The sequence below is a fragment of the Bacillus sp. AFS002410 genome (assembly GCF_002556365.1).
GTDB lineage: Bacteria > Bacillota > Bacilli > Bacillales > Bacillaceae_G > Gottfriedia.
In genome coordinates, this window is the sequence record NZ_NUEU01000002.1 from 1 (window position 1) to 115343 (window position 115343).

Below are 115343 nucleotides of genomic sequence, written 5' to 3' on the forward strand. Positions count from 1 at the left end.
ATTCCTATTGAAATCATTTCATTATAATCTCTCCAGAAATCATCTGTACCTAAAAATAGAAAAACTCTCCCACCAGCTTGATTGCCGATGAATGGCTCTTGCTCAGTTTTAGATGCTTTTGCTAGTAAAATAGTTGTTCCATTTGAACCGGGTGGAGATATTACTACCCATCTTTTATCCTGTTCAGGTTGATACGTATCCTCAATTAAATTAAAGTGTAATTTCTTTGTATAAAACTCGATTGCTTCATCATAATCTTTTACGACAAGAGCAATATGAACAATTGATTGGATCATATTCTTAACTCCTAACTTGAATTATATTAAAAAAATCTAGAGCGATTTTTATACATCTGACAACTGGTCAAGTTTTAAAATATGTAAAAGGCTGGTGATGTACGTTGATTGAAGCCTTGATTTTGATACTATTCGGAATACTATTTTCTCTTCTAGGATGGGTCTTTAACAACAATAATGACTCATACAACTTAGAAGTAGGATTACTTTTTTGGATCATCGGTTTTATTATTGAAACATTCGGTATTTTTTCTATATTTAGCCATAAATTTTTAGTCTTTATTTATCATATTTTCTTTCATTAATAATTGAATTTGAAAGAATTAGTACATCAAGTTAATTTTAAACTAATCCGACAACATAATAAATAGATGCTGACATTAAACTCTGATTTATAATTATCCTCTATGAAAATAGTTTTTTTACAAAACAAAAAGACTGTCGAAACAGTCTTTTTATTATTCATTTAATTTAGAAGCAAAAATCGGAATGAAAATGATTGTAATAAACACTAACAACAAAACAATTAACTCATTTTTCCATCTAAAATCATTGTCGCCATCATTTATATGTTTTTTTGTAAATTCATCAAATGATTTCGACGAGACAAGATTACTTGAATTCAGGATTTCACCTGTTTTTTCATCCAGTAAAAAAGTATTATAATTTGCAGTTTTAAAGAAATCATCTCTTACTGTGTTGTATTTTACAGCAATCGCCATTGCTTTCTCGTCTGTCGTTTGGCCTTTAATTGTTACATTCAATTCCTTTTGTTCGACGATCGAAGTTGAATTTTTAACATAATAATTAACTTCCTTACGATTATTTTTCTCTATTTGATCTAAATAGCGAGATGCTGCATTTGATGTTGATACACTCGATAAAAACAACAAAAAGAAACAAACGAAGCAAAATGCAATTCTTTTCAGGTTACATCCCCCCAGCTCTATTTAAATCTTCTAAATTATATTCAAAAGATTTTAAAATAGTCCTAGTGAGTATTTCTAGTTTGTCACTTTAATAAAGACATTGCTTTCTTCCACACTTTTACCAACTCTATAATTTTTCTGCATAATTTTTTATAAATGTATTTCTTTTCCATAATAACCGTTCCATATATGATTTTAAAAACAGTATATCCGCCAACTTGCCTAGTGCTCCTATTGGTGAAGTGTAATTGAATACATCCGTCATCAAAGTTCCATCATCCTTTAGTTCAAATATATGTTCATGCCTAAACCTTTTAAATGCTCCACTAACCATTTCATCTACAAATCTATTCGGTGGATCAAACTCTGTAATAATTGACGTTAACTGCTGACGAATGCCGAAATGAGTAGCTTCCCAAGTCACTGATTCTCCTAGTTCAATTAAGCCACTTGTTCGTCCCTTAACTGCTATTTCATTTGTATGGGATGTTGATTCCATATGAATATCAATATTTCGCGCTAAATCAAAGCATAGTTCAATTGGAGCATTAATTAACATAGATACTTTTATGATCGGCATTAGGCACACTCCTAGATCCAACATCTTTATCCAAAGATTCCGTTGTTTTAGAAATTCCTATATATAAACAAAATTAATAAAAGACCAATAATAAAGATTAAATATTTTATACTAGAACGAAATTGACGTTTTTCTAAAAAATAATAACTAACTGGCCAATATATTATAACTAAAAGAAAAAAGAGCAAATATGAGAGGTGAAAAAAGATATCAAAAGAAAAGAGAATCAATAGTATGACAATTCGTTCTTGAATTTCCATCGCTGTCTTTATTCCCATTAAAAGCTCTCCTTTATTTTGTGATCGTATTAATAGTTTATTTCTACTACTCTTACATAAGTCCTTTTCAATTTAACTACACTCAAAGGTTATAAAAAAAAGACTGTAAAAACAGTCCAATAGTTCCTACCATATAAATCAATTGTTAAATAGATTAGTTAATTTTCTCATATTATATACTTTTTATAAATTTAGCCGGATTGCCAGCCACTACTGTATTAGCAGGAACATCCTTCGTAACTACTGAACCAGCAGCAACGATTGAATTATCCTCAATCGTGATACCAGGTAAAATAGTGCAACTTCCCCCAATCCACACATCATCACCAATCGTAATCGGTATCGCATAACCACTTTTATTACGATCGTTTGGTTCAATAGAATGGCCAGCTGTATAGATTCCAACATTCGGGCCAATCATGCAGTTTTTTCCTATTCTCACTTCTGCCATATCTAAGATAGTACAGTTATAACCAGCATAGAAATTATCACCTACATGAATGTTATAACCTAAATCACAATGAAAGTTATGTTCAATACTCGGATTTTCTCCTACAGTTCCAAACAGCTCTTTTATAATTTCTTCTTTTCTTTCGAACGATTCTACACTAATGTTATTAAACTCTTGAACAAGCTTATGGGCACGAATATTTTTCATTTTTAATTCTTCTGTTCCGCGTTTATAATAAATTTTCTCTCTATTTTCCATTTTAGTCTCCTTTTTAATCATTCATTTCTTTCCACTAAAAATCATCGCATTTCCTAATACTTTTTTATGTAATAGAAGCTTTGGCAATTTCATCTCATTATCAATTGTAGAGCTGTTCAATACGGATACACTATGTTTCTGTAATTCATTTAATAGCTCATTTTCGTCACCAAATATTTTTTCGTCCATAAATAAATCTAAGAAAACAAATTTCCCACCAGGTTTCAATACTCTTAATGCCTCTTTCATTACATCCGTTTTATTACTTCGATCCTTTACTTCATGAATTGTTAGACAACTTACAATTAGATCGAATTCATCGTCATTAAAAGGGAGCTCAGAAGCACTTGCTTTCTGAAAATCAATTTGGTTTGCGACACCTTCTATTTCTGCATTTTGCTGGCATTGTGCTTTTGAATATTCCCAATTACCACCCCAATAATCAATTCCAGTTAAAGTGGACTTAGGAAAAGCCTTTGCGAGTTTAATAATCAAAGAACCGCTACCCGTTCCAATATCTAGAATTTTGCCATTTCCATCCCAATTCACTTTCGAAACAATTAAATCATGTATTTTTGATTGATAATTCCCTCCATTCGCTGCAAATTGATAAATCGAATAGGAAAGTATAAATGTTATATAAATAAAAGGCAGTGCTATAATACCTGAGAGGATTCGCACGTATGTATTGATCGGTAATAGTGCTATTAAAAGTAGAACGAGTGAAATTACTAAGAATATGATCAGTTTATAAATTCGGATCCACGTTTGATATTTTGTTTTTGATTTCAAGAGTTCACCTACCTTAAAGTTTTTTTATTCATTATACATCTACTAACGTATATCAGTAATTCCTTTTTAAGCTAAACTTTGAGAATATTTTATAATAATATAAAACCTCTAATGCAAAATGCATTAGAGGTTTTTCAAGTAAGTATTAAACCGTAACTAATTCTTTCTCTTTACTTCCAATTTTCGTAATGATATCACGGGCGATCCATACGCCACATGCACTTGCTTGAGCTAAACCACGAGTTACGCCAGCTCCATCTCCACCTAGATATAATCCAGAGATTTCACTTTCAAAGTGTTCATTTAATTTTGGACGAGCTGAGTAGAATTTTGCTTCTACGCCATAGAAAAGTGTGTGTTCTGCAGCGATACCTGGTGTAACGTGATTTAATGCTTCAACCATTTCAATTAAACTTTTCATTGTATTGTATGGTAACACTAATCCTAAATCTCCTGGCACTGCTTCTTTTAAAGTTGGTTCTAAAAACCCTTCTTTAATACGTTTTTCAGTTGAACGGCGACCTCTTAAGATATCTCCGTATTTTTGTACAATTACACCACCATGTGAAAGCATGTTAGCAAGGCGTGAAACTTCATGTGCATATTCATTTGGTTTATCAAATGGTTCTGCGAATTGATGTGATACTAATAATGCAAAGTTTGTGTTTGGACTTCCTAATTTAGGGTCTTTATAAGCGTGACCATTAGCAGTCATAATACCAGAATGGTTTTCAACTACTACGTGACCAGATGGATTACTACAGAATGTTCTGACTTTAGTACCCACGCTAGTGTTAAATACAAATTTACCTTCGTATAAGTGCTTGTTGATTTCTTCCATAACAACATTTGAAGTTTCTACACGTACACCAATATCTACTTGGTTCGTTGACATTTTTAAACGACGTTTTTTCATCACATCAGTTAACCATTTTGATCCATCACGACCTGGTACAATGACAACTTTCTCAGCTAGTAATTCTTCACCATTTTTTAATTTAATACCTCTAACATTATGAATACCCTCAACTTTTTCAGTTAATAAGTCCTCTACTTCAGTTTTATATCTCATTTCAATTTTCGTTTTTAAATATTCATATATACTTTTTAGAATTTCTAAGTTTTGCTCAGTTCCTAAATGACGAACTTGTGCACGTAATAATTTTAGTCCTGCAGCATAACCACGACGTTCAATGTCTCTTACTTCTTCAGTTAATGGATCAGTGATCGATTCAGTCGCTCCATGTTGTAAATTAATTTCATCAACATATTTTATTAATTCTACTACATGTGAGTCTGATAAGTAATCTGTCATCCATCCACCAAATTCACTTGTAATATTAAATTTCCCATCTGAATATGCTCCTGCACCACCAAAACCATTTGTAATTGAACATGCTGGTAAGCATCCTGAAAATTCTTTTTTACCTGCAGCAGGCGGACATTTTTCAATTTTCTTTTGTAAAATCGGGCAATGTCTTGCGAATATATCATGTCCTTTATCAACAAGTATTACTTTAGCATTCGGCATTTTTAAAGTTAATTCATAGCAAGTAAAGATTCCAGCAGGACCTGCTCCAACAACGATTACATCATACATTTATATTTACCCCCAAAAGGTTTAAGTTATTTCATTTATTCAACCTAAGATAGAATACCATCAATATGAAAGGGTTTCAAGTAAAAATACGAACAATCACATTATTTTTTTAAAAAATTATTCGTTTATTATTACAAGTGAAACCTTTTCATCATCTTCCATCAACAGTCAACTGGTTTTTTTGTCCAAAATTAGACAATTCAAATTTAAAAATTAATTAATTTTAGTCATAGTATTTTATCTCATTTTAAGTAAAGTTTAACGTTTGAAATAGAAAAATAACAAATCGAATAGAAACACAATTAGATGAACTTGAATAGTTATATAAATAATAGATTTTTCATATTGGAGTTGGAATAGATGCTAGAAGAAAATTTCAAGGAAAAGGAAGGTAAAGACCAAGAACAGAAAACTAATATAGATGATGACAGTTTACAAGCAAGTCTTGAAAGACAAATCGTGGCTGCCTCATGGGTTAAAGCAGTGGCACAATTGTATGAAACGATTACATTATCCAAATTATATTCAATCGACAAAGATCCAATCTTTCAAGGGAAAAGAGATATCATATCAGGAATGTGGATTGGTACAGCTGGTCAATTATCCGTAGCTTTTTTCGTTTCTAAGCAATTGTTCACTTCAGATAAAATAAATTTACTTGATTTACAAAGAAAAATTGTGCTTTCTGACTCAATTCAAATAGTTGGTAATGCATTGGCACTAATTGGTGCAGCTGAAGTAATTCAAGAGGAAGTTGGTGATGGGGAAATATTCCTTTCATAGTCAGATCTATATGAAATTAAAATACATTTAACTCTTTATTAAAAAAGTGCAAAATCAAAAAACATGTATAAATCCCACAAGAAACCTTGTGGGATTTTGTGTAACATCTTTATTTGGAAGTATATTCTTCTCGTTCCAACTAATTATCGTTCGGTTTTTGCAATTATAGAACTGATTTCATCTCGAAAAATCATTTTCTAGAATTAACATATCAACCTGATTTGGTATTATATCAACGAGATTTAATGATTTATCAACGAATAATCGTCATATATCAACGAGGCTTTATGATTTATCAACGAGTAAACGTCATTTATCAACGAGATTTAATGATTTATCAACGAGTAAACGTCATTTATCAACGAAGTTCACAACTTTATCAATATTGTTCAATTTATGTTCGCATTTTGAAATTGTACTTTTAATTATTAGATTTCCCCGTGCCGTGTACTGCTTGCTTTTCTCTTGCTCCTTCGTTTAAAGCTTTTCGGAAACTTTCAATTAAGTCTTCAAGATCCTCTAATCCAACAGATACTCGAATTAGTGTATCTTTAACACCTAATCTTTCACGTACATCAACAGGTATTGCTGCATGAGACATCTTCACAGGATATGAAACGATTGTCTCTACACCGCCAAGTGAAACAGCAACTGCTACATTTTCGACTGTTTGAAGGAATTTCGTCGTTTGTTCAATTGTTTTTAATGTAAATGAAAGGACTGCTCCTCCTCCCGAAGCCTGCTCAAAGTGAATATCGTGACCAGGATGATTTTTTAATCCTGGGTAATAGACATCCTCAACTTCTTCTTGTTCTAAAAGCCAATTCGCTAATTTTGAAGCAGTTTGTTCATACGCATCCATACGAACCTTTAGTGTCTTTAATCCTCTAAGTGTTAACCAACAATCTTGCGGGCCTAAAATTGCACCGAATGAATTTTGGATTGTGTATAATTCTTGTGCAAGTTCTTCAGAATTTACGACTGCTAAACCTCCAATTACATCACTATGGCCTGCTATAAATTTTGTTGCACTATGAACGACAATATCTGCGCCTAAGTCTAGTGGTTTTTGTAAATATGGTGATAAAAAGCTATTATCTACAATTACTAGAATGTCATTTTTTTTCGCAAGTTTAATCGCACCACTTAAGTCAGTAATTTTCAAAAGTGGGTTAGATGGGGTCTCTAAATAAAGTCCCTTTGTATTTGGCTTTATTCCTGCTTCAATCTCTTGTAAATTTGAGGCGTCTACAAATGTGAACTCGATTCCAAAGCGATTTAATACTTTCGTCGCTATTCTGAAAGTCCCTCCATAAACATCCTCACAAATAACAATATGATCTCCTGCTGAGAACAGTGATAAAACAGATGAAATAGCAGCCATCCCTGATGAGAACGCAAAGCCGCGCACACCGTTTTCTAATTTTGCAATTGTATTTTCTAATGCTTCTCTTGTTGGGTTCCCACTTCTTGCATAGTCATATTTCCCAAAATTCTCAATATCAAATTGATGAAATGTTGAAGTCTGATAGATCGGAATACTTAATGCACCTGTCGTCGGATCCACTTCATTTCCATTATGAATTAATTTAGTTCCAAATTTCAATTTTATCACCCCAATGCATTTTCTAAGTCATTTAATAAATCATCGATATGTTCAATTCCTACTGACAATCGTAGTGTATGGTCATCTAGACCAAGCTTTCGTTTAAATTCCTCAGGCATTTCAGAATGAGTTTGAGTATGAGGATACGTTATTAGCGATTCAACTCCACCTAAACTTTCTGCAAATGTAATGACGTTTACACTTCCTAAAACTTGTTCAACTAAACTTAAATCTTTCACTTTAAATGAAATCATTGCCCCAAATCCAGTTGCTTGTTCTTTAATAATTGAATACCCTTTATGTGTTGGTAGTCCTACATAGTACACTTCAGTAACATTCGGATGATTTTCTAAATAATTTGCAAGTACGATTGCATTTTTTTGACTATATTCCATACGTAAGTGCAATGTTTTAATTCCTCTTAAAATTAACCAAGAGTCAAATGGAGCTAAAGTTGCACCCGTTGATTTTTGATAGTAGCGTATACGCTCATTCGTAGATTCTGAGTTTGTCACAACAAAGCCGGCAAGTGTATCATTATGGCCACCTAAATACTTCGTTCCACTATGAACAACAACATCTGCGCCTAATTCGATTGGTTTGAAGAAATAAGGTGTTAAAAATGTATTATCGACAATCACTAGAATGTCTCGTTCTTTTGCAATCTCAACAACTCTTTTTAAATCCGTTACTTTCATCATTGGATTTGAAGGTGTTTCAATAAAAATTCCTTTTGTGTTCGGTTTAAGTGAAGCCAGAATTTCTTCAATTTCAGTTGTATCAATAAAATTATGCTCAATTCCATACGGTGAATAGATTTCTTCAAACAGACGATATGTTCCACCGTATAAATCATCTGACACAATTACGTGATCTCCTTTTTTAAATAAACTTAATACTGCTGTAACGGCTGCATTTCCAGTTGCAAATGCAACACCAAAATTTGCGTTTTCTAATTTTGCCACAGTATTTTCTACTTCTTCTCGAGTTGGATTTTGTAATCTTGCATAATCATATCCAGTCGATTGGTTTAATCCTGCATGCTTAAATGTTGCAGATTGATAAATAGGATAACTGATTGCACCAGTTAGTGGATCAAATCCTTTACTTCCATGTACAGCAATTGTTTCGATTGATTTTTCCTTCGTATTTAAAGCTACTTTTGTCTTAGTCATTATTAAATCCCCCATTTTAGTCAAAATAAAAAACCACTTCTTAAAAAATAAGAAGTGGTTATGTTCGATAACATATCGCTCTTATCTTCCAGGTTATATACCTGCAGGATTTAGCACTTTCTAGTTTTCACTAGAGTTGCCGGGTTTCGTCGGGCCAGTCCCTCCACCGCTCTTGATAAGATTATTTAATTATATTGATTAGTATATTAAAAACTCTGATAATTATCAATTGTTTTTTTCGAATTATTTAATTATTAACATTTCATTTCCATTCTACCGGTAGTAAATTTTGATAAAGTGCACTCTTATATCGATCATCTATTAGTAACAAAGTCCCTTTATCCGTTTCTGATCGGATAACTCTTCCACCTGCTTGCATGACTTTATTCATCCCTGGAAAGACATATGCATAATAATACCCATTTTTCCCAACCGAATTAAAATGATCTTTTAAAATATTTCTTTCTAAACAGATTTGTGGCAATCCTACACCAATTACTACGACACCATTTAATCGATCGCCCTTTAAATCGATCCCCTCGGAGAAAATTCCACCTAATACAGCAAATCCAACTAAAGTCTCTTCATTAAGACTATTAAATTGTAATAGAAAATCTTCTCTCTCAAATTCTGACATTCCATTTTCTTGAACAATCGTTTTAATAGTCGGATACTTAGTTTGAAATAATTCGATACTTTGAATGAGATATTGATAAGAAGGATAGAAAACTAAATAATTCCCTTTACTTTTCGAAATTTCTTTATAAATCGTATCGACTAATCTTTCTAAATTTTTTTCACGATCTTGATATCGGGTCGATAAAGAGTCAATTGTTACTTGAAGTTGCTCTTTACTAAAAGGCGAATCAATAGAAATCGTATAATCACGTTCTTGATCGCCAAGCATATCTTGAAAATACTGTACTGGCGTTAAGGTTGCTGAGAAATAAATAGTAGAGCGAAATTTTTTTATAACATCATTTACTACTTTAGATGGATCAAGGCAAAATAGTTTTACGTGAACCTCACTTTTATAAAGCTCATAGTAGCAAATATACTGTTCATCAAAAAACTCTGCGATTTTAACAAAGTTGAGTGATTCAAAATACGTATCTAGTAGAATTTGTTTATTATCATCCTCGTCCAATTCCTGCAATTTAATTTCTGCTATTTCATTAAATTTGTGAAGAAGCTCTATTAAATCCTCATCAAATTCCTTTGAAACAGGAGCAACAGTATCCTTCCAAATTTTTCTTAATTCTATAAATCGTTTATTAATGTCATTTACAGATTCATATAAATCATCTTTAATACTTTTATATCTATTTTTTAACTCTAAAAATTTAGATTTAAAAATACTTGCAGAATACATTTCTCTGGCACGATCGACAAGATTATGAGCTTCGTCAATTAGTAATACCGAACTACGTTTATGTTCATCGAATAATCGCTTTAATGATACTCTAGGGTCGAAAATATAATTAACATCACAAATAATGGCATCTGAAGAATTTAATAAATCTAACGAATATTCAAATGGACAGACTTTATGTTTACGTGCATATTCTTCAATTTTCTCTCGTGTAAAAGCCGTTTGAGACGAAAGAATATCAAGTACAGCCCCATTTATCCGATCGTAGTATCCATTAGCAAATTCACAATATTCCTTTTGACAAATAGTCTCTTCTTTAAAACAAATTTTATCTTTTGCCGTAATCGTTGTGCATGATATACATAATCCTTGATCTGTCATTCGCTTAAACGCTTCTTCAGCAACAGTCCTAGTAATCGTTTTCGATGTTAAGTAAAACATACGATTTATACTATTCTCACCCATACTTTTAATAGTCGGAAATATGGTTGAAACGGTTTTACCTATACCCGTCGGAGCGATAGCAAATAAATTATTACTTTCCTGGATTGTTTGATATACCGCTCCAGCTAGTTTCCTTTGTCCTTTTCGAAATGAAGGAAACGGGAAGCTTAAATCTTTAATCGTTTGATTACGTAATTCAATATGATCATACTTCCATTTTGCAAAAGGATAATAGCTCTCTAACATCTTATACAGATAATTCGTTAAATCATTTTTTGTAAACAAAAGATAAAAGCTCATTTTTTGTTCCGATAAAATATTAACGTAAGTAAGCTTGATGGTGATCTGTTCAAGCTGCAATTCTTCACAAATAAAATACCCATATACTTTTGCTTGAGCCCAATGAACCGGATAAGAATTTTCACTTATTTCATTCAAATCCTTCATTGTTGATTTAATTTCTTCTATTATGTATTGATCATCATTTAATAATAATCCGTCACATCTACCTTCAATTTGAAATTCCAATTGTTCATATGCGACGGTTCCAGAAATATGTCGTTCTTTTACATCAGATTCTCCGTATTCACTTTGAATTTTTTGATGTGCCTTTGTTCCTTCGATTAATGAAACCGAACTTTTAAATGTTAAATCAATACTTCCCGCTGTATGAGCATACTCAACTAGCGAACGTACTGAAACTTTTATACAATTTTCCACTTGAGCATCCCCTTTTTTGTTCATTTTACCATATTTCATATTACTTGATTAGGTGGTGGTGCTTTAAAATAAAAAAGTTCAAGTTAGGTAAATAACTTGAACTTACAGTGAAAATAAATATTAATTTCAAAACACCAGGAATTACTAACTTTTAAGAATCAGCGTTACTTAAGATGATGTGTACTATTATTATTGAAAAAAAAAAGCCAACAATCATTAACAATACAAAACTTCAATATTATATTTTCGATAAAATTGCAATAACTTCTCCATATCATCTTTAATTGCTTCTAACGGCACTATAATCGCCTTCATACTTGTAACATAAATATAAAAGTATTTCTTCGTTCCTTTTACTTCAACGATATGATCCCATTTTATTTCATGAACACTTGATTGTGTAATTTCTTTAATGCCATTCTCATCAACTTTAAGTGAATGCTCGCCGAATAATGATTCGTTATTTTTATTATTTAGAAGTTTCAACATTTTATTTTTACTTGCTCTGTAATATAACTTTGGAAAATAAACGTAAATAACAATCGCTACTAACGAAAAGGCAAGTAAATAGCCGATTATAGGTTGCTCTAGTAGAAAAGAAATTAGAAATGGTATTACTAAATAAATTAAACTTACAGCAATTCGATTATTAGTTAATGATTTTTGGACAGTTTTTGAGTTTTTCAATTCATGTAAATTAAATTCAATATAATCATCCAAATTTATTTCATAATTAAGTTTCATACTTTACCTCCATTTTCTAATTAATATTTAATTACTAATATTCTAACATTAGTAAAACACAGAAAATATAGATATTTCATCTACAAATATTAAGATGACTTTTCAAGATTCATAGAATTAATTCTTATATTAAGAGTTCGTAATAATTCATTGCAAAAGTTCTATTTTATCTTTCATAAAGAAACTTGTCTTAAAGTAATTAAACCTAAATGAACGTCAACTTATAATAAATAAGGGTAGATTCAACTTATATAAGCTGAATCTACCCTTATTCGTTAAACAACTAAAACGACCCTCAATTTATACAAAATAATTCATTAAGCTCCATCATTGATAAAGCTATATTGCGCCATGTATAAATTATAATAATGTCCTTTTAATCTTAATAACTCTTCATGTGTTCCACTTTCTTCAACATTACCATTACCAATTACCATGATTTTGTCACAATCACGGATTGTCGATAAGCGGTGGGCAATTACAAATGAAGTACGACCCTCTAATAGCTTCTCGATTCCGTTTTGGACTAATTTTTCTGTATGTGTATCGATATTAGACGTTGCCTCATCTAAGATTAAAATACGAGGATTAGCAAGTAACGCACGTGCAAAAGAGATTAATTGTCTTTGACCTAATGAAAGTCTTGAGCCCCTCTCATTAACGTCCGTATCATAACCATCCTCCATTTTAATGATAAAGTCATGTGCATGGACTGCTTTTGCTGCAGCGATTACTTCTTCATCTGTTGCATTCAATTTACCGTATCGAATATTTTCCATGATTGAAGTTGAGAATAGGAACGTGTCTTGTAGCATGATTCCCATTTGACTTCTATAAGATTCCAAATCTACTTTTTTAATATCTTTTCCATCAACTAAAATTCTACCTTTAGTCGGGTCATAAAAACGACTTATTAGAGAAACAATCGTCGTTTTACCTGCACCAGTTGCACCTACTAAGGCAATTTTTTCACCCGGATTTATTGTGAAATTTACATTTTTTAATACTGTTGATTTTTCATCATAACCAAACGTTAAATTATCAAATCGAATTTCTCCTTTGATTCGTCCGATTGCTGGTGCATTTTCTTCACTAATTATTTCAGGATCAATATCCATAATGTCAAAAATGCGGTCAGCTGCGGAGAAATTTGATATTAATGTATTATAAAAGTTTGATAAGTTCATAATTGGGCGCCAGAACATTCCAATATACATAGAAAATGCGATTAATGTACCGACTTCTATTTCTTGCGTAGTTACAAGCTTATACCCAGCATAAAAAACAATTACCGTACCAACACCCCAAGATAGCTCAACTAATGGCCAAAAGAAATCATTCATTTTTACTGCTTTCATGAATGAACCCATTAGTTCCGAAACCTTCTCTTTAAAGTCTTTTTCTTTATCTTTTTCTTTCGCAAAAGACTGCACAACTTTTATACCTGAAAAATCTTCATGTATAAATGCAATTAGATTTGAACGTTTCTTTCGATAATCGTCCCATCTTTTACGTGCTCTTGTTTCAATATAAAACATAGCGGCTGCCAAAAATGGGAGAATAGATACAGATGCGATTGCTAGTTTAACATTTAAAACAAACATTACAACTGTAACACAGACTAAGCTTAATAATTCTGGTATTAATGTTTGAATACTTTGGTTGAATAAATTTTGAAGCGCACTAATATCCCCCATTACACGAGCCAAAATTTTCCCAACCGGACGGTTATCAAAAAATGTAAATGACAATTTTTGAATATGTTTATACAGCTCGTGACGAATATTTACTAAAATATTATTCGTAACTGAGCTGATTAATGTCCAGCGAGTTTTAGAAGCGATCATAGCTAGGAAATTCAGCACTAATAATATTGCCCCGATTATTAAGAGACCTTTTACATCATGGTTTTTAATATTTGTATCGATTGCTATCTTTAATAAATACGGGTTTAATATACCAACTACCATTACGAATAACATTAAACAAATAACGGTAAAGGTTTTTAGTTTAAAAGGTTTTAAATACGTCCCGAGCCTATAAATCAGCTCGGTTTTACTACGGTTTAGCTGGTCTTCATCGCGATTAATCGTATTTTGCGCCATTAGATCACCCCACTTTCGACTGTTTCAAAATCTTTGAATTGTTCTTCATAAACTTCAAAGTATTTTCCTTTTTTATCAAGTAATTGCTTATGATTTCCTTTTTCAACTATTTCTCCATTTTCAACAAATAATATTAAATCGGCATTTTTCACCGCTGAAATACGGTGCGCAATAATAAATGTTGTACTATGTGAGAATCGTCTATTTAAGTTGTGTAATAATTCATACTCCGTTTCCATATCTAACGCAGAAGTTGCATCGTCTAAAATTAGGATTGGAGCTTTACGTAATAAGGCACGTGCAATTGAAATACGTTGTTTTTGTCCTCCAGATAAACCAATACCTCGCTCACCAATTTCGGTATTGAATCCATCTTCTAACTCTTCGATAAAGTCTAGACAACAAGCAATTCGGCATGCATCGCGGATTTCATCCATAGTAGCTTCAGGATTTCCTAGTTTAATATTATTTTCAATCGTATCTGAGAATAGGAATGTATCCTGTGAAACTAGAGACATATTTTGACGTAAAGAAGTTAAATTAAAATCTTTAACATTAATGCCATCTACTAAAACTTCTCCGCTTGCCACATCGTATGAGCGACCAATTAAATGAAGAATTGAAGATTTCCCTGCGCCAGTCGTCCCCATAATTGCTACTTTACTACCACTTGGAATATATAGATTAATATCTTTTAAGACAATTTCATCGTTGTATTTAAAGTTAACATTTTTATATTCCACTGAACCGTCAACAAGATTTGGCGTATATGCCCCCTCTTTATTCTCGATTGCTGTTTTACGATCTAAAATATCAAAAATCTTTTTCGCAGAAGCTTGGTTTTTAGAAAGTACATCCGTTAACCAGCCTAACATTCTCATCGGCCAAATTAAGTTCCAAATGTATCCACTAAACGCAACAAGTTCACCTAACGTCATGCTTTCTTGCAAAACAAAATATCCACCAATAATGATCATCGCTACAAGTGCAATATTTGTTAAAAATTCAATATTAGGAAAATATTTTCGCATTGTTTTAGCTTGAGCCATATTTAAATCATAGTAACCACGATTCATTTTTAAAAATTTCAACGTCTCGTGTTTTTCTCTAGCAAACGCTTTAACTAATCTTACACCTGCAATATTTTGTTGTGCTGTAGTATTAATTTCAGCAGTGTGGTCACTTATTTTACCGTAACCTTTATTTAATAAGCGATTTAAACGTGTACCCATATATCCAATTGGAATCATAATTGCTAAACAAATTAGAGCTAATTTCCAATTAATCACAAATAAGATAACTGTGCTGAGAGTAAAATAAATAATATTTTCAACAAATAATCTTAGTCCAAATGCAATTGTTTGCCATATATTTTCCACATCTTCATTAATCCTTGAAAGTAATTCACCAGTATTCATTGAGTCAAAATACTTAAACTCAAAGCTTTGAATATGCTTGAACATATCATTTTTAATATCTTCATGTACTTTCGAGCTTACTAAATCATACAGATATTCTTTTACATAACCAAAAATAGATTTAATAATTGTGACACCAATAATCCCCCCAATTACTGGAAGAACGACTGATGATTTTCCTTTTGTAATTCCATCATCAATTAAAATCATTTGTAAATACGGAATTAAATGATCTACACCAATAACCAAGACCATTGAAATTGAACCAATAATAAATGTTAGCTTATGTCTATAGACATATTTTAATATTCGAGACACTCTTTTACCTCCTTTGTATCAATCAACCTATCTCTACGCAACCCTCCACTTTTTTTGACAACAAAAAGCCATGGGATAATTTTCCATACCCCATGGCCATAAAGAAACGTTTCGACCAAAAACAAACAAAAATGTTTCGTTCTTTTTGGAACAAAAAAGCCATGGGGAATATAAACCCATGGCTAGATCGTCAATTGAAATCTAAATTTCAACGTGGTCCGTCCTGCGTAGAGATAGGGTTCATAATCAGTATGAAATTATTTGTTGCTGTCGCGTTTAATTTTCTTACAATCATCATGTTAACCTACCTCCTTCTTATTTGATAATCTTATCATATACGAGTACAGTTTAAAATGTCAAACTATTTTTAATAAATTTAAAATTTAATTTTAAATATTACAGCTTCATACGGTCTTAAGCTTAGCTTCTCAATCGTTAAACTTGAATCTTTGTAATTACTTAATAATATACTTACTTCATCATAACGAGCAATATAACTAAATGTTGATTCATCTTTCGTAAAATTTGCAACAATTAACAGTTTTTCATCTTGGTCCTGGCGTAAATACGCAAATATTTTTTCATCCTTTTCAGCGAGCATTTCAAATGAACCATAAACAATAGCAGGAATTTCTTTTCTAAATTGAATTAATTGACGATAATGATGAAAAATTGAATCTGGATCGTTTATCGATTTCTCAACATTAATATTCGTATAATTTGGATTTACTGTTAACCAAGGATTTCCACTCGTAAAACCACCATTCTGATCCCCATTCCACTGCATTGGGGTGCGAGCATTATCTCTACCTTTTGTATAAATTGATTCCATTATTTCTTCATGCTTGTACCCATTTGAAATTCGTTCGTTATACATATTCTTCGTTTCAATATCGTCATATTCCTCAATACTTTCAAAACGAATATTTGTCATTCCAATTTCTTCACCTTGATAAATATAAGGTGTACCTTGCATTAAATGTAGTATGGTTGCAAGCATTTTTGCACTTTCAATTCGATATTCCTCATCATTACCCCATCTTGAAACAATTCGTGGTAAATCGTGATTATTCCAAAATAAGCTATTCCAAGCCTTCCCATCAAGCTGTGTTTGCCATTTATTAAATACTTCTTTAAGCTCCAATAAATTCAATGGCTTTAAATCCCACTTTTCTTTTCCTTCTTGTTGATCTAGACCTATATGCTCAAATTGAAAGATCATACTTAATTCATTTCGAGCTGGATCCGAATAAAGTTTTGCAATTTCAGGGGTTGCTCCCCAAGTTTCACCTACTGTTAAAACGTCACGATTTCCAAACGTTTTTTGATTCATCTCTTGTAAATAATCGTGTAGCTTCGGTCCGTTTGCAGTAATCTCTTGGTCAGGAAGCTTCCCGATTAAATCAATTACATCCATACGGAACCCGCCAATACCTTTATCAAGCCAAAAATTCATCATATTATATACTTCATCATGTACTTTTGGATTCTCCCAATTTAAATCAGGCTGCCTTTTACTAAATAAATGTAAGAAATATTGACCAGTTTGCTCATCATATTTCCAAGCACTACCACTGAATACAGAAGGAAGATCATTTGGTTCACTTCCGTTTACAGGATCTCTCCATACATAATAATCTCGATAAGGATTATCTTTACTTTTTCGTGATTCAATGAACCATGGATGCTCATCAGAAGTATGGTTTACGACTAAATCCATTACTATTTTAATTCCATGTTTATTTGCTTCAGAAATTAAATGATCCATATCTTCCATCGTACCGAACTCTTCCATAATGTCACAATAGTCGCTAATATCGTAACCGTTATCATCATTAGGAGATTTATATACAGGACTCAACCAAATTACATCTATACCTAATAGCTTTAAATAATCAAGCTTCTCAATAATTCCTTTAATATCGCCGATTCCATCAGCATTACTATCCATAAAACTTCTAGGATAAATTTGATATACTACGCTATTATGCCACCATTTTTTCTCCATTTTAATTGCCTCCTAGATTATGTATCAATTTAAATCTTAAAAACTCTATTTCCATTCTAGTTAAAACCTGTTTGTCCAAAACTTTTTGAACAAGTAATTTAAAATATAAAACATAGGTCAAAAAAGATTAAAACAATTACGGTAAGTGAAATTTCAAAGAATTGAATCCTCTTCCGAAATTTGTGCAACCGTGTGCATTTTTTCTGTTAAAATAATAGCAAAGTTTTAGAAGACTGGTCCACACTCTTTTTAACCGCTTACATTTACTATTTTAACAAGATTGATTCGTAATGCAACCATTTACATTTTTTAAATAGATTTCGAACTCCTTAGATAAATTTTCCGGATAAGAAATTAATCTATTTTTTATTAATTTGAAATTTTTATTAGATAGGACAAGCCATCTCTACATAGTATATAAAGCTACGGACTTTTAAATATTGTTGGGGGGAAAAAATTGTTTAAGCGCTGTTTTATTTTTTTCTTAGTACTTCTTTTATTTTTGAGCACTTCTTTTGTTCGGTCTTATGCAGAAACGAAACCAGTTTCTCAATTTATCATTATTAACAAATCGATTAATAGATTAGCATTTTATGAAGATGGTAAATTAGTAAAAGTTTTTAAAGTTGCTACTGGTAAGAGCCAAGATTTAACTCCTGAAGGGAAGTTTAAAATCGTCGTTAAAATTGTAAACCGTCCTTACTATAAGGAAAATATTCCTGGTGGTGACCCGAATAACCCTCTTGGAAACAGGTGGTTAGGTTTAAATGCAAGAGGGACATGGGGTACAACCTATGCAATCCACGGAAATAACAACCCAAGTTCGATTGGGACTTACGCTAGTCACGGTTGTGTACGGATGTATGATGAGGAAGTAGAGTGGTTATTCGATCGTGTTCAAAAAGGGGCTACTGTTTTAATCACATCTTCTAACCAGTCATTCCAAGACATCGCCGTTGCAAATCATTTATTTGATGAAGATTCAGGAAGTGTCGTTGTAACAAAGCCAACTGATATTCCTACTAGTTTACAGCTTGGAAGCGTGGGTTCAGAAGTTGAATGGCTACAGGATACTTTAACAAAACTAGGCTACTCAACAAACGGAGTTGATGGCTATTTTGCTAAAGGTACAGATGAAGCAGTAAAGGCATTCCAAATAGATAATGGTTTAACTGCTGATGGTGTCGTTGGCGCAGGTACAAAAAAGATATTAATAGACAAACTCCAAGAAAAAACCCGTGAGTCATTATCCGCTTATTTTTATACGTATACAATAAAGAAAAATATTAATGTACTTGGGGAAGATCGATTTGATAGTACTTTAAATGGGGTTCAAAAATTATATTACTAAGCAACAGTAAAAGCCATTAGCTACTGACTAATGGCTTGTTTTTTTGCGGTGCCAAACTTTATCAACAAAAAAGACTGATTTATCAATAAAAATTAGCGTTTATCAATAAAAAACCATATTTTATCAATAAAGTTCACAGCTTTATCAACAATGTACACAAAGTGTTCGTATTTTCAACTAGCTATCTTTACAAACTAAAAGCTGTTGAATGAATCAACAGCTTTTTTACATAATTATTTCGTTAAATATAAATACAATAATTTCATCGTATTTTCCATCGCACTATAATGAGTTCTTTCCATACCGTGAGAAGCATGTACACCAGGTCCAATTAGTGCTCCACGAATATCCTGTCCTCCACGTAATGCAGCAACTGTATCAGATCCGTACATTGGATAAATATCGACCGCATAGCTAAGCTCATTTTCTTTCGCTAAATTGACTAAATCAGTTGTTATGTTGAAGTCATATGGTCCGCCAGAGTCTTTTGCACAAATAGAAACATCATATTCAGTACAGCTTAAATCATCACCAATACAGCCCATATCGACTGAGATTAATTCAGTAATATCAGATGGAATATAAGATGATCCATGACCAACTTCTTCATACGTTGAAATAAATAATTTCGTTGTATATGTAGGAACAATGTTTTCCCTTTTAAATAATTCAAGTAAACCAATTAAACAAGCAACACTTGCTTTATCGTCAATAAATCTCGATTTAATGAATCCGCTATCAGTAATTGTCGTTTTTGGGTCGAAGAAAATGAAATCTCCTGGGCAAATTCCAAGATTTAATACGTCCTCTTTTGACTTAACACATTCATCAATGCGAACTTCCATGTTTTCTGGATCACGTTTTTTTGTTTTACTATCTTCGAATACGTGAATCGATGGACTAGTAGATAAAAATGTACCTGTATAAATCTTTCCATCACGAGTTCTAATTTGACAATATTCACTATCAAGAGTTGGTACGATTGGCCCACCAATAATAGTGAATTTTAAAGTACCTTTACTTGTAATTGACCGAACCATCGCCCCTAATGTATCAACATGTGCAGATAATCCGATGACTTGCTCATTGCTTTTCCCTGGAATAGTAATGACTCCGCAACCTTTATTAGTTGTTTCGAACTCGTAACCAAGACTATTTGACCAAGACTGGATTAACTCCATAATGTCAAAACAGAAACCACTTGGACTATTAAACTCAAGTAATTGTTTAGCGGTATTTAACACATAATCTTTATCAATTTTAATATTCATAGTTCTCCCCTTCAATTTTTAAATTTTCATGCAATTCTCAACGTATTTATCATACATTTATTTATGTTTGTTATCAATAATATAGGAAAATTACTATGTTGATCGTTAGAGACCATCAAATATTAAAATGATTGTAAAAAATAAACTAAATCTTATCTACTATTTTCAATGTCTAGAAAACTGTCTGAGGTTGAAGTTAAATTCCGATTTTATCTGCTTCTAAAAAGTAAGAATGTATTACACTATATTCTATTTCATATAAATTATATAGATCTTAAATCGAAACTAAGCTTAAAAACGAGGTGAAAAAGTGTATTTTTTCAAGCCCATTTCTGATGAAATTCATTTATTTCAACTAAAGTTCAATAAACAGAGTAAAACGATGAAATTCATTTTAGTTGCTATTTTTGCTTGTATTGCTGCATTTTTTCAAGCTGCAGGTGGCTTTTTACCTGTTGTAGGATTATTTTTAAGTCCACTTGCCACTGCACCTATTCTAATTTGCTCCATGTTCTCCATTACAAATGGATTAAAGTCCTATTTTCTAACAATCATGTTATTACTCATCCTACAACCAACCGAACTTATTATATTTCCGTTTACAACAGGCTTATTAGGAATTGGAATAGGCACTTCTTTTTACTTTTTTAAAAAGAGATTAAGTATCATTCTAGCTGGAGCAATTCTATTAGTGTTAGGAATCATGAATCTATTATTTATTTTTCACTTTCCTGTTTTAGGTCCAGCCTTCTCTGATTCTTTTTCAACATTAACCGTTCTAATCATATTTATTTTTTCTTTTTTTTATTGCTGGTTATGGGTTGAAATTGCTTTAATTATTTCTAAGAGATTGGCTTTGTTAAATTAAAAGATATAATCGTACTCATGGAATTGTTATGAGTACGATTTTTCTTTTCCTTACTCTATATCGATAATAGATTCGACATAACCAACTATTGTTTAGTACATAGTTCCAGTTCCTTTGAGATGAACTTCCGCTTTTACTCTAAATTCAAGTTTTGGATAAATTTCTTTCCATTTATTGATTTCTTTTTTCATCATTCAGTATTTTGCTTGAAAACTCAAGAATTGTGATTATTTCTGCCTCTTTTGCATTGCCTGTGTCTCCATATAATTACGCATTTTTTTCATATTCTCTGGTGCGTCCCATGGATCTTCTACAATCATTTCAATCATACATAGTCTCTCGGAACATTCAATTTCCGCTTGGCTTATAGCCTGTTCAAGTTCTCCATATGTCCGAACAATTGCAGTAAACGCATTGCCTCCAAAAGCTTCAGCCAGTTTCGTATATGACCAACGTGGGATTTTATTGTATTTTTGATTTTTTGTTTTGACATTTAAATATTTTTCGATCGTATAACCATCATTGTTTAAGACGAAAATGATTGGTTTACAACCATAGTAGAGCATGGAGCTGATTTCTTGGGCCGTTAGCTGCAGTGAGCCATCACCTGTAAACAGCAACACCCGTCGTTCAGGCGCTGCGATACAAGCACCGAGCGTCGAGGGGGTTGCATATCCAATTGACCCCCAGCCTCCTTGTCCAATATATGTAACATTACTCTGCAGCCTTACCTCCGACATACCATTGTAGAACGTACCGATCTCAACGATCAAAATGTCGTCCTTTTTTAGTATGCGCTGTAAAATTGGATAATAGCCAGCCGCTTTCAAAGATTCATCTGTACTTAATGTGAACTGATTATAGGGAAATGACACTTTTCTTTGAAATCCAGTACCTTTGAAACCGAAATTTTGAAATGCATGAATCATATCTGTAGCAAAAACGTTCTGATAAACTGCCTCAGCGACTTTAACAAAGTCAGATTGAATATTAATAGTCACAAGTGAATTCAGTTTTGCGGTAAAGTTAGCTGTGTTAGTGTCTGCCATTACCATTCCGATAGCGATTATACAGTCTGCATTTTCTACTATACGTTGGACTTCTGAACAACCGAAAGAGCCTATATACATTCCGACATAACTAGGATGAGTTTCATCGAATGCTCCTTTGCCGAACATCATAGCGGCAACAGGTATATTCATAGCTTCTGCCAGTTGTAAAACTTCAGCCTGGAGGCCAAAACGCATAGTTTTTACATCCACTAAGATAACTGGCTGGTTAGCACGTTCGAGCAGTTGACGAGCATGATCAGTCGCAGCCTGTAGAGTTTTTGGATTAGACGTACGTAAAGGCGCTTTCGGCATTTCCCGTACTACAATCGGTTTGCTCACTAAATCATTAGCCACAACAAGGTAAACAGGTTGTTTCTTTTCTTTAGCAATGCGAATAGCAGTTGGAATTTCGATCATAGCATTCTCCGGTGTCAACACTGCAGAATAAGCCGTTATTTGCTCATACATATTACGAAAAACATGAAAATTTCCATCCATTAAAGTATGGTGCATCAGTTTGTGTTCATTTTGATCTTTTGTTGGAGGCGAACCAACAATATGGATTACAGGAATATTCTCGCTATATGACCCAGCTATCGGATTAGATGCGTTTAACTCTCCAACCCCAAATGTTGTAATAAGTGCTGATATCCCCTTAACTCTTGCATAGCCATCTGCAGCATAACCCGAGTTTAGTTCGTTCCGTCCTTCTATAAACTGGATTCCATTATATTGCTCTAAAGTATCGAGCAGTGAAAAATTATAGTCCCCTGCAACGCCAAAAATTTCTGTAATGCCCTCAAATTTCAAACAATCGAACAAATACTGACCAACAGTTTTTTGAGCTTTTCCAGTATGAGTGACGGGACTTTCTGTTTTATTCATTTTATCCATTACACGCTCACTCCATATTCCAATTGAGTTTTCCCATTTTTTTAATACCTTTTTATTCGTCCCCTTTCATTGAACAGGCTATTCGATATTTGTTTAATAATCTATCAAGTTTAAAATCCTTTTCGAATAGTAAATGTAACAATTAAACTTCACTCCACGCTAAAAAACCACAGAAGAATCTGCGGTTTTTTAAGTTCTGTATAAACTATTAACTAGATTCATGGAACGATTTCAAAAATAGTACCTTGATTATAATCAGTCACTTTTGTAGAACCATAAACACCTAAATACATTTTTGATTGATTTAAATTCGTACCTAGCCCAACATAGTAAGCTGGTTTGGACCCAAAATTATAATCGGTTTGAATGATACTGAAATCGCTTTGTTTACCATCAGGTCTTACTTTCGTATAAGCTAAAACACCTTTAATTTCTCCTTGTGTACCTTTCCGTGCTATATCAGTAAACACCACACTACCAGACAGACTAGGTATTTCATTCCCCATATATGCTTGGACTCCTGTAAGTGCAGTTCCTTCAAATTTATTCGTTCTTGGATCTTTGTGATAATAGCAAGTTAAAGGTTGTAGACGGCTAGCTGAAAGTTCTACTGATTCATTGTAATAAGCAATTGCATTCTCTTCCAAATTTGAAGTTTCATTACATGCGTTTATGATCGAAGTAGGGAAATTACCTTCCCAGCCTCGCCAACCAAAGTTAATAAACCCTTCCAAATTAGGTTCAGCATTTATATTAGCTTGAATCAGCTGAATAACAGGTATTGGTTTATATTGAATAAATGAATAAATTGACTCAACCATATCCTGACCAACATTACCTATATATTTAATAAATTGATTAGATATTCTTTGATATGAAATACCTGTTATGTTGCGAATCCCTTTTGCTATAACTGTGAGAGTTTCTTGAATAGTTGTTGGTAGTTCATTAAAACGAGTAACAACTGGGAGATGATCGACGATTGTATTTTTTCCTACATCAATTTCAATAATTTTGCCCGCGATTTCTAAATTGTTCTGGCTTAAGTTAAAAGGATCATAGCCTGAACCGCCATCTCCTGTCGTTAAAACAAGCTTTCCTGTTTCCGGTGAAAAGTTTAATGTATTAACACCATTATGATTTAAGAATGGTCTTCTAAATTTAAGTAATGTTCTCCGTATTTGGGGCTTGCCATTGGATTGCAAAACCCACTCCTCAACTGTATCGATATGATCAAAATGATTTTCCCTATCTTCCCATTTTAAGTTTAGTGTATTTGGCTCACATGGATTAGGTTTAAACGGTTCTGAGAGTGTACCCGGACCTTGAGAATCTGCTACTGAATAATGAAGATAAAACAATCCATTATGATAAAAATAAGGATGAAATGCTAGTCCTAACAGCCCACGTTCATCATAGCCACCTGAAGCACCTAGTTTTAATACCCGTGGCCGTAAATCTAAAAATGTCCTGATTTCTCCATTTCCTATGTAAAAAATCTCCCCTAGTTGAGTTGCAATAAATAATCTTTCAATGGAATCCCCTGGAAGAAATGTTGTCTTCATTACAGTCGGCAAATTAATATTACTAACAATAGGGCGTAAACCAACCTTTGCATCTACCATCTATTCTCCACCTACTTTTATCTGTTTTCTTCTATTAAAAATATGATTAGAACAGTTTCACTAGTACCGAAATTCAATTTAAGAGGAACGCTAAAGTTAGAAAAATAGTTTACCTTAGTTTTTATTGTTAAAATATGGTTATGTTCATTGAGCGTAAATTTCAACGAATTAGAGAGGAATGAGTATTTTTGATAACTGCAATATTTATTTTCTTATTAGCCGGTTTGGCAGAAATAGGTGGTGGATACCTTATTTGGTTATGGCTAAGAGAAGGACAATCAGCTTATTTAGGATTAATCGGGGGGATTATTTTAGCCGTTTACGGTGTCATTGCAACGTTTCAAATTTTCCCTACATTTGGTAGAGTATATGCTGCATACGGGGGCGTGTTTATCGTTCTTTCTATTTTATGGGGCTGGGGTATTGATAAAAAATCACCCGATTTATACGATTGGATCGGTGCTGCAATCTGTTTAGTCGGTGTGTCTGTCATTTTATGGGCACCTCGGAATTAAATTCCTATTCAAGCAGGATAGTACAATTGGAAATTGAACTATATAGTTAAGAAAATTAAAGCATTTTTTGATTATAGTTTAGGGAGTGGTAAAATTGGCTTTAAAAGTAGGCGATATTATTTCGTTTGAGCGAACTTTTACAGTAGAAGATGTTGAATTATTTACAAAGGTTTCTGGCGATGCAGGTGCTCATCATGTGACCCCTGATGAACAAGGTAGACTTGTCGTTCAAGGGTTATTGACAGCAACTTTACCAACCAAAATTGGTGGAGATCACAATGTACTGGCACGTTCAGTGAATTTTGACTTTTTAAGACCAGTCTTTACAGGAGATACAATTATTTGTGAAGTAACGATTGAAAAGTATGAAAAACAAGAGAATAGACTTTCGATCTTAGCCTCATTCCTATGTACGAATCAAAATGAGAAAAAAGTGTTGAGCGGAAGTTTTTCAGGAGTAATATTATAACCTCGTTTAACGGAAATCAATTTGATGTACCAATAGTTAACCGAAAAGACGATTACATGAATTTCAATTATTTCACAATGATTATACCAACACTTTGAGACTGTCTAACTAACAGTCTCTTAATTTTTAAGTTTGATATAGTGACTGTAATGCTTCATGTTCTGAATCTTTTTTTACATATATATCATATTGAGTATTCTCATCAAATTGCCTCCTATTTCTTAAATTCATCGGTACTTTCGTCTTATACTCAATGCCATTCTTTTTCAATTTACCAATAATAAGAAAATAGTTTTGGTAACCAAAAGTAGTATAAATTAACTTCCACTTTCGAATTAAATATAATTGAATAAAACTATAAAGAACAATTATTATAAATAAATAGATTACTAGATATAGCATACTAGTCCCTCCAATTAACATGTTTTATTAAGCATATTTAACTGCTACTAGTTTTTATGTATGTATTTTCGAAAATTATTATATTTATTGCAGCTTTTCTATTAGAACAAAAAACACTCCAGTAAATGCTTACCGGAGTGTTAGATTAATTAAAAGAATCCTAGTTTACTTGGAGAATAACTAACTAGCATATTCTTTGTATTTTGGTAGTGATCCAACATCATCTTATGATTTTCACGACCTACACCTGAGTTTTTATATCCACCAAAAGCAGCATGTGCAGGATATGCATGGTAGCAGTTTACCCATACTCGACCTGCTTCTATGTTGCGACCGAATCGATAAGCAGTGTCCATATCACGAGTCCAAACACCCGCTCCTAATCCGTATAATGTATCGTTTGCAATTTCCAACGCTTCTTCTTTTGTTTTAAATGTAGTAACCGATACTACAGGACCAAAAATTTCTTCTTGGAATACTCGCATTTTATTGTTCCCTTTAAAAATCGTCGGGTTTACATAGAAACCATCTTTTAATTCTCCATCAAGAACATTACGGCTACCACCAACTAAAACTTCTGCTCCTTCATTCTTTCCAATTTCAAAATAAGATAAAATCTTATTCAATTGCTCATGGGAAGCTTGCGAGCCGATCATTGTTTGAGGGTCTAATGGATTTCCTTGTTTAATCGCTTTAACACGTTTTACCGCGCGATCCATAAATTCTTCATAAATCGATTCGTGTATTAACGCCCTAGATGGACAAGTACATACTTCTCCTTGATTTAAAGCAAACATTGTAAATCCTTCAAGTGCTTTATCGAAGAATTCTTCATTCTCAACTACATCTTCAAAGAATATATTTGGTGATTTACCACCTAATTCTAATGTAACAGGAATTAAATTTTTTGAAGCATATTCCATAATTAAACGTCCAGTTGAAGTTTCACCAGTAAACGCAACTTTAGCAATTCGATTACTAGAAGCTAATGGTTTACCCGCTTCTAGACCAAAACCATTTACGACGTTGACAACTCCTGCTGGTAATAAATCTTGAATTAGTTCCATTAATACTAACACAGAAGTAGGAGTTTGCTCTGCTGGTTTAAGAACTACACAATTCCCCGCAGCTAAAGCAGGTGCAAGCTTCCATACAGCCATTAAGATCGGAAAATTCCATGGTATGATTTGACCTACAACTCCTAGTGGCTCCTTATAATGATAAGCAACTGTATCACCATCAAGTTCACCTAGTGATCCTTCCTGGGATCTGATACAGCCTGCAAAATAACGGAAATGGTCGATTGCTAATGGAATATCGGCTGCTAAAGTTTCACGAACAGGTTTCCCGTTTTCCCAAGTTTCAGCAACAGCAAGATATTCTTTATTCGCTTCCATACGATCAGCTATCTTATGTAAAATATTTGATCTCTCTGTGACTGACATCCTACCCCATTTTCCTTTTGCACGATGTGCAGCGTCAAGAGCTAGTTCAACATCCTCAGAAGTCGATCTAGCTACCTCACAAAAGACTTGTCCAGTTACAGGCGAAACATTTCCAAAGTACTGCTCTCTTACCGGTCTTACCCAATCCCCACCAATAAAATTGTCATAACGATTTTTAAACGTAATTAATGAACCAGATTTTCCAGGTGTTGCAAATACCATAATGATTCCCCCTTAATAGCTTGTCTATATAAACTATGAGATTCTACCTAAAACTATGACTATTAATCTATCTTTTATTTAATAGAAATATTTTGATTCAAATCTAATAATTAGGTAGAATGATAGAAGTGTTAAAAATCTGTTAGAAAATGAGGGGTAACTGTGCGTAAAAACTTCGTAGATATTATATATCTCCTTGTTGGATCAGCAATATTTGCAGTCGGTGTTAACTTCTTTGCAATACCGAATAAATTAGCTGAAGGTGGCTTTACCGGCATTACAATGATTACTTATTATCTTTTTAACTGGTCACCTGATGTCGTATATTTTGTTTTAAATGCTTCGTTGTTAATAGTTGGATATAGGTATTTGAAGAAGCAATTAGTTTTATATACAGTTATTTCAATTGTAGCTATTTCATTTTTCCTACGTATTACTGACGGTTACGGTGTACCAACAAGCGAGACATTATTAGGTACTATTTTTGCTGGTGTATTAATTGGGCTAGGGTTAGGAATTGTCTTCCGCGCAGGAGGTACAACAGGTGGTTCCACTGTTCTTGCACAAATGGTCCATCAATCGTTTGGCTGGAGTATTAGTATATCTTTACTTGCCTTTGATTTAGTTGTCGTATTAGGTGGCTATTTTGTAATCGGTTTTGAAAAAACACTGTATACCGTCATTTCAATTTATATTGGTATTAAAGTAATGGATTATGTTATGGAGGGAATAAATCCGAAAAAAGCAATTACGATTATTTCTGACCAAGCAAATGAAATTGCACAGATCGTATCAAATGAATTGAATCGTGGGGTAACAATCTATCCAGCAAAAGGACATTTCTCAGGTTTAAGAAAAGAGTCATTATACATAATTGTGAGCAATAAGGAATTGTTTGAACTAAAAAAAATAATTCACACAATCGACCCAAAAGCATTTGTCGTTATTCATGATGTAAATGATGTATTAAAAGCGAGCTAAAACGATTATGTATAGTTAAACAAAAAAACAAATCACTTTAGTCATTTACCTAAAGTGATTTGTTTTTTTACTTACACCTCTTGTTTCCCGTTTATTCCTGATTCTAAAATTTGATTTATGTTTTCTAATTCTTTTTGTAACATTACGATTTTTGTAATTTGAGCTTTCTTTTCTTCATCGGTTTCGATTTCTTCCGCACTCAATGCAGCAATTTCTAGTTGTAACCTAATTCGTTCATTTAATAGAGATTGTTGATTGTTTGAAATGCTTTGTCTACCGTTCCATTCCGCAAAAGAACCTTTGAATTCATAAAGATTACCATTTTCGATATGAATTACACGATTTGAAACTTTTTTTAGTAAATAAGAATCATGAGAAACAACTACAACGGCTCCAGGATACGCAGCTAATGCTTCCTCAATTCGTTCTCTCGTGTGAATGTCTAAATAGTTTGTCGGTTCGTCAAGAACAAGTAGATTTGAGTCTGAAAAATATAGTTTTACGAAAGCAACTCTACACTTTTCCCCCATACTTAATTGAGCAATATTTTTATAAACATCCTCTCTTCTAAAAAGGAAGCAAGCCAGTATTGTCCTCGCCTCTGTTTCAGTCATATTTGGAAGAGATAAAATTTCATTTAAAATCGTAGAATCTTCATTTAACGCTTCGAGCTCTTGCATAAAATAACCTATTTTTAATTGAGGATTATGTCGTACGGACCCATTACTCGGAATCAATAATCCCGTTAATAATTTTAAAAATGTAGATTTTCCAGAACCATTTTTACCTATTACAGCTAATCGATCTTCTCGACCTAACAGAAAGTCAACTTGGCTAAATAATGATTTTTCAGCGTATGAGAAATCTACTTTTTCAAAGGTAATCATTTGCTTTGCAGTGAACGTTTCATTTTCAAAGCTAGCTGCGATTGTCTTAACTTCTTTCGGTTTCTCTACTTTTCTTTTTTCTAATCGTTCTAAATCCTTTTCCTTTGATTTAAATCTTAATGCGTTTTTTGCAGCTTGTTTCTTGGCAAAAGGATCACGTTCACTCGCTGCATTATGCGAGGTTGTAAACCATTGTTTATATTGATTGATCGTTTCGATTAACTTTTTCTTTTCCGCTTCTTGTTTTTCATATTGAGCTTGCTGGGTTTTTCGCTCATGTTCTTTTTGTATTTTATACGCTGAATAGCCACCATTATACTTAAATGTGCCAGCGTGCGTTAATTCAACTGTAACGAGCGCAACATCATCAATGAATTGTCGCTCATGTGATATAAAAAGCACACTACCTTTAAAGTTTTTTAACCACTCAGTTAACCATTGAATCGACTCTGTATCTAGATGATTTGTTGGTTCATCTAAAATTAATAGCTTTGGTTGTTTCATCATCACTTTCGCTAATTTAACTTTTGTTTTTTGTCCACCACTTAAATGACTGAACGAAATATTCCATAACTCTTGCGGTAATTGAAATTTCTTTAATACTTGATCTATATTATTTTCAAAGTCATATCCATCTAATTCTAAATACTTACTTAAATATTCATTATATTTATCAAGATTTTTTTCATTAGATAGGTCAAGCGATAGCTTTTCTAAATTCTTCTTTATTAAATAACGTTCTTGATCAAATGATTCGATTACTTCCCTTGCTGTAAGTAATTCCTGGTCTTCTTCATCTGTTAGAAGCCAACCTATATCATCTTTTGAATATTGAATTTGCAATAACCCTTTATTAAGTGGAATATTTCCTAAAATTGCATTTATAAATGTTGATTTCCCAACTCCATTTTCACCAATCAAAGCAACTCGTTCGCCTTCTTTTAGTTCTAAATTTCCATTTTTAAAAATTGTCATTCCGTTTAACTCTATCTCAATGTTCGATGCTTTTATAATAAACATATACTTCACTCCATCCGATTTAAAAATATTCCTCTGTTTTTAGCCCAGAGAAAATAAAAACACACAAGCAGTATCTGCCTGTGTGTAAATTGGATGTAATTTAATAAGCCTAGTACATACTAAAAAGTATATACAAAGTTTAGTTAGTATTAAATAAACCATTTTTTTAATTGAATGGATTTACTTAATATTCATTATGGGCTCAAAAAATAGACATACTTATCCAATTTCTCTGTTTTCAGGCAGAGTACTTTTTTGCTATATAATTCTTTAGCTTTAAAAGTTATCGGATATTGTACATAGTGTCTAAATTTGATGCCTCCTTAAAAATATTAATTTAATCTTAGCTTACTTTTAGTATGATTTCAATCATTACTTTTATTCTTTCCAAATTAATGCCAATTCCTTACTTAGTTTTTTTCTTAATTGGCGACTTTCTAAACGCTTAAATGCTAATTGCTGTAATTTAATTTCTTCTTCAGTTTCTGGTATTGCCTCTACTACTTTATGAGGTTTTCCATCTTTTAGTGCAACAAAAGTTACAAAACATGTTGCCGCCACTCTTTTTTCACCTGAAAGAAGGTCTTCTGCAGTAGCTCGTACAAATACTTCCATTGAGCTTGAGCCTGTTAAGATGACAAATGATTCATAATAAATGCAATCACTTTCGCGAACTGGACATAGAAACTCGACTGAATCCATCGATGCGGTTACACATTCCATTCTCGAATGCTTTGTTGCTGAAATAGAAGCAATTAAGTCCATTGCTGCAAGCATCTTTCCACCGAATAATGTACCATGGTTATTTAAATCAGTTGGAAATATTCTACTACTATCAAATACTCTGGATTCTTTAACGTATCTACTGTTCATCGGTTTCTCCCTACTTTTAATTAATTGAATTATGTATTTCTCTAATTTTTTTGATTTTACCCAAGTTAAAATTCATCTTTTTTTGTCTCATGGCGAGTCTTTATTTCAAATTCAGGCTTGACCCAATTTCATCAATTCTTTCAACTTTGCTGTCTTACATGTTTAATTTCCATCGTTTTTTGCATATAAAATTGGAAGTTTCATAAATTCCCCTAAAAAAATAAAAAGCATTTTCATCTCAAAAAAGATAAAAATGCCTTAAGATCGTTGGAAAACATAAAATAATGACAATACTTTAAATTAAGCTTTCTTTCAAAAGGCACCTCCCTATCTCTCGTAGGTCAAACAGCGTCGTTAGAATAGGCAGGTCTCCTGACTTTAGAATTTTCATCTATTACAGTGGCGGGACCGCGTTGGAATTTCACCAATCTTCCCTTTTAAGTAAATGAATTAATAAGAATTTCATTTACACCTATTCCCTACTATTTAGTTTTCATTATTTTGTCATAAAATACAAAAATAGTCAAAATATTTATTTCTTTTCCAAAAATATTAATATTCATTCATTATATCTTAATAACTTTTCTATTAAACAAAAGTAACTAACCATAGAATTGCATGTGGTTTTTCATACTAATAAATATACTTAAAATGTTCAAAAAATGGTTTAAATACCACATTTTCCCTTACTTCTATTTATGGTATAGTAGGTTAAATTAGAAATTTTTAACAAATATAAAATCTGCAACTAAAAAATAATTACTATCGCAATCGAATGTTTGATGAAAGATTAGGAAATAAAGGGAAGGAATACAAACAAAAATTAAACAACTAACCAAACTAATTACGGATCTTTCCAACCCTTAAATTCGACCTACATATGAGGTGATTAATTTCATGTTAATTTATCGTCGTTTTTTTAAAAACTTATTTTTAATACTACTTGTATGTTTATTCGTTTCTGCATGTTCAAATCCTGACTCAAAAAAAGAAATAAGTAGTATGTCATCAAAATCGTTAAAACAAGATCAGAGGGGCTTTGTAAATAACACTGATGCTTCGGTCAGAGATCAAAAAAAGCAACCTTTCGAACAACTTGAAGCTAGTAATCGCAAATTAGTAAAAACAGCTGAATTACAGCTCGAAACAAAGAAATTTGATAAAACCATTTCAGCTCTTGAAAAATCAGTTAGTAGTTCGAGCGGCTATATCGAATCGAATCATATTAGCGGAACATCCATATTGGAAAAGTACTCTAGAAACAACTCTGAGCAATCTCCATCAAGAACTGCAAATTATACAGTAAGGGTTCCATCAACAAATTTAAATGAATTCCTAAATAATTTAAATAAGATTGGAAACGTAATTTCAAAAACGGTTTCAACTGATGATATATCCAATCAATACTTTGACACAGAAACGCGTATGAAATCATTAAAAATTCAAGAAGACCGTTTATTGAATTTATTAAAAAAAGCTGGCTCTTTAAAAGACATTTTAGAAATTGAAAAGCAATTAACTGATGTTAGATACGAAATTGAAAGTTTAACAACAACTTTAAAAAGTTATGATTCAGCTGTAAACTACAGTACAATCAATCTTTTTATTAATGAAGTTTCATCGATTACTGATACAACTCCTCCAAAAACGATAGGAGACCGGATTGGTGTAACATTTAAACAAAATGTTGATGCAATCGTAAGTGGATTTAAAAATACGACAGTTTTCTTGATTGGTAATTCTCTTATGATTATTATTTGGTTTGCGATCATTGCAGTTGGTTATTTTATAACGCGGAAAGCCATAAAAAAATATCAATTATAAAACATACCTAAATAGTTTTAAGATAGCATTCTTAAGAATAGAATTTAGTTAGATAGAATAAACCTTTTACCATTTCTCAATATTAGTATCTATTTTACTAATCAGTTTAATAAGTTAGTTTAAAAAACAACTTATAGAAGGAGAACTATTATATGAGTCATCTCTTATTAAGTAGACTAGGTAATTGGAAAATACAAATTCATTGCCACGCTGGTATTCGAACTGTAGGAAATGAGAGAGAAGTTCTTTTACTTGATGAAGAACATGAAAAAATTGCACACTTTTCAATTGATTCAAAAGGAGCCTTTATAATCCTTCAAATCCCTTGGGGTGGCTATGTGAAAATTAAAGAGGGCTATCAAACAATTGTTGTACATATTCCTTATGAAGAAGTTGCGGAAGAATAATTGTCTTTATTATTGATTTAATAACTTGAAAAAAGAGTGTGCCATTTTGATATTGGCACACTCTTTTATTATTTACGTAATGTTAAAAACTCTAATTGTCTTAAACGCACTGTGAAGAATGTAATCGGATCAAAGTAAATACTTGGATTTGATTTCATGTCATCTAAAGTACGGTTATAGTTAGAAATTGCTAATCTTATTTCATCAACTAGCTCATGAATTTGCTCAAATGGAGCATTTAAGAACATAGCTAAATCTCTTGGTAAAGTCTTTTCAAACATTTCAAATTGAAGGAAAAACTTAGTTGATAGGTCAGATGTAACATCATCGTAGTTTACATTATCAACATATTTTTGGTATTGAGCAACAAGCTTCGATTTATTTTGAGGTAATAAACCTAATAAGATTCCTGAGCTCTTTAAAATAAATTGAGATGGTGATGAGTTTAATAATATATTCATCTCATCTAATTGAGTCATACTAGTCATTCGATCAGCATCACGGCGCCAGTCATCTAATACTTTAAAGTCACACTCAAGGCTTAAATATTCATTTCCAATATACTCATTTAAAGAATTACTCATTTCTGCTAAATAGCTTTGAGTACCTTCTAGTAATACACCAGATTCTTTAATCCAATTTTGAAGTGCTTCATTTAATTTTGGTAAAGTAGTCGCTCTGACATACTCACCAATTCGTTGATTCATCTCTTCATTTACAGTTTCAAGAATAGTACTGAAATCACTATCTTCTTTAATTAAATCTTTACATTCCTTTAATAGGCCAGGAACACTTAATTTTAAATCATATTTTAATTCGTCTTTTAGCTCACGATATGAGTTTTTAATTGTATTTAAATGTTCCATTTCTTTATCTTTTAAAGAATGTAATAAACCGTTTAACTTTTCATCAAGAACTTCATTCCATTCTACAGTTGCACGTAACTCGTCTTCTTTTTCAACTCGTTTTTCAAGTAAGAAATTGATTAGTTTTCGAATTGCTAATAATAATTTCTCAGTTTGCTTTGAATTAGCCTCAGTTGATAGCACATTCTTCTCAATAAATAGTTCTAAGTCTTTAAACTGATCTTGATTATTATAAATAGATGAGTATGGTAATACTTTAGCACCTGGGAAGTCTACCGTAATTTTTGATTGTATTTCATTACGAACACGTTCAATCTCTTCTTTACTATAAATCGAATCCATTTTATTTAAAATAAAGTGAATCGGCAGAGTTGGTAGTTCTTTTTGAATAGTAATTAGTAATTTACGTTCATTCTCTGTATAAGGTGCAGTAGCATTTAGTACAAATACAAGTCGATCTGCTAATTTAACAGATTGTAATAATGCTTTTGTATTAATTGTGTCTCCATCAATTCCTGGAGTGTCAATTATTGAAAGGTTATGTTTTTCTAAAAATGAATTTGGCAATTTATAGTAAACTAGTTCATCACCTTTTAACAGATTATTTTCAACTGTTGTTAAATCATAAAAATCAGAGTATTCAGCAAGCTGCGTATTTCCTTCGTTCGAGAATACAATTATTTCTGACTCATTATTTTGCTCAAATAATACAGGCATTGTCGTAGAAGATCCCATCATCTTCTCACCTAAAAGTGAGTTAACAAATGAAGATTTTCCGTTTCCAGCTGTTCCTGCTACTAGCATAGTTGTATTTTCAAATTGAGTTAATTTGTTTGTCCACCATTCAAAGCTGTCGCCAACTTCAATTTCATTAATAACAGACCATTGTAGAATGTTTTCAAATAACTCTTTTCCAATTTCAAAGCAATCAGGTGTTTGCATAAGTTGTTCAAATGCTTTCTCTGCATCAACAACTATTTGCTGATCGATACGACCCGGGAATATACGATCCCATGCTAAAGTTGCAGTTGTTGCTAAAACCGCACCTTTCAAATCAGTAATGCGCAACCAATTTGTTAAGAAACTTGGCATCATCTCTTCAAGCTGTGCTACAAAATATTCACCTTCAACTAATGCCTCGTAAGTCATTGTATAAATTAAAGGCAAACGATTCCATTTAACACCTGTTTCAACGTTGATTTGGAATAACATATCGTTAAATGTTTGTAACCAATTTACATAAACTGATTGTTCACGATAACTGTTCCATAATGCTTCTACCATTAATTCAAAATGCTCTAGATTTACTTTACTTAATGAAAGTAACGTTTGCACGAAATAACTTGGTGCCATTTCTCTTGTTACACCATTTATGATATATTCCTTCAAAATGATAAACCATTTTAAATCTTCTGTTCGGATTGATTCGTCTGAAGCTAATGCTACAGCACTGTTCCAATCGTGGTTTTTCTCATAAAAATTACGAGCAATTTTTGTTACATTAGGATAATCAGGATCATATTTCACTGCTTCTTTAATAATACGATCTGCTTCCTCATATTTCGCAACATCAATATAAAGTGAAAATAATTGTAAGTAGATCTCAGATGTTAGAGTTCTACTTTCTGTTTTAACTTCTTTATAAAGTTTCTCTGCTGTTTCATATGAACCAATCTCATAATAAGAATCAGCTATATTTTTCTTTGCCCAATCACTTAACTGGTTTCCAACCTTTTCCCATTTGAAAACTGCAGATTCAAAATCTTTATTTTCAAAATAAACTTCACCTTGTGCAAATCGGATCGAAGAAAGATCCATCTCTTCATCTTGCTCTCTGTAAAGGTCTGCTAAAACCGCAATCGGATGATTTTCGTTATGATTTTCATTTAAATATGATTTATAAAATTCTTTTTTAATAAATTGTTGTTTTACTGCCATTTCATCACCTACTATGTATAATTAAATCTAAAAATAAGCCAAAGGAATGTGTTAATTTAATACAGCATTATTATTCTACCAAATTAGAGTAACACAAATTGTGACAATTAGATGTCATTTTCTATAGAATTTTGTTATATTTGTTACGTTACAAACAAAACATAGGAAAAATAATAACTATTTGGAGGCATTATGCTTACTTACGAAGAAAAAATTAAGATCATCGAATCATTTCCAGAATTAACTCAAAAACCTGTTTCACTTGGGCGTACAAACTTCCAATTTGAAGAAAGTTTAAAAGAAAAAAAGAACGTTGTTTTTCATTTACATCCCAATGGTAATGGATTTGTATATGCTGAAGGAATTAAAGGATATAAAACAAATGACAAAGGCATGGTAAATATAAGAGACTTTTCTGAAAACGAACTTCGCACAATTTTATCGAAGTCGATTGAAAGCCTTTCTGTTGAACCAACCTTTGATGAATATGAAGAAGAAGTAGAAGAAATTTGGATAAATGAAAATGGACAAACTCTTATATTAGTCTCAGAAATGGACATGTGGAATGTATATGCAGGAGAAAATCTTGACGGTACCTTCAATAGTTACGGTGAAGCTTGTGAATATTTAGATGAAGAAGGTTTTCAAATAAAATAGTTCAAAATTAAGGGTTAAATAAAAGAGCTTGAAATTTCCAAGCTCTTTTTTTTATTCCTTTTTTAGTGTAGTTCTGTTTGAGATTTGCTTCCTTTTTTAGAACGATACTCGTTCCCTTTTGTGTTGTCGCCGCTCGCTGGTGCTTGGCCATGAAGTTCTGGTGCATTTTGATTTTTACTACCTTTGCTGCCATTTTTGCTTGTCATCATTCTTCCTCCTAATACCATTTATCATAAATAGATTCCCATAATAAATAAGAGATTATTCAAGGAATTTAAGCACATAATAACAAAAAAGGAGGGTTAAACATGGCAAAAGGACATACAAACAAAGGACCACAGAAAAGTTCTGTCGATCAATTTGGACATTCAGAAGAATCAGCATACTCAAAGAGCAAAAAAATGGAAGAATTTCATAAGAAAAATACCGAAAAAGAAAATTAACTTGAACACTTATTTGACTTGCTTATTTTCCTTCAACAAGTCATTATATAGGTAAGATGAAATTGGAGGAAAACTAAATTTATGAGCGAAAATAATGAAGTGAAAAATGAACAAAAAAAAGTAAGTCTTCAAGACTTAATGAGACAAAAATTAGCAAATAAAAAACAGCAAAATTCTAACTCAAATATGGGTTTAAATGCTGTTAAGGATACGACTAAAAAGAATCAAATTGCTAAGAAACCTAACAATCAACGTAAACGTATGGGTGTTTAAAAAATAATGAGGATGTCCTATTTAAGGGCATCCTCATTTTATATAGTTATACTGTTTATTAATAAAAATGCGAAGCGCAAGGCGTTGTTCGTGCAAATAATACTGTAAAATTTGCAATTAAGAAACTAGAAACTGCAAATAAACGTTGAAGTGCAAATAAAAATAGAGAATCCGCAAATAAAATTGGAAAATCTGCAATTAAAATGACCAAATCTGCAAAATAGAAATCCTCCACCAATATACCCCTCATTTTGCTTCTAGTCAGACTTAGATCAATAATTTTTCTCAATATAAAAAGGCCTGCCCAAGTATCAGTTTACACTAACCTTTAGGAAGGCCCCTTTTATTTTGTAAATTTTCAAATGTCTTCTAAAAGGTTTGGATTCGTTTTATTTTCACCAAATGTAAGTACTTCTTCTACAGGTTGATAAGCTTCCCCATAAAAATGTGTATCCCTATATGTATGGATCATATTATATGTTTTTTTCATCGCTTTAAAAATCATCTCTTCACTCTCGTTATTTGGTGACCAGTACAAGATTTCCATCGAATTTATTTCTTGAGTAGCAAGTGAACGTCTATTGTATCCAATTGATTGGGCATGCTCAAACCCTTCTCTTTTATAAAAACGAAGCCTTTTTTCTGTATCCGTATCTTCATAATTTACAGGTTCAACTTCTAAAATAATTGGTTTTCCCTTCTTTTTAAGCATATTAAGCAGTTTATTACCAAGTCCTTGACCGCGCGCATCTTTAGAAACAAATAAGTAATCTATAAATACAAAGTCTTCCAGTTCAACATACATCAACACATGATGAGGTCCTTCTTCTTTATGATAAATATTTGAACGCTCTTTTAATAATGTTTCCATGTGCTCTTTTGATTTCATTTCTTCAACAGGAAAATACTGATTCAGTTTTTCATACCAATGCATCCAAAATCTCCTTTTCATACATGCTATTTTAAAGGAAGTATTTGAAGTATTTAACATTTTCATGCAAGTAAAGTATTAATTATTAAAAAGATCATGTAAAAACTTTCCACTACTTCAAAATAATCTTTTCCCCTTTCTTAAGTGACTACCCTGTAAACATTTTAATAGCCACTTAAATTCAATCATTGGATAACCCAAGTAAGTATGTATTACCAGTTTTGAAAGGTTTTATACTACTTTTTCATTACTAGTTTTCTTTTTACTTTTCTAACAATCCTTCAAAAATTCAATAATTTCATTCCCACTTCATAATTATTAAGCAACAAATTAATTTATTTAATACTCAAATTAACTTATTGAATTAAATTATAAAAAAATATAAATATTTTTAAAGTTTTTGTTTGAAAATTTAAATATATGGTGTATTATATGATTAAATAAAAGAAAGGAGAATTGTATGGCGTATCCTTTACTTACAAATTGTCCTGTTTGCCAGAAGACGCTTAAAATTACTAAGCTACAGTGTAACCATTGCCACACAACGGTTGAAAATGAATTTGAAGTTTCAAAACTAGCGGCTCTTGGCCAGGAACAGCTTCATTTTATTGAGATTTTTCTTAAATGCCGAGGTAATATTAAAGAGGTCGAAAAGGAGCTAGGAATTTCCTATCCGACTGTGAGAGGAAAATTAGATGAGATTATCTCAGCTCTAGGCTACTCCTCTCAAAAGAAACCAGAAGTAGATAAAACAAAAATTGTAACATTATTAGAAAAAGGCGAAATTACGGCGGAGAAGGCCATTCAATTATTAAAAGAGGGGGAATTATAATGGATGAAATTTCTAGAATCTTAACATTGGTAGAAGAAGGTAAAATTGATAAAGACAAAGCGAGTGAATTAATTAATATTTTACAAGTTAAAGATCAACCTGAGTTTGTAGCAGCAAAAAAAGAAGTACCTTATGGAAATAAAATGTTAAAGATTCGTGTGACTTCTGATGTTGGCGATAATGTAAATGTGAATTTACCAATTAATCTAGTAAAGGCTGTTTTAAAAGTAGGTACAAATATCGCTGAAAAAATACCGGAAGCAGAAAAATATGTAAAAGATATTAATGTTGACCTTCTAATTGAAGCAATCGAAAACGAATTAGTAGGACAGATCATTGATATTACTTCAGCTAATGGTGATAAAGTTTTTGTGGTTATTGAGTAGATTATGTTAAGAGTCAAGTTGAAAGTTAACGAAAAGCGTTTCTCCATCCCTGTTCCCTATTCTGTTTTAAATTTGGCTTGTTTAATTATTACATCAAAAAAGATTAATCATTTAATTAATAAAGCAATCGAAAAAGAAGGTAGTAAATTCATCTTCCCGAAAATTGAAAGAAGTGATTTGAAGCCATTGTTGCAGGGTCTTTCTAAAAATCGTGGAGTTACCCTTGTCGAAACGAAATTGAAGGATGGAACTGAGGTCGTAGTAAAACTTTAAGATCACATTTTTAGTATTTGACTTTTTGACCATCTTTTAGCACTTGAGCTCATGGTCGTTCCAACTTGAAAAGTCTAATTTCTAGTAAGAAGTGGAGAAATTAGACTTTTTATAAAAAAATAGATCTTCAACATAGTAACGCATAAAAACCAAAGGAACTTTAGGCAAAGTTCCTTTTTTCAATTTTATTTTTTAGATTGGTTCATTCTATATTTTCAAGTAAATCTTTATAATATTGTCGTAAACTTTCTTTTAAAATAATGGGTTCAATGATTTTGACCGTATTGCCTAATTTGGCAAGATATTTAATGATAAAACCTAGTTCGTTTTGCTCATATGTACCAATTAAATATGTTTTTTCAAGCTCATTGATCATTTTCATAGATGGGTAGTGTTCCTTTTGAAATAATTCGATCCCCTCTTCATTAATCAACCATTTAAATTTAACAGCGTTTTCTGATGGTTTCCAAAGCGAATGTGAATTTAACTTCGTAATTTCCTTTAATTCCTCTAACGGCTGAATATTCGTTATCTCAGCTGAAGAAATGCGATCGCAACGGAAAACACGGTACGCCATTTTATCCATATCATAAGCTTGACAATACCAGTACTCCTTTAAAACGTATATAGCAATTGGATGAATAGTACGAGAAATATTTTTATAAACAATTTTAAGGACAATATTTTGAACAGCTGCCATTAATAAGATTTCTAAATGTTTACATTCTTCGATTTGTACGGCATTTTGAAAAGATACTCGATTTTGCATCCGCGCTATTTCCTGCTTTTGACTTTCCGACAGTTCATTGATAAATTTTTCATGTATTGTTCGGTAGGATACTTGAAATGGCAAATTCGAATAGCTTCCAAGTGCCTGCATAGCAAAGTAAAGCGCAATAATTTCTTGAGTATTAAAAGAAATAGGTGGGAGCTTCATTTGATTAAGTATTCGATAGCCTCCATAACGACCATATTCTGCATAAAGCGGTACGCCAATTTCCTCTAAGGAAGATACATCTCTTAAAGCTGTCCTTTTTGAAATCTGAAATTCCTGCATTAAATCCTGAAGTGTAAAATGCTGTTTTTGATTAATAAAGCGAAGAATTTGATTTATTCTTTCTGATTTTTTCATAAAAACACCTCTTAATGGTGCCTAAAATTGTCACCTTTAGACAGTATACTTGTAAGTGTAATCAATATTGTTTAAGAAAACAATATGAACTTATTTATAAATTGGAATACTACCAATGATCTCAATAAGGAAAAATTCACAATAACTAAAGGAGCTAATACGATGACTGTACAATTAAACTCATTTTTAATGATGGATGGAAATGCAAAGGAAGCAATTGAATTTTACAAAGAAGCTCTTGATGCAAAACTTTTATTTAGTCAAACTTTTGGAGATGCACCAGAAGACCCCAACTCCCCACTTCCAGAAAACTTAAAGGATTTAATCGCACACGCAATCTTAAAAATTGGTGAAACAAATATTATGATTGCAGATCTATTTCCCACTATGATTTATCGAAATGGGAACAATGTTAATATTTGTATTACTACTAATGAAATAGAGAAAACCAACTCTTTTTACAATTTGTTGAAGGAAGATGGCCAGGTAGTTATGCCATTGCAACAAGTCCATTTTAGTCCAGCTTATGGCATAGTAACTGACAAATACGGGATTACTTTTCAAATTTTCACGGCAAAATCAGAAGATGCAGTAAAAAGAGGACATCAAAAAGAAATTTAAGTAATTAATACCTCAATCTTTTACCTATCAAAACGTTACGTTATCTTTAAATTAGAAGGAACTTCATTCATTGCGAAGAAGTTCCTTTTCATTGTAAACTACCTCATTCGATAATCTTTCACCCTTTATTTTGATGATTAAAAAATAAACTGATTTTCTCAAAACTAAAAATAACAAATCAATTTTTATTAAAGAATAACTAAAAATTCTATGAATAAAATGGTTTGACGGGATAATGGTGTAACATTGTTGGCAGGCATATAGATTGGTGCGCATCAGGAAATTAAGCAACTGTCGAATCTATATTGGAAAGGTGGAGTTGAATGAAAAAGAAAGCGCTTTTTTCCATTCCAATTAGTTTGCTACTAATCGCCATGATTGTCACTTCGTTTTTCTTAATTCACATGAAACCAAACACAAAAAATGTATCACAAGCACACAAATTAGCCGTTTACACAAAATCTTCTGTTGTACGAATTTTAGATTATGCAACAGTCAAATGGTCTTTCGACTTATCCGATCAGCGTGTGATTAATGTTCTTCAAAAAGATGATTTCAAAACATCAGTATCCGATTTAGGATCCGGTGTCATTATTAGTTCAAATGGATACATCATCACAAATTCTCATGTGCTAGAAAGTTCACATATTATGACAGATGAAGATATTGGGACTAATGCTTTTGATATAATTGTGAATGAAGTAGCATCTGCAAACAATTGGGACTATGATCAGACTTACGATTATATGTATAAAAATACAACATATAAAGTAATCGAAAAAGGAACATCTGTCTATTTACCTGATGTAAATGAAGCAATTAAAGCAGAAGTTAAAATGAATACTTCCTTAACTAATGCAGCACAAGATGTAGCTGTATTAAAAATTGATGGAAAAGGCTTTCCAACCATCCCTCTAGGTGATTCTGATTCCCTTCAAAGTCAAGATCGAATTTGGGTGATTGGTTACCCAGCCGCAGCAGATTCTAATTTATTTTCAGATGATTCATTACTTGTCCCAACGATGAACGAAGGGCAGATTTCAGCCATTTCAAAAACAACCAAGCAAGGCACACCAGTAATACAAATCAATGCTGCTGCAACACACGGAAATAGTGGCGGACCGGTCATCGATCAGAATGGAAAAATCATCGGATTGCTCACATTTCGTGGTGACACCGTAAACGGTCAAGAAATACAAGGGTTCAATTTTGCTATCCCAGTCAATACAATTAAAAAATACATTGATTTATTAAATATACCCCATTCACGCAGTAACACTGATCGATTATTTAAAGAAGGAGCGGAGTTGTTTTGGGGTGGTTATTATAAAGATGCTCTACTAAAATTTCGTGCTGTCCAAGAAATCTATCCAAAGTACGCTGATATCAACCAATTCATCAGTGATTCTGCACAAAAATCTGATAGTAGTAAAATACTGTGGACTAATTATAAGGAGGCTTTTCTCCAATTTTATGTAATTTCTATTTTAATCATCATCGCTTTACTTATTTATACATTTACTTCTAATTCAAAACAAAATGTAAAAAATCCAACATTAACTGATCAAGATAAGGACGGTTGACTTTATTGAAAACACTGATATTCGTCATTAAAAAAAGGACTGTCAATATTTCGACAGTCCTTTTGCATTTTAATTTTTTTGTTTAAGCAAATCTCTAATCTCAGTTAATTGATTCTCTATATTGGTTAGTCGACTTTGCATATCATCAATCTCTTGTTCTGCCTTATAATTTATTGCAAAATCGATAACCGATTCATGTTTATCTCTTACTGCTTGACGGTTTTGACTCATCATAATGACTGGTGCTTGAAATGCTGCAATAAATGATAGACATAAGTTCAGCAAGATAAAAGGCTCAGAGTCAAAATGAAATGATTTCGTAAACGATAAGCTATTCCATATCATCCAGGCAGCAAGTGTACCACTAAACCATATAATAAATTTCCAACTGCCACCAAATTGCGCTATTTTATCTGCAATCCGATCAGACAATTTTGTTTTTTGTGTGTAATCACTATCTAAATGATGCAGAATTTCTGACTCATAACGATCCACAAGTCGATCAATTCGTGTTAAGTTTTCTTGGTTTAAATCAATATCAAAACCTTGTATTTTTTTTGGTTGTTTTTTAAAGTTAATTTGCTTCCAAATGTTTTGTACCATGCTTTAAAACCTCCTCTTTTATTAGAGGAAGCCATGTTTCAAAAGCTTATTAAAGGCGGACTACATTTTTATAAAGTAATCCTCCTCGGATATTCAATTGTATGACTTCCTCTGACGTCGGTAAATTATCCGACTCACCTATACTGGGACTACCCATAAAAATGTTCCACCTCACTTTTTTTAGTAAAATTACTCTTCTTATTATATGACGACTTATCCATTTGGACTATACTAATTTACCAAAAAATTGGTATATTCCTATATATATTTATTCCAAATTTTCGATATTCCTTATATAAGTCGCAAACGTGATCATAATTTTAACCACTATCATATACGATATCATACATTCACTAAATTTTTCATAAAAATGCTTGATTTCTCTAGTACTTTTTAAATCTACAACATTTCCAAATTTTTATAATAAAAAGATCCTCAATCTAGAAAAAATCCGTATAGATTCGGCAGTACTACTACTTAAACACATAAAAAAATCCCACTATTCGTTAGTCGGATTGTTCTAGTAATTTATTAACGTTTTTTAGTTCAGTTGTTAAAAAGTTTTTACCTATTACTTCAATACACCAAAAGATGATTTATTAAGTTCATCCAAATAAATTAAGGATGTAAAAGAAATCTTAAATTTGATCGTACGCCAAGTACTATAAATCCAATCCCTAACAAAAACCATAGTGATCTCACTAACCAAACTGGCAAAAATCTTAAAAATCCACCAAGAACCAATGTTAGTATTAGACCAATGCAACCTAAAACTTCATTTCCATAAATGGTGATCTCTTCAGCATTACTTAAGTATTCTTTATTATTTTCATTTGTGTATATTCCCTGTAAAATTAGTAGTAAGCCTGCTATACACAATCCTACTCGAATTACCCAGTTAATCGACCACATAAATCCTCCTGATTGATAAAATTAACCCGCTTTTATTACTAAAAGTTTTAACGTTACTAAAATCTCTTGGATCATAAATTTTACATTTTCTTTTTGTTTATATCTATCCTAATAAGCAAATGTGGGAGAAAACACGTGCTTCTATTTTTCTGCTTTTTTAAAACTGAACCACAATAGTGGAATAATAGTCGTGAAAGCTATAAGTATATCTACAAATTTTACAGAGAAAATTGTTTTGTATTTTACTAAAGAAAGACTAATCGTAATTACAACTCCAATCATAAAGAATGGAAATATTTTTTTATAAGTAATTTTAATAGCCAAACATTTTTCACCAGAAAAGATGACGCAACCAGAATGTTTAAAGCAATTGTTACTAATGTAATTAATAAAATAACTAAATAAATTATGAAAAACCATTTCAAATAGGTTCGAGTTGCGTTTAAGAAACTTGCGCTACTTAATATTACTATTGAAAATACAAGCATCAATCCGGTTAATATATAAAATAGCTTATAAATTTTTCCGGTCATAGATAAATAGGTTTTCATTTTTAAATCTTTAACTCCTCAACTTTGAAATATGATTCTAAACTAAGCGTTTGACAAACCATTAAATCAGTACTCAAAACTGTGAATGTCAGGATTATTAGTACTTTCGTGGTAGTTGTAATAACGTTTTACTAACATTCGCCCTGAAATATGTACGGTGTTGAGGATTTTAATAAACTCTCTACACCTCCTGAATGATAAGGCATTAAACTATTAGCGGTATTTATGTCTACCCATTTTACTTCTTCAATTTCGTTCTGATCTTTAATAGTAATTTCTCCTCCAATTATTTTCGCTGAGAATGTAAACATTATACCGTGATGCCCTTGCTTATTAAAAAATGCTTCATTAATTGCATTTATATTTAATACTTCAACAACTAAACCAGTTTCTTCATTTGTCTCACGTATAACTGCCTGTTCTATGGTTTCTCCTTTTTCTACTGCTCCACCTGGTAGTGACCAAGTAGAATTTTGATTTTTAACCATTAATACTTTCTCCGCTGTTTCGTCATAAATAAAAGCATATACTACATCTACTCTCTTCATTAACAACACCTCTTGCTATTCTTCTATATATATATATTAGCATTTTATTTCCTTAAACTATGCTCTCTAAAAGTATAATAGGAACTAATATTATCGTATATATTTTTTAACCTGTTAACGTGTGTGAAACACAGTACATATTTTTCCTACTACAAACTTTTCATGATATTGGATAATTCGTTAAATACTTGTTATTTCCTTTTTGGAACAACTCTGCTATTTACTTCAATACAAAACAATATACAATACACCTATTGTCAAATGGTTAAATTAATGGTAGGATTGGTTCTATCAAAATAAATTTTAATGAGGTGAGGATAACAATGAAAACAAAAAATTATATGTCTTATCCTCATATTACTATTTAGTTATTTTTTTATGAATACATTAGATCAAGCTCTGAGGATAGGATTCACTCTCAGGGCTTTTATATTTTTAGGCAAATGATCGTTTAATCGTTCTTGCCGACCTATTTTATGACAGCCACTTACTGAGTGGCTGTTATTTTTTTGGAAAAAAATTACTCAAGACAACAATACTGGTAAGGATTTAATCGTTTGTCTTACAAATTAATTTGAAATCTATTAGGGGGAATATGTATTGAAATTGATTTACTTAGATTGGAATTTTTGTCATGGAAAATTTCAAACAGTGCCTGTTTATGTTTAAGCAGGCTAATACATGGAGATTAGGGGTCAACTCGTTTTATCGTTACTTTGCTCCAAAGGATAAAGGGCCCCCATCTCGAGGAAAGGTTTCCGTTATTCACTGCTTTCCAAATATGAAAGGATGATGCTTTATTAAAAGACTCGCTCAATATTTTCGCTCATTACAATCAGGACAATCATCTTACAGTATGATTTATGAAGACCCAATCTATTGGAATAATGATGTTGCTTATTACATTGAAAAGACACATAAACTCACACCGGATAAGCCATGTATCACCATAAAAATTCCTTTTGATCGTCTTGGCTTAGATGAAAAGATGGATCAAGTTGTTCTCGCAGATTTTGCTTTAAGAGAATGGGTTGATCAAATTAATACATTAAATGAATTGATCTATAACCGCTCACGAACCGATAAAGAAAATGGTGCATTTTATTGTTTTCGTCCAACAAATGTGCTGTTGAAACGCAATGTATCCTTTGTCGAAGTCATCTCGGAAAAATGGTATTTATGCATAATGATTACAGTACAACTTCCATTCAAGGATAATAATAAAGCTATGCGAATGCTATGCAAAATGCTTCCAAAAGAAGTGGAGAAGTTTATTACAAGTTTTGATCTCATAAAATTAAATACTGCCTTGAAATTGGTAAAAAAACAACATATGATTCGCGAATGGCTAAAAACCAATGGTTATTGTGCATTTATTGGAAATGGTAGCATTTTGCCAAGAAATAAAGAAAAAAATGGTCCACTAGAGGGTGCTTTGCCTTTTACATCCCCAGAAGATGTTGAAGTTGAAATTTATGGTATGCGCGGAATGGGTATAAAACGTGGTGTCACTGTCATCACCGGTGGTGGTTATTCGGGTAAAAGTACAATGTTGGACGCACTAAATTCTGGGATTTACAACCATATTATAGGAGACGGACGAGAATTTGTAGTTACAGATCAAAGTGCAATGGAAATTTCTGCAGAGGAAGGCCGTTCCATAAAAAATATCAATATTACACCGTTCATAAAGTGGATCCCAAATAGCTCGGCAGAACAGTTTTCTACTGACTATGCCTCTGGTTCTACATCTCAAGCTGCAAATATTATGGAAGCAATCAATTATGGATGTAAGCTTCTTCTTATTGATGAAGATAGAAGTGCGACCAACTTTATGATTCAAGACATCAAAATGCGTTCATTAATTAAGCATGAGCCGATTACACCTTTTACGGAACGTGTTAGGGAACTTTATGAGGCTGTTGGCGTATCTTCTGTTCTTGTTATTGGTGGAAGCGGGGAATTTTTATCCGTAGCCGATCAAATTATCTTAATGGATAACGTTGTGCCAAAAAACGTAACGCAAGAAGCAAAAAATTTATGTGAAAATGACAAACCACATGAACGTATCCCCCATACAAACTGGGAGAGAGAAAGAAAAATAAACACCGATCACTTTTCGAGCTATCCACAAGGTAGCGGTACAGAAAAGCTGATTGTTTCAACGATGGGATACATGATGATAGGCGATGAACAAATTGATATCAGAGGACTATACAATATCACATCACACGCCCAGCTTGCAGCTATTGCCTTTTTAATTCGAAAAATAGCCATAAATAAACAAGATCGCCACATCTTACTTCATGAAAAGATCAAAAAAGCTCTCGAAGACATGGAAAGAGATGGAGTGGATATTGTATTTTCTTCCTTTTTTCCTGGTTTCGAAAGATGGCTTGAATTACCTAGAATTAATGAAGTATTATCTGTCATAAACCGAATGAAACATTTAACTTTTATTCAGCCAGAGCCATCTGAACAACTCTAAGCATGTCATAATTATTTGATTGTCTTATAGGAACTTAGAAAACTATCAAACTAAAAAAAGATATATGATAAATAAAGAACCCGTTTTGATCAATTTAACGCTAGAGCTTGTGTACTTCGTTGATAGGCTTGTGATTTGTGCATAAAGTGGAGGTTTTTGTTCATATTGTTGTGTGTTTTGTGCATAAGGCGTCTGCTCTATTTTGAAAAGGCGCTTCCATGTCTAAATCGTGCTCAATCAATGAATGCACTTCTATCAATTCATCATTTAGTTTAAAAAAATTCGATATTTTCTTTTTTAAATCCTTAATTTCTAGTGCAAAAAAGAGAATGATTTAATAAAATCATTCTCTGTAAGTCTACTTATTAATTTGTTTGCTCCGCATACTTTTTGAAATTGTCTAGAATAGATTGCCATCCTTGTTTTTGAAACTCAGGTGGATTCGTTGTTTCAGGATCGAATGTTTCAATTACTTCTGTTTGGTTTTCTTTTTCTCTAAAGGTGATATCTACTTTTCTTCCATCACCTAGCGTATAGGCAATGAGTTCATACGTTTTTACATCATCATAGATTCCTCCAAAATCGAAACCAAAACTGCCATCCTTTGCTTCCATTCTTGAACAGAATTCTCCGCCAACTCGTAAATCATTCTCGGCTTTTGGTGTGTGCCAGTCCTCTGAAGGAGTGTTCCATTTTTTGATATGTGTTGGTTCCGTCCAAAATTCCCAAACTTTTTCTACTGGTGCATTAATAATTGTTTCAACTGTTACTTTTTTAGTTGTATCCATTTTATTACCTGCCTCTCTTTGATATAAAAAAATTTAAAGAAAACTTCCACTTGTCAGGCCTATTGTATAAGCTTTCTGAAAGTCACAATTACTTAATCCCCTAACGAGTTAAGTATAACCAATTAGTAACGGAAATAGTTTAAGTACTCTGTAATTCAACTATAACTATGCAAAAGTTGAATAAAATTACTCATTAATACCTTTCTTTATGAAATTAATACCTATAAAAAAGAATATCAAACTAATAACCAATGGAATTAGTCCAATAGTAAATAAAACAGAACCAAATGGACCTAAACGCCAATTATAATGTGCACCATATGGTTTAGCTACATACAAAGAATAAACTGCAGCTGTAATAAGTGTCATTCCTAACAAAAGAATGCTTGATAAAATTCCTATACCGCCAATAAAAAGGTTCTTCATTTTTGTTTCTCCCTGAAATTATGTTTAATTTATTAAATTCGAGTTGGAGAAGAGGAATCCTTTTTATTAAACTATATTGTCAATTAGTGCAAAAAAAATAGGTAGCCTTTGTAGACGATCATTGTATACCTAACGCAATGCGTTTAGTTTCAAAAGTAGATTTTATGGATTTCGATTCTCCGTTGAAACATTTTTATTCCCAAGTTTGTGTTCGATAACCTTTAACAAAATCCCAATGGCCAGTCCAAGTAAGATGAAGCTCATAAATAATAAAGTTAATAATGAAGCGTTCTTTGACAAAGGTTCGATATGGGTTCGAGTAACGTAATAATTTGTAGCAAACCTACTACTTCCAATCATTATGAAAACTGCCATTAAACAAATAACAAAGTTTTTTATTTTTTTGTTCATTCATTGACATCCTTTTGTTTTTTATATTAATAATATCAACTTAACTATTTTTTAATTTGGGGTAATCTCGTTTTACTCGTTAAAGTTCACAAACGAACCAATTAAAGCCCCTATTCCAGCAAACAGTACTGTTGATGAGCCTTTTAGAAATGAACTTTCAAAAAATGCAATATTTAATACTCCATTATAAAGAAAAATAAATAAGAAGCAGATGACAATAAAATACCATTTTGAAGTAAAGCTACGACTCAAACCATGTTCTTTCATCTTCTTTTTAAACAAATGTTGCGTGTAGTAAAAGAAAACACAAAACAGAGCCACAAAAACTGACACGATACCAATCGGAAATTCCATTTTTATAATTGCATAAATTATCATAAATATAATTCCAGTAGTTACTGATTCAATCACTACATACCTATTCATAAATACTCCTTCTTATCCATTAGTTTTCTATCTGTTATTTTTACAACGGTAGCTGAATTACACATTCATTATTTTAGTAATTTCAGCATATACGTATTTTGCCAAGAAGATAGGTACTTTCTGATAATGGATTAAATCCTTACACATAACGATTTCGCCATTTTGTGTCATGGTTGTTTTTGTGTTACTAATACAGCATATAATGGTTATAGTATTTTTTACGAGTCAATTAAATCACTCTTTCTGATTGATTTAAAAGTAGTTTAGAAAATTATACCTACACACAGGTGATTTGTAACTTAGACGAATTTCCCATTTTTGATTGAAATTTGATTATCCTTAAGCATTTAAACTGCCATTATGTTACATAAAAAGCCCTATAACAAAACGACAAAAAAGACAAATTCGAATTAACGAACTTGCCCTTTTTTTAATTATTTTTTTCTCCAGATTTAAGTATCCAATCAACATAAACTTAACTTAAAAACTTTTTGAGTCTAAAGATGATTATAAAATTGTATTTTTCAAAGCATTGTACATATTTTCAACGTGCTCATCGACTTTATCGCGTGACATACGTAGTCTTTCAACGGAAGATCCATATCCAATTTCTTGTTTGCCATCTTCTAATCCTTTAAAAATTCCATCTGCGAATTCATCTAAAGGTTCGCCATGAGTATGCAATCCTGCCCCGCCTAAATCTGTATTAACTGCAGGAGGAGCGATTTCAATTACTTCTACAGTTGAATCAGATAGTTGGTGTCTCAAGCCAACTGTAAATGAGTGGAGTGCAGCTTTTGTTGCCGAATAAATTGGAGCAATTGCCAAAGGAGTAAATGCTAATCCAGATGTAACATTAATAATAGCCGCTTCTTGTTTTGTAGCAAAAAATGGAGCAAACAGCATGGAAAGGTGAATTGGAGCTTCGATGTTTGTTGTGATTTCATTATTGAAATATTTCCAATCGTTTTTCGCATCTGCTTTTAAGACATTAAAACGTTGTTGAATCCCTGCATTATTTACTAATACATTCACTTCTGGATAGTTATTTGTTACCCAATCAAACAATAAAGCGCGGTCTGATTCAGTGCTTAAATCACTTACATGAGTAATAAGCTCTGGGAATTTTTCTTTTGCATCTTTAAGAACATTTTCACGTCGACCTATAATAATAACTTTATTTTCTAATTTTAAAAAGCGTTCTGCAATAGCCAATCCAATACCAGTACTTCCCCCTGTAATAAGGATTGTATTTCCTGTAAGTTTCATTTTATTTCCTCTTTTCCTTACGTTTTTAAAAGGAACTTATCCCTTTTCTTGTTCAGTACGTTTTAGATAACGATTAATTTTCAAATCAATACCCTCTAATGATTTTGTCATTAACGAAATTTCTTCTAGTACTGCCTGCTTATGATTTTTCATCATTTCAAGTCGTAATTCAGTCGTTTGATCACCTACCACTACCCAATCGATATATTGCTTTATACTACTTATAGACATGTGAGTATTCTTTAAACAAATCACTGTTTCAAGAAGTAACATTTGATTTTCTGAGAACAGCCGTCTACCTGCATGATCACGTTCAATTAGTGGCAGTAAGCCCTTTTTTTCATAATATCGTAATGTAGATTCTGTAATATTAAATTTTGCTGCCGCTTCACTAATTGAACAATATTTCATAAGTTGACCTCCAAAATGTTACTTTCATCGTCGACTTGATTATCATACGACTTAAACCATAGTTTAAGTCAACAAAAGAAATAAATTATTTGTCGCCCATGGAAATCATTTTTTTAGCATTAAGCAAATTTTTTAGTATGTAATATAACGCTAACCGATTAACAGAGTAATGAAAAAAAATAAACTTATAATTATTTATATGTATACATCATCCAAAATCCAATATCTTCAAACCCAATTCGCTTATAGATTGCACCGGCTTGAGGGTTATCATAGAACAAACACAATTCTTTCCCTTCTTGTAAAAGCGTATTACAAAGCTTGAGCATACACTTTGTTGCATATCCCTTTTTCTTATAGCTTTCTAGCGTTGCGACTCCTACAACCATTGCTGACAAAGTATTTTCCGCCGCAGTTGAAGCACTTGAAACCATTTTTCCATCTTCCTTAATAAAAAATGAACGTGAAGTACCATCAGTCAGAGTTCTACGTTTTCTTTCCACTGAAATAATCGAATCACTAAACTCTGGAACAGATGTCAATAATTCTACAAGTTCTTCTGCATCTTTGGGTGATGCTTGTTGTACATTTAAAAGTTCACCATGATTAGTTGAAATTAATCGTTTACACTTGGCGTAATATGTTTGTCTTTTTGTTTTAAGCTCTTTAGTTAAGTATGGCTCAATTTTTCCAGTAATCTCTTTGAGACCAGACATATACTTAAAGTCAGGATCATTCGAAATAATCTCTGCAAATTCTTTTGCATTAAATGAATCCGCTGCAAATGGGATATAGTTTTCTTGGTATTTTAACAATATGGCTACTAATTCTCCATGATCGTTAAACTCTCCCCAAACCTTTTGAAATTCTTGGTCATATCCATAAGCTTCAATGTCACCAATAATAAATAAGTTTTCAGCGCTTCTAGACTTTAATAAGTTAAAACAAACCACATGATCACTCTGATTAAGCCTTCTTATCATTGTTTTTCTCCCCCTACATAGTAAAAACAAACAAAAAATATTTTCATCATTTTACAGTAAAACGAACATATTGAAAAGGGAAAAATTAGTATTTTCTAAACTTTTAAAAATATTAAACTCTTGCATATCATCTTTATGATTACTAGCCTATTAATTATTTTCCTTCACTACTTCTGGATAATATTGAAAAATAAGATCATCTTTCGATAAATCCTTTGGCACTCTTATAAAGCGCGAATACAACTCAGTTCCCGTTTGAAGTTTTTTATCAAATAATTCAAAGCAATCTAGGATTTCAATGAATTTCCATTCTACTGTTTCACCAAATTGATTTAAATAATCAGTTTCATTTTTTAAAGCTTCTTTTTCACCAATTAAATAGGCTTGTTCCTCTGAAGGAGCCTTGATTAGTAGAATGGTTTCTTCAAATGTATTAAGATCATCGATTTCATAATTTATTTTTTCTGGTGAAGGATTTCCAGATATTTTACATTCATATATTACTTTTACTGCAAACCATTCCCATTCTTGTGTCACTTTTTTTCGTAATCTTTTCTTCATTTTCCCTCTCCTAAGTTATTACAGTTTATCTATAGAGTATTATCATGTTTTATACAAAAAAAAGACAACATTTAGCTGCCTTCATAATCTATTAATATTAAAATTTCACTTTATATTCATCGATGAGATGGCCACGATCCTTGCATTTTTCTAATTTGAATTATTTGACCTGTATGATAGGCTTCATGAAGAAGTATATCCATTAGCTTAATTTCGAAAGAATCTCTATTTAGATCCTCTTCCGTAATATTATTTAATTGTTGTCTTAAACTTAAATGGGCATTTTCCAATCGTTCAAATACTTTTTCCCATTCGTTTTTATGATTAGACTGTTCAGTAAAGTTAAAGGTTTCATCACCATCTAGTTTTTTTGTCCATTCTCTACCTTCTAAGTTTGCTACTAACCTCTCTTTATAATAAAGCAGATGATTAACGTTTTCCCAGATTGATTTCGTTGCTTCTCCAGTAGGTTTCCAATTAGCTTGTTCAGCACTAATTCCTTCGATTGAATCTTTTAATGGAGCAAACCAGCTTTCCTGATCATACGTTTTGTCTAATACATTTAAAATTAAATCTTTTCGATTCAAAATCTACTCCTCCTTAAACTCGATTAATTTAAGAAAATTACTTCTGTAGAGTCGCGGTAACCACTGTTAATTTATTCAACATAGAGTAGCCTTTTCCTTTTCTTATCTCGATTTTATATAGATATTTGTATTTTGTATCAACCCATTCTTTAAAAATAAAAAAAGAGCCAAAACAATGACTCTTTAAATAATAGTTAGATTTATAATAAAGTTAAAAAATTAAGAATGAAAACAACTAAAAGAACAGCAGAAAGCACGCCAATTTTTTGAATCTTGGTTCTTTTCCGAAACCATTTCCATCTATTATTCTCTTCATTTACATTTCCAAATTGAAAATGCATCAAATAATCAATTGTACTCATTATTAAAGCACCTAAAATGATCCATGCAATATGTGACATTCAATTTCTCCCTTAATATAAATAGTTTCTAACTCTTACTTAATTATACTTCAACGATTATTAGTTGTAATTTGGGGGAATTTCATGGTTTTTCAAAAAAAAACACTTCTACAAATATAAAAAAGACGATAAATTCATCAATTTATCGTCAGAACAAGATCATTTAATAGTTGAAGAATAAACCTCATATCCTCGTCCAATATCCTTTACACTATGAGAATCCGAACCATACATAAATGGGATATTTAATGAATTTGCAATTTCAACTACGTGTTTTGGTGGGTAGGTTTCACCACAATATTCTTTAAATAGTCCCGCTGTATTATAGTCTAAAATATAATTTTTTTCTTTTACTAGTTTTAATACTTCAATTTGTTTATTTATTATTTTTTCGGTATCTTCACACTTTAAAAATTGCATAAATTTATTACATAATGTCATATGGCCGATTCGTGTTGGTTTAAATGGACCCATTTCATCTAAAATTGATTGTTTCACAGCATCGTAATAGGCAAGTTGAAACGCTTCTACACTACCATAGTAATTTACTAAGCCACTCAGTGTGTCTTCAGCTTTATAATCTATACAATGCCAACCATCTTTCCCTTCCAAATAATGAACAGATAATAGACCCGTATCACAATATTTACCGTATTCTTTTAAAAATTGTTTAAACCATACCGATTCGCTAGGTAAATAATCGTATTCAAAGCCGATTTTGATTCGAATTCGATCTTTGTATTGATCTCTTACTATATTCATTTCCTTAATATAATCGTCTACATCATTTTCAGACATTGAAAGTGATGCAACTGCTTCATCTGGCTTTAAAACATTTTGAAATGATGACGGTATTGGAGTATGCTCGGTGATATGGTATTCATCGAAACCAAGTTCAATAGCTTTCTCAATCATTAATTGTACATCGTCTCCACTTCCGTGTGGACAATATTGTGTATGAGTGTGTCCATCAATCTTCAAGATTTTACTTTCTCCTTTCTGTTGATTAAACTATTGTTTATTTCTTCAAGTTTTATTCCCTTTTCTACCATTAAGACCATTGTGTGATAGACAAGATCACTAATCTCATAAATTAATTCCTCTGTTCCCTCATTTTTAGCTCCGATGATCACTTCACTTGTTTCTTCACCTATTTTTTTCAATATCTTATCAATTCCTTGATTAAATAAATATGTAGTGTAAGATCCTTCAATTGGATTCTTTTTTCGATCAAGAATTGTTTCATAGAGATTTGGTAAATAAGATGGCACTTCATTTTTTACATCATTCTCTTCATTTAATGATAATTTTTCTGAAAAACAACTATAGTTTCCTGTGTGGCATGCAACGCCTACTTGCTCAACTTGCAGTAAAATTGAATCTTGGTCGCAGTCATACGATACTGATTTTACATATTGTAAATTCCCTGATGTTTCACCTTTTTTCCATATTGCTTGGCGACTCCTACTATAAAAGGTTGCAAATCCTGTTTCAATTGTGAGATTAATTGATTCATAATTCATATACGCTAGCATTAATACTTCCTTTGTATCTACATCTTGAACGATTGCTGGTACTAATCCTTGTTCATTAAATCGAATCTTTTCTATATCAAACATGTTTGCTCCTCCTATAGTCGAACTGGAATATTTTTTTCATTTAAATAATTTTTCAAGTCGTTAATTTCGATTTCTCCAAAATGGAAGACTGAGGCAGCTAATACACCATCCACATTTGCGTATTCAATCGCGTCGTAAAAATGTTCTAATTTACCCGCTCCTCCAGATGCGATCACGGGTACATTCACTGCATTTGTCACTTTTTGAAGCAATCCGATATCAAATCCTCTTTTCATACCATCTTCATCAATACTATTTAGAACAATTTCACCCGCTCCGAGTTCTACACCCTTCTTAGCCCATTCAATCGCGTCCCACTCTGTTTCTTTGCGCCCGCCATTTATAAACACTTTATATTGACCATCACTATTTAACTTTGCATCAATTGAAAGGACAACACATTGTGAACCAAAGCGTTCTGAAGCTTCTTTGATTAAATTCGGATTTACGATTGCAGCAGAATTAACGGATACTTTATCTGCACCATTTCTTAAAAGTTTAGTAAAATCCTCTATTGAGCGAACCCCACCACCAACGCTAAAAGGAATGCGTAATTCTTTTGCTACCTCTGAAACAAATTGCAATGATATATCTCTTTCTTCATTTGATGCTGTAATATCATAAAATACTAATTCATCAGCACCATTTTCACTATAATATTTTCCAAGTTTAGTAGGTGAATCAACATCTTGAATGCTTGAAAATTGTTTTCCTTTTACGACACGTCCATTTCGAACATCTAAGCACGGTATAATTCTTCTTGCAAGCATTTAAGTGCCTCCTCTACAGTAAATTTTCCTTCATACAATGCTTTACCAGAGATCGCACCATAAATATTTAATTGACTAAGTGTTTCAAGATCATTTAACGTACTTACTCCACCTGAAGCAATTATGTTTAAATTCGTTTCTTCAGCTAATCTTTTATATGCTTCAATATTTGGTCCACTTAACATGCCATCCTTTGATATGTCAGTGTATACGACTGTTTTCACACCTAGTAGTTCTAACTGCTTGCAAAATTCAAAGCTGTCTTGATTAGTAGACTCTTCCCAACCATTTATTGCGACATAACTATTTTTTGCATCTACGCCTACAATGATTCGATCTCCGTATGTAGAGATAGCTTGTTCTAATAGCTGTCTATCTTTCATCGCAGCTGTTCCTAAAATAACACGTTCAACTCCTAGTTCTAACCAGAACGAAATTGATTCAAGCGATCTGATTCCTCCACCAATCTGAATTTTCAACTTCGTATTTTGAACGATTTCTTTTATAATTGAAGCATTTTTTCGTTCACCAGTTCTTGCTCCATCTAAATCAACTATATGTAATACTTTTGCGCCAGACTTTTCAAATTCTAACGCAACCTCTAAAGGTGAATTTTGATAGATTACTTGTTTATTAAAATCTCCTTGCTCGAGGCGAACGCAATTACCATCCTTTAAATCAATTGCTGGATATAGAATCATATAAACACAACTCCTTAAATGCTTTTAATAGATTAAGACCTGTTTCTGCGCTTTTTTCAGGATGAAATTGCATACCGTAAATATTACCGGATTTAATGATTGCTGGGATTTTGACCCCATATTCAGAGTAAGCTAGCAGTTCATTATTTGAAGAACTAACATAAAATGAGTGTACAAAATAGACATACTCACCTTCATTTACATACTTAACCAATGATTCTTCTTTTGTAAAATTTAATTTATTCCAACCCATATGGGGCACTTTTACAATATCCGGTATTTGTTTGACTTGGCCTTGAATTAGGCCAAGACCATTCGTTCCTAAGTTTTCTTCACTAAATTCATATAGTAATTGCATTCCTAAGCAAATTCCTAAAATCGGAGTACCACTTTTTGCTTTAGATTTTATTATCTCTATTAGACTAAGACGTTCTAATTCAATCATCGCCGCTTCAAATGCGCCAACGCCTGGAAGAATAATAGATGAAGCTTGCTTTATCACTTCAATTTCATTACTGATTATTACTGGAAAACCAATTTCTTCACATGCTCTTTTTAAAGAGTCCAAATTACCTACACCATAATCAATAATAATATTCACTTATAACATTCCTTTCGTGGAAGGTAACTTAGACGAGGTCACTTCTACCGCTTGTTTAACTGCTCTACCGAACGCTTTAAATAAAGCTTCAATTTTGTGATGATCATTTTCCCCGTATAAAACTTCCATATGGCAATTCATTCTAGCTTCAGAGCTCAGTGCCTTAAAAAATTCTTTGAAGTTTTGAGTATCAATCATTCCAATTCGCTCTCTTACTGTTCGATCATTATAAACAAGATATGGTCTATTACTAAAATCAACTACTACTCTTGCTAATGTCTCATCCATTGGAATATAGCAAGAACCGTAACGATTAATGCCAATTTTTTCTCCTAATGCATCTACCAATGCCTTACCTAAAGCAATTCCAACATCTTCTGTTGTGTGATGATCATCAACTTCCAGATCACCTTCACAAAATACTTCTAAATCGATTCCGCTATGGAATGAAAATAAAGTTAGCATATGGTCTAAAAATCCAATGCCAGTCTGAATATTACTTTCCCCATCACCATCTAAGTTTAATGTTAAACTAATTTTTGTTTCTTTTGTTTGTCTTGAAATTATTGCAGTTCTCACTTTGAATCCTCCTCAAATCGGATACTAATTGCTTTACCATGTCCAAAAAGACCTTCTTCTTCTGCAATCACTTCAATATGTTTTCTTGCTTCATTTAAAGCTTTCTTATTGTAATAAACGACCGATGTTTTCTTTTGAAAATCATTTACATTTAAAGGTGATGTAAATCTTGCAGTTCCACTTGTTGGTAAAGTATGATTCGTACCAGCAAAATAATCGCCAACTGGCTCAGGCGTGTAGTCACCTAAAAAAATAGCACCAGCGTTTTTAATATGATGAACGATTGATTCCGGGTTTTTGATCATGATTTCAAGATGTTCAGGAGCTAACTTATTAACTAGCTCAATTCCTTCTTCAATTGTTTTAACAACTAGTATTGCTCCATACTGTTCGAATGAACTTTTAATAATTTCTTTTCTTGGTTGTTCTTCTAATAAATTTGGTATTTGTTGCTGAATTTTTAGAGCAAACTCTTCTGAATTTGTAATGACAATACTAGATGCCATTTCATCATGCTCTGCTTGCGCCATTAAATCGGCTGCAATAAATCTTGGATTAGCTGTTTCATCTGCTAATATAACAACTTCTGTTGGACCTGCGACCATATCAATTCCAACTATTCCTGAAACACTTTTCTTAGCAAGTGCAACATAAAGATTTCCTGGTCCAACTATTTTGTCTACCTTTTCAATTGTTTCCGTTCCATATGCTAGTGCACCAATTGCTTGTGCTCCACCAACTTTATAAACTTTTGAAACGCCAGCTAATTTCGCAGCTACTAGAATTGACGGCTTGATTTTCCCTTCTTTATTCGGAGGAGTTACAATGACAATCTCTTTTACCCCTGCTATCTTTGCGGGAATTACATTCATTAAAACAGTAGATGGATACGCCGCTTTACCTGCTGGAATATACACGCCAACTCTTTCAATTGGATGAATTAATTGTTGTACATATGAATTTTTATCGTTTATTTTATAGCCATCTTGAAGTTGTTTTTCATGGTATCTTTCTATGTTCTTCTTAGCTTCAGCTAATGCAGTAACTAGTTTTTCATCAGTTTGTTCTAACGCTTCATTAAATTCTTCTTCACTTACTTCAAAGTCTTTTAGTTTGACTTCGTCGTAAATTAAAGAATATTGACGTACAGCTTCATCACCATTTTCTTTCACATTTAATAAAATTTTTTCTACGCTTTTCGTAGTCTCAACAGTAGGTAAATTAGTTCGGTTTATAATACTTTCAAGTTTATCGCTTTTTTGATTAATCGATAATATTTCCAGCATATACATTCTTTCCCTTCTTTATTTTTTCGAGAAACTCGGTAATTCGTAAGTGGTTAAATCTGTAACTTACACGATTTGAAATGACTCTAGCACTAATCGGAATCATTTCTTCTAAGATCACTAATCCATTCGCTTTTAAAGTACTCCCAGTTTCAACTAAATCAACTATGATATCTGACATTCCTACAATGGGTGCTAATTCAACTGACCCATTTAAGTAAATTAATTCTATATTTTGCCTCAACTGAAAATATTTTGAAGTAATATTTGGATACTTTGTTGCGATTCTTAAAGTTTCTTCACCTCGATCGAGTAGTGTTCCTGGAAAACCGGCTGCTGCAAAGACGCATTTTCCAAGTTCTAAATCCATTAGTTCATATACATCCTTTTCTTGTTCTAGCAAAATATCCTTTCCAACAAAACCAAGATCACAAACTCCTCGTTCAACATAAGTAGCAACATCTACTGGTTTAACTACTAAATATTTAATTTTATGTAATTCGTCTTCAAATATTAGCTTTCTAGTTTTAGAATCAATTACTTTTTGAAACCCTGCTTGATTTAATATATTTATAACCTCATCTTCAAGTCTTCCTTTTGCAACTGCAACGGTTAGCCAACTCATTGTTCATCCCCCATTTGACATGTTATCCAAGCGTTTGTATCAATCGAAAAGCCGATTGCATCAATTTCGTTTTCCGAATCTTCAGACACTAGAAGATAGCGTCCACCACTTAAAACCTCTTTATTTAACTGATCATAATATCCTTTAAAAACGATACCGTCATAATAATCAAATTCATTTACGATTGATAAATCAATCAATATATTTGGACTAATTTCTTGAAACTTGATTAACTTTTCAACAGCAATTTCCATTTCTTCGTTTAAGATTAAGCTTCTCAGTACTGAATGAAGTTTTTCTCCCTTACCTTGCAAACTAAATAATTGTTTGAAAACATTTCTAGCTTGCAACGGAAGATCGATTGACTGAATAAATCGTTCTAACTCATCTATGTTTTTTAAATAAATTAGCTTTATCAATTTTGTTTTTTGAGATTTTGTAAAGTTACATTCTTTAAATAATCCTTCTATAAAACCTGTATGGCCAATTTCTAAAATAAATGGAACATTACTTAGTAAATCAATTGCCATAATAACTACTTCAATTTCTGATGCTTCTGTAATTCGACCTAAATTTTCAATACCGAACTGCTTAATTTCATCAATTTCTACACCATTATTTCGATAAATTGTTGATTGATAAAATACTCTGCACTTCTCATCTTTTTGTGCAATCGGATAAATTTCTTTCATCAATGTACTTGTTATATCAGGCCTTAACAATAAAATTTGTTGCAGGCGAGTTAAAACGACAACTAAGTCTTCTTTTGCTAATCTTGGGTTTCGATTAGAAAATGAATCATACTCTTCAAATAGCTGAGGATGAAACGGGATATATCCCCGCTCTAGTGCATAATCTTCCATTTTTCTTTTATATCGATAATTAATTAAGGACTGCTTTAATTTCTGATCCAATCGAAATAACTCCCTTCTAGAAAAATAAAAAGGCCATACAGGTTAATGCCTGTATGGCCTTCTGGCACGACACAAGCACCTTCTTCGATACACGAATAGGGCTTGCATCTATGGTCAATTTTTGTCCATAGATTCAAACCCTGGGTGGATGATGATGTTGTAGCCCATTATTCGTGCGTGCAAAAAACATGTTCATGTCTCCTTTTTAAGTTTTATTTTTATTCATCTTAATGAATTTGGTATAAGTTGTCAATCCCTTTTGAATAATAATTTTTTTGGAAGGGTTTACATTACAAATTTTTAATTTTTGAATCTATTATACTAAAATGTATTTTCCCATACATTTTTCCTAATAATGAAGGATCATTTGATTATATCATTGAACTTTAAAACAAATTCGATTATTATCTAATTAGATAGATGTTTAATTAGTTAGTTTTATATATTGCCCTCTTGACTCTATTATTTTTTTGCCCACAAATTAGATACATATCAAATTAGATAGAAATAAAATCATTAACAATAACAAAGGGGATCTTTAAAAATGGAGACTTCATTTATTAAACAAGAAAAACAATATTTTAAATTATTTTTAGCAGGAATTGTAAATGGGATTGGTGACCGTTTTAGTTCTGTTGCTGTGTTGGCAATGCTCTTACAAATATCAGGTTCAGGACTTGCTGTAGGTATGACATTAGCAATTCGTTTGATACCTTTTTTATTGTTTGGTCCAATCGGAGGAAGACTCGCTGATCAATTTTCTAGAAAAACAATTTTAATAACTACTGACCTGATAAGAATCTTGTTTGCACTCTCCTTCTTATTAGTTCACGGTAAAAATGATATTTGGATTGTTTATTTTAGTTCATTTGTACTTGCAGCTGGAGAAGCAATCTATGCTCCGACTAGAAAATCTGCAATTCCTCAACTAGTTAACAATGAAAATCTTGTAAAAGTGAATAGCTTAGAGCAAGTTATGATTGGAATTGTCTTAGTAGTTGGAGCACTTTCAGGAGGACTAGTCTCTTCTATTTTTGGTCCGAGCGTGACATTTTGGTTTAATGCAGCTTCATTTTTAGGGGCCGCTGTTATCAATTCTACAATTAAATTTCCTGATCAAAATGTGATTAAAAAATTTGAGTCTCATATAAAAGAAAATGTCTTCTCCGCTTTTAAAAAGATTATTTTCATTTCTATGCCGGTTCAAATATTAATGCTATGTGAGATTTTAATTGCATCTATTAATGGAGTTGATAATGTATTAATTAGCGTTTATGCAATTTCAGAGTATCGACTAGGAGATTTTGGAGTTGGTCTCTTTTATAGTGCTTTAGGGATTGGGCTAATATTAAGTTTTTCGGTTGCAAACCGTCTACGAAATCATTTACTTATTTCAGGTTTCGCGTGTCTATTGCTTGAAGGAATTTTTCAACTGTTATTAAGTCGAACACATTTCGTGGTTTTTGCTCTTCTCATGTTTTGCGGCGCTGCATTTATGTCAGGTATTTGTAATGTTTGTTTTGATACGCTTCTCATGAATGAAATAGAACTCCAACATCAGGGTACAATATTTGGTCTATTAGCAACCATCACAAGCACTGTTTTAGGTATCTCTATGTTCATTTCTGGTTTAGCCCTCCAATATCTTTCTCCTCGATCGTTAGGATTGATTGGTGGAATCGCTTATATCCTTATTGCTATTTCCCTTATAAGTACAATTACAGTGAAAGAATATCGGAAAAAGGGTACTATTTGATTTATTTCATTGTTCAATATTTTATTAAAATTGACTAAAAAAAACGTTCATTTAGAATAAACAAACCACCCATTTAAACGGGTGGTTTGCACTTTTGAAAGCATTGGCTATATTACTTCATCCTTATACTTTTCCAGTGATCTCTTTTTAAGATCATCCCAGACAGGAGTTGAAATATTCGCTTCTTTTTGTAATTCATCAAATGTTCTATATACGGCTTCAATCTCACTAAAAGATCCCTCTATTAATTTATTCACTGAAAGTTTATGAAAAATTTTCATGCCGTAGTATCCAATCTTTCGATAATTCCGCACGATTTTCACTTGGAATGCTGGGTCAATTTTGTAACCCAATTTTTCTAAAATCATAAAGCCCTCATCCATTGCAGAAATCATCTGCGTTAATGATTCCTTATTCTTAGAGATTTTTTTAAACTCAAAGTTATTCAAGTAGTGAATCGAGTTCATCGCAACAATTGCAATGACATGACTTTTAAGCCAGCCATCAATGTGATCATTATAAATAAGTTTATACTTTGATTGCTTAAAAGCATTTTCCAAAGTAGATTTAAATGATATGTCACCATCAAGGCTTCCAATCACCATTTGTCCCCCTCCGCGAACCGAAATAATGCGACCACTTTCTTCCCGTTTCCCTCCACTCAGTTGGAACCCAAACGCAATATTCTTTTTAACTTCGCTATTTTCCACTAAGAAGTTTTGCATATTAGCTGAATCAGCATTATTTCCGACAATTACAATATTATTACTATTATTTTGAGCTAGTATCGGTAAAACTGAAGTGAATTGATTGTATTTCATAACAACAAATATAAGGTCATAATAATCATCTTGTTCAAGTCTATTAATAACATTAACTTGGTCAACAGTATTTTTTCGTTGGAAATGATGACGAATAACAATTCCATCTTTTTTCAGTTGCTCATACCTTCTACCCCTAGCTAAAACAGTAACCTCATTCCCTGCGCGAACTAATGTGTGTGCAAGATAACTTCCCAAAACGCCAGCGCCATATATTAATATTTTCATCATCATACTCCTATTCTATCGAATCTATCGTTACTATTTTTTGAATTGTTAATGGACATTCGTTCGTTATTCAACATTTGTCTATTATCTATAAAGTTTAACAACTGTCTATAGCCGTATCAATGGATAATAAATTCGGTTTTGTTTAATAATGAACAAATTAAAATGATTTGTTTAACAAATGTTTAATAAAAAACATTTCATGCTGTTGAAAAAAGAACTTGTCAATTAAGGGGTAATATTTTTCAAAGTAAAGGAAGCTGTATGATATTGATTTCCACTACAGGATTCTCGCTTTCCATGGGGCGAGACCTGAGCCTCCTCGGCGTGCGCCTGCGGGGTCTCAGCCTTCCCGCATTTCCCATAGGAGTCGAGAACCCCTCCGTTGCAATCAACTTCTTTTAATAAAAAAAGCACACAATAAAGAACTTAATTGATGTCCTTTTCTAAGAGAAAAATAGAAAGTAATTACTCAATATCTTTGCAAATCTCAATAGATCTACTTATAAACTAATAATTTGAATCTGTTCTTCAAACGTTTAGAATCTCAATATTTTTATATTTTGAAAAAAAATAAAAGCAATTACTAAAATTTGTTGGTACTTCATAAATAAACGATTACTAAAAACCTTTAATATAACATCATCAAAAGATTACCACTTAAACTTGAAACATTACGCGTAGTGTGCGTTTAAATATTGACTATTTTATATTTCAACATTCTGAAAAGTTTAATAAAAAACATTTGTTTATTTTTAGACTTTTGTTCATTATAATTAATCGACTAAACCTATTCCTAAATGAAACGATATTTGAGGGAGATTTTTTATGGATAAAAGAATTAGAAAATCTAAAAAAGCGATAGAAGACGCACTAATTAGTTTAATGGCAGAGGAGGATTTTGAGAGTATTACAATAAACTCAATTGCTGAAAAAGCAGACGTTAATAGAGGGACCATTTATTTACATTACAAAGATAAATACGATTTATTAGAGCAATGTATTGAGAGAGAAATAAATGAATTATTAATTTCTTGTTTACCAGAAGGTTCCGGCGTTTATCCATCTAAAAACCCTTTACTAAGGACATTTAAATACTTAGAAAAAAATTCTTTCTTTTACCACACATTGTTAACAAATAATGGAGTTCCGACTTTTAGAAATAAATTATTAAATGTGATGAAAGATGGAATGAGAGAACAATTAAATTTAAATGAATTGAATCAAAATATGAACAAAGAATTTTTAATTCAGTTTTGGTCATCTGCAGCAATTGGCGTCATAGAGTGGTGGATCATTCAGTCAATGCCATTTAGCGCAGAAGAAATCACTGAACAGTTATGGATTTTACTCGAGCGAAATCAAATTTTACCAACTATTGAATAATGGTACTGTTTTCGTACTGATGTCTGAATAAAATTCTTAGGCATCAGTATTTTTTTAAACGATGGCTCTTTTAAATTTAAATGTTTATTTTCGAACAAAAAAAAAGAATATCTAATTTGATATCCTTTAGGAACTCATATACATCTAATCATCAATCTTCAGATTCATAATCTTTCAGTTCAATCTCATTAGCAGCTTTAGTAATCATTTTCGTAATCATCTTAAACATTATGTTCATAACTATGGGAAACCTTAACATTAAATTACGTAACAATATTTTGAAGTTTGACTTTTCAATCATACCTCCAGCAGTTAAAAGTCCTATTTTTTGATTTTTCTCAACAAAATTTCTCATTTCATTTTCATAGGAGATAAAAGCCTTGTTGTAATCACCATGAGCTGCTTTAAGTTCCCCTGCTAATACATAAGCCCCGACTAGAGCTAGGCTGGTGCCTTGACCCGAAAGAGGAGACGGACAATATGCCGCATCACCTATCAATGAAATTCGACCTTTTGACCAAGTTGGCATATGAATCTGACAAATTTCATCAAAATAAAATTCTGTAGATTCCTTCAATTTTTCAAGTAATCTCGAAGTTTCCCAACCACTAAGTTCTTCAAAATCTTTATTAATTAGCTCCTTTTGTTCCTCCTGATTATTGCGGTCGAACTTAAGCGATTCTGATTTGAACAAAAACATAGCCTTTGCTTCAGCATGATCGTTTGAGCTATACATACCAACAGTTTTACCTGGTACCGTAAATAACATCTGGCTATGGTCGAGATTAAGGTAATTCTCAAGGTTAAAAATCGAGATATAACAGCCAAGTGTACGTTTAAACTGTTCTTCGACGCCAAATGTCAAGTTACGCACATTTGAATGTATCCCATCCGCTCCAATGATCAAATTGAATGTCCTTGGCTGACTATAAGTAAATTGGACTTCTACCCCTGTTTCTGTCTCATGTATTGATGTAATAGAATCGCCCCAAATATATTCAACATTATCTTTCGTTAACTCGTACAAAATGCTACTAAGGTCCTCTCTCATAATCTCGATGTCCATCCCTTGCTGATTACCTAAACTCGCTTCGCTTAATTTACCTAGGATTTTACCCTCATCGTTCACGAAATAAACACCCTTCATACGAGTATCAGCTGTACGAACTTGATCAAGAATACCCATCCGCTTTAGTACCGAAATCGCAGCTCCACGTATATCAACACCATAACCACCTGATCGTAATGCTGGCGCACGTTCAATGACAGTTACATCAAAACCAAAACGGTGAAGCCAGTGAGCGAGTGCCGGTCCAGCAATACTCGCACCAGAAATTAGGACGCTTAACTTTTGCTTCATAATTTATTTTCTCTCCTATACTAATTTAAGTTAACAAACATAAAAAAAGTATATTCGAGGCTTTTTTACTTATGTGTCGTATTAAAAATTCGCTTTATGGAGAAGTTAAGTAAAATTCTTCACTTTCTTTTATCAATCAGCTCCAAATATTGTGTATCCCCATATCCTATTGTTGGGAAAACCTCGAATAATCGTTTAAGTAATTCGGATGTAGGTAAATGTTTATTTTTTGAAATATATGTTGTGACGGCATTATTTTCTGTCTGCATTTCTAAAAATAAATCGATTGCCTGGTACATTACTGGAATTAGTTTAGTAGTTGGCTTCAAATGTTTGATCAATACTTCTTCATAAACAGAATAATAGCTACCTAAAGTAAGCTCCGTTTGGCTGACTTTAAATTCATCCTCTCTAAAGCTATTAAAAAATACTTTACCTTTATAATTAGATTGTTCAAGATACGCAAGGATCGTTAGCAGATTCATTTGACAAAACATATCTTCTCCAAACCATAAAACAATATAGTTATAGTTTTTCCTAACCAGATTATTTAAGGGCTTTATTACCATGTTGCTGTAATTTTCAACAGACACATTATGTCCTGATGCTCTTGTTTGAATAAATACCTCATCGAAAATGAATTCCGTAGTTGCATTTACACACATTGCCTCATTGAAGGGAACATAATCAGAATCTCCCATAAGTTTTTTATTACTAAACTCATCATACATTACTTGACCGTTTAAAATATTCAGTACATCTCGGTCAAATAATTCCATATTATTATTTTTTAATTGTTCAACCTCAGTTTCTCTAGATTTATTCATTCTGCTACCATCCTCACTCTGGTGAATAGTAAGTTTTGCAAATGATTGAACTGGCATTTGATTGAGTTGAAATTCTCTAGGACTAACACCAAAAACTGTTTTAAAAGCCCTACTGTAGGCTTCTTGCGAGGAATAATTATATTCAAAGGCAATATCAATTATCTTCCTATTATTTGCTAAATCCTTCGTAGATAAATAGACTCTTCTAAAAAGAATGTATCGTCTAATACTTATACCTGTTACCTGATGAAACTTAAAAGAACAATAATAAGGGGAATATCCCATATAATTAGCTAAGTCTTCTAATGAAAATTTATTTTTTATATTTTCCTCAATCCAATCAATCATCGGCTGTATATATTCATTCATTTGCATCACTCCTAAATAGAATTATAGATTACCTCAATTTTATTCTTTTGATAATTGTTGTGCTATAACATAATACTGTCAAAAAATAATTTCCATTTAGGCATAAATAAGACCTTTGCATATAGAAAAAAGCCTTATTGCACAATAAAATCAACAATCTTCTTTAACTGAGCCTATGAATGTACCAAGCAACAAAAAAAAACGACTAAAAAGCCGTTTTTAACAGACACTTAACCCAGTAAATGATTATCAAATAACATTTCATAGTTAAGAGTTTATATCTAGTTAATTCCTATCAAGAAAATAAACTAGTAAGATTTAACACGATCATGAATAAAGTCGAACTTCCTATTATTAGCGAACAATAAAAACTAGTTTTAGCTCTCTTTTTAGATTCTTGAACATCACTTTTTCGAAAAAAGGCATAGTTTTTCATCTGCTGGAATGTTAATACTGCAAAAATAATAGGATTTGCCCATTCTTTGTATTCGGTAAACATTAAATACAATCCTAACATGAGAAGGATTATTGAAAAAACGATTTCATATTTAGTCGGTTTTCTCATCGTTTAACTCCTAAAATATGGTGATTTGCTGCATATCAAAATAGTATTTTTAGAGGAATTTCCACTGATCGTCTCTTACATTCTTTCCTTAAATGACATTATTATAGGAAGTTCAGGTGGACTAATATCAGATGGAAGATTATTAAAATCAAAAAAGCGTAAATCTTTTACTTCGCTTTCTTGTTTCTCTAATACACCAGTGTACTCGGTACATATATAAGTCGTAATTACATTATATACTTCATCTCCATGAGGATACTTATAGTAGAATTCTTTTCCAGAAAAAATGTTAAAAAACTCAAGGTTTAATGCAGTTAATCCAGTTTCTTCTTTCAATTCTCTTTTTGCAACTTCTTCTAAATTTTCTCCTATTTCTAACGAACCACCAGGTAATCCCCAAGTATTATTGTCTTTTCTTAATTGTAATAGTACTCTTTTTTTTGAATCTAAAAGTACAACATTTGCGCCAGCCATTATGAGAGGACGACTTCCTACAATTTTTCTTAAGTCCATAATATATCCCATTCATATTCTCCTTAAAAAAGATGATCGTATATGATTCTATTGATTTGATTTAATAATTTTTGATTCTACTAAACTTACCAAAAGTTGAAACAAAAAATCGTCACTTTTTCAAATGACGATTTTTTAATGAATTAGATTGTAGAAATGTTTTTCGTTAATGTTGGCTTCAAATGTAATATTAGTCCTTCATTTTCAGCAGCTGTTCCGATTGTAATTCGGATTCCATTAGGGAAAGCACGGATAATATAACCTTTTGATTCAAGATCTTTAAAGATTTCTTGGCTATTTTCAGTTGGTACGAATATAAAGTTAGCTTGAGATGGATAGAATTCTACGCCATAACTATTGAAAAATTCTTCATATTGTTCCATACCTTTTTTATTTTGTTCAACACAGTTTTTAATAAATACTTGGTCATCAAGTGCTGCTAATGCTGCAACTTGAGATAGCATTGAAGTGTTGAAAGGAAGTCTTGCGATATTTAATTCTTCAATTAATTTACTATTTGCGATACCATAACCGATTCTAAACGATGCTAGACCGTATGCTTTTGAGAATGTTCTTAATACAATAAGATTATCAAATTTATTTAATAAAGAAATTGTATCAGGGAAATCTGATGCTGATACGTATTCAACGTAAGCTTCATCAACAACTACAAAAGTATTGCTTGGTACTTTTTCTAAAAATTCTGCTAGTTTACGACTACCAATATATGTACCTGTTGGGTTATTTGGATTACAAATCCAAACAATTTTAGTATTCGCATCTACTTCTGCAAGCATTGCATCTAAATCGTGTACACCATTCACTAAAGGAACAGCTCTAACTTCAGCTCCTTCAATAACTGCATGGTGAGCATATTGTGAGAATGTTTGAGAAGCTTGTACAATATTATGTTCATTCGTTAATAATGATCGACTAATGATTTGAATTACTTCGTCAGCACCACTTCCGAATATTAATTGATTTGGTTGTATATTTAAGAAATTTGCTAATTTCTTACTGATTTCTTCTGTTGCACCATCTGGATAGATTGCAAACTTACTAACTACATTACGTAGCTCTTCAAAAACTTTAGGAGAACATCCGAATGGATTTTCATTTGATGCAAGTTTTACTACTTTGTCTAGACCATATTCTCTCATGACTACTTCACTTGGTTTTCCTGGTGTGTATGCTTGAAGTGTCAAAATTTGCGGTTTCACGTACATGCTAATTTCTCCCTTTATTCAAATTTTTGTATAATGTTGTCAGTTTATCATATATTTAAGCTATTAATCTAGTATTATTTTTTAAGAATATTTCAAATTATCTAGTTCCGATGAAACTTAAACTTCACTCGAGACGGTAAACATTATAGCTTTCAAAATTCAAATAAAAAGTAGAATCAAAAGACTCTACTTTTCAATCCAGCTACCCATATAAGCCGGATCTTCATATTGATGTGCTTCTTTTACAACGTATAACGGTCTAAATGTATCAATCATAACTGCTAGTTCTAATGTTTCTTTTTTACCAATACTACCTTCTACTTTACCTGGATGTGGTCCATGTGGAATACCTGATGGGTGTAAAGTAATTGATTCTTGTTCAATTCCTTTTCTACTCATAAAGTTACCTTCAACATAGTAAAGTACTTCATCACTGTTTACATTACTGTGAACATATGGTGCAGGAATTGCTTCTGGGTGATAATCATACATTCTAGGAACAAATGAGCAAACTACAAAATTATGTCCTTCGAATGTTTGATGTACTGGTGGCGGCTGATGAATTCTACCCGTAATCGGTTCGAAATCTTCAATATTAAATGCCCATGGATATAAATACCCATCCCATCCTACTACATCAAAAGGATGATGTGTTAAAACATGTTTGTAAAGATTGCCTCTTGCTCTAGTTAGAACAGTAAACTCACCTTTTTCATCAAATGTTTCTAATGTTTCTGGCCCTCTAAAATCACGTTCACAAAATGGGCTATGCTCAAGCATTTGACCATATTCATTTCGATAACGCTTTGGAGTTGTTAATTGGCTATTTGACTCTACAATTAATAGCTTTGTTTCATCATTAGGAACTACTTTGTAGATCGTCCCAATAGGGATCATGATATAGTCCCCTTTACGATATGTGATTGTTCCAAACATTGTTTGAACTTCACCAGAGCCGTAATGGACGAAAAACATTTCATCGCCTTCACCATTTCGATAAAAATGACGACTTTCTTCAGTTACATTAGCAACTGAGATTAATAAGTCTGCGTTTCCTAGAACATAAACTCTACCTTCTAATGCATCACCTGTACGTTCTAAATTACTAGTTCGAATATGGCGATGCTGTAATGAAGACTGTTCTTCAAATTCAATTTGAATTGATTTATAAAAAGATGTTTCACTAACTGAAGTTGGCATATGGTTATGATATAAAATTGATTGGGTGCCTGAAAATCCTTTTGTACCCATCACTTGTTCTCTATATAATGTTCCATCTTCTTTTCGAAATTGAATATGCCTTTTCTTTGGAATCTTACCTAAACTACGATAATACACAAGCTCCCCCTCACTTTCTAACAGTATTTCGTAAAGTTCCTAATCCAGTAATACTTAACTCAACTTCGTCTCCATCTTCTAACCAACGATGCTTCTCTTCACCAAGTTCTAGAATACATCCTGTTCCGACAGTTCCTGAGCCGATGACATCACCAGGGTATAGCTTTACATTTTTTGAAGCATGAGCAATTAATTCTGGGATCGAATAATAAATTGTTGAAAAATTACCACTAGAAATAACGTTTCCATTTACTGAAGCAGTCATCCTCAAATCATAGCTTTTATCCGTTCTATATTGTTCTAATTCATCTTTTGTTACAATCCAAGGTCCAATTGAAGTTGCAAAATCTTTACCTTTAGAAGGACCTAATCCTACCTTGACTTCATGTGCTTGAATATCTCTTGCACTCCAGTCATTTAATATTGTATAGCCAAGAATGTAATCATCAGCTTCCTCAACTGAGATATCTTTTCCTTCTTTGCCGATGATACAAGCAATTTCAAGTTCAAAATCCATCTTTTTGCTATTAGCTGGAATGCTAACAAGATCATCTGGTCCAACGACTGCACGGTGATTTGTAAAATAGAAAACTGGTACTTCATACCATTCAGGTATCATTTCTAATCCTCTTCTACCGCGAGCAGTTTTAACATGCTCTTCAAAGGCATAAAAATCTCGAATACTTTGTGGTCTTGGTAATGGTGCTCGCAATTGAACAGAAGAAAGTGGAATACCTTCTCCTGTTAATTCTGCAATTTCATTTTTATATAAATCGTAGTTTTCTAGTATCGATAATAAATCAACAGGTATTCTTCCATTACTAGCTTGATTTAAATCGATTACTTGATCTTCAACTAATAATCCTGCTCGCTCTTTACCATCATATTGAAAAGTAATAAATTTCATGCCTTCACCTTTTTCTTTCAATTGCAAAAGTATCGGAAATAGCACGAGTGTATGAATGTCCAGCAAGGCGGCCTACTGGATTTAGCTTTTCGGAATTGATTTTGCCATTTTCATATAATTCATCATTTATATGAACATTAACAACTTTACCAATTACTAAACTTCCTGCGCCTTTGTTCTCACCAAAATGTAATAGCTCATGAAGCTCACATTCTAGTCCTACTAAACTTTCTTTTACTCGAGGAACTTGTACTGTTGTCCCTTCAACTTTTGTAAGTCCAACTTGTTCAAATTCATCTACACCATATGGAAAATCTACAGCAGCATTATTAACCTGCTCACAAATTTCTTCGCTTACAATATTAATAATGAACTTTTTTGTTAGTTCAATATTTTTTAAAGTGTCTTTTTTCTCGCCGTCTGTACCTCTAATCATTGGTGCAAAGCACACTAACATCGGGTCAGCACAAATCGCTGTAAAGAAACTAAAAGGTGCAACATTCGCTACACCTTCTGAGTTTACAGTTGAAACAAATGCAATCGGACGAGGCAACACTGAACCAATTAACAGCTTATAAGCATCTTGCCATGGTAAAGTATCTGGTCTAATTTCCATTGTTACAACTCCTTATAGATTTCCTCGAAGTTCTTGCTCACGCTCGATTGACTCGAATAATGCTTTGAAGTTACCATCACCGAAACCTCTTGCACCTTTACGTTGAATGATTTCAATAAATAAAGTTGGACGGTCTACGATTGGACGAGTAAAGATTTGTAATAAATATCCTTCATCATCACGGTCAACTAAAATCTTTAATTCTCTTAATTTCTCCATATCTTCATCAATTGTTCCAACGCGCTCTGCTAACATATCATAATACGTATCTGGTGTTTTTAAGAATTCTACACCTAACGCTTTAAGTTTAGTAACAGTATCAACAATATCCTCAGTTAATAAAGCAATATGTTGAACACCTGGTCCATTGTTAAAGTCTAAATACTCTTGAATTTGTGATTTCTTTTTACCTTCAGCAGGCTCATTGATTGGGAATTTAATTCTGCTACCATTTGTCATAACTTTTGACATTAAAGCAGAATACTCAGTGCTAATATCATCATCATCAAAGTGGATCATTGACTGGAAGCCCATTACTTTTTCATAATAAGAAACCCACTCATCCATACTTTCAACATTTCCAACTACATGGTCAAGTGCAATTAAACCAGTTTCATTTACTGGAATTGTGAAAGCACGATCTTTAAATCCTGGTAAGAAAGGACCATTGTAGTCGCCTTTTTCAATTAATGTATGAATTGTATCGCCATATGTTCCAATTACCGCTTTTTTAACTGTACCGTGTTCATCACTAATTTCAGTTGGAGGTAAAATTTTAATCGCTCCACGGCTTACTGCACCTTGGTATGCTATTTCAATATCATCAACTACTAAAGCGATATCTTTTACGCCATCGCCATGTTTTTTAATAAACTCAGCAATTTTAGTATCTTCTTTTAAAGATCCAGTAATTACTAAACGGATTGTTCCATTTTTTAACACGTAAGAAACTTTATCACGTACTTTTGTTTCTAAACCTGAGTAAGCTACTGGTGTAAATCCAAAAGTGTTTGCAAAGAAATACGCTGTTTGTTTCGCATTACCTACATATAATTCTAAATGATGTACATCTTGTACTGGAAAAACATCATAGCTAGTATTTGCTTGTTTTAATTCATCTTGTTTCATTTTAATTTCCCCCTATAAATTACGATATTTGTAAAGAAAAAAACTATGTAAGAGCGTTAAGTAAACGCTTACAAAACAAATAAACTACATAAAAAAAAATCTTAACAAGGATGACGATTCGCCAAGAAAATCATTTTAGAAATATATGAGAAATACCTTAACGAACACACAATCTTTACTACTATATTAATGGATCGACTGTTTTATGTATCGATTTCACATTTATATAGTAGTCTATAATTAATTATTTCTACACTTCTTTTTAAATTCCTTCATTAAATTTATAATTAAATAAATTTTTTGTTGTTTCTAAATTTTTTAACTATAACTTTAATTCGGTTTGTTTTTCATTAGATGATTTCCGCCCCACCCACATAAAAGGTCCAAAATCGGTTTCATTGATTTTCCATATTCATTTAATTCATATTCTACTTTTGGTGGAATTTGATCATAAGCAATACGATTAATCAGTCCATCCGCCTCTAATTCTCTTAATTGCTGCGTTAACATTTTCTGCGTTATTTTGGGCATTAATTTTCTTAATTCATTCGTTCTTTTCTTCCCAGTTTCTAAGTGACAAAGTATGATACATTTCCACTTACCACCTATTACTTCTATTGCTGCTTCAATTGGCATATTATATTCTTTCATATATCCTCCATAATTTCTAATTACTATTTAATTATAATTTAAGTTATTTTATTCAACTTATTTAGTTCAAATGAAAACTCAAAAATCCCCAAACTAGTTAGAATTCACAACTTTAGTCCTATCACTTATTTTGGAGTCAATAATAAATTGTTCATAAAATATAGCATATAAATATTTTATAGTTCAAATTTTTGTCAGTTTTAAAGAATTAAAACTAGTACAATCCGCTCGATTGACATTTCATTTTATAGGCACTTTTTAGTACGTACTTTATTTTAAGTTTGTTATCATTCATAATAACAATATTATTTTTGTATAAAAAGGAGTGTGTCAGTATGTTTATCATTCATGGAAGTTCAAGAGAAAATGGAAATACAGAGCAACTTACAAATCTAATGACAAAAGATATGAACAAGACGGAAGTCCATTTACGTCATAAAAATATTATGGCAATTAACGACCAAAGACATGAGCCATCTGGATTCCAAACAATTGATGACGATTACGAGGAAATCATAAAAGAAATGCTAGTGCATGATACGATTATTTTTTCAACTCCATTATATTGGTATGGTATGAGCGGATACATGAAAAACTTCATCGATCGCTGGTCTCAAAGTCTTCGTAATAAAGATCTACATTTCAGTGAAAAAATTAAAAATAAAAAAATGTATGTTGTCATTGTTGGTGGAGATCAGCCGAAAATAAAGGCTTTACCATTGATTTTACAATTTAAACATATCTTTGAATTTGTTGGAGCAACTTTTGAAGGATATATTATTGGCGAAGGAAGTTCACCAGGAGCAATTTTAGAAGACCATTTAGCAATTCAACAAGCGGAATTATTAAATAGTACATTAAAAAATAAGTAATTAGCATTAGAAGGAGTAAGGCATTGATTCCATTTTTACAACATAACCCAACTAAATTATGGTTTGGGAAAAATCAAATTGAACAACTAGCAAATGAAGTACGAAATTTTAATCGTATACTTGTCGTTTATGGTGGCGGAAGTATTAAAAGTAATGGTGTATACGATGATGTAATAAACCAACTAAGTAGTAAAACAATTTTTGAACTTTCTGGTGTTGAACCTAATCCGGGACTTACAACAGTCGAAAAAGGTATTCAAATTTGTCGTGATGAAGAAATTGATTTTATTTTAGCTGTGGGTGGCGGAAGTGTAATTGATTGTGTTAAAGCGATTGCAATTGGCGTTCCATATGAAGGGGATGTTTGGGATATCATTACAAGAAAGTCCCAACCAACTAGTGCAACTCCTTTTGGGACTGTTTTAACATTAGCTGCAACTGGTTCGGAAATGAACTGCACATCAGTAATTTCTAATATGGAAGTAAATGAAAAAAGAGGATGGAGTAATCCGTTAGTTTTTCCTAAATTTTCAATATTAGATCCTACTTATACATTCTCTGTCCCTTTGGACCAAACAATCTATGGCATTGTTGATATTATGTCGCATGCTTTAGAGCAATATTTCCACCGTGTCAGTAATACACCGATGATTGATCGTTTTATTGAAAGTTTATTAATCACAGTGATCGAAGCTGGCGGTAAGCTTGTAAATGATTTAGAAAACTATGATTTACGTGAAACGATTATGTATGCTGGTACAACAGCCTTCAATGATACTTTATTAAATGGTACAGATGGTGGCGACTGGGCTTCTCATCAAATCGAGCATGCAGTATCTGCCATTTACGATATTCCTCACGGCAGAGGATTAGCAATCATTTTCCCTAATTGGTTAAGTCACTGTCTAGACTACGATCCGAGCAGAATTAAAATGCTTGCTACAAATGTTCTTGGAATTTCTCAAGAAGGAAAGACAACAGAACAAATTGCAGAAGAAGGAATCCAAGCTCTAAGAAGTTTTTGGAATTCAATCGGTGCTCCAAGCCGTTTAGCAGATTATCAAATTGATGACTCACGTTTAGATGAACTAGTAGAAAAATCATTTGTAAAACCTGTAGTTGGCGGCTACAAAATTTTAGATAAGGAAAGTGCTAGAGATATTTTAGTACGATCTTTTTAATGTTGAAAAGAACCTTGCATTGAGCGAGGTTCTTTTTTTGTATTTGAGTGTTAGTTGATCCAATTTGTTGAGAAACATTACTTTTTTGGTTCGATTTAATGACTTTTTTGACTGATTTCAGCTTGTTTAATAGTAATACGAGGTTTATTTGCAGTTATATTGTTTTTATTTGCAGGCTAAATTGATCTCTATGCTCCACTGTCCATATTTACACTTCGCTAATTTCATTTCCAGCCTCACTTGCTTTTTTTATATTCACATTCATATCAAAAAAAAGAACCCATAAAAGGTTCTCATCTAAAATTGCATTTCTACCCAATTTATTTCATTAATATGATGTTCAACAACATTACAACACATATTCGGATTAATCGTATCTACATGTGAAATTGTAATAGTAGACATTGAAACAGAATATTTAACTGTATCGACAATACTCATATTATTCATATAGCCATATCCAATACCTGCTACTAATGCATCACCCGCTCCTGTTACATTAACAACGGATACTCCATCTGCTTGAACAATTCCTTCTTCTATTCCATTATTATAATAAATTCCTTCTGCATCTAAACTAATGAAAACATTTGTTACACCTAGTTCTCTAAAATATCTACCAGCTTTGCGTACATCTTCAACTGAAGTAATTTCAAATCCAGCCAATACTTCAGCTTCATGGCGATTTGGTTTAATTGTATGAAAATATTTAATATAATCTCTAATTTTTGAAGCTTTTGAGGCAGATACAGGATCTAAAATAAATTTTGTTTCATTATGGAAATTTGTTAATAAATAAGCTAAAGTACTTGGGTTATCTGCATCTACTACCATATATTCAGCATTTCGTATAACTTCTTCTTTAGTGTCGATAAACTCTTTTGTAAAATTGTTTGTTATATCTAAATCCACTACTGCAGAGACCATTTCTCCGCTTTCATTTAAAATAGCTAAATATGTTGGGGTAGATTCACCATTAATAATTAATGTATCTTCCATATCGATGTTCATATTTTTTGCATGGTTTAACATGTTCATACCATTTATGTCATCGCCAATTACTGATATAAATTTTGTATTTAAATTGACCTTTGCCATATTTTCTGCAATATTGCGGCAAACACCACCAAATGATACTTTTACACTACCCGGGTTTGAGTCATAGGGGCGATAGTTTTTTTTCGTAAAACCAATAATATCGCATATGGAAACACCAAATACTAATATATATGGGTTAGAAGGAATTGTCATGATGTCAGTCCTTTTCAGTTAAAGTTGAATTAAATATTTATACTCATTTCTAATTATATCAGTATAATAAATTTTATAAAGTATTTTTTTGAACTTCTTTCACAATTACTTTTTATTTATTATTGACTAAAAACAAATTTCGGTTTAATATTTATTCTTACGTGTAAAATTTACGTGGTTCGAAAACCTCCCACGGAAAAAAACTAAGGAGAAACAAAATGAAGTTAAAGACAATCACCGTTAATGGAGTATTTGCTGCACTTTATATTGCAGTTACATACTTTATTCAGCCATTCGGGTTTACGAATATTCAATTTCGTGTATCTGAAATGTTCAATCATTTAGTCGTTTTTAATAAAAAGTACATTTATGGGGTAGTTTTAGGCGTTATTTTAGCAAATTTTTTCTTTTCCCCAATGCCCGTATATGATTTAACTTTTGGTGTTGGCCAATCGATTATTTCTTTATTAATTACGATTGTCACAGCAAAATTTATTAAAGGTATTATTCCAAGAATGATTATTAATACGATTGTATTTACAGTGACTATGTTCATAATTGCATTCGAATTGAAGTTAGCACTTGGATTTCCGTTCCCAATGACTTATTTAACAACAGCAATTGGTGAATTTGTAGTGATGGTAATTGGTATACCAATTATGTACTATTTAAATAAACGAATTAAATTTGAGCGTTTAATTTAAGAAAAAAAGAGTTGTTTCCTTTTTGGAATCAACTCTTTTTCTATATTATGTATTATTTGTCTTCTCTTAATAAATAATCATTACCATCTTGATCGTAGAAATTAAACATTGAACCGTATGGCATTTTCATAAGATCATCAACTTTTACTCCGTTTTGTTTCATTTTTTCATAAGCAGCATCAATATCCGTTGTACTAAAAAGAACAGATGGATGAGATATTTTATCTGGTTTAAATTGTTCCATCGAAGATTTAGAGTATAGAACTAGTGTAGTAAATTCGCTTTCACTTGGACCTACTTCAATCCATTTTGCATCTGGCCCCATTGGCATTTCTATTTTTAGAACAAATCCCATTTTATTAATCCAAAAATCTTTTGCTTGCTCTTGATCTTCTACATAAACAGTAACTTTACCGATTTTATTAATCATTATAACATCTCCTCTACTGGATAATTTTACTACCAAATCAATTTTAGCAAACACAAATGTATAAAACAAACTGATTTCGCACTATTTAAATTGAATTGAATAAATCTTAATGACAATTAATTAGTGCTGATTAACGAATAAAAAGGATAGTTAGATTTTCTAACTATCCTTAAGTATTTCAAGGTATAAGTTATTTCATGTTTCACACTTCATTGACCAACATCTTACATTACACGTTTAAACATTTTTTCAAGTTCATACGAACTAAAATGGATGACGATTGGACGGCCATGTGGACATGTAAATGGATTGCTTGATTTTCTTAACGATTCTAATAAACTAAAAATTTCATCGTTTGTGATATAGTGATTTGCTTTTATTGAAGCTTTACAGCTCATCATGATGGCTTTTTCTTCACGTAGTTTTTTTATGTTAATTGTTCCGCGTTTTAATAATTCTTGAATCATTTCATCGATTAATGTATCTTCCTGTCCTTCTGGAAACCAATTTGGATGCTCTCGAATGACATAACTATTAGATCCGAATTTCTCGATAAACAGTCCAACTTCCATTAGTTCATCATGGTATTGGTCTAATAAAATAGCTTGCTCTGGTGAGACATCAAATGTAATTGGAATTAATAAAGTTTGTAGTTCTGATGCAACTTCGCCTATTTTTTCTTTAAAATATTCATAGTAAACACGTTCTTGGGCAGCATGCTGGTCGATTAAATATAAGCCTTTTTCATTTTGAGCAATTATATAAGTACCATGCATTTGTCCAATTGGATATAGAGGAGGTAATTGGTCAATATTTTGCTCATCATATACTTCTTCTTTAACGATTACGGTTTCTTCTATTTTTAATTTATCTTCTTGATTCACTAAATCCGAATAATTTTCGTCTTTATTAACGATTTGTTTTTCAAAATAAAGACTCTCGTAATCGATCGCTGTTGATGAATCAATTTCTTCGGTTGAATCGAATTCAATTGAACTTTCTTCAATCGTTGATTCGTTAGTTTCATTGGATCGATCTGAATTAAAACGTTCCTGAAGAGAAAATGGTAATTTCTTTTCTACGTCTTCTTTTATCGAAGAATGTTCAAAAGAAAATGTAGATTGTTCACTATATAATTTTTCCTTTGTTGCTGTTGGCTTTATTTCTGGAATTAGAGAACGCCCTCTAAAAACTTTTTTAATACTTTCACTAATTAATGTAAATAGTTGATCTTCTTTACTGAAACGAACTTCTTGTTTTGTAGGATGTACGTTTACATCTACTAATTGTGGGTCCATTTTAATAAATAGCGCTACGATTGGAAAACGACCAATTGGAAGCAATGTATGGTATCCTTCGCTTATTGATTTATTTACACCGTAATGTTTTACATATCTTCCATTTACATAAAGTGAAATATAATTTCTAGTTGCTCTTGTATATTCGGGCATTGATAAATAGCCTTCAACCTGAAAGTCTAGTGACTCCCCTTTAAAATGAACCATATTTTTAGCAATTTGTAGGCCGTATAATGAAGCAAGAATTTGTCTTGCATCACCATTCCCGTTGCTTCGGAACATTAGTTTATCATTATGTTTCAAATCAAATGCGATCTGAGGATTTGCTAATGCTAATCGATAGACGACGTCCGTCACATTGCTTAACTCCGTTTGAACAGTTCTCATATATTTTAATCTAGCTGGTGTATTAAAAAATAAATTTGAAACTTCTATACTAGTCCCTTGTGATTTGGCAATTTCTTTTTGAGATTGCAAAACGCCACCCTTTAAGATTGTTTCAATTCCGGGTCCATCTATGGTTGATGTTTTCACGGTAACATAACTAACAGATGCGATACTCGGCAATGCTTCACCACGGAAGCCTAATGTACGGATTCGAAATAAGTCATTCTCATCTTTTATTTTACTAGTTGCATGACGCTCAAATGCAAGGATACTATCTTCCTTCGTCATCCCCTCACCATTATCGCTTACAAAAATTCGTGAGAGTCCACCGTCGTTAATTTCAACTGTAATACGAGTACTAATAGCATCAATTGCATTCTCGAGCAATTCCTTAACAACTGATGCAGGACGTTCTACAACTTCACCTGCCGCTATTTGATTGGCTAAGATCTCATCTAACTTCTGTATCTTTGACATTAGTGAACCTCCTCTCTAATTAAATAAACTATACAATAAAAGGTATAGTACATTAAGCTATATTCATAATTTTAACTATTAATAAAAAGAAAGGCCAATTGGCCTTCTTTTATTTTTTCACTTGTTTTTGTAGTTCATATAATAAATTAAATGCTTCCATTGGATTTAACTCTAGAATATTTATTCCTTTTAATTGATCAATCACTGGATGGCTTTTAATTACTTCTTTAACTTTTGGTTGATTATCATCAAATAAGCTTAATTGAGATCCTAAATCTTCTTTGTCGGATGTTTGAACAATCTCTTTTTTAGTTTCTTGCTTTTTTATAATAACTTGTTCTGTATTTTGGATATCTTCTTTAACAAAAGAATGATTATTTGATTCTAAATCATTTAATAATTCTTTTGCTCGAATGATTACATCTTGCGGAAGATTTGCTAATTCAGCTACGTGAATACCATAACTTTGGTCAGCTGCTCCCTCAAAGATTTTATGAAGGAATAATACCTTTCCATCTTGTTCTTTTGCTGCTACATGAATGTTTTTCAAAAATTTAAGCTGATTAGCTAATACCGTCAATTCATGGTAGTGAGTAGAAAATAGCGTTTTTGCTCCTATATGATCATGTATATATTCGATCATCGCTTGTGCTAAAGCCATTCCATCGTATGTCGATGTACCCCTACCAATTTCATCAAATAAGATTAAACTCTTTTCAGTTGCATTCGTAATCGCATAATTAGCTTCTAACATTTCGACCATAAATGTACTCTGACCGGAGATTAAATCATCCGCTGCTCCAATTCGAGTAAATATTTGATCAAAAACAGGTAATTTTGCATATTCAGCAGGTACGTAGCATCCTATTTGAGCCAAGACACTTATTAAGGCTACTTGTTTCATATACGTACTTTTACCGGCCATATTCGGTCCAGTAATTAAAAATTGATGTGTATCAACCTCGAAATTTGTATCGTTAGGAATATATTCTGAACCATGTAATACTTTTTCAACTACCGGATGTCTTCCATTCTTCACGATATATTCTCGATCAGCCGTAAACGTTGGTCTTACATATCCATTTTTTTCACTTACTACAGAAAAACTTTGTAGTACATCAATTTGACTAATGACTTGTCCTAATGTTTGAAGTCTTGATAAATATTGTTTTACTTGTTCTCTAATTGAAAGAAACAACTCATATTCTAAACCAATCATTTTTTCTTCAGCTTCAAGAATCATTGTCTCTTTTTCTTTTAGCTCTTCAGTTATAAATCGCTCTGCATTTGCTAAAGTTTGTTTACGCTCATATCGTCCTTCTGGAATTTGGCTAATATTTGATCTCGTTACTTCAATATAGTAACCAAAAATACGATTATATCCAATTTTTAATGATTTAATCCCAGTAATTTCTCTTTCTCGTTGCTCAAGTTCCATTAACCAGTTTTTACCGTTTTTACTCACAAAACGATACTCATCTAATGTTTTATTAAAACCATCTTTTATGATGTTACCTTCTTTAATCGATAGTGGAGCCTCTTCAATAATTGCGTTTTCTAAAATAATTTGAAGGTCTTCACATGGGTCAATATTCGTAATTAGCTTGTCAATGCTTTCGTGATTTATTGATTTCAAGACATGAATAATTGAAGGGACTGTTTGAAGTGAACGTTTTAATTGCAATAAATCTCTAGCATTTACATTGCCAAATGAGACTTTACCAGCTAAGCGTTCTAAATCATATACATCTTTTAATAATTCCTTAAGATCTTCTCGAATAAAATAGTTTTCCATTAGCAATTCAACGATTGTTAAACGGTCATTGATTTGATTCGCATTTACTAATGGACGTTGAATCCATTTTTTTAGCAAACGCCCACCCATTGCTGTTTTCGTTTCATCTAATAACCAATTCAAAGAACCTTGTTTGTTTTTTGAACGCTGAGTTTCAACTAACTCAAGATTTCTCATTGAATACATGTCCATATTTAAAAAATCATGTTGATTAATCACAACGATTTCTTGAAGATGTGAAAGTGTTCGTTTTTGCGTTTTTGATAAATAATTTAATAGTCTAGCAGCTGTTGCTTTTAAACTTGTTTGATCAATCGAATTTACAACATCTGTAAATTCCTCTAGTAAACGATCATTTGATTCAAAAGAAACTGTAATTGAGAAGCTCTTTTCAAGGGTTTGAATCGCTTTAGATGAAAAATCATCATGTACGACAACTTCTTTCGTTCCAGTTGCTGCAATTTTTAAGATTGCTTCCTCTAATGACCCGCTAAGTAATAAGGCATTCCCTTCACCAGTCGTTAAATCAATCCAAACTAAAGCATAGGAAGTTTTAGAAACTTCCGTTAATGTTGAGATGTAATGGTTCTGCTTCTCATCAATTGATCTACCTTCCATTTGCGTACCAGGAGTAATTAATTGAACAACCTCTCTTTTTACTACTCCTTTAGCGACCGTTGGATCCTCAACTTGTTCACATATTGCTACTTTGTAACCTTTTTCTACTAATTGTTCTATATATCCAGCAGCTGCATGAAAAGGAACACCACACATTGGAATTCGCTCATCAGTACCACCTGCACGGCCTGTTAATGTTATTTCCAAAACTTGAGATGCTTTTATCGCATCCTCAAAAAACATTTCATAAAAATCGCCAAGTCTAAAAAATAAAAAAGCATCCTGGTAATTTTTCTTTATATTTAAATATTGCTCAATCATTGGCGTATATGTTGCCATTTTATCCTCTCCATCAAAAAACATTCTTCGCATATTATATCACATTTTGACGAAGGCTTATGAAAGTTCGAAAGTTAAGATAAAGAAACTCTTCGATTGGTTAAACTATAAAAATAGAGTAACAGTCACGTTTTGAATAACCTCAGATTTACTAATTAAGAAAAACCGGGCAAAAAACGCCCGATCCTTTATGAGTAACACTTTTTCTTCTTTTGGCTGTTTTACTTACTCATGAGCCCTTTATGAGTAACACTTTTTCTTCTTTTGGCTGTTTTACTTACTCATGAGCCCTTTATGAGTAACATATTTTCTTCTTTTGGCTGCTTTACTTACTCATGAACCTTCTATTAGTAACACTTTTGCTTCTTTTGGCTGTTCTACTTACTCATAAGCCCTTTATGAGTAACTCTTTTGCTTCTTTTGGCTGCTTTACTTACTCATGAACCCTTTATGAGTCACTTATTTGCTTCTTTTGGCTGCTTTACTTACTCATGAACCTTCTATGAGTAACACTTTTTCTTCTTTTGGCTGCTTTACTTACTCATGAGCCCTTTATGAGTCACACTTTTTCTTCTTTTGGCTGTTCTACTTACTCATGAGTCCTTTATGAGTTACACTTTTTCTTCTTTTGGCTGTTCTACTTACTCATGAGCCCTTTATGAGTCACACTTTTTCTTCTTTTCCCCTTTTTATTTACTCTTGAAGCCCTTTTGTCTCTTATAAATAAGTGGCTGTCCTAAGAGTTTTGGAACTGACAGGGCGGTTTCTTTTTTATATTTTTTTAGGATGGACCTATATGCGGACAAATGGAGGGTATCCTAGATCTGTTTCTTACGTTTAGTCGATTTTATAATCCATATTTTTTTGATCTATAGCAGATTTCCTCAATTTTTTAGTCGTTTTAGGAAGAAATACAGCAAACATAACATTCATCCATTTATCCATAGCTAGTTTAGACCATTTATTACGTTGCAACCCTTTCAATACCCCTAACCTGTATAGGTAATATCATAACTAAAATAGGATTCACACAAATTTAATTGCAGTTTCGCTAATTTTATTTGCAGATTTGTTAATTTTAATTGCAGTTTGACCAATTTTATTTGCAGATTCTCTATTTTTATTTGCACTTCCAGTTTTATTTGCAGTTTCTATTCTCTTTTTTGCACGTTCGACAGGTTTGTTTGCATGTTTCACAATTTTATTTGCACTTTCTTTAAATACTACATAAAGAAATCTCGCAGATTGGCTAGCTTTTAAGTGAAGACAGAGGCTTAGTTGCACTTATACTTAAATTCCTAAATTGGAAACTTCTTCTTTTTTCTTCTCCGCTACCAATTTATACTTTCTTACCAAATTAAAAAAGCTAGGAAGTTTCACCTTCCTAGCCTAGCTTATTCTTCTTCGCCTTCTAATACGAAATCTGGATCTAAATCTTCAAATTCATCATCTACATCAAAGAAATCATCATCGTCATGTACACCGTGAGGCGCAACAAGGACAACAACTTTCGTTTCACCAACAACTTCAACTAAAACTTCTTTTTCTACTGTTACAATAAATCGATTCCCATTTGGAGAAATAATTGCATCTAAACAATTTGGATGTTTTAATGATCGTGCAATAACTTCACAATCTTCACCAGTAAAATTGTCATCTCTGTGTCTTAATCTTACTACTTCAGTATACTTAACAGACTCAGGCACTACTTCTGTTTTCGTATTGTCACCATAGGAGTACCAAATATTAATATCATATTTACCAGATACTTCTACTCCATCTTTACATTTTTTTGCATCATATACATGGTTTATAACCCAGCAGCCTAAAATACTTGATGGTGTATGATTTGGTGTAAGTGTATGTGTGACTTTGTTATATTTCTTGCCTCTTCCTACGACTGCCTTCGTTATAATCTCTCTGTGTTCGCGTTCAGACATAGGTGTGACCCTCCTCGTTCCATTTTCATTTCATTCTATGCGTGACATATGCGGAATGTGTTAATGACATGAAAATTCTTTTATACAAGTTAAAAAAACATGTGATGATAAATTGTATGACGACAGCCTAATAAAGTTGACTCTATTTTGAAGAATTTAAAAAATAAACATGAAAAATATTATATTTAGGCTATTTAGTAATTACTTTATTAGCTTTACATAAAAAAAAGACTCAGGCAGCAAAATTAATTGCTTCTCCTGAGTCCTAAATTTGTTAATTGCTGCAGCTATCTGTTTTGCAAGCATCCGGTCCATGTGCTACCTTTGATCCTGTTTCTCCGCTTAGTACGTTGCCACCTGTTGATTTAATAATTTCATCTGTTACACCATTTGAGATTGTGTGGGCGATTAATTGAAGTAAATCATTCACTTCTACTTGAGATGATTGGAATTCTTGTACTACTGGAATTGATTCTAATTTTTCGTTTAAATCATCAAGCTCTTGTTCAACCTTTTTAAGAGCTTCTTTCTTACCCCAGTGCTCTAAATTAACCGCTTGTTTTTGTAATGATTTAATTTCTTCGATATGCGCTCTTACAGAATCGCTCTCGTTAATTTGCGCTTCAGCACGTTTAAAAAAGTCTACTTCTTCTGTTTCAGAAATCATTACTGCTAATTCTTTAGCACGTTCAACGATATCAGCTTTTGTATATTTTCCCATTATAGCACCTCTACTGTTTCTTCTACTAATTCTCCATCTAATGACCATGTTTTAGCTTTTGTAACTTTTACTTTTACAATTTGACCAACGATTGATTTAGGACCTCTAAAGTTTACAAGTTTATTATAAGGAGTATACCCAGCAAGTACATCCGGATTCTTCTTACTTTCACCCTCTACTAAAACATCAAGAATTTGTCCTTCAAAACGTTTATTAAATTCAGCAGATTTTGCATTTACAACTTCGTTTAGACGTTGTAATCTTTGCTTTTTCACACTCTCAGGTACATTATCTACCATTTTGGCAGCAGGTGTTCCTTCACGCGGTGAATAGATGAAAGTAAATGCTAAATCAAAACCTACTTCTTCATATAACGTCATCGTTTCTTCAAATTGCTCATCTGTTTCATTTGGGAATCCAACAATTATATCTGTTGTAAATGAAATTTGTGGCATAGCCGTTTTTAATTTTCTTACAAGTTCAAGATACTGTTCACGATCATATTTACGTGACATTAACTTCAGAACTTCTGAGCTACCCGATTGAACCGGTAAATGAATATGTGGCATTAAGTTGCCACCTTTTGCTAATACTTCTATTAAATGATCATCAAAATCTCGTGGATGACTTGTTGTAAAACGTACACGCGGAATACCAATTTTACGGATTTCATCCATTAAATGACCTAATCCATACGTTCCTTCAGCTAAGTCTTTACCGTATGCATTAACATTTTGACCTAATAAAGTTACTTCCTTGTAACCTAGTCTAGCTAACTCACGAACTTCATTAATAATGTCTTCTGGTTGACGGCTACGCTCTTTTCCACGTGTATAAGGAACAATACAGTATGTACAGAATTTATCGCAACCATACATAATGTTAACCCATGCTTTAATTTCACCACGACGGACTTTTGGAAGGTTTTCAATTACATCCCCTTCTTTTGACCATACTTCGATAACCATTTCTTTACTAAACATTGCTTCTTGAATAATAAATGGTAGTCTATGAATATTATGTGTACCAAATACCATATCAATAAATGAATGTTTTTGTAAGATTCGATTAACGACAGCTTCTTCTTGGGACATACAACCACAAATACCAATTAACAAGTCTGGTCTTTGAAGCTTTAACGGTTTTAAGTGTCCAATTTCACCAAATACTTTATTTTCAGCATTTTCTCGAATTGCACATGTGTTTAATAGAATAATATCAGCATCTTCAACTGATGTAGCAACTTCATAACCCATCGTTGTAAAAATACCGGCCATAACTTCTGTGTCATGCTCGTTCATTTGACAACCATACGTACGGATTAAGAATTTCTTACCTGCACCCGAATTTCTCATTTCTTCAGGAATTTCGAAACCGCGATCATAAGTAACTTCTTCTTTACCTCTACGCTTTGCATCAGCTAAAGAAGGAGCTTGGTAAACCTTTTCAAAATATTGACTATAATCTTTATCGTTTTTATTTTTCGTATTATTTATATTAGTGCCTTGAAGGCGTTGTTGTTCATTCATAAAACAATCTCCTTTCAATCGAACGTCCACACATTAATTAAGTATATAACGTTATTCTACAATATACAATGTGCGTTACGCAAAAAAGAAAGCCTAAAATAGAAGTATATTTGAATAATTTTTTTAATATTTTTAATCATTAATCTTAAAATAGAGAGCGCTTTAATTAATAATAGAAAAATGTTATTTTTCACTTCAATTACAAAATAAAAAGAGGACCATAAAAGGATCCTCAAAATTCAAAATTTATACATTTAAGTACTTAGTTTACATAAATAAATAAAAATATAATAGGCTTAATAAACTACATGTCCAAGATATAATCGTAAAATTCATAACAATGATATTTTCCGACCAACCATACTTAATACCATAATGAAAATGGATAGGTGCCATGAGAAACAGTCGCTCTCTTGTTTTTTTAAAGTAAAGAACTTGAAAAATAACGGAAAATTGCTCAGCTAAATAAATTAAAAACAAAATCGGAATCAAAATTTCTACTTTTTCAATGATTGCTAAAAAGGATAGTGAACCACCAATTGCCATCGAACCTGTATCGCCCATAAATGCCTTAGCGGGATATAAGTTATAAATTAAAAAACCAGCTAAACTAGCGATCATAATTAGACTAAAAATTTTTACTTCTATATGATCTGAAATCAGAAAAAAGAAAAAGAAGGTAGGGATTGAGACCATACCAAGAAGTCCATCCATCCCATCAGTAAAATTAATAGCATTTGCAGATCCTACAATAAATAAAGTCACGATCGCTAAATAAACCCATAATGGTAAAAAGATTTTGATTGAATCTGTAAAACGAAAAGTTGTATCTATTCCAAAATAATTAATTAATACAATAAGCAACAAAATAGTAAATGAAAATTGAAAAATTAGTTTTGTCTTAGCCGATATTCCTCCAGGATCCTGTTTTGATGCTTTCCAAAAGTCATCAATAAAACCTACAAAACTAAAAAGAATGAAGGTTCCAACTAAAAAAAGCATGAGTGGGCTTGAATAATTAAGGAACGCTACTAATATACCAATCAAAAATATGCTTCCTAGCATTAATGGTGTACCTTTTTTATTATGGTGTTCAGGTGGTAATTCAGCTCTTATAGGTTGTGTTAACTTCAATTTTCTTAATGTAGCAATTAATAAGGGTGAAAAAATACTTACTAAAACAAAAGTTAAAAGGGCCGGTAAAAGTGAGAACAACAAATTTTTTTCTCCTTTCAATTCCTTTTAACTTAGAAATTCGATAATGCTGTGGAATATCCTTTATTTCCCGGTTTTTTGTTTTAATATTCCTTATTTGCTAACCCAATTGAACCTTTACTGTGCCACTCTCTAATTCTGGGGTAATACGAGATAGCCACTCTTCATTGCTCTGTCATTTCCTAATTCCCCATTCAAAATGCTATTTTAATATATTACTAATCTTAATTTTCCAAATCATGTGATCATAACCTTTTCCCCAAAAATCCTTAAATAAGTATTTAGGTTCGCCAAATTTCTTTTTCCAGATTTTTTGGGCGTTCGTATAACCACTATCTAAACAAAATTCATTTATCCCTCTATTCTGTAAAGTAGAATACATTGAATCTAGTAATAAATTCCCTATTCCTTTCTTTTGATAGTCCGGATGAATGAAAACAGTTCCTATTTCAATTAGGCCATTTAATTCATTTTTTGTGCATTCCATAATGAGATCACTCGCCGGTCCGTATTCAATTGAACCGATAATTTTATCATGATCAAGGGCAATTAAAAAATATCTACTCTCTCCATTGCTGTCAAAATCGTTTTTTAAGTATTTTACTTTCGTTTTAATTTCATCATTAATATCTTCCAACTTCTCCCCTAAACCTTCTTTTGTAAACGTATCGATAATCACTACCCGAAAAAATTGATGTAACTCTTTGACATCTTCAATTCTCGGTCTTCTAATTTGAATATTTATCATATAAATCACTCCTAACCTTTAAACAATTCAACAAAAAATTTGTATAGTCCTATTTAGTTTGGAAAATTTAAAATTATGGATTCACAAAACTTTTTCTAAATATAATTTCTTAAACGCCAAGTTATAGTTGTGAAATTGAATAAAGTTTGTTAACATTACCCAATTAAGAAAAGATTGATAATTATTATATTCCAATAAAAAAAATGAACAAATTTATTATTAAGTTCTGAATGAAAGTTCACATACTACTTTATATTTCAAATATAAAAAAACTCCCCAATAAATGAGGAGTTTTTGTTTTTATTACATGAATTCAGCAACTAATTTTTCGAATTGACCTTTTTCTAATTGTAGATCTGATTCCACTAATGGATCTTCACTGTAACCAGAAATTAATTCTTGGTATGATTTTTGCTCTTTATTTTGGTAAATAAGACCAGTTACTAAACCTTTATTTTGCATTAATGTTTGCATAGCCATTTCTTTGTTTGATGGATCATATCCTTCAATATCAGAAAGTTTAACAAGATTTTCTTTAAACCAGTCATATGTGTTTACTTTATTGTAAGTTACACATGGGCTGAATACGTTAATTAAAGAGAAACCTTTGTGGTTAATACCTTGCTCGATTAATGAAGTTAACTCTTTTAAGTCACTTGAGAAACTTTGTGCTACGAATGTTCCACCAGCTGTTAATGCCATTTCCATTACAGAAAGTGCAGATTCAACAGAACCATGTGGAGTACTCTTAGTTTTGAATCCTACATCACTACGAGGAGATGTTTGACCTTTTGTTAAACCGTAAATTTGGTTATCCATTACGATGTAAGTAACGTCGATGTTACGACGAATTGCATGGATTGTATGACCTAAACCGATTGCGAATCCATCACCGTCACCACCAGAAGCGATAACAGTTAGATCACGGTTAGCCATTTTAACACCTTGTGCAATTGGAAGTGAACGACCGTGAATACCATGTAAACCGTAAGAGTTAATATATCCAGAAATACGACCAGAACATCCAATACCAGAAATTACTGCAAGGTTATCAGGTTCTAAACCAACATTTGCTGCTGCGCGTTGAATCGATGCTTGTACTGAGAAGTCTCCACATCCAGGACACCAGTTTGGTTTGATATTATTACGAAATTCTTTAAATGTTGCCATTTAGAACAACTCCTTCCTTGCAAGTGTTGTAAATTTCTTTTGGTAAGAAAGGATTTCCATCATATTTTAGTAAGCTTGAAATCTTTTCTGCATGACCACAATTCATTTTAATAATGCTTGCTAATTGACCAGTAGCATTATTTTCAACAACGATTACGCGTTTAGCTTTTTTAAGCTCAGGCATTAATTCGTTTGTTGGGAATGGGTGAATTAAACGTACATGAGCGTGGTTAACTTTGATACCATCTTGCTCTAAACGAACCATTGCTTCTTCGATTGCACCACGAGTTGAGTTAAAACCAACTAATAATACATCAGCTTCGTCGTGTTTAGAGTTCACTAACACTGGGTTAGGGAATTTTAAGTTGTTTAACTTACGCATACGTTTATCCATTTGTTGATTACGATTAATTGGTGATTCAGATGGTTTACCCATTTCATCATGCTCAACACCAGTTACGTGGTGAATACCACCTTTCATACCTGGTACTACACGTGGAGAAACGCCATCTTCAGTCACTTCATAACGTTTGAAGTATTCTTTGTTTTCAGATACAGGTAATTCTTGTTTGTAATCAAACTTACCACGGCGAATTTGAACTTTTTCAAATTGAAGTGGTTCAACAGTTTGTTTACCTAAAGAAAGCTGTAAGTCTGTAATTACGATAACAGGAACTTGGAATTCTTCAGCTACGTTAAACGCTTCCACCATATCGTAGAATCCTTCTTCTACAGTACTTGGAGCGATAACTACTTTCGGAATCTCACCGTGAGTACCGTAGATCATAGCCATTAAGTCTGATTGTTCTTGTTTAGTTGGAAGACCAGTACTTGGACCACCACGTTGAGTATCAACGATTACTAAAGGAACTTCAGTAATACCAGAAAGACCGATTGCTTCCATCATTAATGAAAGACCAGGACCTGCAGATGCTGTTAATGTACGAACACCAGCATAGTTAGCTCCGATTGCCATTGTACATGCAGCAATCTCGTCCTCAGTTTGAATAACTGCTCCACCATACTGTGGTAATTTTTTAATTAAGTATTCCATAATCTCAGATGCAGGCGTAATTGGATACGCTGCCATAAAACGAGAACCACCAGCTAATGCACCCATTGCGATTGCATCATTACCGATTAAGAACATACGTTTTTTACCATCTGCTTCTGATAATTGCATTTTATTTACATTCACGCCAAGCATTTCTCTCATTTCTTGTGCTCCACGTGCGATTGCTTCTATGTTTTTCTCAACAATCTGTTGACCTTTTTTACCGAAAATTTCATCTACAACTTCTCTGAAAACTTCAATTGAAAGACCTAAAATTGCACTTGAAGCTCCAACTGCAACCATGTTTTTCATTAATGAAGTACCTAGTTCAGCAGCTAATTCTGTAAATGGAATTGAATAAAGTGTTACGTCAGTTGAATCTGGAATTGTCGGATTAAATTTAGCATCAGCGATTACGATACCGCCTTTGCGTAATTCATAAAAGTTTACATCGATTGTTTCTTGGTCAAAGGCTACTAAAATATCTAAGTCATCTGAAATTGCACGAACTTCAGTTGTACTTACACGAATTTTGTTGTTAGTGTGACCACCTTTAATACGAGAAGAGAAATGACGATATCCGTATAAATAGTAACCTAAACGGTTTAACGCAATTGCAAAAATCTCACCTGTACTTTCGATACCTTCACCCTGTTGTCCTCCAACTTTCCATGAAAGTTGTTCAATCATTTCCTACACCCCTTTGAATGCCCTCATTCGTAATAAGTTAAATTATAAATGGATAATTTTTTTTGCATCTCATTCATTTTTATAAAAGAATGAAAGCGATTTAAAACATATCTTTTGATATGAGTTAATTCGCTTTCAATTCTAGACCTATTAATCAAAAAAATCAATGATTTTGAAAGAAATTATTCCTTTAATTTTTATATTTTTATTATTCTGAACAAGTAACGTGTTATTTGTAATGTATATATGATGAATAATTCTCATACATAAAGCCTTTTACTTGCTGTTCGGTATAATATTTTAGCAATTCATTTGTTAAATTTTGATAGAGCCCAACATGATGTAAATCGGTTGGATGTGTATCGATTCCATCGAAATCTGATCCCATCGCGATATATTTTTCTCCACCTAGTGAACACATATAATCAATATGTTTAATAATATCTGAGATCGTTGCAACACCTTCATCGACTAAAAATGCAGGATAAAAATTAATTCCTACAATTGCACCTCTATTAAACATCGCCTTCAACTGTTCATCATTTAGATTTCTAGGGTGTTTACAGATTGCTTTAGCGTTGGAATGAGTTGCAGTTGGGTATTTTGCTTGCTCGAATGCATCCCAAAACGCGGCTTCACTACAATGAGAAAGATCACACCACATATTATGCTCATTTAAGTAGTGAACTACACTTCTTCCAAAATTAGTTAATCCCCCATTCCTTTCTTCAAGTATTCCATCTGCAGTTTCATTAGCGTAATTCCATACTAGACCGACACTACGCACTCCTAAACGGTGTAATATCTTTAGTCGGTTAATATCACCCAAAAGTGCGTCACAGCCCTCTAGCGTCAAAATAGCGCCCATTTCGTGACTTTTTAATCCAACTTCATCTTCTTTTGTTCGAATAACTTTTATATTATTATTTTCTGTTGCTACTTTTTCATAAAAAAGAGTTACACATTGAAGTGCTGCGTCAAACTTTATTAGTTTATGTACATTTTCGGGGATATAAATCGCGTAGCATTGTATCTTACTTTCTCCCTGTTTTAATCGATTAACTGAAACCTCCAATGAATCATCTTTTTCAAAATTGATCGTAGGCTTTTCTAATAATTTCATCAGTACATCACAATGCGCATCAAATACTTTCATTCCTTTACACCCTTCCTTTTTTTGATTATTTAGACTAGTTTAACATAATTAATAATACCGAATATAAATTAAATCATTATACATAAAGAAAACTCGCCGATTGGCGAGCCTTTAGGTGAAGACACAAGGAATAGCTGACTTCTATTTATGCCTAAAATTGGAAACTATTCGATATTTCTTCAACGTTGCCAATTTATGATTTCTTAATTTGATTTTAACGCCATTATTTTCTTACGTGTAAGCTGATTTTAATAAAAAATAAAACAACCTGTCGCTTTAGGCTAACAGGTTGTATTTATTAACGAGGTTCTACGATTAATTTAATCGCTGTACGCTCTTCCCCATCGATTTGAATATCTGTAAATGCAGGGATACAAATTAGGTCCACACCACTTGGTGCAACGAATCCTCTCGCAATTGCAACTGCTTTTACAGCTTGGTTTAACGCGCCAGCACCGATTGCTTGAATTTCTGCTGTACCACGCTCTCTCAATACACCTGCAAGTGCTCCTGCTACAGAATTAGGGTTTGACTTTGCTGAAACTTTTAATATTTCCATTCCTGATCCTCCTTGTACTTACAAAGCTAATATTGTGTACAATAAAAACTATTCTCGATAACAAGAAGTTATTCCTGCAAATATTTAAAAGTTTTTTAAAAATTTTCACAATTCTCTTAATTAAACTTATAGCTCTTGATGGTCATCATTAATTTGTATTCTTTTAATAGATTTTGCAAGGCCTGTTTGTTTATCTAATTCGATAATAACACCACTTAGCTGGCCTCTACCTTCATCCACTTCAAATCTCACCGGTAAGTTCGTTAAGAATTTTTTAATAACTGCTTCCTTTGTAACACCTAAAATCCCATCATAAGGACCAGTCATCCCTACGTCCGTAATAAACGCTGTACCAGCAGGTAATACTCGCTCATCAGCTGTTTGTACATGTGTATGAGTACCAACAACCGCAGTTACTCTTCCATCTAAATACCAGCCCATAGCAATCTTTTCGCTTGTTGCTTCAGCATGAAAATCAACAAAAATAATTTTTGTTCTTTTTTGAGCGATTTTTATTAGTTCATCAGCTTTTTTAAACGGACAATCAAGTGGCGGTAAAAATGTTCTACCTTGTAAATTGATCACTGCTATTTCAACATCATTAAAGTTTAAAAATACTAAACCATTCCCTGGAGTACCCTCAGGGAAATTAGCTGGTCTTACTAAGTATTTTGCTTGATCAATAAATTCAAAAATATCTTTTTTATCCCATGCGTGATTACCAAGTGTTACTGCTTGAGCACCTAATTCTAAAAATTCACGATAAATGTTTTCCGTTATCCCTTTACCATGGGCTGCATTTTCACCATTTATGATTGTTACTGAAGGATTATATTTCCTTTTTAAAGCCTGAAGATTTGCCTTTACCATTGTTCTACCATTTGAACCAACTACATCGCCTATAAACATTATTCTCATTATGTTACTTCCTTCCAACTTGCCACTGTAAACGTACAGCACTGATTTTACATTAGATTACCCAAAAATACGAAAAGCTCCATTACTAGCACAATCTGAATCTTACATCTATGCCAATCAACTAAGATTAACTTCAGATATGTATTAGTTGGAGCTATTCTTAAAAATACTTTATTTTGTTACTAAAAAGAAAATAAAGTGGCGTTAACCACTTTATTTTGCATACTCGACTGCACGAGTTTCTCGAATAACCGTAACTTTTATATGACCTGGATAATCCAGTTCGTCTTCAATACGTTTTCTAATATCTCTTGCTAATCTATGAGCTTGTAAATCATCAATTGTATCTGGTTTTACCATTATGCGTACTTCACGACCAGCTTGAATAGCAAATGACTTCTCTACACCTTCATACGATTCAGAAATCTCTTCAAGTTTTTCTAAACGTCGGATATAGTTTTCTAAAGTTTCACTACGAGCACCTGGTCTTGCAGCAGATAGTGCATCTGCAGCAGCTACAAGAACTGCGATGATTGAAGTTGGCGCAGCATCTCCATGGTGAGATGCGATACTATTGATTACTACTGGATGTTCTTTATATTTTGTTGCTAATTCAACACCGATTTCAACGTGGCTTCCTTCTACCTCATGGTCAATCGCTTTACCAATATCGTGAAGTAATCCTGCACGTTTTGCAAGTTTTGTATCTTCACCTAGTTCAGCAGCCATAAGACCAGCTAAGTTAGCTACTTCCATCGAATGTTTTAATACATTTTGTCCATAACTAGTTCTAAATTTCAGACGACCTAATATTTTGATTAAGTCAGGGTGAATTCCATGGACACCCACTTCGAAAGTAGTTTGTTCACCGACTTCACGTATGTACTCATCTACTTCTCTTCTAGATTTTTCAACCATTTCCTCGATTCGTGCAGGATGGATTCGACCATCTTGTACTAATTTATCTAGTGCAATTCTCGCAGTTTCACGACGAATTGGGTCAAAACCTGATAATATTACAGCTTCAGGCGTATCATCAATAATTAAATCTATACCAGTTAACGTTTCTAAAGTACGTATATTTCGACCTTCACGACCGATAATACGACCTTTCATCTCATCATTTGGAAGATTTACAACTGACACAGTTGTTTCAGCAACATGATCTGCAGCACAACGCTGGATTGCTAATGATAAAATATCTTTTGCTCTCTTATCTGCTTCTTCTTTTGCTCGAGCTTCTGTTTCTTTAACTAGTATTGCTGTTTCATGGGATAATTCATTTTCGACTTTAGTAAGTATTAATTGTCTTGCTTCTTCACGATTTAAGCTAGAAATTCTCTCTAACTCTTCTTGTTGGGCAGCAATTAATGCTTCTATCTTGCTTTCCATATCTTCTATCTGCTGTTGTTTTAAAACAAGAGATTCCTCTTTTCTTTCAAGAGCAGACTCACGTTTTGAAAGTCCATCATCTTTACGATCTAAGTTCTCTTCTTTTTGCGTTAAACGATTTTCAGATTTTTGTATTTCACTACGTCGATCTCGAATTTCGTTCTCTGCATCTGTACGAATTTTGTAAATCTCGTCCTTTGCTTCCAATAAAGCTTCTTTTTTAACTGTTTCTGAATCACGTTTTGCATCTTCAATAATTTGATTTGCATGATTAGTTGCGCCATTTATTTTAGCTTCTGCAATGGACTTACGGACAAAAAATCCGACAGCATAACCGACTCCGAATGTGGCAAGCAATGCGAAGATGATCAAAATTATAGTATTTGCACCCATGATTTCACCTCCTCTTGCTATTTAATTAGTTTCATTTTTGTCGGCTGTTATATTGTATAAATAATTGCATCAACATACAGCACATTTCGATTTCATTTTTTTACAAAAAAGTAATATTTTTTTAGAATATACACTTAAATATTAAATCTCTTACCAAATGATGTCAAGCCTTGTAAATTGCTTACATACTTGATTTATCAATATTTATTACATTTTTACTAGATTTCATACATCAAAATATAAATTTTATTCATTAACTTTTTTTTATTTGATTTTAATCATGAATTAATTTCAATGATTTTTCGATTAATAAACATCTATTTTCTTATGTATTTAGTTATATTTCCTTAAAAAAAATAGGGAGTTTTTGACTACAGCCTCCACGTTATCCATAGGATTTGAGGACAGTTTAAAGCGATTCAGATTAAAGGAAAAAAATTTAAAAAACATCACTACTATTCTTTCGGACTTTGCTTTTCCTGTATTTAAAAAATGCGAGCACTTTTAATAAGCACCCGCATTTTTGGTTTGTCTTTTATAATCTTAGTTTCTTAAATTTTTTTCAGGAAAAAATTTATTCTTCTAATAAAGAGAATTGATCTTCGTCATCTGTTTCAGTAACGATAACAGGGTTATCCAAGCCATGGTGAACACGGATCGATTGTTTAATCGTATCACGTATATCTTTATTTTCTTTTAAGAATATCTTAGCATTCTCACGGCCTTGTCCAAGACGTTCTTCATTGTAAGAATACCATGCTCCACTCTTAAGAACGATATCTAAATCAGATCCAATATCAAGAATTTCCCCTTCTTTAGAAATACCTTCTCCATACATAATATCTACATCTGCTTGTCTGAATGGTGGTGCTACCTTATTTTTAACGACTTTAATCTTCGTTTTGTTACCTACAATATCATTACCTTGTTTTAATTGTTCAGCACGACGTACCTCTAAACGAATTGTAGAGTAGAATTTTAACGCACGTCCACCTGGAGTCGTTTCAGGATTACCGAACATAACCCCAACTTTTTCACGAATTTGGTTAATGAAGATTGTAATTGTTTTTGACTTGTTAATTGCACCTGAAAGTTTACGTAATGCTTGAGACATTAATCGAGCTTGTAGACCTACGTGAGCATCACCCATGTCTCCTTCAATTTCAGCTTTCGGAACTAATGCAGCTACTGAGTCAACAACGATAATATCAATTGCACCACTACGAACTAACGCTTCTGCAATTTCAAGTCCTTGTTCACCTGTATCAGGCTGAGATAATAATAACTCATCGATGTTTACACCTAATTTTTGAGCATAGACAGGATCTAATGCATGCTCAGCATCTATAAACGCCGCTTGTCCTCCATTTGCTTGAACTTCAGCGATTGCATGTAATGCTACAGTTGTTTTACCTGAACTTTCAGGACCATATACTTCAATAATTCGGCCTCTTGGATATCCACCTACACCTAATGCAACATCTAGTGCTAACGATCCACTAGAAATAGTTGAAATTCGGCGATCTGTTTGTTCCCCTAGTTTCATAATTGAACCTTTACCGAATTGTTTTTCAATTTGTTTTAAAGCCATATCTAAAGCAGCTTGGCGATCACTCATTAAGATTCCTCCTTAAGGATTCATTTATCTATTAACTATATAATAACTGTTTTTTGTTCGTTTGCCAACTAAAAAATAGAACGTTTATTCGATTTTTTTTGAGATTAAACTTAATTTTCAAAGAATAGAAACGTTTGTTTCGTATTTATTTAACTATAAAACTAGATTTTTATTAATATGAAAACTATAAAATTAAAAAACTCGGCTAAATAACCGAGCTTTTTTATTATAAAATAACCTATCTAATTTTATAAGTCTTGACTTTCAAAACTTGAATGAAGTAATTTAATCAGCATATTTGCGCCATTCTTAACACTTGATAATCTTATTTGTTCCCTAGTACCACTGAATTGGAACTCTTTAATGAATGGTTCATTATCATTCATTTTTATTCCAATAAAAACTTTTCCTACTGGCACATTTTCTAATGTTGAAGGTCCTGCTTCACCAGTAAAGCTAATCGAAATATTACTACCTGTTAATCTTTGAATATTTTCAACTAGTGATTTAGCACATTCTGCACTTACTGCACCGTTATTTGCCAGAATATCTGATGATACATTTACTAGTTTTTGTTTCATTTCATTCGTGTAACAAACTACACTTCCTTTAAAAATGGACGAATTGCCTGGAATGTCTGTCACTCTTTTACTGAAAAGTCCACCCGTTAAACTTTCAGCAGCAGATATAGTCAGTTTAAATTCCTTCAACTTTCTTGATAAAACGGTAAATAGATTATCACCGTTAGTACCGTATATGAATTGCCCAACACGCTCTCGAATTTTTTCTTCAGCTTGTCCTATTAATTTCTCTGCCTCTTGTTTATTACTAGCACTTGCTGTAATTCGGAGCATTACTTCTCCTTCACTAGCTAAAGGAGCAATTGTTGGATTCGATTGGTTTTCAAGTAAATCAAGAATTTGAGTTTCTAAAATTGATTCTCCGATCCCAAAAAACTTGAGTTCCTTTGAGATAATTGTATTTGCTTCCTTACCTTTTAAGAAATAAGGAATTAATTCATTTTCAACCATCGGAATCATTTCTCTTGGCGGTCCAGGTAATAGAACAAATTGCTTGTCACTAGATTCAAAAACCATCCCAGGAGCCATTCCATTTTTATTTAATAAGACGTGCGCATTGTTAATTACCAATGCTTGTTTTTTATTATTTTCAGTCATTGGTCGATTAACTTTAATAAAATATTGTTCAATGTACTCAAGTGATGGAGTATGGTATACAAGTGTTTCTTGTACAAATTCAGAAACAACCTCTTTTGTTAAATCATCTTTCGTTGGTCCTAATCCACCAGTTAAGATAATTAAATCACTTCTTGTTGAAGCGATTTCAAGCGCATGTTTAAGTCGTTCTGAATTATCTCCTACAACCGTTTGGAAATGATGGTGATATCCTAGTGTAGATAAATGTTTAGCCAAAAATTGCGCATTCGTGTTTGCAATTTGACCTAAAAGTAGTTCAGTCCCTACAGCAATTATTTCAGCACGCTTCAAAATCATTTCCCCCTTTTAATTCTTTACATTGATTTAATAAGAACATCTCTATTTTTATAAAAATAATCCCAACCAGAATATACTGTAAAGAATAACGCAACCCAAAGTGCTACATCTGCAATTGAAAATGGTAAGAAATTAAATGGGAAGTCATGTAGGAAATAAGCTGAAATCGCAACGATTTGAGCCCAAGTTTTAATTTTACCTAACATTGCTGCAGCATGAACTTCACCTGTACCAGCTAAGATCATTCTTAAACCAGTTACAGCGAATTCTCTACTTATAATGACAATTGTAATCCACGCGGGAACGTAGTTAAAATCAGTTAAAATTATTAACGCTGAAGATACTAGTAATTTGTCAGCTAGTGGGTCTAGGAACTTTCCAAAATTAGTAACTAAATTAAATTTTCGTGCATAATAGCCATCAATAAAATCAGTTACAGAGGCAATAATAAAAATTCCTGCTCCTACTAGGTGGTTAACTGGTATCGAATCACCAATTAACGTAATATTTCCCCATCCAAAATCTATTAAAACAACCAGCATAAATAATGGGATTAAGCAAACCCTTGATACTGTAATCTTATTTGGTAAATTCATGGTAAAACCCTCCAAAACTTTCTAGAAAATGAAGCAATTTATAATAAATGAATAAAAGCCATCTTAAAGATGACTATTGATTCATTTTTAAATTTTTAATCGTAATCTTTTGGTGAACAGCATTTGTTGGACTAACTGGATATTTAAATACCTCATCATTAATTCTTAGCTCAACATTATTTGAAGCACCAATATTTACCGTTACTTCATTTTCTTCTGTTAAGTCATAGTTTTGAGTTTGTCCTTGTTTTAAAATCCCACTATAAAACATTTTTCCCGAAGCATTTTTCAAATCTACATAACTTTCACCATTAGCAACCACTTCTAATTTAAATACATCTGTACCAGATAATGAAATTGAAGTGCGTTTTCCTTGAGCAGCGTCAACTGTAATTTTTTGAGTCGGTTCTTGCTTAGTCTCATCATTTTTCGCTTTCTCTGTTTGTTTCTTATTATCATTTTTAACCTGATCTAGAGCATTATTTTTTGGTTTTTCTATTTCAGAATTAGAATTAGTTTGAGATTGGTTTGTATCAGCAGACTTTTCATCATTTTTTGATGGGAGCATCATATAGATAGCAATGCAGATTCCCATGATTAGAATTGCTATTAATATTCTTGGTAAATAATCCATTACACGCGACGACTTAACGTTGTTTAATGGTTCTTTTAGTTTTGATGCTCTACTAGGAATTTCTTCATGCTTTACTTCTTCTGTAATTGTATTTGCTTCAACAGTATCTTCTACGACAGGTTTATCAGATAGAAAACCCGACACATCAACGCCAATCGTTTCTGCATATTGTCTAATAAATGCACGAACATAAAATTGCCCAGGCAATATTTCATAGTTACCTTCTTCAATTGCTTCAAGATAACGTTTTTGAATCTTCGTTAACTCTTGTACATCATCAATTGATAAGCCTTTGGCTTCTCTTGCTTCTTTTAAAAATTTTCCTAATTCTGTCACAAATTACACCCCAACTAACTTTAAAAATCAAACATAGAGAACGAGTTGTGTCCATTTTTGTCCATTTGGTCTACAAGTTCATATTTAATTTCTTCATTTTCATCATTTCTTAATTCAATTATGTAATCAAAATCTTCTAAAGAGTATTCAGTTTGCTGTACAAATACATCTGGATGCTCTACTACTTTCACAGAAGACATTGCCATAATTTCGCGAACTAATTGCCAATGTTGTTCATTTGCTCTTCTATGAGAGAGAATACCATCAATAATAAATACATTGTCTGAATTATATTCGTCTTCTATTAATTGACTTCTTAATGTTTGTTTAATTAATGTTGATGATACAAATAACCAGCGTTTATTTGCACAAACACTTGCTGCTACTACTGATTCAGTTTTACCAACGCGAGGCATCCCCCTGATTCCGATTAGCTTATGGCCTGGCTGTTTAAATAACTCTGCCATAAAATCAACAAGCATACCTAAATCATCGCGAACAAAACGAAAAGTCTTTTTATCATCTACGTCTCGTTGGATATAAGTACCATGTCGTACAGCTAAACGATCTCTAAGAGTTGGTTTTCTTAGTTTAATTATTGTTATGTTGTCCATAGTATTTAAAATTGATTCAAATCTTGTAATTTGATCATCATTGTCGCAACCAAGTAGCATACCACGTTTCATTGTGTCGACACCATTAATTGTTAAAATATTAATCCCTAGCATACCGATTAACGAAGCAATATCTCCAAGTAGTCCAGGGCGATTCTTATGTATTTCATACTCAAAATACCATTCGATTAACTCCATACTTATACCCCCTATTTGTTAACTACTTACAACTCTATTTAATAATAAACGATTTCACCATAATATAAAAGGTAAAATATGTGAAATAAATAACTTTCGACTCGAAATTTTTTTAAGAAGTGTGCCATCCGCCGTTTACTCCAAGAATTTGACCAGTTATATAGGAAGATTGTTCGGAAATTAGGAAATTTACCGTATTGGCGATTTCACTTGGTAGTGCTAATCTACTCATCGGTATTTCATTTGCAATTTCGATTAAATCTGTTTCCGTAAATGAATTTAACATATTCGTTTTTACAGCACCTGGCGCGACTGCATTTACTTTTATATTGCTTGGCCCTAATTCTTTTGCTAGAGCCATTACATATGCATTTTGAGCACCTTTAGTTGTAGAGTATAGCACTTCACAAGATGCACCGATTTGCCCCCATATAGAAGAAACTACAACAATGCTTCCAGATTTTTTCGCCACCATATTTGGAAGAAAATAATTGACTACTTTTATCAAGCTTTTAATATGTAATTGAGTTAATTGATCAATTTCTTGATCACTTACTTCATTAATTAGTCCGTAAATCGAAAATCCAGACGCATAAACAATTGAATCAATCTGATCAACAATTTGTGACGTTAAAACATCAACGCCATTTTTTTCTGATAAATCCGCTTGAACTAATTGGCATTTTAATTCATGCTCTCTAGCTAGTTCTAGGATTTCGTTAAGTGGCTCTTTCTTACTGTTAAAGTGGACAACTAAATCATGTTTTTCATTTATTATTTTTTTTGAAATAGCCAAGCCTATGTCTCCACTAGCTCCTATTACTAATATTCTTTTTCTCATACTAATCTCCATATTAAAGGCAGATTTAAGGGGTTTAAACATTATTAGGGATTTGTTACGACAAAGAATCTATTTATTACGCATATTATGTAATAAGTATATATTTATTATCTTAATATACCCTTAAATCTGCTTATTTAGTTTTTTCCCCATTTTAAATAAAAAGCACCCTAATAAGGATGCTTTTAGTAATTAAAACTCATTTAATGCGGAAGAACGAAAAATTCGCTCATATAGTCATCATTAATTAGATGACTTGCACTTGCTTTTAAATCCTCTATCGAGATCGATTGTAACACAGATACTATGTCAAATAAATGCATATCTAAAAATGCGTATCTTGTAAATTGATTCGCTATATATTCTGGAGAATTTAATGAACGTAAAAATCCTCCAATTTTCTTTTTAACTACCCGGTCGACAATTTCTTTTTCCCAGTCATGGTTTTTAGTGTCTAATAAGACTTCTTTGATTTTTTCAGAAAGTTTCTCAGGTGAAGTTGAGTCTCCACCAATAATTGCGAACGCAAAACCATTTTCGGCAGAGTAATCATATGAAAACGAATCATCTATTAAACCATCTTCATACATTTGTTGATACGTATTTGAACCTTTTCCGAATAAATAATCTAGTAGGATGGAAATAGATAATTCGTGTTTTAGTAATTCGCTTCCACCTTTAGGCGCAGAAAAGTCCTTTATTCCAACGAGTACTTTCGATGATTGGACATTCATATGTAATACTTTTTTCTTTTCTGCAGATTCAGGAGTTTCCTCTGGGAAAAATCTCTTAATTTCATTAGCATCTTTAAAAGTCTTTTTATTTTGATTATCTCTAATTAAATTCATTGTTTCTTCAGGATCTACCGGACCAACAACAAAGAATAACATATTGCTTGGATGATAAAATGTTTCGTAACAAGTGTATAATAATTCTTTATTAATTTTTGATATTGATTCAACCGTACCAGCAATATCAGTTCTAACTGGATGTTTACCATATAAATTAGCAATCATCCCAAAGTACTGTCTCCAATCAGGATTATCTTCGTACATTTTAATTTCTTGGCCAATGATTCCTTTTTCTTTTTCAACACTTTGATCAGAAAAATAAGGTTCTTGAACAAAATCAATTAATGTTATTAAATTCTGTTCTACATTATTCGTAGCTGAAAATAAGTAAGCTGTTCGCGTGAAACTCGTAAATGCATTTGAAGAAGCACCTTGTTTACTAAAAACCTGGAATACATCTCCATCTTTCTTTTCAAACAATTTATGCTCTAAAAAATGAGCAATTCCATCTGGTACAACCAATTTTTCATCTTTTCCTAATGGAATAAACTCAGAATCAATCGAACCATATTTAGTAGTAAAGGTCGCATATGTTTTGTTGTAACCCTGCTTCGGAAGAATATATACTTTTAATCCGTTCTCAAGCTCTTCGAAATAAAGAGTTTCATTCAATTGTTCAAAATACTTTTTTTCCATTATGCTCCCTCCTGACCTTTTAAGAAATAAGTTGTATGCAGTTTTATTTTATTAGCTACAGCTACCATTTCATCTTTTGTAACTTTTTCAATTGCAGGTATCCAGTCTTCAATCGGACGTTCGTTACCTGCTGCCTGATCATTGAATAAAGTTTCAATTATTCCATAAGCCGTGTCCATACTTTCTAATAAGCTATTTTTGATAACTAGTTTTGTCTGATCAATTTCTGCTTCTGTGAAATTTCCTTTTTTCATTTCTTCTAGCTGCTCAGCAATGATTGTCGTTGCTTTTTCATAGTTTTCAGATGCAATACCTGACATTACCATTAAGATTGATTTATGGCTTTCAAAACGCGAAGCAGCATAGTATGCTAAACTGTTTTTTTCTCGTACATTGATAAATAATTTCGAATGTGAGTATCCGCCAAAAAGCCCATTAAACACTTGAAGTGCAAAATAGTCTGGGTCTTTGATGGAAATTTCAGTTGTATAGCCAATGTGTAGCTTAGCCTGATTCAATTTTTGCTCTTCAATTACTTCATTAGGTGAACTAATTGGAGTTGCTTTTACAGTATCAACAGTGACTTTCTCACTTGTAGTATTTCGAAAGTTTTCTTCAACCAATTGTTTACATTGATCAAATTCAACATCACCAACAACATAAAGATCAATTAAATCTTCTTGCAGGGCTTTTTCATAATATTTATAAAGTGATTCAGCAGTAATTGAATTAACATCCTCAGTTTTTCCATTTGCAAGTAACGCATATGGCTCATCCTTAAACATTTCTTCCACTAGTCGTTGATTTGCAAATTTCAATTTATCATCGTTAATCGACTGGATTCGTTGTATTTGCGTTCTTTTTTGAGTTTCAACATGTTTAGCTGAAAATGCACCATTTTCTAAAAATGGATTTTGCCATATTGACGCTATAAGCGAAAGAGCCTCATTTAATAAAGAGCTTTGATTTGAAAGGTATTTTTCATTTGCAACATCAATTGTAAAAGACATGACATGATAATCACCTTTTTTTGAGACGTCTACAAAGAAGGTTGCACCGTATAATTCTTCTAATTTCCTTCTAATTTCACCATTAGTAGGAAGATCTTTTGTACCACTTTGTAATACATAAGGTAAAATTCCACGGTACGATACTGTATCTTCTTCAAGTTTTCCACGTACTTTTAGTGTAATCGAATTTGTTTTAAATTTTTCTGTCGTAACCACATGTAGTTTAATGCCATTAATATCACTGTTTTTGTATTGTAACAAATTCAAATTGAACCCTCCTTAGTCAATTATTATTTACTCATATTTATTTCCAATATCTTCATTGTATCTCTAAATTTACCAAAAATAAAACCTACTGCTTAGTTTACCCAAAATATTTATTTCAAATAAAAAAGAAAGTTCCTATTTTCAGTACCTCCTTTTAAACCATATTTTAATGAATTTTCAAAACTGACTAAAAAAAAGCCTCCTATATATAATATAGGAGGCTTCTAAGAAAATATTATTTATCGTTTACCTTTTTCATAAGCAACACCAACAGATTTTGGTGCTTGTGAAGATTTTGAGAATATTACTAGCGCAATTAAAGTTACTACGTATGGGAATAGCTTTAATGCTAGTGGTGGTATATGAGCCAAACTTGGAATAACTTGCGATACATTGGCAATTGTTGTAGCAACACCAAAGAATAATGTTGCAGCTAAAATTCCAAGTGGTTTCCATTGTCCAAAAATTAATGCAGCAATCGCTAAGAAACCAAGACCTGCTACACTTCCTGTAAATTCGCCAGAGTAAGTTACTAAGATAATAGCTCCACCTAATCCAGAAAATGCACCTGAAATAATTACACCTAAATAACGAACACGGTATACATTAATACCCGCTGCATCAGCTGCTTGAGGATATTCACCACATGCACGTAGACGAAGACCAAGACGAGTTTTATAAAGTACAAATGTACTAATTAATAAAATCCCGATTACTAACCATGTTGTCGAATACGTATTTTTGAAGAATAAATCTCCAAGTATCGGAATGTCTTTTAATAATGGAATATCTGTACGAGTAATACCATTAATGCTGATATTACCTGATCCAGTTATATTTCTAGCTAAGAAAATCGTTAAAGCACCAGCAATCATATTGATTGCAATACCACTAATTACTTGATCAGCGTGTAAATTAATACTTGCGAATGCATGTAATAGTGAAAATAAAGCACCTGCAAGAACTGCAACTAGAATTCCTACCCAGATTACCCATGTTTCTCCTTGATGAGTTTCTTGAAGTTTAGAAATTGTTAAGGCACTTGAAAAACCTCCGACAACCATTAATCCTTCTAAACCGATATTTACGACACCGCTTCGCTCAGAAAATAAACCACCTAATGCTACGATTAATAATGGAATCGTATAGGCAATTGCATATGGGAAAATTTGTATAATTAAATCCATGCCTTATTTCACCTTCTCTCCTACATTGCTGTCCTTGTACTTGCGTGATTTAGTCACTCGATCAATAACTTTTTTAATTAAAATACTCGTTGCTGAGAAATAGATAATGATTGCAATAATAACATCAGCGATATCTGGTGGAATTGAAGTCATTGCACTCATAAAACCTTTACCAGAATATAAGATTCCAAAGAATATAGCTGAGAAAAATACTCCGATTGGCGTATTCATTCCTAAAAGTGCTACTGCAATTCCATCGAATCCTTCAGTAGGTAAAACACCAATTTGAATTAATGAAGAGTTACCAGCGAATTGAACTACACCAGCTAAACCAGCTAGTCCACCTGAGATCATCATTGATAAAATAACATTTCTGTTTACAGAAATCCCTGCATATTCAGCTGCACTACGGTTATAACCTACAGCCTTTAATTCATAACCTAATACTGTGCGGTTTATGATAAATGAAATAACGATTACCATAATAACTGCAACAAATAACCCGAAGTTTATATATGAATCTCCAAATAAACTAGATAAAAATGGCATTTTTAAAGTAGCAGAGTCTGCAAGCATTTTTGACTCAGTTTCTGTACTACCTTTAAAATATTGTGGAACTAAATAATAAACAGTCCAATAAGCAATCCAGTTCATCATAATTGTTGAAACTACTTCATGAACATTAAATCTTGCCTTTAATAATCCTGGAATAAATGCCCAAGCTGCACCTGCGATAAATGCTACAATAACCATCAAGGGAACTAAGATTAGTGTAGGCAAATCAACAGTTAAACCTACTGCAGAAGCACAAAACCCTGCAAAAAGCATTTGACCAGCTGCACCAATATTAAATAAACCTGTTCTAAATGCAAATGCAACAGAAAGTCCAGTTAAAATTAACGGAGTAGCAGTTGCTAATGTATTACCAATACGCTCCGGATCCTTTAATCCACCTTGGAATAAATAAGTAAATCCTTCTACTGGATCACTACCTGTAACAAAAATTAAGATTGCTCCAGCTATTAATCCTAATAAAATGGCAATTAGAGAAATGATTCCTCCTTTTTTCATGCCCCTTCACCTCTCCTTATACCAGCCATCATTAATCCTAATTCATCTTCATTCGTTTCTTTAGCATTAACAATATCAATGATTTCACCAGCATTTACAATTGCAATGCGGTCAGATAAATTAAGAACCTCTTCAAGCTCTAACGAGATTAGTAGAACAGCTTTTCCACTATCTCTTTGCTCTATTAATCTCTTATGAATATACTCAATCGAACCTACATCCAATCCACGTGTTGGCTGACACGCAATTAACAATTCCGGTTTAAGTTCAATTTCACGACCAATGATTGCTTTTTGTTGATTCCCACCAGACATTGATTCAACAACCGTTTTCGCACCTTCACCAGATCGCACATCAAATTCTTCAATAATTTTTTTTGCATGTTTAGCTATTGCTGCCTTGTCTAACACGCCATATTTAGAAAATGGTTCTTGATTATAAATCTCTAAAACTACATTTTCTTCAATTGTATATTCAAGAACAAGTCCTCTTTTTTGACGATCCTCAGGAATATGAGCAATACCACTATGAATTCTCTGACGAATACTATCCTTTGTAATATCTTTACCTTTTAGTAGAATAGAACCTTCTTCAATCGGTCTTAATCCAGTTATTGCCTCAACAAGTTCAGATTGTCCATTCCCTTCAACTCCGGCAATACCAACGATTTCACCTGCACGTACTTGTAAAGAAGCATTTTTTAAACCTAAAACTTTTTTATTATTTTTAACACTTAAATTATTAACATCTAGTACAACTTCGCCAGGTTTTGAGTCTTCTTTCTCTACCTTGAAAGACACCTGACGTCCGACCATCATAGAGGCCATTTCAGATTCAGAAGTTTGTTTAACACCAACTGTACCAATGTATTTTCCGTGACGAATAACTGTACATTGATCAGCAACAGCTTTGATTTCTTTTAATTTATGTGTAATGATAATAATTGATTTACCTTCATTAATTAAATTTTTAATTATTTTCATTAAATCTTGAATCTCTTGTGGAGTAAGTACTGCTGTTGGTTCGTCTAAGATTAATACTTCTGCATTACGATATAATGTTTTTAAAATCTCAACCCTTTGCTGCATCCCTACAGAGATATCTTCAATCTTTGCATATGGATCAACATTTAAGCCATAAGTTTTAGAAAGCTCTTCAATACGCTTTGCAGCTGTCTTGATATCGACTACTAACCCTTTTTTTGGCTCAAGACCAAGAATAATATTTTCAGTTACTGTAAAGTTTGAAACTAATTTAAAATGTTGATGAACCATTCCAATTCCTAGTTCATTTGCAACATTTGGGTTTGCGATTTTAACTTCTTTACCCTTGACCTTTATAATCCCTTTTTCAGGTGTGTACATTCCAAAAAGGACGGACATTAAAGTTGATTTCCCTGCTCCGTTTTCGCCTAATAAAGCATGAACTTCCCCTTTTTTTAATCGTAGTGTAATATTATCGTTCGCTAAAATGCCAGGAAACTCTTTTGTTATATTTAGCATCTCCACTACATATTCCATAATTTTCCTCCTTGTATATTACGAAGTCATTTATTTTTAAAGTTTTACTTGATTTCGAAATATTTTTCATAATTTTTTATTTTTAGGGAGGTTTTTTCTCACTCACCCGAAACTCACGCCCTAATCAATTGGAAGCTTTACCAATAAAAGTGCTTACAATTGATTAAGGCATGAAAATTCAAAATCATTTATAGGGTAGAAGAAGCATATAAAGGGATTCTCCTTTCCTATGCTTCTTCTACCAATTATTAAAAAGAAATTTACTAATTACTTAATTAAACTTCCTCTTTCACTTGCAACTACGATTTCACCAGACTTAATTTTGTTAAATACATCATTAACTTTTGTTAAAGTATCAGAGCTTAAGTTTGGATTTTCTTTTGGTAAACCAATACCGTCATTTTTTGCATCATAAGTTAAAGTTTGTCCACCAGGGAATTTTTTATCTTTTTCAGCTTTTACCATATCAGAAGCTGCTTTAGCTACACCTTTCATAGCTGAAGTTAAGATTACTGATTTGTTATCTTTATAAATACCATCAGCGTATTGATCTACGTCAACACCAACAACCCATACTTCTTTACCACTAGCAACTCTGTTTTTAGCTTCCGTAATAGCACCTTGTCCTACTCCACCTGCTGCAGAGAAGATCGCTTTAACGCCACGGTCATACATTTGAGCTGCAATTTGTTGACCTGCTGCTTTGTCTGTAAAGCTTCCAGAATATACTACGTTATTAGCTTTTAAAGAAATGCTTGTTCCAAGTTTTTCATTTGCATATTTAACACCTTGTTGGAATCCCCAGTTATATTTTTGAACTGCGGGAATTTCCATACCACCGATAAATCCAACATCACCAGTTTTTAATTGAACTGCTGTTGCAATACCAGCTAGGTAGCCAGCTTCATGCTCTGAGAAGAAGATTGAAACAGTGTTTTTCTTTACATCTGGCGTATAATCTTTTGCAGAGTGTGGTGTACCATCGATAATTACAAATTTGTCATCTTTATATTTATCTTGCGCTTTATAAATTGCCGTTTCAAATTTAAAACCAGGAGTAATAACAAATTTGAAGCCAGCATCATTTAAGTTACCGATTTCTTTTAAGTAATCCGCTTCAGTTTCTCCAGCAGGTTTTAAGTATTTAGTATCATTCTTAAGATTGAAACCTAATTCTTTAGCTCCTGCTTGGATTCCTTCCCAAGTACCTTGGTTAAATGATTTATCATCAATTGTACCCGAGTCAGTTACCATACCTACTTTAAATGCGCCTTTTGCGTCTTTTGTATCTCCACCTTTTCCACAAGCACCTAAAATTGTACCTGCTGCTAAGGCCATTGAAAGAACAAGACCAGCTTTTTTCATCTTCATAAAAATTTTGCCCCCTTAAATTTTTATTTACATTTGTACTAGCTTGGTATATAATCGTTACCTTAACGATCCACCTCCCTAATAATTTTTAATGAAATTTCTGATAATATTATTTACAAACCAGCCAAAACTTATTTTTCGTAAACATAATTTTGGCTATACAGTTTAATTTCTCTTTCTTAAAACATTAAAACTGAACTGATCCGCTCTGAAGTAATTATAAGAATGTAAAACTGCACGGTTTAAGTCATCAAAATGTAACTGTTCGATTAATAATAATGAAACATCTGGTTCACACTGTAACAAAGGGGATACTTTATCGTGGTATCCTATTGGCTCAATTCTTGCACTAGAGTATTCGATCGTTCGACCAGTTTCTTTTTGGATAAATGAAAAAAATGAATGATCTTCATATGATGGAACCTGTTTAAAATAATTTGTTGGTAATTTATCAATGCAGTAAACTACAGGTTCTCCATTTGCTGTTCGAATTCTTTCAACTACATGCATGCGATCATCTTCGGTAATTGTAAAACTTTTTAAATCTTCCTTTGTAGGAACTAATAGTTTAGAAGTTAAGAAGATTGTACCAGGCGTTTTACCAGCATCAATAATCATTTCTGAGACACTGCTTAATTGTTCAATACCTGTCCTAAAAATCGGTTTCGGTTTAACAAACGTCCCTACTCCATGTCTTCTAACTAAAATATTTTCTTCTTCTAAAACTCTTAATGCTTCTCTTAATGTTGCTCTACTGACTCCAAAAATTTTAGATAACTCATACTCTGATGGCAACTTATGATGTGGCAAATAAATACCATTCTCAATATCTTGTTTTATGCGATCCATCACTTGGAGATAAAGCAATCTGGTATCGGTTTTAATCTTCATTTCCCATCCCCCAAACTTCGGATTTCAGACATCAGTTGTTAGACATCTGTCGTATAATCCTTCTTTACTATACTGTTATTTTTTACTCATTTCAACACTTTTTTGAAAACGCTTTATTTTTTATTACTTTAATACAACTTTTGACTCGTTTAAACATAAAAAAACTCTTATAATCTACAGTTTCACTAGGTGAAAAAGCTAGATTATAAGAGTTTTTGATTTTTAGTTAAGTATAAAATCATTTCTCCATAATAATGCTTTTTCCCCATAGTATTGCAAATATTGGTTGCAATGTAGAAACTTCCGACCCATAACGCCGGATTTATATGAGGACTATCAATTTATCTGAAGAAATAATATCATTCTATGTCTAAAATTGTCAATAATGTTTCGACAATTTTTTTATTTTTATTAAGATAAGGCCTGTTCATCTTCTACAGGTTTACTAATTAATACTTCTCTCGGTTTACTGCCTTCATATGGACCAACAATACCATTTTCTTCCATAGCATCAATCAATCTAGCTGCCCTAGTATAACCTATTCTAAACCTTCTTTGTAGTAGTGAAACCGAGGCTGATTGCATGTTTGAAACTAACTCAACAGCTTCATTATAAAGATCATCATTCACTTCAGTTTTACCATCTTTTTCCTCTTTCACCATCATCTCTTCTTGGTATTGAGCCTTTTGTTGAGAGATCGAAAACTCAACAACTCTTTCAACTTCATCATCTGATAAAAATGCTCCTTGAACTCGAGTTGGTTTAGATGCACCTATAGGTTGGTATAACATATCTCCTCTACCTAATAGTTTTTCTGCTCCACCAGTATCAAGGATCGTACGAGAATCTGTTTGAGAAGATACACTAAAAGCAATTCGTGATGGTATATTCGCTTTAATGACCCCAGTGATGACATCAACCGACGGTCTTTGTGTAGCTATAATTAAATGGATACCTGCAGCACGAGCCATTTGCGCTAATCTTGTAATGGAATCTTCTACATCACTTGAAGCTACCATCATTAAATCTGCTAACTCATCTACAATAACAACGATAAATGGTAATAAAGGTTGCTTCGAATCAGTCATTGCGTTATTTTGTTTCGTTAAATCATTGTAACCTTCGATATTTCGAGTTCCTGAGTGTGAAAAAAGCTCGTATCTTCTTTCCATTTCACTAACAACTTTTCGAAGTGCTTGTGATGCTTTTTTAGGATTCGTTACAACTGGAGTTAATAAATGCGGAATCCCATTATAAACATTTAATTCAACCATTTTCGGG

Annotated in this window: 112 protein-coding genes and 4 riboswitches (1 of these 116 running past the window's edge); of the genes, 22 read left to right on the top strand and 90 right to left on the bottom strand. The window is 32.4% G+C overall.

The features are described from left to right. From CN692_RS02010 to CN692_RS02040, 6 genes are all read right to left on the bottom strand, one after another. The coding region (locus CN692_RS02010; RefSeq protein ID WP_142317480.1) for a VOC family protein at positions 1–296 on the bottom strand (296 nt) is incomplete at its 3' end. A 458-nt stretch (positions 297–754) separates the two neighbouring features. After that, the gene (locus CN692_RS02015; protein WP_142317375.1) at positions 755–1189 is read right to left on the bottom strand and encodes a hypothetical protein; all 435 of its coding nucleotides are present in this window, start codon (positions 1187–1189) and stop codon (positions 755–757) included. Between the two features lie 163 nt (positions 1190–1352). Then, entirely contained in the window at positions 1353–1805 is a 453-nt protein-coding gene (locus tag CN692_RS02020) for an SRPBCC family protein (protein WP_098117350.1), read from the bottom strand. A 450-nt stretch (positions 1806–2255) separates the two neighbouring features. Continuing rightward, positions 2256–2792 (bottom strand): sugar O-acetyltransferase, encoded by a 537-nt coding sequence (locus CN692_RS02030; RefSeq protein WP_098117352.1) that lies wholly within the window; start codon positions 2790–2792, stop codon positions 2256–2258. A gap of 21 nt (positions 2793–2813) precedes the next feature. Further along, a complete protein-coding gene (locus CN692_RS02035; RefSeq protein ID WP_098117353.1) occupies positions 2814–3584 on the bottom strand; it encodes a class I SAM-dependent methyltransferase in 771 nt (256 codons plus the stop codon). A 145-nt stretch (positions 3585–3729) separates the two neighbouring features. After that, positions 3730–5184 (bottom strand): NAD(P)/FAD-dependent oxidoreductase, encoded by a 1455-nt coding sequence (locus tag CN692_RS02040; RefSeq protein ID WP_098117354.1) that lies wholly within the window; start codon positions 5182–5184, stop codon positions 3730–3732. Between the two features lie 360 nt (positions 5185–5544). Between CN692_RS02040 and CN692_RS02045 the strand changes: the two genes are divergently transcribed. After that, positions 5545–5967, top strand: a complete 423-nt coding sequence (locus tag CN692_RS02045) for a hypothetical protein (RefSeq protein WP_098117355.1) — start codon at positions 5545–5547, stop codon at positions 5965–5967. Positions 5968–6388: 421 nt separating this feature from the next. Here CN692_RS02045 and CN692_RS02050 read toward each other — a convergent pair whose 3' ends face one another. The 7 genes from CN692_RS02050 to CN692_RS02080 all read right to left on the bottom strand — a co-directional run bounded on the left by CN692_RS02050 (position 6389) and on the right by CN692_RS02080 (position 17877). Next, positions 6389–7573, bottom strand: a complete 1185-nt coding sequence (locus CN692_RS02050; RefSeq protein ID WP_098117356.1) for a trans-sulfuration enzyme family protein — start codon at positions 7571–7573, stop codon at positions 6389–6391. A gap of 5 nt (positions 7574–7578) precedes the next feature. Next, positions 7579–8748, bottom strand: coding sequence for a trans-sulfuration enzyme family protein (locus tag CN692_RS02055; RefSeq protein WP_098117357.1), 1170 nt, complete (start codon positions 8746–8748; stop codon positions 7579–7581). 78 nt (positions 8749–8826) lie between these two features. Next, a riboswitch (SAM riboswitch) is annotated at positions 8827–8930 on the bottom strand. Between the two features lie 80 nt (positions 8931–9010). Then, on the bottom strand, positions 9011–11284 hold the full coding sequence (locus CN692_RS02060; RefSeq protein ID WP_098117358.1) for an ATP-dependent DNA helicase: 2274 nt from the start codon (positions 11282–11284) through the stop codon (positions 9011–9013). Between the two features lie 216 nt (positions 11285–11500). Continuing rightward, complete coding sequence (locus CN692_RS02065) at positions 11501–12028, bottom strand: YcxB family protein (RefSeq protein ID WP_098117359.1); 528 nt, start codon at positions 12026–12028, stop codon at positions 11501–11503. Between the two features lie 317 nt (positions 12029–12345). Further along, a complete protein-coding gene (locus CN692_RS02070; RefSeq protein ID WP_098117360.1) occupies positions 12346–14133 on the bottom strand; it encodes an ABC transporter ATP-binding protein in 1788 nt (595 codons plus the stop codon). Then, on the bottom strand, positions 14133–15869 hold the full coding sequence (locus CN692_RS02075; protein ID WP_098117361.1) for an ABC transporter ATP-binding protein: 1737 nt from the start codon (positions 15867–15869) through the stop codon (positions 14133–14135). Before CN692_RS02075 ends, CN692_RS02070 begins: the two co-directional genes overlap by 1 nt. Before the next feature lie 376 nt (positions 15870–16245). After that, a complete protein-coding gene (locus CN692_RS02080; protein WP_098117362.1) occupies positions 16246–17877 on the bottom strand; it encodes a glycoside hydrolase family 13 protein in 1632 nt (543 codons plus the stop codon). 457 nt (positions 17878–18334) lie between these two features. Here CN692_RS02080 and CN692_RS02085 point away from each other — a divergent pair, with 457 nt between their 5' ends. Continuing rightward, positions 18335–19228, top strand: a complete 894-nt coding sequence (locus CN692_RS02085; protein ID WP_098117363.1) for a L,D-transpeptidase family protein — start codon at positions 18335–18337, stop codon at positions 19226–19228. Positions 19229–19461: 233 nt separating this feature from the next. Here CN692_RS02085 and CN692_RS02090 read toward each other — a convergent pair whose 3' ends face one another. Beyond that, positions 19462–20499, bottom strand: coding sequence for a M42 family metallopeptidase (locus tag CN692_RS02090; RefSeq protein ID WP_098117364.1), 1038 nt, complete (start codon positions 20497–20499; stop codon positions 19462–19464). Between the two features lie 310 nt (positions 20500–20809). Between CN692_RS02090 and CN692_RS02095 the strand changes: the two genes are divergently transcribed. Continuing rightward, positions 20810–21367, top strand: a complete 558-nt coding sequence (locus CN692_RS02095; RefSeq protein ID WP_098117365.1) for a hypothetical protein — start codon at positions 20810–20812, stop codon at positions 21365–21367. Between the two features lie 227 nt (positions 21368–21594). Here CN692_RS02095 and CN692_RS02100 read toward each other — a convergent pair whose 3' ends face one another. Beyond that, positions 21595–23313 (bottom strand): alpha-keto acid decarboxylase family protein, encoded by a 1719-nt coding sequence (locus tag CN692_RS02100; RefSeq protein WP_098117366.1) that lies wholly within the window; start codon positions 23311–23313, stop codon positions 21595–21597. Positions 23314–23531: 218 nt separating this feature from the next. Continuing rightward, positions 23532–24938, bottom strand: a complete 1407-nt coding sequence (locus tag CN692_RS02105) for a PQQ-dependent sugar dehydrogenase (protein ID WP_098117367.1) — start codon at positions 24936–24938, stop codon at positions 23532–23534. Between the two features lie 188 nt (positions 24939–25126). Between CN692_RS02105 and CN692_RS02110 the strand changes: the two genes are divergently transcribed. Together CN692_RS02110 and CN692_RS02115 are read left to right on the top strand one after the other, a co-directional pair. Beyond that, positions 25127–25453: a YnfA family protein gene (locus tag CN692_RS02110; RefSeq protein WP_098117368.1), complete on the top strand. Its 327-nt coding sequence runs from the start codon at positions 25127–25129 to the stop codon at positions 25451–25453. A gap of 94 nt (positions 25454–25547) precedes the next feature. After that, on the top strand, positions 25548–25922 hold the full coding sequence (locus CN692_RS02115; RefSeq protein ID WP_098117369.1) for a hotdog domain-containing protein: 375 nt from the start codon (positions 25548–25550) through the stop codon (positions 25920–25922). 126 nt (positions 25923–26048) lie between these two features. Here CN692_RS02115 and CN692_RS02120 read toward each other — a convergent pair whose 3' ends face one another. Then, positions 26049–26324, bottom strand: a complete 276-nt coding sequence (locus CN692_RS02120) for a hypothetical protein (protein WP_098117370.1) — start codon at positions 26322–26324, stop codon at positions 26049–26051. A gap of 149 nt (positions 26325–26473) precedes the next feature. Further along, positions 26474–27991, bottom strand: coding sequence for an acetaldehyde dehydrogenase ExaC (exaC, locus tag CN692_RS02125; protein WP_098117371.1), 1518 nt, complete (start codon positions 27989–27991; stop codon positions 26474–26476). Positions 27992–28153: 162 nt separating this feature from the next. On the opposite strand from exaC, the gene CN692_RS02130 reads away from it, so the two are divergent. After that, entirely contained in the window at positions 28154–28972 is an 819-nt protein-coding gene (locus tag CN692_RS02130; protein ID WP_098117372.1) for a YitT family protein, read from the top strand. 71 nt (positions 28973–29043) lie between these two features. Here the strand turns inward: CN692_RS02130 and abc-f are convergent, their stop codons facing one another. Both abc-f and CN692_RS02140 read right to left on the bottom strand, forming a co-directional pair. Continuing rightward, positions 29044–30879, bottom strand: a complete 1836-nt coding sequence (gene abc-f / locus CN692_RS02135) for a ribosomal protection-like ABC-F family protein (RefSeq protein ID WP_098117373.1) — start codon at positions 30877–30879, stop codon at positions 29044–29046. Between the two features lie 378 nt (positions 30880–31257). After that, the gene (locus tag CN692_RS02140; RefSeq protein WP_098117374.1) at positions 31258–31752 is read right to left on the bottom strand and encodes an acyl-CoA thioesterase; all 495 of its coding nucleotides are present in this window, start codon (positions 31750–31752) and stop codon (positions 31258–31260) included. Between the two features lie 345 nt (positions 31753–32097). Beyond that, a riboswitch (cobalamin riboswitch) is annotated at positions 32098–32243 on the bottom strand. Positions 32244–32649: 406 nt separating this feature from the next. Here CN692_RS02140 and CN692_RS02145 point away from each other — a divergent pair. Further along, positions 32650–33576 (top strand): DUF4349 domain-containing protein, encoded by a 927-nt coding sequence (locus CN692_RS02145; protein ID WP_098117375.1) that lies wholly within the window; start codon positions 32650–32652, stop codon positions 33574–33576. Between the two features lie 152 nt (positions 33577–33728). Continuing rightward, positions 33729–33983: a hypothetical protein gene (locus CN692_RS02150; protein WP_098117376.1), complete on the top strand. Its 255-nt coding sequence runs from the start codon at positions 33729–33731 to the stop codon at positions 33981–33983. 68 nt (positions 33984–34051) lie between these two features. Here CN692_RS02150 and CN692_RS02155 read toward each other — a convergent pair whose 3' ends face one another. Further along, a complete protein-coding gene (locus tag CN692_RS02155; protein WP_098117377.1) occupies positions 34052–36787 on the bottom strand; it encodes a dynamin family protein in 2736 nt (911 codons plus the stop codon). Between the two features lie 192 nt (positions 36788–36979). Between CN692_RS02155 and CN692_RS02160 the strand changes: the two genes are divergently transcribed. Continuing rightward, entirely contained in the window at positions 36980–37444 is a 465-nt protein-coding gene (locus CN692_RS02160; RefSeq protein WP_098117378.1) for a hypothetical protein, read from the top strand. Between the two features lie 62 nt (positions 37445–37506). Here CN692_RS02160 and CN692_RS02165 read toward each other — a convergent pair whose 3' ends face one another. Beyond that, complete coding sequence (locus CN692_RS02165; protein ID WP_098117379.1) at positions 37507–37650, bottom strand: imidazoleglycerol-phosphate dehydratase; 144 nt, start codon at positions 37648–37650, stop codon at positions 37507–37509. 102 nt (positions 37651–37752) lie between these two features. Between CN692_RS02165 and CN692_RS26570 the strand changes: the two genes are divergently transcribed. Both CN692_RS26570 and CN692_RS02170 read left to right on the top strand, forming a co-directional pair. Further along, positions 37753–37887, top strand: coding sequence for a hypothetical protein (locus tag CN692_RS26570; RefSeq protein ID WP_257131755.1), 135 nt, complete (start codon positions 37753–37755; stop codon positions 37885–37887). Positions 37888–37968: 81 nt separating this feature from the next. Then, on the top strand, positions 37969–38160 hold the full coding sequence (locus tag CN692_RS02170; protein WP_098117380.1) for a hypothetical protein: 192 nt from the start codon (positions 37969–37971) through the stop codon (positions 38158–38160). 58 nt (positions 38161–38218) lie between these two features. Here the strand turns inward: CN692_RS02170 and CN692_RS25965 are convergent, their stop codons facing one another. Both CN692_RS25965 and CN692_RS02175 read right to left on the bottom strand, forming a co-directional pair. Continuing rightward, positions 38219–38395, bottom strand: coding sequence for a hypothetical protein (locus CN692_RS25965; protein WP_179874354.1), 177 nt, complete (start codon positions 38393–38395; stop codon positions 38219–38221). A 123-nt stretch (positions 38396–38518) separates the two neighbouring features. Further along, positions 38519–39094 (bottom strand): GNAT family N-acetyltransferase, encoded by a 576-nt coding sequence (locus tag CN692_RS02175; protein WP_098117381.1) that lies wholly within the window; start codon positions 39092–39094, stop codon positions 38519–38521. Positions 39095–39551: 457 nt separating this feature from the next. Here CN692_RS02175 and CN692_RS02180 point away from each other — a divergent pair, with 457 nt between their 5' ends. Genes CN692_RS02180 through CN692_RS02190 form a run of 3 tightly spaced genes read left to right on the top strand, consistent with a single transcriptional unit; the run spans position 39552 to position 40582 of the window. Beyond that, positions 39552–39923: a DUF2089 domain-containing protein gene (locus CN692_RS02180; RefSeq protein WP_098117382.1), complete on the top strand. Its 372-nt coding sequence runs from the start codon at positions 39552–39554 to the stop codon at positions 39921–39923. Beyond that, positions 39920–40309, top strand: a complete 390-nt coding sequence (locus CN692_RS02185; RefSeq protein ID WP_098117383.1) for an SHOCT-like domain-containing protein — start codon at positions 39920–39922, stop codon at positions 40307–40309. The genes CN692_RS02180 and CN692_RS02185 overlap by 4 nt, the downstream gene beginning before the upstream one ends. An 18-nt stretch (positions 40310–40327) precedes the next feature. Continuing rightward, a complete protein-coding gene (locus tag CN692_RS02190; protein ID WP_257131754.1) occupies positions 40328–40582 on the top strand; it encodes a hypothetical protein in 255 nt (84 codons plus the stop codon). A gap of 202 nt (positions 40583–40784) precedes the next feature. Here the strand turns inward: CN692_RS02190 and CN692_RS02195 are convergent, their stop codons facing one another. Next, positions 40785–41714: a helix-turn-helix transcriptional regulator gene (locus CN692_RS02195; protein ID WP_098117385.1), complete on the bottom strand. Its 930-nt coding sequence runs from the start codon at positions 41712–41714 to the stop codon at positions 40785–40787. A 162-nt stretch (positions 41715–41876) separates the two neighbouring features. Here CN692_RS02195 and CN692_RS02200 point away from each other — a divergent pair, with 162 nt between their 5' ends. Both CN692_RS02200 and CN692_RS02205 read left to right on the top strand, forming a co-directional pair. Beyond that, on the top strand, positions 41877–42335 hold the full coding sequence (locus tag CN692_RS02200; RefSeq protein ID WP_098117386.1) for a VOC family protein: 459 nt from the start codon (positions 41877–41879) through the stop codon (positions 42333–42335). Positions 42336–42658: 323 nt separating this feature from the next. Beyond that, the gene (locus CN692_RS02205; protein ID WP_098117387.1) at positions 42659–43918 is read left to right on the top strand and encodes a S1C family serine protease; all 1260 of its coding nucleotides are present in this window, start codon (positions 42659–42661) and stop codon (positions 43916–43918) included. Between the two features lie 69 nt (positions 43919–43987). Here CN692_RS02205 and CN692_RS02210 read toward each other — a convergent pair whose 3' ends face one another. From CN692_RS02210 to CN692_RS02225, 4 genes are all read right to left on the bottom strand, one after another. After that, positions 43988–44521, bottom strand: a complete 534-nt coding sequence (locus tag CN692_RS02210) for a DUF1003 domain-containing protein (RefSeq protein ID WP_098117388.1) — start codon at positions 44519–44521, stop codon at positions 43988–43990. Positions 44522–45139: 618 nt separating this feature from the next. After that, positions 45140–45433, bottom strand: a complete 294-nt coding sequence (locus CN692_RS02215) for a hypothetical protein (protein ID WP_098117389.1) — start codon at positions 45431–45433, stop codon at positions 45140–45142. A gap of 141 nt (positions 45434–45574) precedes the next feature. Then, the gene (locus CN692_RS02220) at positions 45575–45757 is read right to left on the bottom strand and encodes a hypothetical protein (RefSeq protein WP_098117390.1); all 183 of its coding nucleotides are present in this window, start codon (positions 45755–45757) and stop codon (positions 45575–45577) included. A gap of 358 nt (positions 45758–46115) precedes the next feature. Then, the gene (locus CN692_RS02225) at positions 46116–46532 is read right to left on the bottom strand and encodes an NUDIX hydrolase (protein ID WP_098117391.1); all 417 of its coding nucleotides are present in this window, start codon (positions 46530–46532) and stop codon (positions 46116–46118) included. A gap of 856 nt (positions 46533–47388) precedes the next feature. Between CN692_RS02225 and CN692_RS02230 the strand changes: the two genes are divergently transcribed. Next, on the top strand, positions 47389–49020 hold the full coding sequence (locus CN692_RS02230) for a P-loop domain-containing protein (RefSeq protein WP_098117392.1): 1632 nt from the start codon (positions 47389–47391) through the stop codon (positions 49018–49020). 365 nt (positions 49021–49385) lie between these two features. On the opposite strand, the gene CN692_RS02235 is transcribed toward CN692_RS02230, so the two are convergent. The 19 genes from CN692_RS02235 to CN692_RS02325 all read right to left on the bottom strand — a co-directional run bounded on the left by CN692_RS02235 (position 49386) and on the right by CN692_RS02325 (position 62378). Beyond that, positions 49386–49808: an SRPBCC family protein gene (locus CN692_RS02235; RefSeq protein ID WP_098117393.1), complete on the bottom strand. Its 423-nt coding sequence runs from the start codon at positions 49806–49808 to the stop codon at positions 49386–49388. Positions 49809–49994: 186 nt separating this feature from the next. Then, positions 49995–50234 carry a hypothetical protein gene (locus CN692_RS02240; RefSeq protein ID WP_098117394.1) on the bottom strand — a complete coding sequence of 80 codons (240 nt, stop codon included), beginning with the start codon at positions 50232–50234 and terminating at the stop codon, positions 49995–49997. 162 nt (positions 50235–50396) lie between these two features. Next, on the bottom strand, positions 50397–50645 hold the full coding sequence (locus CN692_RS02245; protein WP_098117395.1) for a hypothetical protein: 249 nt from the start codon (positions 50643–50645) through the stop codon (positions 50397–50399). Positions 50646–50717: 72 nt separating this feature from the next. Continuing rightward, positions 50718–51071, bottom strand: a complete 354-nt coding sequence (locus tag CN692_RS02250; RefSeq protein WP_098117396.1) for a hypothetical protein — start codon at positions 51069–51071, stop codon at positions 50718–50720. Positions 51072–51578: 507 nt separating this feature from the next. Then, positions 51579–52340 (bottom strand): SDR family oxidoreductase, encoded by a 762-nt coding sequence (locus tag CN692_RS02255; RefSeq protein ID WP_098117397.1) that lies wholly within the window; start codon positions 52338–52340, stop codon positions 51579–51581. Between the two features lie 36 nt (positions 52341–52376). Beyond that, a complete protein-coding gene (locus tag CN692_RS02260) occupies positions 52377–52751 on the bottom strand; it encodes a MerR family transcriptional regulator (RefSeq protein ID WP_098117398.1) in 375 nt (124 codons plus the stop codon). A gap of 191 nt (positions 52752–52942) precedes the next feature. Next, positions 52943–53734, bottom strand: coding sequence for a GNAT family N-acetyltransferase (locus CN692_RS02265; protein ID WP_098117399.1), 792 nt, complete (start codon positions 53732–53734; stop codon positions 52943–52945). A gap of 150 nt (positions 53735–53884) precedes the next feature. Further along, on the bottom strand, positions 53885–54295 hold the full coding sequence (locus CN692_RS02270) for a DUF4288 domain-containing protein (RefSeq protein ID WP_098117400.1): 411 nt from the start codon (positions 54293–54295) through the stop codon (positions 53885–53887). 116 nt (positions 54296–54411) lie between these two features. After that, complete coding sequence (locus CN692_RS02275) at positions 54412–54882, bottom strand: DinB family protein (RefSeq protein ID WP_098117401.1); 471 nt, start codon at positions 54880–54882, stop codon at positions 54412–54414. 200 nt (positions 54883–55082) lie between these two features. Next, complete coding sequence (locus CN692_RS02280; protein WP_098117402.1) at positions 55083–55283, bottom strand: hypothetical protein; 201 nt, start codon at positions 55281–55283, stop codon at positions 55083–55085. 159 nt (positions 55284–55442) lie between these two features. Then, a complete protein-coding gene (gene hisJ / locus CN692_RS02285) occupies positions 55443–56264 on the bottom strand; it encodes a histidinol-phosphatase HisJ (protein ID WP_098117403.1) in 822 nt (273 codons plus the stop codon). Beyond that, positions 56261–56902: a bifunctional phosphoribosyl-AMP cyclohydrolase/phosphoribosyl-ATP diphosphatase HisIE gene (hisIE, locus tag CN692_RS02290; protein ID WP_098117404.1), complete on the bottom strand. Its 642-nt coding sequence runs from the start codon at positions 56900–56902 to the stop codon at positions 56261–56263. The genes hisJ and hisIE overlap by 4 nt, the downstream gene beginning before the upstream one ends. Positions 56903–56913: 11 nt before the next feature. Further along, positions 56914–57672, bottom strand: a complete 759-nt coding sequence (gene hisF / locus CN692_RS02295) for an imidazole glycerol phosphate synthase subunit HisF (protein ID WP_098117405.1) — start codon at positions 57670–57672, stop codon at positions 56914–56916. Further along, positions 57642–58373, bottom strand: coding sequence for a 1-(5-phosphoribosyl)-5-[(5-phosphoribosylamino)methylideneamino]imidazole-4-carboxamide isomerase (hisA, locus tag CN692_RS02300; protein ID WP_098117406.1), 732 nt, complete (start codon positions 58371–58373; stop codon positions 57642–57644). The genes hisF and hisA overlap by 31 nt, the downstream gene beginning before the upstream one ends. Beyond that, the gene (gene hisH, locus CN692_RS02305; protein ID WP_098117407.1) at positions 58351–58974 is read right to left on the bottom strand and encodes an imidazole glycerol phosphate synthase subunit HisH; all 624 of its coding nucleotides are present in this window, start codon (positions 58972–58974) and stop codon (positions 58351–58353) included. The genes hisA and hisH overlap by 23 nt, the downstream gene beginning before the upstream one ends. Next, a complete protein-coding gene (gene hisB / locus CN692_RS02310; RefSeq protein WP_098117408.1) occupies positions 58975–59553 on the bottom strand; it encodes an imidazoleglycerol-phosphate dehydratase HisB in 579 nt (192 codons plus the stop codon). After that, positions 59550–60836, bottom strand: coding sequence for a histidinol dehydrogenase (gene hisD, locus CN692_RS02315; protein WP_373605019.1), 1287 nt, complete (start codon positions 60834–60836; stop codon positions 59550–59552). Before hisD ends, hisB begins: the two co-directional genes overlap by 4 nt. Next, complete coding sequence (gene hisG, locus CN692_RS02320) at positions 60817–61464, bottom strand: ATP phosphoribosyltransferase (RefSeq protein ID WP_098117409.1); 648 nt, start codon at positions 61462–61464, stop codon at positions 60817–60819. The genes hisD and hisG overlap by 20 nt, the downstream gene beginning before the upstream one ends. Then, positions 61461–62378: an ATP phosphoribosyltransferase regulatory subunit gene (locus tag CN692_RS02325; RefSeq protein WP_098117410.1), complete on the bottom strand. Its 918-nt coding sequence runs from the start codon at positions 62376–62378 to the stop codon at positions 61461–61463. Before CN692_RS02325 ends, hisG begins: the two co-directional genes overlap by 4 nt. Positions 62379–62922: 544 nt before the next feature. On the opposite strand from CN692_RS02325, the gene CN692_RS02330 reads away from it, so the two are divergent. Continuing rightward, positions 62923–64134 (top strand): MFS transporter, encoded by a 1212-nt coding sequence (locus CN692_RS02330; protein ID WP_098117411.1) that lies wholly within the window; start codon positions 62923–62925, stop codon positions 64132–64134. A 107-nt stretch (positions 64135–64241) separates the two neighbouring features. Here the strand turns inward: CN692_RS02330 and CN692_RS02335 are convergent, their stop codons facing one another. Beyond that, positions 64242–65183 (bottom strand): ketopantoate reductase family protein, encoded by a 942-nt coding sequence (locus CN692_RS02335; protein ID WP_098117412.1) that lies wholly within the window; start codon positions 65181–65183, stop codon positions 64242–64244. An 828-nt stretch (positions 65184–66011) separates the two neighbouring features. On the opposite strand from CN692_RS02335, the gene CN692_RS02340 reads away from it, so the two are divergent. Beyond that, a complete protein-coding gene (locus tag CN692_RS02340; RefSeq protein WP_098117413.1) occupies positions 66012–66569 on the top strand; it encodes a TetR/AcrR family transcriptional regulator in 558 nt (185 codons plus the stop codon). A gap of 151 nt (positions 66570–66720) precedes the next feature. Here the strand turns inward: CN692_RS02340 and CN692_RS02345 are convergent, their stop codons facing one another. From CN692_RS02345 to CN692_RS02390, 10 genes are all read right to left on the bottom strand, one after another. Continuing rightward, the gene (locus CN692_RS02345; RefSeq protein WP_098117414.1) at positions 66721–67929 is read right to left on the bottom strand and encodes an FAD-dependent monooxygenase; all 1209 of its coding nucleotides are present in this window, start codon (positions 67927–67929) and stop codon (positions 66721–66723) included. Between the two features lie 119 nt (positions 67930–68048). Then, a complete protein-coding gene (locus tag CN692_RS02350; RefSeq protein WP_098117415.1) occupies positions 68049–69125 on the bottom strand; it encodes a helix-turn-helix domain-containing protein in 1077 nt (358 codons plus the stop codon). 295 nt (positions 69126–69420) lie between these two features. Beyond that, on the bottom strand, positions 69421–69690 hold the full coding sequence (locus CN692_RS02355; RefSeq protein WP_098117416.1) for a hypothetical protein: 270 nt from the start codon (positions 69688–69690) through the stop codon (positions 69421–69423). Between the two features lie 75 nt (positions 69691–69765). Next, entirely contained in the window at positions 69766–70215 is a 450-nt protein-coding gene (locus CN692_RS02360) for an NUDIX hydrolase (protein WP_098117417.1), read from the bottom strand. 131 nt (positions 70216–70346) lie between these two features. Continuing rightward, entirely contained in the window at positions 70347–71429 is a 1083-nt protein-coding gene (gene hisC / locus CN692_RS02365; protein WP_098117418.1) for a histidinol-phosphate transaminase, read from the bottom strand. Between the two features lie 186 nt (positions 71430–71615). After that, complete coding sequence (locus CN692_RS02370; protein WP_098117419.1) at positions 71616–72767, bottom strand: homogentisate 1,2-dioxygenase; 1152 nt, start codon at positions 72765–72767, stop codon at positions 71616–71618. Positions 72768–72777: 10 nt separating this feature from the next. Then, positions 72778–73674, bottom strand: coding sequence for a fumarylacetoacetate hydrolase family protein (locus CN692_RS02375; RefSeq protein ID WP_098117420.1), 897 nt, complete (start codon positions 73672–73674; stop codon positions 72778–72780). A 4-nt stretch (positions 73675–73678) separates the two neighbouring features. Continuing rightward, a complete protein-coding gene (locus CN692_RS02380) occupies positions 73679–74290 on the bottom strand; it encodes a flavin reductase family protein (protein ID WP_098117421.1) in 612 nt (203 codons plus the stop codon). Positions 74291–74302: 12 nt separating this feature from the next. Next, positions 74303–75418 carry a 4-hydroxyphenylpyruvate dioxygenase gene (gene hppD / locus CN692_RS02385; protein WP_098117422.1) on the bottom strand — a complete coding sequence of 372 codons (1116 nt, stop codon included), beginning with the start codon at positions 75416–75418 and terminating at the stop codon, positions 74303–74305. A gap of 330 nt (positions 75419–75748) precedes the next feature. Beyond that, positions 75749–76069, bottom strand: coding sequence for a winged helix-turn-helix transcriptional regulator (locus CN692_RS02390; protein WP_098117423.1), 321 nt, complete (start codon positions 76067–76069; stop codon positions 75749–75751). Positions 76070–76404: 335 nt separating this feature from the next. On the opposite strand from CN692_RS02390, the gene CN692_RS02395 reads away from it, so the two are divergent. Together CN692_RS02395 and CN692_RS02400 are read left to right on the top strand one after the other, a co-directional pair. After that, positions 76405–76941: a flavodoxin family protein gene (locus CN692_RS02395; protein WP_098117424.1), complete on the top strand. Its 537-nt coding sequence runs from the start codon at positions 76405–76407 to the stop codon at positions 76939–76941. 23 nt (positions 76942–76964) lie between these two features. Continuing rightward, positions 76965–78122 carry an iron-containing alcohol dehydrogenase gene (locus CN692_RS02400; protein ID WP_098117425.1) on the top strand — a complete coding sequence of 386 codons (1158 nt, stop codon included), beginning with the start codon at positions 76965–76967 and terminating at the stop codon, positions 78120–78122. Between the two features lie 297 nt (positions 78123–78419). Here the strand turns inward: CN692_RS02400 and CN692_RS02405 are convergent, their stop codons facing one another. Then, positions 78420–79373: a carbohydrate kinase family protein gene (locus CN692_RS02405; RefSeq protein ID WP_098117426.1), complete on the bottom strand. Its 954-nt coding sequence runs from the start codon at positions 79371–79373 to the stop codon at positions 78420–78422. Between the two features lie 168 nt (positions 79374–79541). After that, a riboswitch (PreQ1 riboswitch) is annotated at positions 79542–79586 on the top strand. A 5-nt stretch (positions 79587–79591) separates the two neighbouring features. On the opposite strand from CN692_RS02405, the gene CN692_RS02410 reads away from it, so the two are divergent. Beyond that, the gene (locus CN692_RS02410) at positions 79592–80077 is read left to right on the top strand and encodes a QueT transporter family protein (RefSeq protein WP_098117427.1); all 486 of its coding nucleotides are present in this window, start codon (positions 79592–79594) and stop codon (positions 80075–80077) included. Between the two features lie 52 nt (positions 80078–80129). On the opposite strand, the gene CN692_RS02415 is transcribed toward CN692_RS02410, so the two are convergent. The 30 genes from CN692_RS02415 to CN692_RS02555 form a co-directional block, all read right to left on the bottom strand. Beyond that, a complete protein-coding gene (locus tag CN692_RS02415; RefSeq protein ID WP_098117428.1) occupies positions 80130–80507 on the bottom strand; it encodes a VOC family protein in 378 nt (125 codons plus the stop codon). Positions 80508–80731: 224 nt separating this feature from the next. Beyond that, positions 80732–82669, bottom strand: coding sequence for a DNA mismatch repair endonuclease MutL (gene mutL, locus CN692_RS02420; protein ID WP_098117429.1), 1938 nt, complete (start codon positions 82667–82669; stop codon positions 80732–80734). A 109-nt stretch (positions 82670–82778) separates the two neighbouring features. After that, a complete protein-coding gene (gene mutS, locus CN692_RS02425; RefSeq protein ID WP_098117430.1) occupies positions 82779–85421 on the bottom strand; it encodes a DNA mismatch repair protein MutS in 2643 nt (880 codons plus the stop codon). An 837-nt stretch (positions 85422–86258) separates the two neighbouring features. Beyond that, positions 86259–86396, bottom strand: a complete 138-nt coding sequence (locus CN692_RS25970; protein ID WP_179874355.1) for a hypothetical protein — start codon at positions 86394–86396, stop codon at positions 86259–86261. Between the two features lie 51 nt (positions 86397–86447). Continuing rightward, positions 86448–86705 (bottom strand): hypothetical protein, encoded by a 258-nt coding sequence (locus CN692_RS02430; protein WP_098117431.1) that lies wholly within the window; start codon positions 86703–86705, stop codon positions 86448–86450. Between the two features lie 110 nt (positions 86706–86815). Beyond that, positions 86816–87361: an outer spore coat protein CotE gene (cotE, locus tag CN692_RS02435; protein ID WP_098117432.1), complete on the bottom strand. Its 546-nt coding sequence runs from the start codon at positions 87359–87361 to the stop codon at positions 86816–86818. Positions 87362–87635: 274 nt separating this feature from the next. Next, complete coding sequence (locus tag CN692_RS02440; RefSeq protein WP_098117433.1) at positions 87636–88082, bottom strand: RicAFT regulatory complex protein RicA family protein; 447 nt, start codon at positions 88080–88082, stop codon at positions 87636–87638. Further along, entirely contained in the window at positions 88082–89611 is a 1530-nt protein-coding gene (miaB, locus tag CN692_RS02445) for a tRNA (N6-isopentenyl adenosine(37)-C2)-methylthiotransferase MiaB (protein ID WP_098117434.1), read from the bottom strand. The genes CN692_RS02440 and miaB overlap by 1 nt, the downstream gene beginning before the upstream one ends. Positions 89612–89878: 267 nt before the next feature. Beyond that, a complete protein-coding gene (gene mraY, locus CN692_RS02450; protein WP_098117435.1) occupies positions 89879–90829 on the bottom strand; it encodes a phospho-N-acetylmuramoyl-pentapeptide-transferase in 951 nt (316 codons plus the stop codon). Between the two features lie 199 nt (positions 90830–91028). Further along, positions 91029–91574, bottom strand: a complete 546-nt coding sequence (locus tag CN692_RS02455; protein ID WP_098117436.1) for a GNAT family N-acetyltransferase — start codon at positions 91572–91574, stop codon at positions 91029–91031. A gap of 303 nt (positions 91575–91877) precedes the next feature. Beyond that, positions 91878–92744 (bottom strand): 2-oxoacid:ferredoxin oxidoreductase subunit beta, encoded by an 867-nt coding sequence (locus CN692_RS02460; RefSeq protein WP_098117437.1) that lies wholly within the window; start codon positions 92742–92744, stop codon positions 91878–91880. After that, on the bottom strand, positions 92731–94488 hold the full coding sequence (locus CN692_RS02465) for a 2-oxoacid:acceptor oxidoreductase subunit alpha (protein ID WP_098117438.1): 1758 nt from the start codon (positions 94486–94488) through the stop codon (positions 92731–92733). The genes CN692_RS02460 and CN692_RS02465 overlap by 14 nt, the downstream gene beginning before the upstream one ends. A gap of 229 nt (positions 94489–94717) precedes the next feature. Next, a complete protein-coding gene (locus tag CN692_RS02470) occupies positions 94718–95644 on the bottom strand; it encodes a dipeptidase (protein ID WP_098117439.1) in 927 nt (308 codons plus the stop codon). A gap of 298 nt (positions 95645–95942) precedes the next feature. Then, entirely contained in the window at positions 95943–96203 is a 261-nt protein-coding gene (gene spoVS, locus CN692_RS02475) for a stage V sporulation protein SpoVS (RefSeq protein ID WP_088041153.1), read from the bottom strand. Between the two features lie 126 nt (positions 96204–96329). Beyond that, on the bottom strand, positions 96330–97121 hold the full coding sequence (locus tag CN692_RS02480) for a TIGR00282 family metallophosphoesterase (RefSeq protein ID WP_098117440.1): 792 nt from the start codon (positions 97119–97121) through the stop codon (positions 96330–96332). A 213-nt stretch (positions 97122–97334) separates the two neighbouring features. Next, entirely contained in the window at positions 97335–98906 is a 1572-nt protein-coding gene (rny, locus tag CN692_RS02485; protein ID WP_098117441.1) for a ribonuclease Y, read from the bottom strand. 574 nt (positions 98907–99480) lie between these two features. After that, the gene (gene recA / locus CN692_RS02490) at positions 99481–100524 is read right to left on the bottom strand and encodes a recombinase RecA (RefSeq protein ID WP_098117442.1); all 1044 of its coding nucleotides are present in this window, start codon (positions 100522–100524) and stop codon (positions 99481–99483) included. A gap of 248 nt (positions 100525–100772) precedes the next feature. Continuing rightward, positions 100773–102038 (bottom strand): competence/damage-inducible protein A, encoded by a 1266-nt coding sequence (locus CN692_RS02495; RefSeq protein ID WP_098117443.1) that lies wholly within the window; start codon positions 102036–102038, stop codon positions 100773–100775. Between the two features lie 17 nt (positions 102039–102055). Continuing rightward, positions 102056–102634, bottom strand: coding sequence for a CDP-diacylglycerol--glycerol-3-phosphate 3-phosphatidyltransferase (gene pgsA, locus CN692_RS02500; RefSeq protein ID WP_098117444.1), 579 nt, complete (start codon positions 102632–102634; stop codon positions 102056–102058). Positions 102635–102707: 73 nt separating this feature from the next. Next, positions 102708–103604, bottom strand: a complete 897-nt coding sequence (locus CN692_RS02505; RefSeq protein ID WP_098117445.1) for a helix-turn-helix domain-containing protein — start codon at positions 103602–103604, stop codon at positions 102708–102710. Positions 103605–103624: 20 nt separating this feature from the next. Beyond that, the gene (locus CN692_RS02510) at positions 103625–104416 is read right to left on the bottom strand and encodes a DUF3388 domain-containing protein (RefSeq protein WP_098117446.1); all 792 of its coding nucleotides are present in this window, start codon (positions 104414–104416) and stop codon (positions 103625–103627) included. Positions 104417–104528: 112 nt separating this feature from the next. Continuing rightward, the gene (gene ymfI, locus CN692_RS02515; RefSeq protein ID WP_098117447.1) at positions 104529–105257 is read right to left on the bottom strand and encodes an elongation factor P 5-aminopentanone reductase; all 729 of its coding nucleotides are present in this window, start codon (positions 105255–105257) and stop codon (positions 104529–104531) included. Positions 105258–105460: 203 nt separating this feature from the next. Further along, entirely contained in the window at positions 105461–106744 is a 1284-nt protein-coding gene (gene yfmH, locus CN692_RS02520) for an EF-P 5-aminopentanol modification-associated protein YfmH (protein ID WP_098117448.1), read from the bottom strand. Further along, positions 106744–108015: an EF-P 5-aminopentanol modification-associated protein YfmF gene (gene yfmF, locus CN692_RS02525; RefSeq protein ID WP_373605009.1), complete on the bottom strand. Its 1272-nt coding sequence runs from the start codon at positions 108013–108015 to the stop codon at positions 106744–106746. Before yfmF ends, yfmH begins: the two co-directional genes overlap by 1 nt. Before the next feature lie 245 nt (positions 108016–108260). Further along, on the bottom strand, positions 108261–109208 hold the full coding sequence (locus tag CN692_RS02530; RefSeq protein ID WP_098117450.1) for an ABC transporter permease: 948 nt from the start codon (positions 109206–109208) through the stop codon (positions 108261–108263). A 3-nt stretch (positions 109209–109211) separates the two neighbouring features. Next, positions 109212–110279, bottom strand: a complete 1068-nt coding sequence (locus tag CN692_RS02535; RefSeq protein ID WP_098117451.1) for an ABC transporter permease — start codon at positions 110277–110279, stop codon at positions 109212–109214. Next, positions 110276–111799 carry an ABC transporter ATP-binding protein gene (locus CN692_RS02540; RefSeq protein WP_098117452.1) on the bottom strand — a complete coding sequence of 508 codons (1524 nt, stop codon included), beginning with the start codon at positions 111797–111799 and terminating at the stop codon, positions 110276–110278. The genes CN692_RS02535 and CN692_RS02540 overlap by 4 nt, the downstream gene beginning before the upstream one ends. Positions 111800–112066: 267 nt before the next feature. Then, positions 112067–113164, bottom strand: coding sequence for a BMP family lipoprotein (locus tag CN692_RS02545; RefSeq protein WP_218923278.1), 1098 nt, complete (start codon positions 113162–113164; stop codon positions 112067–112069). Between the two features lie 171 nt (positions 113165–113335). After that, on the bottom strand, positions 113336–114061 hold the full coding sequence (locus CN692_RS02550; RefSeq protein WP_098117454.1) for a GntR family transcriptional regulator: 726 nt from the start codon (positions 114059–114061) through the stop codon (positions 113336–113338). Positions 114062–114309: 248 nt separating this feature from the next. Further along, a riboswitch (purine riboswitch) is annotated at positions 114310–114411 on the bottom strand. Positions 114412–114472: 61 nt separating this feature from the next. Further along, a protein-coding gene (locus tag CN692_RS02555) for a DNA translocase FtsK (protein ID WP_098117455.1) crosses the window boundary here: on the bottom strand, positions 114473–115343 show its end. It continues 1529 nt past the right edge of the window; only the last 871 of its 2400 coding nucleotides appear in the window; the start codon falls outside the window, past its right edge — the gene reads right to left on this strand; the stop codon is at positions 114473–114475.

What these genes read in the sequence shown, in the direction of transcription:
- CN692_RS02020 (WP_098117350.1), bottom strand. Translation starts at nt 1,805, where the DNA reads ATGCCGATCATAAAAGTATCTATGTTAATTAATGCTCCAATTGAACTA.
- CN692_RS02030 (WP_098117352.1), bottom strand. Translation starts at nt 2,792, where the DNA reads ATGGAAAATAGAGAGAAAATTTATTATAAACGCGGAACAGAAGAATTA.
- CN692_RS02040 (WP_098117354.1), bottom strand. Translation starts at nt 5,184, where the DNA reads ATGTATGATGTAATCGTTGTTGGAGCAGGTCCTGCTGGAATCTTTACT.
- CN692_RS02045 (WP_098117355.1), top strand. Translation starts at nt 5,545, where the DNA reads ATGCTAGAAGAAAATTTCAAGGAAAAGGAAGGTAAAGACCAAGAACAG.
- CN692_RS02055 (WP_098117357.1), bottom strand. Translation starts at nt 8,748, where the DNA reads ATGACTAAGACAAAAGTAGCTTTAAATACGAAGGAAAAATCAATCGAA.
- CN692_RS02065 (WP_098117359.1), bottom strand. Translation starts at nt 12,028, where the DNA reads ATGAAACTTAATTATGAAATAAATTTGGATGATTATATTGAATTTAAT.
- CN692_RS02070 (WP_098117360.1), bottom strand. Translation starts at nt 14,133, where the DNA reads ATGGCGCAAAATACGATTAATCGCGATGAAGACCAGCTAAACCGTAGT.
- CN692_RS02080 (WP_098117362.1), bottom strand. Translation starts at nt 17,877, where the DNA reads ATGGAGAAAAAATGGTGGCATAATAGCGTAGTATATCAAATTTATCCT.
- CN692_RS02090 (WP_098117364.1), bottom strand. Translation starts at nt 20,499, where the DNA reads ATGAATATTAAAATTGATAAAGATTATGTGTTAAATACCGCTAAACAA.
- CN692_RS02100 (WP_098117366.1), bottom strand. Translation starts at nt 23,313, where the DNA reads ATGGATAAAATGAATAAAACAGAAAGTCCCGTCACTCATACTGGAAAA.
- CN692_RS02105 (WP_098117367.1), bottom strand. Translation starts at nt 24,938, where the DNA reads ATGGTAGATGCAAAGGTTGGTTTACGCCCTATTGTTAGTAATATTAAT.
- CN692_RS02120 (WP_098117370.1), bottom strand. Translation starts at nt 26,324, where the DNA reads ATGCTATATCTAGTAATCTATTTATTTATAATAATTGTTCTTTATAGT.
- exaC (WP_098117371.1), bottom strand. Translation starts at nt 27,991, where the DNA reads ATGGTATTTGCAACACCTGGAAAATCTGGTTCATTAATTACGTTTAAA.
- abc-f (WP_098117373.1), bottom strand. Translation starts at nt 30,879, where the DNA reads ATGTTTATTATAAAAGCATCGAACATTGAGATAGAGTTAAACGGAATG.
- CN692_RS02140 (WP_098117374.1), bottom strand. Translation starts at nt 31,752, where the DNA reads ATGAACAGTAGATACGTTAAAGAATCCAGAGTATTTGATAGTAGTAGA.
- CN692_RS02145 (WP_098117375.1), top strand. Translation starts at nt 32,650, where the DNA reads ATGTTAATTTATCGTCGTTTTTTTAAAAACTTATTTTTAATACTACTT.
- CN692_RS02150 (WP_098117376.1), top strand. Translation starts at nt 33,729, where the DNA reads ATGAGTCATCTCTTATTAAGTAGACTAGGTAATTGGAAAATACAAATT.
- CN692_RS02155 (WP_098117377.1), bottom strand. Translation starts at nt 36,787, where the DNA reads ATGGCAGTAAAACAACAATTTATTAAAAAAGAATTTTATAAATCATAT.
- CN692_RS02160 (WP_098117378.1), top strand. Translation starts at nt 36,980, where the DNA reads ATGCTTACTTACGAAGAAAAAATTAAGATCATCGAATCATTTCCAGAA.
- CN692_RS02165 (WP_098117379.1), bottom strand. Translation starts at nt 37,650, where the DNA reads ATGACAAGCAAAAATGGCAGCAAAGGTAGTAAAAATCAAAATGCACCA.
- CN692_RS26570 (WP_257131755.1), top strand. Translation starts at nt 37,753, where the DNA reads ATGGCAAAAGGACATACAAACAAAGGACCACAGAAAAGTTCTGTCGAT.
- CN692_RS02170 (WP_098117380.1), top strand. Translation starts at nt 37,969, where the DNA reads ATGAGCGAAAATAATGAAGTGAAAAATGAACAAAAAAAAGTAAGTCTT.
- CN692_RS02175 (WP_098117381.1), bottom strand. Translation starts at nt 39,094, where the DNA reads ATGCATTGGTATGAAAAACTGAATCAGTATTTTCCTGTTGAAGAAATG.
- CN692_RS02180 (WP_098117382.1), top strand. Translation starts at nt 39,552, where the DNA reads ATGGCGTATCCTTTACTTACAAATTGTCCTGTTTGCCAGAAGACGCTT.
- CN692_RS02195 (WP_098117385.1), bottom strand. Translation starts at nt 41,714, where the DNA reads ATGAAAAAATCAGAAAGAATAAATCAAATTCTTCGCTTTATTAATCAA.
- CN692_RS02200 (WP_098117386.1), top strand. Translation starts at nt 41,877, where the DNA reads ATGACTGTACAATTAAACTCATTTTTAATGATGGATGGAAATGCAAAG.
- CN692_RS02205 (WP_098117387.1), top strand. Translation starts at nt 42,659, where the DNA reads ATGAAAAAGAAAGCGCTTTTTTCCATTCCAATTAGTTTGCTACTAATC.
- CN692_RS02210 (WP_098117388.1), bottom strand. Translation starts at nt 44,521, where the DNA reads ATGGTACAAAACATTTGGAAGCAAATTAACTTTAAAAAACAACCAAAA.
- CN692_RS02215 (WP_098117389.1), bottom strand. Translation starts at nt 45,433, where the DNA reads ATGTGGTCGATTAACTGGGTAATTCGAGTAGGATTGTGTATAGCAGGC.
- CN692_RS02225 (WP_098117391.1), bottom strand. Translation starts at nt 46,532, where the DNA reads ATGAAGAGAGTAGATGTAGTATATGCTTTTATTTATGACGAAACAGCG.
- CN692_RS02230 (WP_098117392.1), top strand. Translation starts at nt 47,389, where the DNA reads ATGATTTATGAAGACCCAATCTATTGGAATAATGATGTTGCTTATTAC.
- CN692_RS02235 (WP_098117393.1), bottom strand. Translation starts at nt 49,808, where the DNA reads ATGGATACAACTAAAAAAGTAACAGTTGAAACAATTATTAATGCACCA.
- CN692_RS02240 (WP_098117394.1), bottom strand. Translation starts at nt 50,234, where the DNA reads ATGAAGAACCTTTTTATTGGCGGTATAGGAATTTTATCAAGCATTCTT.
- CN692_RS02245 (WP_098117395.1), bottom strand. Translation starts at nt 50,645, where the DNA reads ATGAACAAAAAAATAAAAAACTTTGTTATTTGTTTAATGGCAGTTTTC.
- CN692_RS02250 (WP_098117396.1), bottom strand. Translation starts at nt 51,071, where the DNA reads ATGAATAGGTATGTAGTGATTGAATCAGTAACTACTGGAATTATATTT.
- CN692_RS02255 (WP_098117397.1), bottom strand. Translation starts at nt 52,340, where the DNA reads ATGAAACTTACAGGAAATACAATCCTTATTACAGGGGGAAGTACTGGT.
- CN692_RS02260 (WP_098117398.1), bottom strand. Translation starts at nt 52,751, where the DNA reads ATGAAATATTGTTCAATTAGTGAAGCGGCAGCAAAATTTAATATTACA.
- CN692_RS02265 (WP_098117399.1), bottom strand. Translation starts at nt 53,734, where the DNA reads ATGATAAGAAGGCTTAATCAGAGTGATCATGTGGTTTGTTTTAACTTA.
- CN692_RS02270 (WP_098117400.1), bottom strand. Translation starts at nt 54,295, where the DNA reads ATGAAGAAAAGATTACGAAAAAAAGTGACACAAGAATGGGAATGGTTT.
- CN692_RS02280 (WP_098117402.1), bottom strand. Translation starts at nt 55,283, where the DNA reads ATGTCACATATTGCATGGATCATTTTAGGTGCTTTAATAATGAGTACA.
- hisIE (WP_098117404.1), bottom strand. Translation starts at nt 56,902, where the DNA reads ATGTTTGATATAGAAAAGATTCGATTTAATGAACAAGGATTAGTACCA.
- hisF (WP_098117405.1), bottom strand. Translation starts at nt 57,672, where the DNA reads ATGCTTGCAAGAAGAATTATACCGTGCTTAGATGTTCGAAATGGACGT.
- hisA (WP_098117406.1), bottom strand. Translation starts at nt 58,373, where the DNA reads ATGATTCTATATCCAGCAATTGATTTAAAGGATGGTAATTGCGTTCGC.
- hisG (WP_098117409.1), bottom strand. Translation starts at nt 61,464, where the DNA reads ATGAGTTGGCTAACCGTTGCAGTTGCAAAAGGAAGACTTGAAGATGAG.
- CN692_RS02330 (WP_098117411.1), top strand. Translation starts at nt 62,923, where the DNA reads ATGGAGACTTCATTTATTAAACAAGAAAAACAATATTTTAAATTATTT.
- CN692_RS02335 (WP_098117412.1), bottom strand. Translation starts at nt 65,183, where the DNA reads ATGAAAATATTAATATATGGCGCTGGCGTTTTGGGAAGTTATCTTGCA.
- CN692_RS02340 (WP_098117413.1), top strand. Translation starts at nt 66,012, where the DNA reads ATGGATAAAAGAATTAGAAAATCTAAAAAAGCGATAGAAGACGCACTA.
- CN692_RS02345 (WP_098117414.1), bottom strand. Translation starts at nt 67,929, where the DNA reads ATGAAGCAAAAGTTAAGCGTCCTAATTTCTGGTGCGAGTATTGCTGGA.
- CN692_RS02350 (WP_098117415.1), bottom strand. Translation starts at nt 69,125, where the DNA reads ATGAATGAATATATACAGCCGATGATTGATTGGATTGAGGAAAATATA.
- CN692_RS02355 (WP_098117416.1), bottom strand. Translation starts at nt 69,690, where the DNA reads ATGAGAAAACCGACTAAATATGAAATCGTTTTTTCAATAATCCTTCTC.
- CN692_RS02360 (WP_098117417.1), bottom strand. Translation starts at nt 70,215, where the DNA reads ATGGGATATATTATGGACTTAAGAAAAATTGTAGGAAGTCGTCCTCTC.
- hisC (WP_098117418.1), bottom strand. Translation starts at nt 71,429, where the DNA reads ATGTACGTGAAACCGCAAATTTTGACACTTCAAGCATACACACCAGGA.
- CN692_RS02375 (WP_098117420.1), bottom strand. Translation starts at nt 73,674, where the DNA reads ATGAAATTTATTACTTTTCAATATGATGGTAAAGAGCGAGCAGGATTA.
- CN692_RS02380 (WP_098117421.1), bottom strand. Translation starts at nt 74,290, where the DNA reads ATGGAAATTAGACCAGATACTTTACCATGGCAAGATGCTTATAAGCTG.
- hppD (WP_098117422.1), bottom strand. Translation starts at nt 75,418, where the DNA reads ATGAAACAAGATGAATTAAAACAAGCAAATACTAGCTATGATGTTTTT.
- CN692_RS02390 (WP_098117423.1), bottom strand. Translation starts at nt 76,069, where the DNA reads ATGAAAGAATATAATATGCCAATTGAAGCAGCAATAGAAGTAATAGGT.
- CN692_RS02395 (WP_098117424.1), top strand. Translation starts at nt 76,405, where the DNA reads ATGTTTATCATTCATGGAAGTTCAAGAGAAAATGGAAATACAGAGCAA.
- CN692_RS02405 (WP_098117426.1), bottom strand. Translation starts at nt 79,373, where the DNA reads ATGACAATTCCTTCTAACCCATATATATTAGTATTTGGTGTTTCCATA.
- CN692_RS02410 (WP_098117427.1), top strand. Translation starts at nt 79,592, where the DNA reads ATGAAGTTAAAGACAATCACCGTTAATGGAGTATTTGCTGCACTTTAT.
- CN692_RS02415 (WP_098117428.1), bottom strand. Translation starts at nt 80,507, where the DNA reads ATGATTAATAAAATCGGTAAAGTTACTGTTTATGTAGAAGATCAAGAG.
- mutL (WP_098117429.1), bottom strand. Translation starts at nt 82,669, where the DNA reads ATGTCAAAGATACAGAAGTTAGATGAGATCTTAGCCAATCAAATAGCG.
- mutS (WP_098117430.1), bottom strand. Translation starts at nt 85,421, where the DNA reads ATGGCAACATATACGCCAATGATTGAGCAATATTTAAATATAAAGAAA.
- cotE (WP_098117432.1), bottom strand. Translation starts at nt 87,361, where the DNA reads ATGTCTGAACGCGAACACAGAGAGATTATAACGAAGGCAGTCGTAGGA.
- CN692_RS02440 (WP_098117433.1), bottom strand. Translation starts at nt 88,082, where the DNA reads ATGGGAAAATATACAAAAGCTGATATCGTTGAACGTGCTAAAGAATTA.
- miaB (WP_098117434.1), bottom strand. Translation starts at nt 89,611, where the DNA reads ATGAATGAACAACAACGCCTTCAAGGCACTAATATAAATAATACGAAA.
- CN692_RS02455 (WP_098117436.1), bottom strand. Translation starts at nt 91,574, where the DNA reads ATGATAAATATTCAAATTAGAAGACCGAGAATTGAAGATGTCAAAGAG.
- CN692_RS02460 (WP_098117437.1), bottom strand. Translation starts at nt 92,744, where the DNA reads ATGGCAACATTTAAAGAATTTCGTAATAATATCAAACCAAACTGGTGT.
- CN692_RS02465 (WP_098117438.1), bottom strand. Translation starts at nt 94,488, where the DNA reads ATGATTGAACAACTTTCATGGAAAGTTGGAGGACAACAGGGTGAAGGT.
- CN692_RS02470 (WP_098117439.1), bottom strand. Translation starts at nt 95,644, where the DNA reads ATGAAAGTATTTGATGCGCATTGTGATGTACTGATGAAATTATTAGAA.
- spoVS (WP_088041153.1), bottom strand. Translation starts at nt 96,203, where the DNA reads ATGGAAATATTAAAAGTTTCAGCAAAGTCAAACCCTAATTCTGTAGCA.
- CN692_RS02480 (WP_098117440.1), bottom strand. Translation starts at nt 97,121, where the DNA reads ATGAGAATAATGTTTATAGGCGATGTAGTTGGTTCAAATGGTAGAACA.
- rny (WP_098117441.1), bottom strand. Translation starts at nt 98,906, where the DNA reads ATGGGTGCAAATACTATAATTTTGATCATCTTCGCATTGCTTGCCACA.
- recA (WP_098117442.1), bottom strand. Translation starts at nt 100,524, where the DNA reads ATGAGTGATCGCCAAGCTGCTTTAGATATGGCTTTAAAACAAATTGAA.
- CN692_RS02495 (WP_098117443.1), bottom strand. Translation starts at nt 102,038, where the DNA reads ATGATTTTGAAGCGTGCTGAAATAATTGCTGTAGGGACTGAACTACTT.
- pgsA (WP_098117444.1), bottom strand. Translation starts at nt 102,634, where the DNA reads ATGAATTTACCAAATAAGATTACAGTATCAAGGGTTTGCTTAATCCCA.
- CN692_RS02510 (WP_098117446.1), bottom strand. Translation starts at nt 104,416, where the DNA reads ATGGAGTTAATCGAATGGTATTTTGAGTATGAAATACATAAGAATCGC.
- ymfI (WP_098117447.1), bottom strand. Translation starts at nt 105,257, where the DNA reads ATGAGAAAAAGAATATTAGTAATAGGAGCTAGTGGAGACATAGGCTTG.
- yfmH (WP_098117448.1), bottom strand. Translation starts at nt 106,744, where the DNA reads ATGGAAAAAAAGTATTTTGAACAATTGAATGAAACTCTTTATTTCGAA.
- CN692_RS02530 (WP_098117450.1), bottom strand. Translation starts at nt 109,208, where the DNA reads ATGGATTTAATTATACAAATTTTCCCATATGCAATTGCCTATACGATT.
- CN692_RS02535 (WP_098117451.1), bottom strand. Translation starts at nt 110,279, where the DNA reads ATGAAAAAAGGAGGAATCATTTCTCTAATTGCCATTTTATTAGGATTA.
- CN692_RS02540 (WP_098117452.1), bottom strand. Translation starts at nt 111,799, where the DNA reads ATGGAATATGTAGTGGAGATGCTAAATATAACAAAAGAGTTTCCTGGC.
- CN692_RS02545 (WP_218923278.1), bottom strand. Translation starts at nt 113,164, where the DNA reads ATGAAAAAAGCTGGTCTTGTTCTTTCAATGGCCTTAGCAGCAGGTACA.
- CN692_RS02550 (WP_098117454.1), bottom strand. Translation starts at nt 114,061, where the DNA reads ATGAAGATTAAAACCGATACCAGATTGCTTTATCTCCAAGTGATGGAT.